This is a genomic window from Niallia taxi (genome assembly GCF_032818155.1).
Taxonomy (GTDB): Bacteria; Bacillota; Bacilli; order Bacillales; family Cytobacillaceae; genus Niallia; species Niallia taxi_A.
Window position 1 is genome coordinate 2,436,485 of record NZ_CP102589.1, and the last position, 115,343, is coordinate 2,551,827.

Sequence of the window (115,343 nt, forward strand, 5' to 3'; positions counted from 1 at the left end):
CAAATGAACCATACAGCTGTACCTGTTCGGCAGCTCTGTTAACGTGTCATGATAGGCTAATTGCTTAATTAAGTTGTCCGATTTTTTTCGTTCGGTAATATCACGTCCGACAACAAGCACCGCATGCCTTCCTGCATACATAATTGGCATGCAGGACAGCTCCACATCAATAATTCTTTGCTGTAATGTTTTAACTTGAACTTCTACTCTTAAATTCTTGGCACCATTTATAGAAAATTCGCTATCAATTTTTTCATAGTCTTCCTTCGACAGCAAATCATAAACGGTGTTACCGACAAGCTCAGAAGGGCTGACAGCGCCAATAAGCTTGCTTCCTGCATAATTGATATACAGCATTTCATAGTTGCTGACTACAGCAATTATATCCGGTGACATCTCCACAAGCGTGCTGAAGCGGTCCTCGTTTTCTTTACTTTCTGTTATATCAAAAAAAATACTTGTAAACTCTGTCCTTTTGCCATTGCCATCAAAACCGGGTATACCTTTGTCTTTAATCCAGCGAATTCCGCCGTCCGGCTTAACAATTCGGTAAATACTTGTGACTTCCGCTCCTATACTTAATGCTTCTAGCCTTTCTTCTATTACATGATAATCGTCTTCATGAACAGATTCTTTCCATAAATCATTATTTTGATAGAATTCTGCAATGGATCTGCCATAAATCCTTTCCATACCAGAAGTAATTAGCAGTGTTCCAGTCTTGTAATCATGATACCAAATTGCCATATCCATTGTTTCAAAAATGGTCTGAAGCTTCATACTGCTATTTCTCAATTCTAATATGATTATTGATATATTCTTTAATAGTACCAGCAGCGAAAATATTGTTACGAGACTGAAGATGGTATGCAGAATAATAAATACAGTATGATTCAAATAGTGGTAAAAGATATTTACAAGCATTGATAGAACAACAAATAAACAAAGGGTAATGATCCATTTCGTTTGACTGTTTTTATAGACCATTGTTGCTTTCACCTATCTTTCATTATCCCTGTTTCTTTGTGGGTCTTCATTTAGTACCCAATTTCTCTTTTTATCGGCATATTAATGGGTTTTGTTGAGTGCTCGTACACTTTTATCCATAAAAAAAAAACAGGAAGGCTGTTCTTCCTGTTACATTTTGAAGATGCTAATCTTTTGAAAAGGTTTATTACTAAAAAGAGACAAACAACAGCCTTTATGAATCTTCAGCAAGAAATTAGTGCAGCGCAGCCAAAATGACTCCAACAGTAATAAGGCCAATTCCTACTCCGTTAATGAGACTGATTTTTTCCCCTAAAAAAATAATGGCGATTATTGCTGCTAATACTACGCTTAATTTATCAATCGGTGCAACCTGTGTCACCTTACCTGTTTTTAACGCGAGAAAATAAAACAGCCACGATGTTGCACCTGCAATACCACTGAGTACAATAAAAAGGAAATTCTTTTTGTCAGATATTATTGTTGGGATTTTATGAAGATTGCCTTCTATTGCAACAACAACTAAAAGAAAAAGTGCCATGATAATTGCTCGGACGGCTGTAGCTGTATTGGAATCAATATTTTGCAGACCCACTTTTCCAAATATCCCAACTAAAGCAGCGCAAACTGCAGAAAGTATAGCAAAAAGTAACCAAGACAAACAAATTCCTCCTTTTTATGTATTATGTTTGGTAATGCAAATTTTACTCTTTTATCGTAAAATTTGTAAAAATCTCCTCTTATATTTAGATTTTTTCCTTTTTAATAAATACAGAGTATATTTATAGGTTTTATAGATTCAAGTATATTGACAGTTAGTATACCTCTATAATAACATTAATAATATTCAAAAAACTTTAGTGTCCTAAAAGGAGAATGTACATGAAATTTGGATTTTGGCTACCTATTTTTGGTGGATGGCTGCGAAATGTTGATGATGAGAACATGCCTCCTACATTTGATTATGCAAAAAAGGTCATTCAAAGTGCAGAAAATTGGGGCTATGATACGACTTTAATAGCGGAATTATACTTAAATGATATTAAAGGTCCTGAAACAGATTCAATTGAAGCATGGTCAACGGCTGCTGCTCTTGCTGCTGTGACAGAAAAAATAGAAATCATGACAGCAATCCGTCCTGGCTTCCATAATCCTGCTGTTGCGGCTAAAATGGCTGCCAATATCGATCATATAAGTAATGGCAGGTTTACTTTGAACGTTGTATCTGCTTGGTGGGAGGAAGAAGCAAGGCAATATGGTGGAATCTTTACAGAGCATGATGAAAGATATGAACGTACAGAGGAATTTTTAGCTATTTTGAAAGGTTTATGGACAGAAGAAACCTTTAGCTTTAAAGGTAAGTTCTATGATATCAAAGATGCGAAGCTTGCTCCAAAGCCTGTTCAAAAGCCAAATCCGATTCTTTATGCTGGTGGCGAAAGCCCAAAAGGCAAAGCAGTCATCGCTGAAAATTGTGATGCATATGTCATGCATGGCGGAACAGTTGACGAGATTTCAGTTAAAATAAAGGATATGCAAAACAAAAGAACAGAACTTGGCAAGGAACCTTTTGCCTCCTTCGGAATGGCAGCATATGTGATTTGCCGTGATACACAAGAAGAAGCAGAACAAGAGCTTGCTAGAATTACAGATGTCAAGGAATCCTCTGCTTATGCTGGGTTTGTTGACTTTGTTAATAAATCACAGCTCGAACAGCAAATTAAATTGCAAGATTATTCTGTTTCTAACAGAGGACTTAGACCTGGTCTGATTGGTACGCCTGAGCAAATAGCCAAAAAGATACTTGAGTATGAAGATGCTGGAATTAACCTGCTGTTGCTGCAGTTCTCTCCACAGCTAGAAGAGATGAAAAAGTTCTCTGAACAAGTTATGCCGCTTGTAGAATCATTAAAAATAGAAAGAGAAGTGAGCAAATAATGAGCAAAGTATATGTTATCCATGAAAACAGTGAATGGACTGTTCATTTAACGAAGCGTCTGGAGGAGCTTCATATTCCCTTTGAAGAATGGGATTTATCAGAAGGTAATTTCGATTTATCGGAAGCTCCTCCTGAAGGAATCTTCTACAGCCGAATGAGCGCATCTTCGCATACGAGAGGACATCGTTATGCAGCAGAATATACTGGTGCTGTCCTTGAATGGCTCGAATCTTATGGCAGAACGGTTATTAATGGAACAGGTGCTTTAAGACTGGAAGTAAGTAAAGCAGCACAGTATGCCGCTTTATTCAAGCATGGCATTCAAACACCGAAAACGCTCGTGGCAACTGGCAGTGAACAAATTATCCAAGCAGCAAAAAAGCTTGGTGACCCCTCCTTTATCACAAAGCATAATCGAGCAGGAAAAGGCTTAGGTGTTCGCTTATTCCACTCCATTGAGGAGCTTGAGAGATATGTGTACGGACCAGAATTCGAAGAGCCTGTGGATGGGATTACCTTAATTCAACAATATATTGAATCACCAGATCAAAGCATCACTCGCTGTGAGTTTGTTGGCGGAAAGTTTGTTTATGCCGTTAAAGTCGACACGGCTGGCGGTTTTGAGCTGTGCCCTGCGGACGCTTGCCAAATCAATGATCTTTTCTGCCCTGTTGGCGAACAAGTAGAGGAAAAACCAAGCTTTTCCATTCAAAAAGACTTCCAAGAACCAGTTATCGAAAAATACGAGCAATTCCTCCAAGCACAAGGCATTAATGTTGCCGGAATTGAATTCATGAAGGACAAGAATGGTACTCTTTACACGTATGACATTAACACGAATACTAATTATAATGCCGATGCAGAGAAGGAAGCAGGGATTTTTGGCATGCTGCAGCTAGCTCAGTATTTACAAGGATTACTTGAGAGTCAATCTGGAGTGGCCAATTAATAGCATTTACATTTTTTAAGGACTGGCTGTCACAGACAGTCCGTTCTTTTTTTCGCCAGCTATGATATGATATGAATGGATTGAAAAAGTGGAGGCGAAGCAATGGCTAAACAAAAATATTATGTAGTGTGGAATGGACGAAAGCCAGGTATTTATACGACATGGGCAGAATGTGAAAAACAAACAAAAGGGTTTCAAGGTGCTGCCTTTAAATCTTTTCCTACACTATCAGAAGCTGAGCAAGCATATAATCAAGGTGCAGCCAGCCGTTCTGTCTCAAACGGAAAAACGGGTGCTTCAGCCCAGAAAAGCAGCACTGCTGCACCAATTGACGAAAACAGCATCTCTGTTGATGCGGCATGCAGCGGAAATCCTGGCATGATGGAATATCAAGGTGTGGACACATTGACTGGAGAACGAATATTCCACTATGGTCCTGTTTTTGGCACAAATAATATTGGGGAATTTTTAGGAATTGTTCACGCATTGGTGATGCTGAAAAAACTTGGAAAAGACACAACTATATATAGTGACAGCATGACTGCACTCTCCTGGGTACGTAACAAAAAAGCGAACACAAGCCTTAAACGTGATCATCGTACAGAGGAACTGTGGCAAATGATTGAACGAGCTGAAGCTTGGCTGAAGGCAAATACATACAATAACAAAATCATCAAATGGGAAACACACATACATGGTGAAATAAAAGCTGATTTTGGGCGCAAATAAGCGTGAGAGCATATGCTCTCACGCTTTATTCATTGTGCTGCCAATAATTCGACTATTTGATTCTCCATCATTTTACCAGAGCTTTCATCAATAAGATGATTCAGCATGATGGCAAAGATATAATTCTTACCGCTTTTACTTTCTACATAACCGGAAAGGGAACTAACTGCTGACAAAGTTCCGGTTTTTGCTTTTACTTTCCCTAATGTATTTTCCGATTGCAGACGATTGCGTAAAGTACCGCCAATCATTCTGTCTTTATTACCGGAAACAGGGAGCGCTTTTTCATAATCAGAAAACCAAGCTTCCTTCTGAATATGGTAAAGCAATGTCGATAAATCATTTGCCGTAATCAGGTCAATTGGAGAAATACCAGAACCATCCCGAATTAGCATGCCGCTCGTATCCAGTCCGAATTTCTTCATTTCTTCCTTAAGTACTGCAACACCCTTTTCAAAGCTGCCTTCGCCTTTTTCGACTTTTCCTAATTCCTTTAACAATGTTTCCCCTATCGTATTATTACTTAGCTTCAAAAATGGAACTACTATTTTCGACAATGGCAGTGACTTATGAACAAGAATTGGTGTTGACAGCTCTGGGGTGATCCCTTCCTTTACTTCACCAGTCCAGGTAATATCTTGATTTGTTAATGCTTGCTGGAACACATCAAGTACTAATTCAGGAGGATTTTCAATTGCAACCCAGTTTTTCGTTGCTCCGCTTCCTACCGGAATATTCCCCTTTATTGTGATTGAATTTTCACCATGCTTCCGAACAGACTGGATATTTTCCTTGCCATCCTTATTAACAGTGCTTGTACGATTAGCAATATCCAGATTAGAAACGGAAGGTTTAATTGTCAGCTTTGCTTGACTGCCTGCATTTGCTCCAGGACTTGCTTTAATCATAATTGTGCCTGCATCATATTCTTTATCAGGTGACATCGTCAATCCAGAAACAGGTGCTCCGTAATAGGTGGATTCATCACTCCAAGCCAAATCAATGGAATAAGGAACATCATCATACCAGCTTGCATCACCAATGATGCTGCCATTGATTTTCTTGATTCCTTTATCATGTAATGACTTAGCGATATTCTCAAGGTCACTTTGAAGTAAAGTGGTATCGCCTTTGCCTTTTACGTATAAGTTTCCTGATAAAACTCCATTCACAAGCTTTCCGTCTGTATAAATCACTGTGTCAAAGGTGTAGTCACTTCCTAATACAGACAGAGCAGCGGATGCTGTTAACAGCTTTAAATTAGAAGCTGGCGCTAATCTTGTATGAGCCATTTGTTCATAAACAACCTTACTGCTGCTCTGCTCACGGATGCTTATACCAGCAAGACTTCCTTTTAGCTTTGGCATGGATGTGAGAAGCTTATCTAATTCTGCTTCTAAATCCTCTGTGTTTCCTTGTGCTTGTACTTCAAGCTCATATGGTTTTGTTCCATTCAGCTGTACGACAATTATTCCAAGGATAATCAGCAGCAAGACAAGTTTTTGTCGTTTCAAAGGCAAACCCACCCCTTTTCTAAGGCATATGTAAAGAACTATTATGGACAGAAAAAAAGGAGCTTAGTCAATTAATGCTGACAAACTGGACAAAAGAAGGTTTTCTTGGAAGAGATTTCAGTTTTCACAATTTTACTGCCACATCTTTGACAAGATTGACCTTCACAGTCATACACACGGCATTTATCATTATAAGCTCCTGTTTTAGTATCTCCGACGAAAAGAGGATGCTCCATATACCCGCCAATTTCTGTTGCCTCTGGTAATACTGTTCGAATCGATGTATAGAGAGCCGAACGCTCGTCCCCACTTAAATCCTCCAATTTACTTTCCGGTAACAGCCTTGCATCATAACATATTTCGTCAGAATAACAATTGCCGATTCCTGACAAAAAATGCTGATCGACCAGCTTTAGCTTCAACATGCCCCGCTTTTTTTCTATATAGCTTAAAAACTGTTCTTCCGTAAAGCTGGCATCTAATGGCTCTGGTCCTAAATCTGCCAATTCCTGCTCCACTTCTTGTTCAGTGTACAGATGAAGGTATCCGAGTCTTAAACCGATGAAATAGAGATGTTTTTCTCCAAAGGAAAGCTGCACCTGCACTGTTCGTTTCGGCTTATCCTTTTCTTCTGAATAATACATCCACCCCCCAAGCATTAAATGCAGCAGCAGCACCTTATTATTGCTTAACCGAAACAACAGATGCTTTGCCCGCCTCTCAACAGCTTGTATGGTAGTACCGCGAACGGCGCCAATAAATAAAATTGGTGCGACATTAACCGATTTTTCTCTGTTTATGATGACATCTGTAATCATCTTATTTTGCAGGAGCTGATTTAGGTTGCGTTTGTAATTTTCCATTTCTGGTAATTCAGGCATGTGCATACCTCCAAGGGTTAGTTTCTTCCCTTTATATTCTGATAGCGCATAGCTTTTCATGCATAAAAAAACTCCGCACCTATATATGTGCAGAGTTCACTTAAAGCTTAGTTTTTTTTAACTATTTCATACCCAAGCTTATCGATAGCATGTTCAATACCTTGCTCTAATGTTGAAAATGTTGGAATGGTCCGTAAATCAACGCCTGAATTAATAATTTGCACACCTAATGTCGGACTAATGCCGACAAGAATGCATTCTCCGCCTAAAAGGGCAACTGCCTTAACCAATCCCTGTAAACGGAAAATGATGTATTCGTCAAAGTCACTAATTGCTGTCATGTCAAGCAGCAAATAGGTTGCTCTTTGCTTGGAAAATGCAAACAACGTTTTTTGAAGTAATCCCTCAAAGCGCTCATCATTAAATTTCCCAACAAGAGAGACAGCTAAAATCCCTTTCATGACAGGCATGATTGGTGTAGATAGGTGTTTTACCAGGTCTGAAAGCTCCTTTGTTCTATCTTCCACTTTTTGTTCAAGCTGATTTATATATGCCTGCTCTTTTTGGCGAGCTAGTTGGTGAATGTTATCATTTGGCGTAATGGAGGATGGATAAATTTCAATCTCGTCAAATTCATCGCCATTAAGCTGTGATTTGTTTACCTTATACCACATATTTTCTTTAAACAAAGCTGTAAGCACACCTGCCCAATGGCTTGGAAGAAGAACAATTGCCTGCTCTTTTTTCATAGATTGATAGATGCGATGCTCCCAGCTGTTCTTAAGCTTTAGAATGACCTTTTTCTCATCGAGACAGAAATGTGTGACTTTGATTTTTCCCCAGCCGGCATTTCGATATATATCCATATATTGTTCAATGACATCTCTTGTATCAATCCTGTCCTTATAATAGCTGCTAACTAGCTCTCCCATTCGAAATCCAGTCGCTTCAAGGACAGTATTTGATACATCATTACCTGAAACCTCAATGATTGTACTAATAAACAATTCAATGGCAGAGTCCCAAAACAGCACAGACTGAGCTCCATCAAAAGAGAAAATCCCTTTGTCTTTATTCCAAGTAAATACAGTGTTGTCTACTTGTGTGCGTATAATTGAATCTCCCATGCTATTCTCCTCACTTATTTCTCGTCTAACAGACAACCTAAGGCGAACATAAAGCTGTAAAACAATTCTAATGCTGCAGCTACACTCAACTCCTCTGTAAATCCTTCCATATATTCGATTGGAAGGTTCACATCCCAAAGGCCATCTTGATTATTAAACATAAGGCTATATGGTGTTTCGCTGCCTAGCTTTTCGGAAAAGTACGAACGGATGACCTGCTCTTGCTTCTTAGGAGCACGGAAGCCGAAAAGTCCGTCATATTTGCGGAAAACAGAATCAACCTCCAATGTCAGCCCGTCTACTTGAATCATGTCAAACAAATCTGTTTCTACATATAAATATTCATCGAGATTGGTTTTCAGCAGAGAAATTTTTTCTTCTAGAAATGAAGCAGACAAACCTTCTTTTACTGTTTCGTCACTTTCTTTATTAGCAAGCTCCATGTAGAATTCACCTAGTTTTTCTGAAAATGACACAATGACGATGCCTTCTTCAGCTGCAAGCCCGTTCTCAAGCAAATAAGCTTTTTCAACTGAAAGAGCAGCAATTTTTTCATTCTCTGACTTACTTTCAAGATATTTCTTCATATTTTTGTTTATCATTTAGTCTAACTCCTTTATGCCGTACTTATTTCTTTTTTGAATGTTTTGGCTTAAAAATCGCACTGCCTGTGTTTCTTTTGCCTTTTTTGCTGCTAAACGTTCTTTCCTGCTTTGCTCCATCCTTGCCCTTGCTGCTAGCATTCCTGTCCTGCTTCACTTTTGGTTCACCTGAATGCTGTTTTTTTCTGCCTTGTCCAGCCTTTGCTTTCTGAGCTGATCGGAAGCCTGGTTTACGTTTAGTATGGTCCGTTTTTGTATTAGTAGCTTGCTCTGAGCTGTCATCCGTCTTTTTCAGCTGCTGCATCTTTGTTATCGTGATGCCAAGCTCCTGCTCTATCATATCCAATGTTTCACGGTCATCTGATGAATAGAAGGTAATGGCCGCGCCCTCCATACCAGCTCTGCCTGTTCGTCCAATTCTATGCACATAGCTTTCTGCATCAGCAGGTATGTCATAGTTGAATACATGTGTAATGCCATCAATGTCTAGTCCTCTTGCAGCAACATCTGTCGCAATTAATATCGGGAATTTGGCATTGCGGAAGTCCTTCATCACTTGCTCTCGTTTTGCCTGTGAAAGGTCACCATGCAGCTCCCGACAATCTAAGCCATTGTTTCGGAGAACTTCATATAATTTGCTCACTCTTCGCTTTGTTCGGCAAAATACAACAGCCATATATGGTTGGTACGTTTTTATAAGAGTCATTAACGTTCCTTGCTTAGCTCTGTCTGTTGTATGCATAGAAAATTGCTGAACCGTTGCAGCTGGCCCTTGTTTTTTCTCTACTGTCATGTATTCAGCATTTATCATGTATTTCTTGGCAAGCATTTTAATATCATCAGAAATAGTCGCAGAAAACATTAACGTCTGCCTTGATTTTGGCGTACGTCTCATTATGTATTTCACTTCTTCTAAAAATCCGATATGAAGCATTTGATCGGCTTCATCAAGCACAATGACATTTAAGCGGTCAAGCTTTATTTGACCTCTTTTCATGTAATCTATCAGCCTTCCTGGTGTTGCGACAACTATGGAGATATTGTCCTTCATTCGATGAAGCTGCTTTTCCACATCCTGACCGCCGTATGCTGTTAATACTTCTGCAAAATCAGGCTTTACTTTCTCTATTTCAGCAGAGATTTGGATTGCAAGCTCTCTTGTCGGGCTGACAATCAATGCTTGTATATAATCTGCGTCTTTTTTAAGTTTTTGTACGATTGGCAATGCAAATGCATATGTTTTTCCTGTCCCTGTTTGTGCTTGAGCTATAACATCTTTACCGTCTATTATGGAAGGTATAACCTTTTTTTGGATTGGCGAAGGCTCTGTTATTCCTCTTTTTTGTAAATGATCTATAATCGTATCATTAATTCCTAAGCTTTTAAAATCTGTCAATTAATATCCCTACTTTCTACTTAGTCAGCTTAACAATAGCTAACCATCCTTTATTTTGGCTTTTTATCGGTAAAATAGCAAGTGTTCTTAAGAAAACTCTTATAATAAAAAAGGAGCAAAGGCTATTGCGCCTTAGCTCCTAAAAAGAAATACAAGTATTAAACAAGCTTCAGGATTTCAGTGACAGCATAAGCTACCCCATCATCGTTGTTGCTTTTTGTTATATCGCTTGCTCTTTTCTTTATTTCATCCGGTGCATTTTCCATGGCGAATGATCTAGTCGATACTTCAAATTGAGTTACATCATTTCCTCCATCACCAAATGAATATATTTCATCAAAAACGATTTTTTTCATGTTTTCGTAGCGTCTGATTGCCTTCCCCTTTTGAGCAGTGCTTGATGTAATCTCACAGTTATTAGGAAAAGAAGATGAAAAGGAGACACTAGATAGCTCTTTAAGCGTGTTTTTTACCGTATCAATCCTATCAATTTCTGTTTCATTAACGACAGCAATTAATTTATAAATCTTAATGTCTTTTTGTGCAACGATGCCTTCATAGTCCTGACTGTCAAACATTTGCTGAATTTCATCCCATGATTTTCCTCTTAATGAAGGCAATGTACCAGGGAATCCACCTTTATTCGTATAGACAAGAATGCCAACATTAAGTGGCTTCAATTTAGCCAAAAGCTCAAAATATAATTCCTCTGCAAGCGTTGTTTCATAAAGAAGCTCACCGTTTTCTGCATACATCATGCTTCCATTTAAACAGAAAATAGGCAGCTTTAGCTCAGCAACACCTGCAACTCTAATAACATCGGCATACTGTCTTCCTGTATTTAAAATAACCTCTATATGATTATCCTTCATTTGTTGAATTACTTGTCTATTTTTTTCGGAAATCTGGTGCTGGTCATCCAAAAGTGTGCCGTCCAGATCAATAGATACACATTTCATTTTCGTCTTCCCCCTTAGTACTGTTCTCTTAGTATTATAAACATAAGACCTACCAATAGACAGCTTTTTGCATGCAAAAAAGAGGAGGTCTTATTGCCTCCCCGCTAAATTATTGGTCAAGTGATGTGTCGAGGGGTTTAAGTTTCGCTTCAATTTCTGCTCGCTGCGGCTCTAAGAACGGCGGCAGTGCCAATGATTCACCAAGATGGTCGATATGCTCATCTGTATCAAAGCCAGGCCCGTCTGTCGCAAGCTCAAATAAAATGCCATTAGGCTCTCTGAAATAAAGAGATTTAAAGTAGAAGCGGTCAACGAAACCAGAGTTTTGAAATCTCGATTCATTTACTTTATTTATCCATTCATACAGCTCTTCCTCATCATCAACACGGAAGGCCACATGATGGACTCCGCCTCTGCCAAGACGTTGTACAGGCAGATCTGTTCTTTCCTCGATATGAACCTCGGCACCACTGCCTCCTTCACCTGTTTCAAAGACAAGAATATCTGGTTGATTTTCTAGATGAGAAGAAAATTGGCCACTTGCACGAAAGCCCATGATTTCTGTTAAAACTCGGATTGTTGGCTGTGGTTTACGCACTGTCAATTGCACTGGCCCAAGTCCAACAATGGCATGCTCTAATGGAATTGGTCCTTTTTTCCATGGTGCACCTGCCTTAACGCCTTCATTATGTTCATCTGACACAAGGAAGAAGCGCTGACTTTCAAAATCACGGAATTCCAACGCCTTACGTCCAGCACGCTCTATTATCCCTCCATGAGAAATTTGCAGTTCATCAAATCGCTCCACCCAATATTGTAAGGAAGCATCACTCGGAACACGCAGCGACAGTGCTGAAATACTGCTGACACCTTCTCTGTTTGGAGCAAGGTTCGGAATTTCAAAGAAAGTAAGCTCTGTACCTGGATTACCTTTTTCATCTCCATAAAATAAATGATAAACAGATGTATCATCTTGATTAACCGTTTTTTTAATAAGACGCATGCCTAATACCTTTGTGTAAAAGTCATAGTTTTGTACTGCTTTTGATGTCATTGCTGAAACATGATGGATACCTTTAAACATCATTGTTTTTTCCTTCTTTCTATTTCTGAATTTTTTTCAGCAGTCCAAGTAACTGCTTCATTTCTGCTTCTGTTAATGCTTCAAACTGTGCTGCTTGAAACTCCTCTTGTTTAGGAATCGCATCACGATACAGGTTTTGGCCTTTTTCCGTCAAGGAAACGTATTTCGTTTTCCACTCCTGCCTTCTTTCAATCAAACCCTGCTCCTCCATTTTTTTCAGGAGCTGCGTTATATTTCCTTTTGACACAAGCAGTTTGTCTGCAAGCTCCTGCTGTGAGATGGAATTAGTTTGACCTATTTGGGCAATCATATCGAGCTGGGCGACATTTAACCCAAATTCCTTTAAATGCTGATTGCTTTTTCTGTTGCTTTTGTTATAAAACCTAGATAAACGGAACCATAATAAAACACCTAGCCTTGTATTCCTTTTGGTTTTCATTGTTTATTCACCTTGTTATTTATCAGTTTAGTGATTAACTTATATTATCAGTTTACCCCTAAACTGACGAACAGTCAATATTTATTACCGAAATTTATGCTCAAAAAAAGCTCAAGCGATACAGCGCTTGAGCCTCTACTTTTACATATTAATTTCCAACATTACTGGACAATGGTCGCTTCCTAACACATTACAATGTATTTCTGTATCGACAAGCAGGTCCTTCAAGCGTTCAGAAAGGATGAAATAATCGATTCTCCAACCAATATTCCGCTCTCTGACCTTCGCCATGTATGACCACCATGTATATACATCTCCTCTATCTGGATAAAGATAACGGAAGCTGTCAATGAATCCTGCATCAAGAAGGCTTGTCATTTCTCCTCGCTCCTCTATTGTAAACCCAGAGTTCCCAAGGTTAGATTTAGCATTTTTCAAGTCAATTTCCTGGTGGGCTACATTTAAGTCTCCACAGTATATGACTGGTTTCTTCTCATCAAGTGCTTGAATATACATCTTTAGCTGCTTTTCCCATTCCATTCTATATGGCAAGCGGCTTAAATCTCGTTTAGAGTTAGGCGTATATACATTCAGCAAATAAAATTCAGGAAACTCTAACGTAATCGCGCGTCCTTCCAGCTCTTCGAAATCCTCACCTATACCATATGTGACACTTAGCGGCTTCTGTTTACTAAAGACAGCCGTTCCAGAGTACCCTTTACGCTCCGCATAATTCCAAAATTGATGATATCCCTCTAAATCTAATTGAATCTGCCCTTCTTGCAGCTTTGATTCTTGTATACAAAAAATATCAGCATCTATTTCATGAAAAAAATCTAAAAAGCCCTTTTTCACACAAGCTCTAATTCCATTAACATTCCATGTTACTAGCTTCATTTGTATTGCTCCTTACCTATAAGTTTTACTAAGTTAATAGATTACCATGAATAAAGCAGTGAATAAAGTAATATATCTTTCCATGAAAATACTTTATGAAAAAGAAAGTACCTCAAAAGACTAGTTACTTTATCTACCTTATTTTAATACAATTACTTTTAGTTCTTTGCTTAACTGTGGACAAGACTAAAGCTCACTCTACTTTTAACCACTACAGTGCAAAAAAACGGAACTAGTATGCAACATGTCAAGAGATTGCACACTAGTTCCGTTTTATAGTCAATACTAGAATTGGCATTAAGAATACTTACTATACTATAGTTGGTGATTCTGCATAGCCGACATCATAATGGCGGATGAGTCGATAAAGTCCTTTGGCAATTTGGTCTTTCCCATAAAGTGGTTTGCCGTGTCCTGTGTAGATGATGCTCGGCTCCAGTTTTGCCAGCTTCATGATAGACTCTCTGCTTTCCGCTCTGTTTGGAGTGAAATACGCTGGTGGTCCATGCAGCTCCTCTTTCTGTGTTAATACCGCAAATAAGGATTCTTGTTTAACAGTAACGAAGGCATCTCCTGCCAACAGCAATCCGTCCTTTTTTCTGTATAAGGAAATATGCCCTTTTGTGTGTCCTGGTGTATGGATGCACTCCCACCCCTCCATGAAATTCAGCTCTTCTCCTGGCTGTAGTACTTTCAAGTTAGAATGTAGCTGAATACCATCACGAGGATAAAATGGCGACAAAAACGACATAACGCCCTTCACAATAAATGGTGTTGGTCTTGAATAAACCTCTTCGCCAGTTAAATAGGGCATTTCCTCGCTATGGGCATATATCGGCACATCCCACTCATGCAGCAAGGTTTCCAATGCACCGATGTGATCAAAATGGCCATGTGTCAAGATGATTGCGATTGGTTTTTTTTCACCAAATAATGATTTAGCATATTGCAAAATAAATTTGGCGGAATATGGTATGCCTGCATCGACCAATACCCAATCTTGCTTGTCCTTCCCTAATCCTCCTACTAGAGCTATATTGGCGATAGCTGTTTTATATCCATAAACATCACTTGCTATTTTCATGTAGATGTCTCCTTTTTTCATTTAGTATTACCTAACATTTTAATTTGACACAAAAAATACATTTTTAAGTGGTCATTGAAACCCTTAGAGAAAAAGGATAATACGAGTGTATTATTTATGGAAAGATAGCTTCCTTTGTTTTATGCTCAAACCCAAGATAGGCCTAAGATCAATCGACTCGTAATGTATAAAAAAAGGCAGATGCTTCCTTGGCAATGTATGATGTTCAGTCATCCCATTGATGCCGTTCCATGCTAATAACCTGTATTACTCGTATATAGCCAAGTTGGATATTTTGACCATGCACGAAAAAAAATGATAAGATGACACCGAGGTGAACATAATGATAGATACATTTAAAGCAGTTGTTGTAAATAAACAAGACGAAGATTTCTCTTTGCGTGTAGAACAAGTAAACTTGGACAAGCTGTCTAAAGGCAATGTATTAATAGAAGTGCATTATTCAGGAATAAATTATAAAGATGGTCTCGCGAGTGTGCCTAACGGAAAAATCGTTCGTTCCTATCCACATATCCCTGGTATTGATTTAGCAGGTGTTGTTGTCGAATCGGACGATGATCGATACAAAACGGGAGATAAAGTAATTGCAACCAGCTATGAGATTGGTGTATCTCACAGTGGCGGTTATAGTCAATACGCAAATATCCCGGCAGATTATATTGTGCCGCTTCCAGAAGGTCTTTCATTAAAAGAAGCGATGATTATCGGAACAGCTGGCTTTACTGCTGCATTATCGGTATTGCGCCTAGAAGAAAATGGCTTAAAGCCTGAAAATGGGAAAGTGCTTGTGACAGGCGCAACAGGCGGAGTTGGAAGTTTCGGTGTTGCGATGCTTGCGAAGCTCGGCTATAACGTTGAAGCTAGTACAGGCAAGGAATCGGAGCATGAATATTTAACAGCTATCGGTGCTGGCAGCATCATTTCCAGAGATGAAGTTTATAACGGCAATCTGAAGACATTAGAGAAGCAGCAATGGGCTGGGGCAATCGATCCTGTCGGTGGAGCTACATTAGCAGCTATTGCAAGCAAACTGCAATATAACGGCTCTGTAGCTGTTAGCGGCTTAACTGGTGGCGGAGATGTGCCAACATCCGTTTATCCATTTATATTAAGAGGCGTTAATATATTAGGAATAGATTCGGTTTACTGTCCGATGGAGACAAGACTGAAAGTGTGGGAACGAGTTGCCTCCGACTTAAAAATCGATGACTTTACTCCATTTATCGCCAAAGAAGTTTCACTTGATGAACTTCCTGACCTTCTGCCAACTATTCTAAAAGGCGGAATCCGCGGCAGAATTATTGCAAATATAAAAGGATAAATAAGAAAAGAGGCTGGGGGTTAAAATTAGTTCGTTTCATTGCGCTGCAGCCACTCGCTTTCCGCGGGGAGGAAGCTGAGCCTCCTCGTCTTCGCCTGCGGGGTCTAAAGCGTCCTCTAATTCTCGCAGGAGTCGAGTGACCTCCGCTCCATTCCACTAAGTTTTCTAATCAGTGTAGTAAACCTTAAAAACACAAAAAAGCCGAACTATTTAATCGCTGATTGATTAAATAGTTCGGCTTTTTATGCGGATTCACTTACTTAAAATTTATTATTCGTGTTTAGAAAGGTTATCTTTTGTTTTGTCCCAGCCTCTTTTACTTCATTTGCATCCATGTATCAATATAATGGACAGCAAGATTAACGTTTTCTTGCGGATATGCTTTTGCTACTTTTGCAAGCTCGTTTTTCATATATGCTTTACTTTTTTCATAAAAGCTGATATTGGAACCCTCTGCTGACTCACCAGTTTCGACACCAATATTGATTGATTTGCCTGCATTCTTCGCATACTGTACTTCTGTTTTCACAAGTGTATTAATGCCGTTTGCACCTGATGCTGTATTTCGGTATGCCATAATTGTGACAGAATCTGTGTTTTTGATTGCCCATTTCGCAAGATTGCTTTTTCCATATGTGTTGGCAAATGTAATTTCATCAAACCAAAATGGCATATCAATACTTAAATCTAAGCTTAAATTAGTGCTTAACTGACTACTACGCTTAATCAGCTTCTGATAAGCTAGTACAACATCATCTCTGTCTGTGTTCCATTCTGTTAATATATACGGTTCAACATCAAGATGTACACCACTGAAGCGTTGATTTGCAGCACTGTTCTTTTGGTAATTCTTTAGCCAAGTAAACATGCTGTCCGCATATGCTTGTCCGCCTGCCAATGCCCATTTCGAAGCACCGTCTAATGCATGAACACTGATATCGTTTGTAGTAGCTTTAGCAATAAACTGTTGATATGTTTTCCGTTCAACCTCTTGGTCAATTTGCAGGTACACGTCTGTCACACTATTTTTCACAAGGAAATTAATGACTTTATTTTGTCCAGCTGCGGTTGTTAGTGACCATGGATTCCAAATCCAAGTTGCATTTGTTTTGCTGTTTACAGCAGCATTTGTATGGATAGAAGGTAGCATTAAGCCCACCACCAAAATTAAAATTGCTAGTTTCTTCATTATTATACTTCTCCTTTAGAAAAGCCTAGACCAATCCAAAGGAGAAGTCTGGCAGCTTGGCAGCCATTTGTTTTTATAAACGGTTAGGCCCATAGCTTTGCGTCCTTGCTTTTCAACAAGTTTGCCCTTTTCAGATATATTTTAGTTATCTATATTATAGCGTCATCCAACCTTTTTTCCTAGTACTTTTCTCACAATGAATAGATGAAAATTATGGTAAACAGGGATAAATTACTTAAAATACTTTTTTTCATAAGCTTGTCAGTCAGAAAAGATATTTCTAGTTTACATAATAAAATTATAATCACCTTTGTTCAATTGCTTTACAAACCTCTATCGTTAATTCCTGTGTAATTTCATCTAATTTCGGCTCAAGCACACTATTAACCATCGGGGCAAATGTACCAAATGCGTTAATTTCTAAGTAACCGGTCATTTTCGTTTGCGTTTCTCCAATCTGCTGTGCTGAAAAATAGCCGCTCCCGATAAATTTTTCATTTATTCCTGTCAGCTTAAAAGAAACTTGAGATGGTTCCTCCCATTTCAGTATATCTATTCGTAAAGAAATTTTTTTCTTTATGAAGCCGATATCTGTCTTAAATTCCCATGTTGAAACTAAATCAGAGATGATCTGATGCTGAATATAACCAGGAACTAACGGAGCCCAATTATCCATCGACCTGACAAAATCCCAGACTTTTTCAAGCGGTGCTTTAACAATTACACTATGTTTTTTACTAGGCATTGCTCACACTTCCTTCTCTTCATGTCTATTACTATGCATATTCATATAGGAAGAAAGTATGTTTGCCAAAAGGATTTTTAATTAGTTTACATAATATAATTATTGTTTCTTAATAAAAGTAATCTGATAACTCCATTTCCATCGCTTTTTCCTTTTGATTATCAGACACATGTGTATATTTTTGGGTTGTGTTTAAATTGGTGTGTCCTAACAGCTCTTGAATGGTACGAATATCTCTTCCGTCCCTAACGAGGTGTGTTGCAAAGCTATGTCTCAGCTTATGGCTGGAAATAGACTTTTGCTTCCAATTGTATTCTGGGTATTCCTGTTCAATACTGTCGCAGATTCGCTCTGTTATTTCCTGTATCCGTCTTCTAGAAATCCTTTTTCCTCGTCTTGAGATAAATAAGGCATCCTCATTTCCTCGCATCGGTAGAATTCTATCTTCCTTTATATAAGCCATTAACTCCTCATAAAGCTTTATAGGCAACGGAATATATCTCGTTTTATTCCCTTTCCCTAACACCTGCAGTCCTCTTTTTCCAGTTTGAATCGAGGAGATATTCAATATATGTATCTCGGAAACGCGCAAGCCAGCAAAAGCCATCAAGCCCATCATCACCTTATTTCTTCTTTGATGCTGCTTTTGAGATACAATACTGATCATATCAAAAAATGCCTTCAGCTCATCCTTTTCTAAATAACTCGGCAACTTCCCTTTTTGCTCCTTTGCACTTTCTAATTCAGCTGCAATGTTTTTATGAAGTAACTCGTAATCCATCAAGCACTTAAAAAACGATCTTAATGCCGTCAGTCGTCTATTCCTTGATGTGGCACTATTGCCTCGCTTCGTTTTCAATTCATTCATAAAAAGAGTAATATGCAGTTTTTTCACATCATTCAATTCTACTTTTTCTTGTTTTTTACGAGTCATAAATTCTAAAAACAAGTATATATCTCGTACATAGTTCTCCATTGTAAACTTACTGTAGTCTTTATTATCCATTTCTGTTTTAAAGATAGTGACTTCTTCCTCATACCATTCTGCCAATAACCGATTATCCATCTCTAATAAACCACCAATCTTCGACTTTTATCTATTATTTATTATACTATATTCCTTAAAAAACCGCACATAAGAGATATTATGCGCGGTAATGCAGTCAAAACTGCTACAAAGGAATTAAGTTAGCATCTGCGTGTTATGACCTATTTAATTTATTACAATTTATTGGGATAATTAGTAGAAATAACAAGCTGTCGAAAGCTTATATATGAGGTGTTTCCAATAAAGATTCTGTTTTGGTCAATTGGTATTTTAAATTTAGCTGATGGAATATTGACATATATCGGTATGCACCTCCAGTTGATTGGTGAAGCAAATCCGTTAATGAGTTCCATTTGGGAGCTGTCTCCTTATTTGTTTTTATGCTGTAAAATCGCTTTATCGATTTTTCTGTTTATTCTAGCCGCTTATTTCACAACAAAGCATGTGAAGACCTGGAGATTGATTCTATCTATACCGCTACTATTATATGTGAGTATATTCGCTGTCCATCTTACTTGGATTACATACGCACTTTAAAGTTTAATATAATTATATTATGTAAACTAATAATATCTGTCCACAAAGAATAACTCCTTATCGACGAGATAAGGAGTTTGTTTTTTAAATAATTTTTCTGCCAAGCTGTCCTAAAGCATAATGAATGCCATGCTTTAATGTTTGGAAGCAGTCAAATTGTGATAAGTTAATGTTTGCCTGTGATACGACGATGCTCAGTTCTGGTGATATTCCAACTAAAATTGTTTTAATTCCAATTAGGTTAGCCGCTGAACCGATTTTTTCTAAAAGACTTGCTGTATGCTGACTAATATCTCGATCCAAGCCAGTTAAGTCTAAAACTAAATAACTTGCTTTGTATTGAGGCAAATTATTCAGTGTATTTGTTACGAGTAATTCTGAACGATCTTCATCATACTTGCCTAGTAGCGGAACAATCACGATGTCATCATGGACAGGTATAATCGGAGAGGAGATTCTTTTAACAAGGTCTTTCAGCTCTTTTGTTTTTTCCTCCACAACCTGCTCCAATTGAGATATCTGTTCTGATTCTTTCTTTCGCGCCAGTTCATGGATATTGTCTGATACAGTTATATTGGAAGGGAAATACTCGATGATACTGTATTCATAGCCCTCAAGCTGTTCCTGCACAACCTTATACCAAATATTTGTACCGAATAATTTTGTGAAAATCCCTGCATAATGTGCAGCTAAAAAATGACCGCCTTTTTTCTTGCCTTGTTCAACGTTTATTTTATGTTCCCAGCTGTCTTTTATATGTGCTGTTAATGTTTTGTTCGTGAAATCCAAGTCAAGGATATCTGCTAAGCCCCAGCCTGCAGATGCGTATGTAGCTGTTATGAGAGTAGCTGCTTCCTTCACATCCACATCCTTCATCTTTTCAAAGTAATCACCTACAACAAGCCCTTGTCTAAAGCCTGTAGCTTCAAATACTAAGGTGGATGCCTCCTCACCGGAAATTTCCTCAATTGTATCAAAAAAAGTTCTCATTGCACTGGAAATCCAGAAAAGTACAGAATCTTGTTGTTCAAATATAAACCTGCCTTTTTCTAATTCCCATTCAAAGTTTAAACCACCAATATTAATGGACGAATTATTGCTCATCTTATTCCCCTTCATACGCTCATTTTCTTTTTCTCTATTTATGTATATTCACCTTGCATATATACACCTTTTTACCTGATTTTAAACCTATATTTGCATTTTTTTTGCTGATGTTGTCGTTTAATTTTAACTATTACCCTAAGTTTCACCTTTTGTTATTATAACTAATCCGCAGCAAATTCATATGAAATTTTTTGTATCCTCTCGCCCAAATTGTTTAATAATAAAAACATTATTCATTCATGGAGGAGTGGAGCACGAATGACCTATTGTGAATTAAAACAAACTTATCTTAATGTCGCTGGAATTAATTTGTATTGTGAATACATAATAAATGAAAAACCACCGATTGTTCTTATCCATGGCTTTGCATCCTCAACCTATACCTTCCGCCGAGTTATCCCTTTTCTGCAGAAGCACTATTCTGTCATCGCCATCGACCTTCCTGGCTTTGGAAAAAGTGATAAATCCACCTCATTCATTTATAGCTTTCAAAACTATGCAAAGCTATTGCTAGAATGTATGAATCAGTTTGGATACTCTAATTTTTCTATTGTAGCACATTCTATGGGAGGACAAATAGCCCTTAATATGGCATTACTCGCTCCAGAGAGAGTAAGTAAATTAGTTTTATTATGCAGCTCTGGGTACTTAAAGCGGGCGAGAAAAGCGCTTATTTACACTTCCTATTTGCCGTTATTTGATAAACTCGCCTATTATTATGTGCAAAAAAAAGGGGTTAGACATCATTTAAATAATGTGTTTTTTGACAAAACATTAATCAATGATGAAATGATTGAAGAATTCGGTAAACCATTGAGTGAAAAAGGATTTTATAAAGCTTTAATCCGTCTTCTTCGTCATCGCGAAGGGGATTTATTGCCAAACCAGCTTCAAGATATTCATGCCCCCACACTATTAATTTGGGGTGAGGAGGATCGAGTTGTTCCATTGGAGATAGGCAAACGGCTTGTTCGTGATTTGCCAGACGCACGGTTAATTACCTATAAAAAAACCGGCCATTTAATTACAGAGGAACAGCCTGAGCTTGTCTTTAAAAATATTATGATGCACATGGTCTAACAGGCACAGGTACATAAAAAACTAACTTAAAAGGTAATCCTTCAACGGCCTTTTAAGTTAGCTATTTGAGAGTACTTTAAGACAGCTTTTCCTTTGCTTCTTCATAATAAGGTTCCCCAGCGTCTAAAATAAATTGAAGAATGTCCTCTGCTGCCTTTGTATTAATAAAATTCCGTTGACTTATTATCATTTCATTTAGCTTTTCCCCATTATTTTCGAGTAAATTGGCTAATGTATCTTTTATTTCCTTTGGTTTTTTGCACACTACTCCTAAATTAGAGTTCTCAGCAAAGCTTGGATTATCCTCTTCTTGACCAGGTAACGCACCAGTAATAATAAGTGGCGTATTTGTGGCAATTGCCTCAAACATAACATTCGGGCTTCCTCTTGTAAACGCAATATCAGCTGCTAGCATTAAATCTTGAATGTTTTTTGTAAACCCATATATTTCGACGCGATCGCCATATTTGGATTTCAGTGACATTTCGAGCTTTGTTTTGAGTGTTGTATTTTTTCCAGCTACTATTTTAACGTGGCACTCGAAATGATCCAAGAGATTTTCTGCTATTTTTTTCATATTCCCTACACCTTCACCACCACTCATAATCAAGCATGTTAATGACTGGCCTTCCCTATAAAGCTTACGCGCATTACATTTTGGAAAAAAGCGCGAACGTACTGGAAACCCCGAAACCTTTATTTTTTCATCTGGAATTCCAAATTCAATACATTTATTTTGTGCTTCATATGTAGGGCTAATTATGTAATGGGCCCTTTTATCTGCCCAAAGTGGAAAAATGTTAACAAGGTCAGCAATAAGTGTAAAAAATGGAATTTGGATTTTTTGCTTTTCTAATATATTTAAGATGGAGCCATTAAAGTTAGGATGAACAGATAAAATCATATCCGGCTGGATTTCCTCTAGTAATTTGAGAAAGTTTTCCCTAATCAATGATTCGATAAAATTGTCAACTAGCTGCGGTTTTAACGCAGATAACTTCCAAATCATCTTCCAAAGATGCTCTGAATTTCTGATGATTGGCCCGTAGGATTGGCCAATTTTTAAAAGCAATCGTTTACCAAGAGAAAATCCATCTACTACAAAGATTTCGACATCTTGATAAGTTTGGACTTTTTCGCATAATGATTCTGTAATACTTTTATGACCGTGTCCTGTAATATCAGAAGAAATAATCAGTAATTTCTTTTCCATAAAATCAGCCCTTCTTTAAGATGCCGTATTTTTTAATTGTTTGATTACCTGCTTGTATTGTTTTAAGGAGTATAATGTGCCGATAAAGCCTTCATTCATCTTATGGTCTGCTGATACTGCAATGATTGTAAGAATAGGAAAGAATTTATTTGTGCGAAATCGAAGATCCTTCCAATAGACTAGGTAGCCATTTTTACGTTTTAGTACAAAAGGATAGGCGTATTGGGTACTTGATAGAAAATCTGAAACAAGTGGATGGTTTTTGCTTTCTGACACTAAATCAGGAAATGTAATTTTTTTAACAAGAGAATGATCAATAGTAAGACTGCCCTTTGTGAAAACGCCAAATAAAAAATCTTCTTTCGTTTCGATAATGACATCCCAATGAAATAAGGAAATACGAGGAATCAATTTAATGCGTATAGAGTTTTGAAAATGGAGATGCAAATTTCTTTTTACTAACACTGTGGAAATGGTTCGAACAGCTAGGTACAGGAAAATAAAAAGATAAATAGTTAAAAACACTTCACCCATTGCAAAGAATGGCAGAAGGGAAAATCCAAATAAATGGACTACTAGAATAGTAGGATCTACTAATGGGAGCGAGTCAAACGCAATCCACTTTTTGGAGAATGGAAGTAAAACTTGGGTTCCATGTACATTAAATAAATCAAAAAAAACATGAAGTATAACTGCTAAGAAAGTCCATAAAAATAAATGGAGAAACGATGCCTCTGGCAAAAAGGCATAAATTATACCTGAAACCGCAATACTCCATAGTGGTAATGCAAACAAAGAATGAGATGTAGAACGATGATTGCGGATATAACTGCCTTTTCCTTTCATGCGATAAATATAGTCAAAGTCTGGAGCGTTCGAACCAATTACTGTACCGAATAACACCGCTTGGGACAAAGGAGCAGAATTAGCGACAGCAGGATCAATGTGAGCGAGTGCTGCTAATCCTAAGCCTATGATGATGTGTGAACTCGTATCCATTTCATCACTCCTTATCATTGTTTAACAAACAAAATTGCTCATTTCCAAGTACATTAATATGTATAGGTTTGTCTTCACGTATAATAAATCACCCCCCATATGTTCTTCATTATATTTTGTATGTGTTCCTTCATTCATGGTTTAATGTAAAGATTATGTTTAGATTCTTTCCATTTGTATTTAGATTTACAGTTAATAGACTGTAGTGATGGTGGATCCACATTAGTCATTTAACTAGTGTGCTTGCAAAACCTCCATTTAGCATTTTCTAAGCTCAGCATTTTTCAGGTATACCTTCTCGTTTTAATCTGTTGTTACTATTTCAATACGTATTTCTTTACATATATTAGGCATTTGCTCACTCTGTAGCAATAAGCATGGCATATACTAGGAGGACAGGAATGCTTGGTGCTATTTTTTAAGAGTGTTCATACAATAGGTATAGACAGTACTTCATTAATTATGTTTAGACGTTTGAAGGAGGGGCTATGATGGCGGAGAAAAGTTGGGCAAATATGACATTTCAAAATCTTCAAGAAAACTCTATGACATTTGATGTGGTGTTTCAGCGTATTATTAGCTTTATGGCGAGAAACCCTCGGGGAAATTACCGATTGATGATAGGCACGGATTCACAGGTTCATCCACAGCATACAACCTTTATAACTGGCATTGTCATCCAAAATAAAGGCAAAGGAGCATGGGCTTGTATTAGAAAGACTATTGTTCCAAGAAAGATGTTAGCATTGCATGAAAAGATTTCTTATGAAACAACATTAACAGAGGAAGTTGTCTCTTTATTTACAGAGGAAAGAAAAAATACGATGATTGATATCGTTCTTCCCTTCATTTATAATGGAGCCACTTTTTCAATGGAGGGCCATATCGACATAGGCAGCGGTTCAAGAAATAGAACGAGTGAGTTTGTTAATGAGATGGTTGCTCGGATTGAATCAACTGGAATTGAGCCAAAAATAAAACCGGATTCGTTTGTTGCATCAAGCTATGCTAATAAATATACAAAGTGACCCATTGTTACATAAAAAAAGCCTGTCCTTATTCAGAACAGGGCTAACTTTTATTCTTTTGTTGAGGCCACTTCTTCAGACAATTTTTTGTTTTTGTTAATGAAGTGGATGATAAATGTAATGATAAACGCAAGAATCAAAATCGCAAAGAAAACGTAATGATGCAATTCAAAACCAAAGATACTAGCAAACATTTTCAATGCAATGATGCCGATAAGCACAAATGCTGTATTTTCTAATTCAGGCACCTTTTCAATTAAGACTAGGAACAACTTTGCTACTGTTCTCATCATTAAAATACCAAGCATACCACCCAATAGCAAAATCCAAATTTCATCTGAAACAGCTAATGATGCGAGAATGCTGTCGACAGAAAAGGCTAAGTCTAACAATTCAACAGAAATGACAGTTGCCCAGAAAGCCCCAAACATACGTACAGTCCAGCTGTCTTTTTTTATGCCGCCTGCTTCCTCATCCTTATTATTAAGGAAGAAATGCTGGATAACAATCCAAGCAAGATAAGCAGCTCCAATTACTTTAATCCAAGTAAATTTAATTAAATACACTCCGAGTCCGATGAATAAAAAGCGGAAAAAGTACGCTCCAATCAGTCCATATGTGAGTGCTTTTTTTTGCTTGTCCTTAGGAAGATGCTTAACCATGATAGCAAGCACTAGCGCATTGTCTGCTGAAAGAAGACCTTCAAGAATGACAAGTGAACCAATTAATCCCCAAGAAACAGGGTCTGATAATACTTTAACCCACATCTCTCCATCAAAGAATGAAGCGTAAGTAGAAAGTATTTGATGTAAAATGTCCAATCAAAAAGCCCCCATATCATTATATTAAAAATTGATAATGAGAACATTATACTCCTAAAAATAGACAACTGCAATCCTTTGAACTAGACGGAAAGCGTTGCCTTTTTTCATTTTTTATTCAATCCTTAAACAATGTGTAGTAACTCACACTGTTCAAGGACATATTGTTTATTGCAAATCTTCAAATTCCTTTGCCATTCTTTCCAAGGCAGTTTGGATAATAGATCTTGGTGATGGAATACAGATTCTCTGATATGCTTTTCCTTCTTCACCAAACATGCTTCCATCTTCGAGCAGGACGTTGGCTCTATTATATATTCGGTCATGAACCTCCTCCGGCGTTATGTTATACGCAGAAAAATCCATCCACATAATATAGGTTCCTTCAGGTATCGTTACCTTCACTTTCGGCATGTTTTTATCGATAAATTTCTTGACCATTTCCATTGTGCCATCAATATATGCTTTTAAATCCTCCAGCCATTCCTCTCCTTCTCGGTACACAGCAATGAGCGCTGAAATGGTAAATGGTGAAGCCATTTGATAGCCCATTGTTTTCAAAAATTGTTTGCGGAGCTTCAGGTTCGGAATAATCGCATTTGTGCAATGGAGACCTGCTACATTAAAGGTCTTGCTGATAGCCGTAAGGGTGATAAGCAAATCGTTATCTGCTAATTTCGCCATTGGGATAAACTGCTCATTTCTTCTAATTAAATCACCGTGTATCTCATCTGCAACAATTAAAACATCATGCTTTTTACAAATATCTGCTAAACTTTGCAATTCCTCCTTGCGAAAGTTTCTTCCTGTTGGATTATGAGGATTGCATAATAAGAACATTTTTGTGCTAGAATCACTTGCTTTTCTTTCAAAATCTGCAAAGTCGATGGTATAGTAGCCGTTTTCATCACATTGAAGCGGATTATTAACAACTGTTCTTCCGTTTCCTTCAATAGCCGAAGTAAAAGGTGGATATACAGGACGCTGAATAATGACACCTTCACCTGGTTCTGAAAAAGCGCGAATAGCCATATTCATTGCATGTACTGTCCCAGGACTATATACAATATGGTCTTTATCTATTTCCCAGTCATGTCTTTTTTTGAACCAATATTGAATCGCTTCATAGTATTCATCAGGAAAAATCGAATAGCCGTAAATCCTGTTGTCCACCGTTTTATGCAATGCTTTGACTAACGCATTTGGCACAGGCAAATCCATGTCTGCCGTAAACAAAGGAATAGTGTCTTCATCATATCTTTCCGTAAGACCCATCTCCTTTATCATTTTACCGCCATCCCATTTGACTGAATAAGTATTCCTACGATTAACAACCTCATCAAAATTATTTATCATGACTTCCACTTTCCTTTCACATCATCAGAATATGTATATGTTAAGCTGCATCTTAATCTTCTTCATAAATCATCTTTACAGTCATCCCACCATCTACTGTCAGGTTAGTGCCTGTGATGAAATTGTTGTCTCTATTTGTTAAAAAGAGACAAGCTCTTGCAATATCTGCCGGCATGCCTACCCTTTTAGATAGATGCTGATCATGATCAACAGCCCTTAACTCTTCATAGTGCTTTGTTTCAATCCAGCCAGGCGCGATACTGTTAACAGCAATCCGGTCATTAGCCAAGCTATTCGCTAATGCATGAGTAATGGCCATAATTCCGCCTTTGCTTGCACTATAGCTTTCTGTATTTGGTTCAGACATATATGCCCTTGTTGAAGACATGTTTACAATAGAGCCACCATTTTCATTTTGTTTCATGATTTTTGCTGCTTCACGTGAACATAAAAATACACTTCGCAAATTTGTGTGTAAGACATCTTCCCATTCATCCAAGGTTAGTTCATAAACAGACTTAAACAGAGCCTTTCCTGCATTATTTATTAATATGTCAATTTTTCCAAACTGTTGCTGCGTCTTTTCCATTAATTGAATGACATCTTGCTCCTGTCTTACATCTGTTTTAATAAAAGCTGCGTTTTCAGAATGATTAGAGGCTTTAATAATCTCAATTGATGCAGCTTCATCGATATCTGCAAAAACTACCTTAGCTCCTTCCTTTAAATAATGCTCTGCAATGCTCCTGCCAATCCCATTACTTGCTCCAGTTACAATAACGACCTGATTTAAAAATTTCATGGCTTCTCCTTCTTTCATTTATTTCTATATTAATATTGTATTAAAGGACTGGCGAGATATCAAAAATTACCTCGAATAAATTGATTTTGTTTTTTCCATCACAGTAAAACAGCCTTATTTTCGTTATATAAAAAAGGTGTTAATATGGAATTCTTTTATATTATTTATTTTTTCTAATGCTTGATTTTTATTTTATGATTTGTTTGAGTGCGTAAAATTATTTTAATTTAGCGGATTACGTTTACTATATTTCTTCTCCATTCTCACAAATTTACGATATGTTTCGGTAATGGGGTGCACCGAATGAAATGCTTTATTGCTGACTACTTTTAAGTAAAAAAAACGCCCCAAGTAATTGGAGCGTTCTTTATTCTTGAACATCTCTTACAAAAATGTTTTCAAACAAACCTTCCCAATAGTCATCATTGTTTGTCCACTTTTCGTATACAGGCATTTCCACTACCGTTACATTTTTGATTGGCCAATTTTTCACTTCCATATCCTGTCTGTTATTATGATTGACGACAAGTATATGAAACTGATGCTTTACTAGGTCGGATAAAACGGATTGCAGCTGAAGTGTATCTGAAAATGATGCTTCTGTCCTGACAAACAACAAACGTTCCCCTTTTTCAAAGTATTCCAGCATTCTTGCTACACGTCTATCTACCTTCTGTTTTACCTTTGAATATTCTGGGAAGTTTGTGAATGTATTGCTGTCTGCTCTGAAATCATGGCTAGATACAATGTTGTAAGCGGTATCTGTGATGACCAAGTGTGGATCAGTAGAGTTGATGCCTGTTGAATACTCTCCTGTTGCTTTCAGATTGTGAAGTTCCATATATTCTGAAAATCTGTTAGCTAGCAGTCTAGTAACATCTGGAAGGTTGTTGGAAGCCATCCAGTCTAGTGGACCAGCAAATGGACGCAAATTAAATTTACGCAATTGGATGCTTGCTAAGCACAAATCCCCTAAGCTGAAAATAGCATCATACGTTCCTTTCATTTCTTGTACACTCATATATTCAAAGTCTCCTTTATTCATGCATTCATTTTGAACGGATTGAAATTCCATTAAAAATTTGTTGCCAGTGATGATTATTTCCATCCCATATATCTTCATTTGGCAGGCATATCGAACATACATTTTCAATATAACATTCTTGCTCAATTAGTTCGGTAATAGGATAATGATTAATGACTAATAATGTAAAGTCTCCTTTGACAACCTCCCGAAGTGCGGATTGGAGCTCAATTATTTCTTCAATGGATGCTACTGTCCGAATGAATAAGATACGGTTATCAGTTTGTACACTCTGAATGAACCTAGTGATCCTTCTGTAGTATTTCTCCTTTACAACTGGCAGATCCATCAGATTATCAAGCGTATTTCTATCTGTTTTAAAATCATGATTAAAGCTGATGATGTTATCAATATCATACACAAGCAAATCGGAGTCTGAAGCATATCCAGTTGGGACTAGGTTCTCCTCTGCTAGAAAATCAGTAAAATATGTGCGGATTAGCTTAGCTACCTTATGCACATACTGTATCCCTACCCAATCTAGTGGACCGGCAAATGGCCTTAGATGAAACTGTCTCATTTTCATGGCTGGAAGGCAGTTTTCACCTAAACTATAAACAGCATCATACTCACCTTTAATTTCATTAAGCTTCATGTACTTACTCCTTTTAATAACACTTGCGTGCCATTATCAAAATGAAAACTCATAGAGCCAAGCATGTGATGAAAAACAGTCTATCAGTTTATGTCAAAAAAATCGGCTGAAGTTTTGGGATTGGCTTCTTAAGCATAAGTGGGTAGTTATTGGTTAGTTGTTATAATAATGATACGTTCTTTTTAAGCCTTCACTTATACTGTACTTCGGTTTCCATCCAAGCTGTTCACAGCATTTTTCATTTAAAAGACAGCTATGCTTTATATCACCTGTCCGACTGTTAACATGCATTGTTTCAAGGCTGTCCGGATGAAGCTCTAAAAGTATCTCAGCAAGTTGACTAATAGATGTCGGCTTATTTGTACTCACATGAAAAATATCATTACGGTCGTTTTTCATCGCTGCAATGTTTGCATCCACAACATCTTCAACAAATACAAAGTCTCTTGTCTGTTTACCATCTCCATGGATTTTTAAGCAGCTTCCTTCCTTTATCCTATCCATAAAAACGGCAATGACGCCACCTTCCCCCTTGGCAGTTTGTCTTGGACCATATACATTTCCATAGCGCAGGATGGTGAAATCCAATCCGTATAATTCCTGATAAAGTTGAATATATTTTTCAGCAGATAATTTGGACAACCCGTAATAAGATATAGGTGTCGTATGATCTTGTTCATCAATCGTTGCTTTTTGGAGATTGCCATACACAGCAGATGTCGAAGAAAAAATAATTTTTTTCACCTTTGCTTTTCGGCATCCTTCTAAAATGTTAATAGTACCATTGATGTTGATGTCTGCATCTTCACATGGATTATTTATTGACCGTGTAACATCTGCTTGTGCTGCTAAGTGGAATACAAATTCAGGTTTTTCTTCTGATATAATTGCTTGAGCCCTTTCACTGCGAATATCCACTTCATGTACAATCACATTTGGATGGTCATGGTAATAATGGCCTGATGAAAAATTATCCAGTATATGAACTTCATATCCCGCTTTTAATAAGTGATCTGTTAAATGAGAACCGATAAATCCTGCTCCACCAGTAACTGCTACTTTCATCCTTTTGCTCCTCTACTCATTTTTAATAGCTTATGATAATCGAGTATGCTGTGTATATGGCGGGTGACCATACAGAGCAAAAAATGGACTTTCTCGATAAGCTTAGAAAAAAAAGCGAATGGCTACAAACCATTCGCTAAAGCTCATATTCTTTCCGATGGCATATTGTTAATTGCTGTTGAATCGGGAATTTTGTAATCAACTGGTACTTTCGTTGCTATCCCATCTATAAATTGCCTATCGACAAATGCTTTTTTTGTCTGACCCTTTATTGCAAACAAATCATCAAAGTTATCACTAGACATTTCATCGAATATTTTAATCATACGGGAGTTAGGAAGCTGATAATCAGTTGGTAAAGCTCCCACAATAGAATCAAATAGTGAAGGGTCCACAAAATACTGCTTTGTTTCTGTTTTTTCAGCAAAAAGAGACTTATAGACATCACTTGACATCTTTGAAAAAACCTCTAATGTACTTACATTAGGAAGCAAATAATTTTGAGGTAGCGCCTGACCAAGCTGATCCATTATATGTTTATCAATAAACAACGGATTTTGACTGGTATTTGCAGAGGTGTTTCTGATAAATAAATGTTGATACGATTCTATCTTCATCGGCTGAAAAACAGAAATTGACTTTTCGTTCGGTATTTTGTAGTCAGCGGGAAGTACAGTATTGATTTTTTCCCAGACCCGTTTCTGCTCCTCCAACCTTTGCTGCTCTTCCAGTTTTTGCTGTTCCTCTAGCCTTTGCTGCTCTTCCAGTTTTTGCTGTTCCTCTAGCCTTTGCTGCTCTTCCAGTTTTTGCTGTTCCTGCCATCTTTGCTGTTCCTTTAGTCTGTGCTGCTCCTTTTGTTTTTGCTCTTCCTTTAGCCTTTGCTGCTTCTCCATCCACTGTTGCTGCTCTAACCTTCGTTGCTCAGCTACTATTTGTTGCTGCTCTAACCTTCGTTGCTGTTCCTGTTTTCTAAGCTGGTCCCGCTCTCGCTGCTGCTCGAACCATTTCTGATAATTCAGCCAGTGTTGATGTTGACGCCATTGCAGAGGTTGCTGCGTTTTCATATTACTCCGCTCATTATTATCATTACTTGGATTTTCATCTTTATGATAAGGATTCGTCTTGTCCGTCTCTTCCTTTTTTACAGTAAAGGGGAGAATTTTATGGATGTTCTGTTTCCAAGGAAACTTCATTATTTTCCTTCCTCCCTCCTTTTTGCTAATGCAAGCTCATATACTTCCAAAATACTTTTGGCTCCTTTAGATAAGGACCAATAATCCAATCCCCATATTTTTGCATTATTACCGATGATTGACTGGAAATTAGGAGTATTTAACAACAGCTGTAACAGACTGTATAACGCATCAACATCTCCAGCTGGATAAATCAGTCCTGTGACCCCGTCCTCTACCATTTCAGGTAGTCCTCCTGCATTACTAACAATAGCAGGCTTTCCGGCAATTTGTGCTTCCACCAGGGATAGTGGCTGATTTTCCAATAGACTAGGAAAAACATAGATATCTGACTGGGATAATAAATATGGGACATCGCTTCTGTTACCAAAGAAAAACACATCGTCCTCTAATCCAAGTTCTATTGTTTGTTTTTCCAATTCCTTTTGTTTATCGCCTTCTCCAATAATCCAACATACCCAATCATCCCTGTCTTCCTTAAGTTTTCCTAAGGCAGCAATCAGGTGGTGCACGCCCTTCATTTCAATAAGTCGCCCAGTATAGGTAATGATTGTCTTATCTTCAGGAATCAGTAGTGATTTGTTAACCTTTTGGGATTCCAAAAGAAATGTATCTGTATCAAATCCATAGTGAAGCACCTTTATTTGCTCTTCAGGGACTTGGAATTCCTCTGTCAGAATTTTTTTCATCCAATTGTTTGCTACAATTGTGTAGGATGCGGCAGTAGCACCTACACTCTCCAATTCATCATAGTAGGCACGAGCCATAAAGGAAGTCGGAGATTTATGCATTCCTGTCAGCTGGTGCCTTATTTCATGCGCCACCGAACCATGAAGTGTTGCAACTAACACCGTGCTCTCCGGTAGTACCCTTGCAATACTTGCAGTTGCAATCACATCCTGTGTGTGTATAACATCATATTCTGCAAGTCCAAGATACGCTGCTGAAAGCTCAAAAACATAGCGCTGAAATTCAGTATATTTCACGAGTGCATTTGCATGTATCTCTGGGTATGCTTCTTCATTAAGCTTCGCTTCGAGCAATGGCATAATTTTTTCTTTCTCAATTGCCTTATCTTTATTGTAGATATATACAGCACTTGCATCCTCATTAAAGCCAAGCAGATCTACCACATGACCTAGTTTTTCAAGTTCTCTTTTTTGTTGTTCCATATAATGCCAAACCCCGCCAACATGGGGGATTGGCCAATAGGTGGCTAATAATATTTTCATGTCTATCAACTCTTCTCCTTTTCTATAAATTTTAAAAAAGTCTTATAGATTGGTTGCTGAATGATAAATCCCTAATAAATTCTCGACTCCCGTTTCTAAAGACCAATGCTTTAGTCCCCATTGCTTAGCATTGACTCCAAGGAACGTTTGGTATTGCTTATTTACTAAAAGCATATAAAGACTGTTCCGAAGCTCTTCTACATTCCCTTTAGGAACGATCAGTCCTGTCAACCCATGAGTAATCATTTCAGGGAGGCCGCCTGCATCGCTTACAATACAAGCTTTGCCGACAATTTGTGCTTCAATAACAGATAATGGCTGATTTTCAATCATACTTGGAAGAACATAGACATCTGCTCTAGACAGAAGCTGGGGAATGTCTTCCCTTTTTCCAAAAAATACAATCATATCTTCTAGTCCTGCATTTGCTGCTTGAAGCTTGAGCTCATTAAACTTCTCTCCCTCTCCAACAATCCAGCATACCCAATTGGATAAAGAACCTTTAAGTTGTTTTAATGCTTCTATTAATATGTGTACACCTTTTAATGCAACCAATCTTCCGGTAAAAAGAATAACTTGCTTTCCAAGTGGTTTTGTAATACTCCTATCTTGCGGATCAATTCTGTTTAAAAAGGCTTCTATATCGAATCCATAATGTAATACAGTCATTTGCTCTGCTGGCACATGGAATTCGCTTATGAGAATTTCTTTAAGCCAATTGTTTGCAACAATTGTAATCTCAGCAGCAGTCGCTCCTAAATACTCCAATTCATCGAAATACGTACAGCCAATTTGTGAAGTTGCCGTAACATGTTCATAGAGAAGATGATCTTTCATTTCATGTGCAACTGAACCATGCAATGTTGCAATTAACTTAGGGCCACTTAACTTCAAATTGCCAAAGCTTGTTGCTGAAAAGACATCCTGGGTATGAATAATATCGTACTTATGCAAATTGAGACTAGATATGGCAATTTCATATCCTATCCGATGTTTTTCACAATAAGTGACAACAGGATCTGCCATATACGGTTTATGCTGCATACTTTGTAAACGGCTATTTATTTGTTCTTGTAAATCGTCATTAAAAATCTTTTTTTCTTCAGATACAAAATAGGTGTATTTATGCATTTCTCCGTATCCTAATAAGTCTACTTCATGCCCTAATGCCTCAAGTCGTCTTTTTAATTGGTTCATATAATTCCATACTCCTCCGACATGTGGAACGATCCAGTATGTCGCAAGCAGGATTTTCATATATACAACCCCTTTCCTCTTTGTCTCTTTATTCATATTTCAAGAAATAAAACAAGTATAGGCTGTTACCTGTAAAATCGTGGTACTTTTCAAAAAAATCCATATTTTACCCATAATATTTGTCCAAACTTCTTTGTATTTTGCACATATGCTATTTTGTAACTTCCGAGATATTCGAAAGGAGGTGAAATAAATGCCTATTGCATTACAAGCCTTTACAAACACAACTAACACTGTCCGAATTGCAGATTCCGCTACAGCTCCTGGACCTGTAGTAACTGTAGGGCCTCAAATTCCGTTAGTTGATGGAAACAGCTCCTACATTTGGTCTCCTGTCAGTGTATCGGGACAAACTGTGACATTCCGCAGTGTCTTTTCATTAGGTGCTCCGCTGTTGGGTATAGCTTTGCCATTAACAGTATTTTATGCGTATGCTGGGAACCAAACTGTTTCAGTTACAGGAACACTGCAAGTGCTCGATGTATTAGGTGTGATTGTCCTTACAATTCCTTTATTTTCAGGTGATACGAACTTAGGAAACCCTTTAAATGTAAGCACAATTGCAGCTGATACTTTACTTGCAGCAAGCATTCTTGGCGGAACAATAAATATTACAATTGATGCTGTTGTGACAGCACCTATCACGACTCCTTACGAACCTGTTAACACAGGTCGTTATCTAGGTGAAATCACTGTTCAAACAATTGTCTAAAACTTAAAAAATTAAATGATAGATTAAAAACTAGGAGGTGAAAAAATGCCAATCGTTTTACAAAGTTATACAACTCCAGCCAATACTACGATTGTCGCAAATACTGCTGGCGGAACATTTCCACAAATACCAGTTGTAGTAACACCATCTGCCACTGCCCCATTCATTGACGGAAGCAATGCTTATATTTGGGCACCAAATAGTGCAGCGAACCAAACAGTAACCTTCGTAAGCAGATTTACTTTTCCATTGGGTCTTTTAAATGTCGCTTTACCAGTCAGCGTTAACTATGCTTTTTCTGGAACGGAAACAGTCATCGTTAGCGGAGTCTTAGAGGTCGTTAACCTATTAGGCATTGTTATTGCAACAATACCGGTGTTTACGAACGTTGTGAATGCAGGTGGTCCTTTAAGTGTAGAAATTGCATCCGGCGATGCCCTGCTTGCCTTGCAGCTTCTTGGCACTAACGCAGTTTTGACTATTACTTCAACAGTAACATCAGGCGCAGCAGGCACTGGAAATTATTTAGGACAAGTTACGGTTAACGAAGTAATCGCACTTTAATAGACTCTTGGTTTAAGCCTCCCATTAGTGGGGGGCTTTTTATTAGTAAACCAATCAGATTCATGTACATTTTTTCTATTAAAAAGGATTGTTGCCTAGAACATGCTGGACGGACATGCATATGTTATAGAGATTCTTCATTACAGGCTTTACGAGAGGTGAGAAATGAAAGTATTGACTATATTGGGGACAAGACCAGAGATCATCCGTCTTAGTTTAATAATCGGCAAACTCGATCAATTGGCAGATGAACATATCCTTGTGCATACAGGACAAAACTTCACTTCGTCTTTAAGTGAAATATTTTTTCTCGAAATGGGAATAAGAAAGCCAGATTATGTGCTAAGTGAAAAGCATCAGTCATTGGGAGAACAGCTTGCCGTCATATTCAAAGAATTAGAACTGATATTGAACAAAGAGAAGCCGGATAAAGTGTTGGTACTCGGCGATACAAACAGTGGTTTAAGTTCTATTTTATCCGAAAGAATGGGCATTCCTGTCTATCATATGGAAGCTGGGAACAGATGCTTTGATCTTGAAGTTCCAGAAGAAAAAAACAGGAAACTAATTGACAGTGTCTCTAGCTTTAATTTACCTTACACGCCACAAAGCAAGCAGAATCTTCTGCAGGAAGGATTTCCTTCAAACAGAATTCTTGTGACTGGAAATCCCATTTACGAGGTATTGCTTCATTATGGCGAACGAATCGATTCCAGCGGCATTTTAGATAAACTATCTCTTAAAGAGCAGGACTATTTCCTTGTGACGACACATAGAGCAGAAAATGTCGATAATAAAGATCGGTTAAAGGAAATTATTACTGGCATCAATTCAATCGCAAAATTGTATAAAAAGAGGATAATATGCAGCATACATCCTCGCACGAGAGCTCGTATAGAACAAAACAATGAGCTTAAGATTGACCCTTTAATTGAATTTTATGAGCCATTTGGATTTTTTGATTTTGTAAAGCTAGAAAAAAATGCACTATGTGTGCTTACTGACAGTGGAACTGTCCAGGAGGAATGCTGCTTATTCCATGTGCCCACTGTAACAATCCGCAAGACTACAGAACGAATGGAAACAATTGAATGTGGAAGTAATATCCTTTCTGGTCTGAATGGTGACCAGATTATAAGCTGTGTAAAGTCAATGGTTAATCAATCAAGAAAATGGTCTTTCCCTGATGGTTATGACCATGTAAATGTTTCAGATAAAATAGTAAAAATCGTATTGGGAGGAATGGAAGTTGTTTGAAAATAAAAAGATTTTAATTACAGGTGGAACAGGTTCATGGGGACATGAGCTAGTGAAGCAGCTGCTGAGTGAAAATCCAGAGGAAATTCGCATTTTTTCTAGGAATGAATCGGTACAATTCATGATGAAACAAGAGTTTGACAATCATCCTAAGCTTCATTTTATTATTGGTGACATAAAAGAAAAAGAAACCTTAATGGATGCATGCCAAAATGTCGATTACTTATTCCATTTAGCAGCATTAAAGCATGTGCCAATCTGTGAACACCAGCCCCTTGAAGCATTAAAAACAAATGTTATCGGTACACAGAATGTCATAGATGCTGCGATTGCACAAAATGTCCACAAAGTCGTCTATATTTCAACAGACAAAGCTTCTGACCCATCTAATTTCTACGGCTTATCAAAAGCGATGGGAGAAAAATTAATCATTCATGCGAACACACTTAATACAGATACGAAATTCGTCTGCATTCGTGGCGGTAATGTGCTCGGAACAAATGGAAGTGTTATCCATGTCTTCAAAAAGCAAATTCGGGATAAACAGACAGTCGGCATCACAGATCTTAAAATGACAAGATTCTTTTTGACAGTACAAGAAGCTATAAAGTTGGTATTTAAAGCTACATTTGAAAGCTATGGCGGCGAAATCTTTGTCATGAAAATGCCTGCATGCCGAATTATCGACTTAGCAGATGTAATTGTTGAGCTTTCACAAGTCGAAAATGTTAAGACAGAAATACTCGGAATCCGCCCAGGGGAGAAAATTCACGAGCTATTGCTTTCCAAATATGAGTGTACTACAACATGCATTTATGATGAGGAATATTATGTCATCTTGCCATCCATTCATATTGATGGGTTAAAAGAGCATTATGCAGCTTGCTCTCCTGTTGACCTGGATGAATATAATTCCAGCATCGGCTTAATCAGCAAAGAGGAAATCAAGGAAATGCTATCGAAAGGCGGTCTTATCTAAATGAAGCTCTTAGTCCTTGGTGGCAAAGGGATGGCAGGACATGTAATGGTGGAATATTTCAAAAAAAATCCGAAATATAAAGTCTATTACACATCAAGGGATAAGCAAGATAAAGATTGTATTTATCTTGAAGTGACAGATCTGATTACATTAGAGAAAATTATTGACTCTATAAAACCAGATATCATCATTAACTGTATCGGCATCTTGAACGAAGATGCCGAGAAAAATCCTTTTATTGCCATGCAAGTGAACAGCTTTTTGCCGCATCAGCTCGTTAAACTTGCGAAAAGAAACGGCGGAAAGCTAATTCATATCAGCACAGATTGCGTGTTTTCCGGAGATGAAGGAAATTATACAGAGGACAGTATTCCAGATGGGACTACCCAATATTCTAAAACAAAGCAATACGGTGAAATTAAAGATAAAGAAAACCTTACTATCCGAACTTCGATAATTGGTCCTGAACAAAAAGATAACGGAATTGGTCTCTTCTTATGGTTCATGAAGCAAACTGGTGAAGTAAAAGGATATGAACACGTATATTGGAATGGAGTAACAACAATTGAGCTCGCAAAAGCAACGGAAAAGATGATTGAAAATAAAGTAACAGGTCTTTATCATTTATGTGTAAAAGAAAAAATTTCAAAGTTTGAATTGTTAAAGCTGTTTCAAACCGTGTTTGACAAAAATGATGTGAAAATCCTTCCTGATAAGAAGAACAAACTTGACAGAACAATTGTAAATACTAGAACAGATTATATCTACAATCCCCCCTCTTACTTGGATATGCTACAGGAAATGAAAAAGTGGATGATAGAAAATGAATAAAACAATCTTGATTACCGGTGCGAGCGGGTTTACAGGAATCCACGCTTGCAGATTTTTTGCGGAAAAAGGCTACTATGTCTATGGAGCAGCAAAAAAAAACACCCTCATTCCTGGCATTAATCAGCTCCTACTATGTGATTTAGCTAACGAACAGGATGCAGAAAAATTAATAAAAACATGCAAGCCAGACTACTTGCTGCATCTAGCAGGACAAAATCATGTCGGTGATTCGTGGGATAATCCTATTAAAACACTGGAAATTAATGCTATGTCAACAGCCTATTTGCTTCAAGCAGCAGCTAAGCACAAGCCAGACTGTAAAATGCTGATTGTTGGTTCAGCCCTGCAGACCAATCCTCAGGATATTTCCGCTATCCCGCACCCTTACAGTTTAAGCAAAACAATTCAAACAACGATTGCACTATCTTGGGCTCATCTGTTTAATCTGGACATTATGGTCGCAAAACCAACAAACTTGATTGGTCCTGGTAATTCAAACGGCGTTTGTGCTATTTTTATTAAACAGATTCTCGAATCTGTCAAAGATGGCAGAAAACCATTAATTACCGTACAAAATATTAATGCAACAAGGGATTTTATCGACGTTCGTGATGCAGTGTCTGCATATGAATATATTTTGCTTAAAGGAAAAAGTAGAGAAGTGTATGATATCACAACAGGCGTTAACCATTCCTTAGGAAAGGTTTTGGAACATCTAGAACAATTATCAGGAAGGACCATTGATATAAAATCAGTTACATCCGATGCTTCCGATACTCCTCCTCTGATAGACCCTGTTAAGCTAAAGGAATTAGGCTGGCAGCAGGGAAGGTCTTTAACACTTTCGTTAGCTGATATGCTCAATTATTTTCAAGGATAAAATAAGTCGTGCATGAAAATGCACGACTTTCTTTAGGAGTTAATTCTGTGTTTTCACACCAAAATGACTCATCATAGAACCAAAATTCCGGCAGTACTGTTCTGGACTGAATTCACGTGTTAAATGCAAATAAGCAGTTGTACGGATACGCTCCCTCAAGGTTGTGTAGTACATCAGCTCCTTCGCTTGCTTACATGCCGCGTCAATATTTCCAAGGGGATAGTACTTTCCAGTCACATTATGAATAATCGAACTTCTTACCCCATCTGAGTCTGTTGTAAGTACAGGACATCTACAACTGAATGCTTCGAGTACAGAATAAGGTGCACCTTCCACCTTGGATGTAGAGCATAGAAAACCTCCTGAATCTCCAATTAACGAATAATAATCTGCCATTTTTTCATTTGGGATATTCGGCAATATAGTCAAATGCTCAGCAAGCTGGAGCTGATCCACTAAAAGCTGAAAGGCTGCCCTTTCCTCTTGTGTAGATAATGTAGGATCTTCAAACATATAAAGCTGGATACCATTATTAACATCGTTCAAGAGTCTTTTACCTATCTGCAGAAACTCTCTCCAGTTTTTATTGTCCTCCAGCCGACCAATCCAGGCAACAATAGGTTTATCCGCTTTTGGCAGGCGCTTATATGTGAATTTTTTACTGTCGAAACAATTATTAAATTGGAAGGTTGGTATTGATGGAAATAATTCACTGAAAATTTGAGAAATATGAGGTGTTTTAGGATTAAGTAGCCCAATTCCTGGTGTTGCCACATATGGAACTGCATTTGTCATTTCCGCTCTAGCCACATGCTTTGGGCCATATCCTTGTATCTCTAGAATAATTGGGCCAGTATATCCGAAATTCCGAAAGCGAGGAATCGATTTATAGTCTGAGATGATTACCATCAATTCGTAGTTGCCTTTTTCTAATATTGCTTTGATTTCTGTATCATCATCCGTGATAAATGTAGGTCCCTCATGGTTGTTAACCAAGTCCCTTGCTTTGCGGAAATAAAGAAAATGGCTGTGTATCCCCGCCTGTTTTAGAGCAGCAGAACGCTGACGATTTAAAGTTTCCACTCCGCCGCTAGGCACATAATAGACAAATAGAATATTCATTGTGGTTTTCCCGCATCCCTTCGTATCTTTAATTTTTCCACATGCTTCTAATAAGATATGGAAAAGTGCTCCAATTTGACCGCTTTTTTGTCATATTAGGTAGAAAAAACCTTGTTCAATGATTATTTTTGGCTAAACACTAACCTATACAGCAAGGAAGGAATATTCATATATTACTATTAATGAAAAGAAAAAAAGCAGAGGAATAAACAGAAGGAGGAAGCAAGTTGTATCCGAAAATATCAATCATCATCCCTTTTTATAATTGCGCTTATGTAGACCAATCCATTAGGAGTGCCTTAAATCAAACCTATCCGAATATAGAAGTGATTTTAGTTGATGATGGCTCTGTTAAATACAGAGAAAAAATTATGCCGTACAGATCACGAATTAAGTATATCCGCAAAGAAAATGGGGGTACTGCAACTGCTTTAAATAGAGGGATTGCCGAAGCAACTGGTGAGTATATAGCCTGGCTTAGCTCTGACGACCTTTTTAAACCAGAAAAGCTTAGCAAGCAAATGGCCTTTATGCAAGATAGAGGAATAGACGCAAGTTTTACAAACTATGATATTATCGACAGTAACAATAATGTACAAGTTCCATCGAATGGTGCCAATTATTCAAGCATGAAAGCAGTTTATGAAGGTTATTTATACTCTAATCCGATTAACGGATGCACAATATTAATCAAAAAAAGCATTTTCGAAAAATTTGGGGACTTCAACCCTGCTATGGTATATACACATGATTATGAAATGTGGTTTCGCTTATTGTCTAAAGGGGTTCATATTGTCTACTTAGACGAATCATTGACACAGTTCCGCTCCCATTCTGAATCAGGTACAAATAAATACCAGCAGCAGATGCTTGCCGAAATGCAAGGCATTGAGGCGATTTATAGGCCGCTCATCGTGCAATATATTGTTGATCATTACTTGCTTCTTTAAACATCGATAGAAAAAGTTGGATGCGTAAAATATTAAATATTAGCTATAATAGAACAACCCCCCATTGGACACTTTCTTCCATGGGGGGTTGTTCTATTTAATGCAGTAATTATTCGCCGATTACGACTTTATCCATAACATCGCCGTTTCTCATTGCTTTAACAGCAGAGATTCCTGATGTTACTTTACCGAATACTGTGTGTACTCCGTTTAGATGTGGTTGTGGGTCATGTACGATAAAGAATTGGCTGCCGCCTGTGTCTTTACCAGCATGCGCCATTGATAATGAACCTTCTTGGTGTGTATGAGGATTTCCTTGTGTTTCACATTTGATTGTGTAACCAGGACCGCCTGTACCATTACCATTTGGGTCTCCACCTTGGCTTACGAAGCCTGGGATAACGCGGTGGAAAGTCAAACCGTCATAAAAGCCTTCTTTAGCAAGCTTTGTGAAGTTTTCAACTGTTCCTGGTGCTTCGTTTGGATAAAGTTCGAATTCGATCTTTTCTCCGTTTTGCATCAATATGTATCCTTTTTCTGCCATTATAAACATCTCCTTTAATCATGTCCCATATGTATTGTGTTTTGCTTAGGACAATGTTCAATTCATCATACCATAATTCCCTACTAGAAATAAAATGTTATTGCTTGTCCTAAGAACAAACAATCATTCTTCTACCTTTTGCGGCTGTGGGAAAGTGACACCCTTCGTATCAACAGTCACCTTTTTCATGATGACATCTTGCTTCGGCTTGTCATTAGCATCTCTCTCGACAGCAACGATTTTGTCCACTACATCCATTCCGCTTGTAACCTTACCAAAAGCAGCATATTGGCCATCAAGGCTTGCAGTTGTTTTTGTCATAATGAAAAACTGAGAACCTGCTGAATTAGGATCACCTGACCTTGCCATACTGATGACGCCTCTTTCATGCTTTAAATCATTGTCGTCAAATCCATTTTCAGAGAATTCACCTTCAATTGCATAACCAGGTCCACCTGTACCGTTGCCCTCAGGGTCTCCACCTTGAATCATGAAATCTGGAATAACCCTGTGGAATGTTAGACCATCATAATAGCCCTTTTGTACAAGAGAGACAAAGTTGTTAACCGTATTAGGCGCTTTCTTTGGATATAACTCGATTTCGATTTTTGAATCGTCCTCCATTGTAATCGTCACAACAGGATTAACTTCTATCGTAGGCGAATTGGTGGAAGAGCTTTTTGAATCTTCCGCTTCATTGGTTGTACCACATGCTGCAAGCATCAATGTTAGCAGCAACAAGCAGGCAAGCAAAAATTTGTTTTTTAGGAATTTCTGTTTTCGTTCCATTATTTATACCTCCTATATACTTGACGAATTAATTGTACATAAAGAGATAAAAATAAACAAATTTAAGCTAAATGATTGCCTGTATTATATTACAGCTCAATGTAAATTCGGTAAACTCCGTCTATAAATTGTTCGTCATACACATAAAAATCATTTTCTTCTAATTTTGAAAGGACCTGCTGCTGTTCTTCCTTGTCTGCGATAATGATATATCCTTCGCTGTCATATGTTTCCATTGATTTACTGACTGCCTCATCACTTGATAGAACTAGTGCAAGTGTGTCTTTTAATGTCATTTATAACCCTCCTATGATTGCAACTACCTTTAAATGATACATCGTTTCCTTCAACGCTGTAAACAGTCCATCAAAAAATTTTAAGATAGCTGTTTAAGTAAATAGGCAGCAAGCTGTTTCGACTCCATTCTGACAGCAATTGACGGTGGCTTTGCCCCTGACACAAGCTGCAGGGGATGACCAATCCACACAATTTGTTCATCAATGATGACATATGGGTACCCGCCATCATAAGGTAAGCTTTTAACTCCCCTTGTTTTGGCCCATTTGGCTTGTCCATATATTTTGCATTTTGGATATTCTGCCACATGATCAAGAAGTTGCAGCCATTCAATTGGTGGCTTACTATTTTCAGGCATAACAATACATACTGTTTTTGCATGCTTAATATCTTGTGAGATATCTTTTACATTTCTGGCATGCTGCCATTTTACATAAGGGTGGCTTGCTTTAACCCAAGTGCCAATTTCCACTTCCTTCACTAATAAATTCTCAGCGAGCTGATGTTCAACAAGCTTTCTGACAGCTTTGTCTCTGCCAACTCTTTTTCTAAGAAAATCGCAATTGGCAATATGAATAAACTTCCCCTTTGATCTTGTAATAGCTACGTTCAATAATCGCTCACTATCTTTACCGAGCAGCAGCATGCCTGGACGCTCATGTGGATATCCTTCTGTACTGTCGAAAATAATCATATCCTTTTCGCTGCCTTGAAACCGGTGGACTGTCGCAACAAGAATACTGTTGTCAGCCATTTGCTTTGGAAACAGCTCAGACGCAACGGCATCCATAAGCTCACTTTGCGCTCTGTATGGTGTCACATATCCAATGCTTTTTATCCCGCTTTTCCATGCTTCGACCATGAGCTGTAAAGCTATAAGAATATGAAAAAGATTTGTTCTTGATTTTGTTCCTTTTTCAAAGCCACTATAATGGCCAAACCCGCTTGTATCCATCAGGATATTTGCTTCCATAGGAAACGGCGCTTTTTCTGTAATGGCTTTTCTTGAGCGAGCTACTGTTGGATGGTCTGTTACAAGAGAATGGTAAATATGCTTATTTGTAAAGGAAGAAATACTCGGATGCATACGCCTTTGCTCGTTCAGTAAAAGCAAGTGCTGGTGCAGCTTGCCTGATGCCACACTGTCAGCAACACCGGATGCATGAAAGATGTCTTCCTTCAGCCATTTATTCACCGCTTCACTTCTGCTTGCGGCAATTGGCGGAAGCTGTTTAAAATCACCGCAAACAATCATTCGTTTTCCGAGTGAGGCGGCAAAGGCTGTTTGCGGGACATATGCCATGGATGCTTCATCAAGCAAAACAAGATCATAATTATCCTCATATATGGTTGCATCTGTCGCAGCTTTAGCCAATGTAGTGCCTACGACCATTGCCTTTTTAACAAATTGAAGCTCTCTTTTTCGAATTTTCTCCATTACTCTTGCTAGTTGTTCTTCCATTTTGAGAAGACTTTGTGAATCTCTGCTGCTGAAGGATCTCGCTAAATCCTTTTTCAGCTTATTTTTCTCATCAAGCAATTCTTGCTTTTGAAGTGCTAATCCTTTATCCTTCTCATCTAGCAGTGCACTTGTCGTAATCTTTTCCTCTGCAAGCTCCATTTCTCCACCATTTCCACCATAACGAAGAATATCACCAAGCTTAAACCGATTCTTGCTTTTTGCAGTGCTAGTAATTTCCTTCATAAGAACGTCAACTGCCTGGTTACTTTGTGAAAGCAGTAAAATTCTTTTACCCTTCCAATATTTCTGCAAAGCAACCCGTGCTAATGTATAGGTTTTTCCAGTCCCGGGCGGACCCCAAACAAAGGTAACTGGATTATATTTGCTCCTTAATGAAAGCTCATGAACATGATTCTTACTTATTTCCTGTGGATGCTTAGCAAGCATGGAAGGATTCATAAGCCTGCTAATTCGAGAAACTTTCGTCTTATTTTCTTTTATCGTATCAAAACGGATCATCAATTGTTCAAGAAGCTCCCATGGGTCGTGGCTTACAAATGCCTCTGTCACATGATCTCCGATTGTTTTATCAATTTGAACTATTAAGCTTTTTCCATCAGAGGACAAAATACGGCCATTTATTTTTGCTGTTCCCCAGTGCAGGACGACTGAAGAACCAATAGGTATTTTAACAAATGCAATGCTTTCAAAATAATACGTATAGTCCTCCGCTGTTTGCAGGAACTGTCCATTAAACAAAGCAATTTTTGAACTAGAAAACTTTTTTAGATAATTAATTTCTTGCTGAAGGGCTGTTTGCCATTCTTTTATATATTTAGAGGTACTTGTCATTGTATTCCCTTCTATTACATTCATTATTGAGTATTAATTATAGCATCAAATATTATTCAGAAAATAAAAAAGAAGACTTAAGCGTCTTCTTTGTATATCTTCTTTTGCCAAATATGATAACCATAGATAATAAAGGAAATTCCATACATGATTAAAAAATACTGCCAGCTTGCAATCAGCTTGTACTCTGCAATGCCTAGCTTCATTAGCGATGGTAACACGACGTACGCCATAATAGCATCCATAAGCAAATTTGTAATTGTAAATAAAATGAAGCGCCCACTTGTGAAATAAAAAATCCAAAATGTACCGACTGGAAAAAGCCCATATGCAAAACTTACGTCTATCATATACCCCCATGGAACAATATATGTATGAATCACCCACCAGTTGTATTGATACGCTATTTGAAAAATGATTGTCATTAATAAGCAAGTAAGAATAATTACTGGTATATATTTTTTTATGCGCTGCTTTTTGGCAAACAGCAACGTAAACCATGGTAAAAACAAGCTTATATAAAGAACTACTTTAGCTGTCATAATAACTAAATCTCCTGTTCATTAGATCTATCCTTATTATTTTATCAACAGGCATCCTTTATACAAAAAATGGACAAAACGGCAGAGAAAAAGGCATTTTCGCCTATATCTCTGCCGCTTTGTTATACCGTTATTCTTGCGCTAAATGCTTATCTATTTTGTCATCAAGAACCTTAAGACTATCCAGTGCTTTTTTTAGACTGACAGTACGATAATGATGGTGCCCTCCTGGCTCTTCGTCTTTTTCGTCTGCTGCTTTGACGATTTGTTGCAGCGGAGTTAAAGTAACACTTCCTCCTGGCAGGAAGCTGTCAGTATGAAACAGGACAGCGAGGGCAATTTCTTTTGCTTTGACGGGATTTTCCCCAAGCCTAATCAGCAGTTTGTGTGCCCTTTCAGCCCCTTTTATGGGATGGATATCATTTTTTTTATACAATTGATAATCCCATTTCCCATCTTTGTACCAAGTATAATGACCAATATCATGAAGAAATCCTGCTTTTGCAGCAATATCAACATCTACATGTTTTTCCTTAGCCAATTCAAATGCATGATAGGCAACAGCAAGAGCATGTGCCAGGCCTGAACGGGTGATATACTTTTGTGCAATATGGTGGTTAAAAATATCTGTTAGTTTTACATCTCTCAAAAGTCGACACTCCCCTTATAAGCAAGCACCTACAATTATGTTGTTATCGTTGTAGAAAATACATAAACCATTAATACAATATATAGGACTGCCTTTAATTTTTTACTATTATATACTTAAGATGAAAAAGGATAAACACATTTTCAGTTTTTTACCCTTTTTCGGAAAAAAATATGCTTTTTTATAAAAAAAAGGGCATCCCAATTAAGGGATACCATTTCTCTATATTAAGCATTGACTGTTGGTAAGCATGAAGCTCCCATTAAATATTGATCTACTTTATATGCAACTTCTCTGCCTTCATTTATTGCCCAAACGATTAAGCTTTGCCCTCTTCTTGCGTCACCTGCTGCGAATACACCTTCTACATTTGTTTCGAAATTGCCATATTTAGCAGCAATTCTTGTATTTAATGTATCTACACCGAACTGCGCAAGTACAGGCTGTTCAGGACCTTCAAAGCCAATTGCAATAAACACTAGCTGTGCTGGCCAAACTTTTTCTGTGCCTGGTACTTCTTTAAAAAGGAATCTGCCGTCTTCTTGTCTGATTTTTTCCATTTGCACAGTATGAAGCTCCTTCAGCTTTCCTTCTTCATCACTCACTAATTTTGTTGTTTGGATGCTGTACTCTCTTGGATCACTGCCGAATTTCTGCTGTGCTTCCTCATAAGCATAATCCAATGTGAACACATGCGGGAAAGCAGGCCACATATTTTCAGTAGCACGTGCCAATCCTAATTGAGGATGTTTACCGAACTGAACTACTGTTTTGCATTTTTGACGAAGAGCTGTAGCAACACAGTCTGCCCCAGTATCACCGCCGCCGATAACAATTACGTCTTTACCTTCAGCATTGATTTCTGGAGTTCCAATACTTGAATCAAGCAGACTTTTCGTTGATTGTGTTAAATAATCCATCGCAAAATGAACGCCAGCTGACTCTCTGCCTTCTATTTTTAAGTCTCTTTGCTTTTGAGCACCAGTACACAGGATTACTGCGTCAAATTGAGCCTTAAGCTCTTCTGCTGTGATATCCTTGCCGATTTCGGTATTTGTAACGAAATCAATACCTTCCTGTGTCAAAAGATTGACTCTTCTTTCTACATCCTTTTTCTCCAATTTCATGTTTGGAATCCCATACATCAGTAAACCGCCAGCACGGTCAGAGCGTTCGAACACTGTGACAGAGTGGCCAGCCTGGTTAAGCTGATCAGCGCTCGCTAGACCAGCAGGACCGCTTCCGACAATTGCGACTTTTTTGCCTGTGCGCTTTTGTGGAATTCTAGGTGAAATCCAGCCGTTTTCAAACCCTTTATCAATAATAGTTCTTTCAATATTTTTGATTGCTACTGCAGGATCTGAGATGGCAACAGTACATGAGCCTTCACATGGTGCCGGACAAGCTGCTCCTGTAAATTCAGGAAAATTATTTGTTTTTAACAAACGGTCAAGTGCGTCCTTCCATCTGCCTCTATAAACAAGATCATTCCACTCTGGAATTAAATTATGAATCGGGCAACCGGAGGTGCTTCCTCCGATTTCCATCCCGATATGGCAAAATGGTGTTGCACAATCCATACATCTTGCGCCCTGTCTGCTTAGCACCTCGTCTGAGAAAGGAGCAGAATACTTTTTAAAATCGTTAATGCGGGAGAGGGGAGACCGTTCTTCCGCTTCCTCTCTTTTATATTCCATAAACCCCGTCGCTTTACCCAATTGTACCTCTCCTTTCTTACCGAACTGCTACTGTCATTTTAGTAGTTTGCTGTTTTTTTTTGCCTTGGTTTGAGTTGCTTTCAAATGCCTTCATTTCCGCTTCTTCTTGAGATAATCCTAAATTAATTCCTGCTTGGATTTGGTTCATCATACGCTTGTAATCCTTCGGAATTACTTTCACGAACTTGTGAATGTATTTCTCCCAATTGCCCAACACTTGCTTTGCAGCGAAACTGCCTGTTTCATCTGCATGCTTTTTGATTAGCGATTTTACTCTGTTCATTTCAGCTGAATCTGTCAAGTCCTCAAGCAGGATCATTTCCATATTGCAAAGCTTTTCAAAGCTGTTTTTATCACCTGGTAGTACATAAGCAATTCCACCAGACATACCTGCACCAAAGTTCTTGCCTGCATCTCCAAGGATAACTACTTCTCCACCAGTCATATATTCCAATCCGTGATCACCAATACCCTCAACAACGATGCTAGCGCCACTGTTTCTGACTGCAAAACGTTCACCTGCCTTACCATTAATGAACGCTTCACCGCTAGTGGCACCATAAAATGCCACATTTCCTGCAATAACATTATCCTGTGCCGAAAACGACTCAACAAATGGTGTGGTAATGGAAATTTTTCCGCCTGACAATCCTTTTCCTACATAGTCATTCACATCGCCGTTCAAGCGGATTGTCAATCCTTTTGGAATGTACGCCCCTAAGCTCTGACCAGCAGAACCAGATAAATGCAAATTGATTGTATCCTCTGGAAGCCCTTTTTCACCGTATTTCTTGGAAATTTCACTTCCGACAATCGTCCCGATAACACGGTCTGTGTTACGCACATGATAGTGCAAATCGATTGCTTCTCCGTTGTGGATTGCTTTTTCCACTGCAGGAAGGATTTTTCTCATATCAATACTTTCATCAATTTTATGATTTTGCGGTGTTTGGAATGTTCTTTGTCCTTCCACTTGGTAAAGAAGTTTAGTCAAATCTAAATCCTTCGCTTTCCAGTGGTTTTTCGCTGCCTCACCAACAGTTAACACGTCTGTTCTTCCTACCATTTCATCGACAGTGCGGAAGCCTAATTGAGCCATTAGCTCTCTTACCTCTTCTGCCACAAAACGCATGAAGTTCACTACATGATCTGGGTCGCCAGCAAACTTGTAACGAAGGTCTGGATTTTGTGTTGCAATGCCGACAGGGCAAGTATCCAAATGACATGCACGCATCATAACACAGCCTAAAACGATAAGCGGAGCAGTTGCAAAACCGAATTCCTCTGCACCTAGCAATGCTGCAAGCACAACATCTTTACCTGTCATCAGCTTGCCGTCAGTTTCCAAGACAACTCTGCTTCTTAATCCATTAAGCATCAATGTTTGATGTGCCTCTGCTAAACCTAGCTCCCAAGGAAGACCCGTATGCTTAATACTAGTTTTTGGTGATGCACCAGTACCACCATCATAGCCGCTCACGACGATGACATCTGCAGCACCTTTTGCCACACCTGCAGCAATTGTGCCAATTCCACCTTTAGAAACAAGCTTGACACTTATACGAGCATCACGATTCGAATTTTTTAAATCATGGATAAGCTGAGCCAAATCCTCAATAGAATAAATATCATGATGCGGTGGCGGTGAAATCAAGCCAACACCAGGAGTTGAACCCCTCACATCAGCAACCCACGGGTATACTTTATTGCCTGGAAGCTGTCCGCCTTCTCCAGGTTTTGCACCTTGTGCCATCTTAATTTGCAGTTCTCTTGCATTAATTAAGTAATGACTTTTTACGCCAAAACGGCCTGATGCAATTTGTTTAATAGCGCTGATTTTATTATCGCCATTCATGTCTAATTCATAGCGAGCTGGATCCTCTCCACCCTCACCACTGTTTGAACTTCCGCCAAGACGATTCATCGCAATTGCCAATGTTTCGTGTGCTTCCTTGCTTAATGAACCGAAGGACATTGCCCCTGTTTTAAATCTTTTAACGATCGATTCAACTGATTCTACTTCTTCCAGTGCAATTGATTTTTGATTGGAAGAAAAGGCAAACAAGTTCCTTAAAAAGCTCAGTCTTTCATCGTTAGCTGCTTCAGAATACTGTTTAAATAAGCTGTAATCTGCTCTTCTGCATGCCCATTGCAATGTATGAATGGTCTTCGGGTTAAAGGCATGGTGCTCTCCGCCTTTTCTCCATTGGAATTCACTTCCGGAATCTAAACTTTCATCGTAAGTGTTCGTATATGCAGCATTATGTTTATCTGCTGCCTCCTTAGCAATTGTTTCAATACGAATTCCGCCTAATTGCGATACTGTTCCTGCAAAGTATTTATCAATCACTTCCTGACCAATTCCGACAGCCTCAAAAATTTGCGCGCCGCGATAGCTTTGCACTGTTGAGATGCCCATTTTGGACATTACTTTAACAACACCTTCTGTAATAACTTGATTGTAGCGGGATACAGCTTCCTCATAGGAGATGTTGAGTAATTCGTCCTCAATTGCCTTTTGGTATGTTGCATACACTAAATATGGATTAATTGCATCTGCTCCAAATCCAATTAGGCTGGCGATGTGATGAACTTCTCTTGTTTCTCCAGATTCAACGATAATGCTAGCTTTAGAGCGAAGTCCTTTATCAATTAAATGTTGATGCAGTGCACTGACTGCCAAAAGAACAGGAATTGCCTTTTGCTCTTTATCCATTTCTCTATCTGTTAGTACAAGCAAGCTCACGCCATTCGTTATCGCAGCTTCTGCCTGTTTTAATAAAGCTTGTAGACTTTCTTCTAAATTATCTGTAAAAATCGCCGCAAAACTTTGTGTAGTAAAGCCATTAAGCTCATTTGCTTTTAATTGACTGATTTCTCCGTTTGACAGGATTGGCCCCTGCAGCTGAATGCGATGGCAATTTTCTGCTGTTGGATGTAAAAGATTACTCTCAGCTCCTAACCATGTCAATGTGGATGTAACCATATGCTCCCTGATTGCATCAATAGGAGGGTTAGTTACTTGTGCGAACAATTGCTTGAAGTAGCTGAACAATGATTGGGATTTGTCAGACAACACAGCAAGCGGTGTATCATTCCCCATTGAACCGATTGGATCTTTCCCTTCCAGCACAACTGGTAAAAGGTTCTTCTGAATGTCTTCATATGTGTAACCGAAAGCCTTCTGTCTTATCAGTAAGTCTTGGAAAGTTTCTGCTTCTTCTTTTTCTGGTGTTTTAAGTTTAACAACCTCTGAAAGCCACTGTTCGTAAGGATGCTCTGTTGCGATTTGTCCTTTCAACTCTTCGTCGGAAATAATTCTGCCTTCCTCTAAGTCGATTAACAGCATCTTACCTGGACTTAAGCGGTCTTTATAAAGAACATTTTCTTCTTCTACAGGGATAACTCCCACTTCAGAAGAAAATACAATATAATCATCTTTTGTTACATAATAACGTGCTGGACGTAAGCCGTTACGGTCAAGGATTGCTCCGATTTGATTGCCGTCTGTAAATGTGATTGCCATTGGTCCGTCCCAAGGCTCCATCATTGCACTATGAAACTCATAAAATGCTCTTTTTTCACCTGTTACATGCGGGTTCTCTGTCCAAGGTTCAGGAATAAGCATCATTGCTGCATGTGCCGGCTTGCGTCCTGAAAGGATAAAGAATTCTAAAGCATTATCAAATACGGATGAGTCACTTCCGTTAGCATCCAAAATCGGAAGTATCTTTTGCAGGTCATCACCGAAAGCTTCTGAAACGAATTGCTGCTCTCTTGCCTTCATCCCATTAAAGTTACCGCGCAATGTATTAATTTCACCATTATGGATTAAATAGCGGTTTGGATGGGCTCTTTCCCAGCTTGGGAATGTATTTGTGCTGAAACGTGAATGCACGATTGAGAATGCAGAAACAAATTCTGGGTCTTGCACATCAAGATAAAATGTTTCCACCTGATCTGATGTTAAAAGCCCTTTATATACGATTGTGCTTGTCGAAAGACTTGCGAAATAAAAGTCTCTTTCTTCAGTCTTGCCCCAATTTTCAGATAATTTACGGATAATATAAAGCTTGCGTTCAAAACCAAGCTTCTCTAACCCATTATTATTTTTTATAAATACTTGTCGAATAACCGGACAGCTCTTTTGAGCGACTTTTCCGATTTTTCTGACATCTGTAGGTACTGTTCTCCACCCGAGAAGCTCCTGGCCCTCAAGCTCGATATATTCATTAATTTTAGTTTCAATTTCATGTCTGTTTGGATCATCCTTTGAAAAGAAAACCATTCCGACACCATATTGTCCTCGTTCAGGCAATTCAAAATCCACTATCTCCTTGCGGAAAAAAGCATCTGGTATTTGAACCATTAATCCTGAGCCGTCTCCTGTTAACGGATCGCTACCTTGACCGCCGCGATGATCTAGTTTACATAGCATGCTTAGTCCTTTTGAAACGATGTCGTGAGTTGCCATCCCCTTAATATGAGCAAATAACCCGATTCCACACGCATCATGTTCAAATTCAGGTCTGTATAGACCTTGTGCTTTAGCTAATTGGTTGTACGTCATTTCAACCACCCCTGTCAGATTTTCTAACACTTTTTTTTGTTCAGATAACCCAATTATACTATGCAAATTCATATATACAATATATTATTTGGATAGAAGTAATCTAATAATGAGATGAATTGGAGGAGAATCCTAAAAAATGGAATTAAGACAACTGAAATATTTCATCGAAGTAGCTGAAAGAGAGCATGTATCAGAAGCAGCTGAACGCCTTCATGTTGCCCAATCCGCAATAAGCAGACAGATTGCCAATCTAGAAGACGAACTAGGTGTCCCTCTGTTTGAACGAGAAGGCAGAAATGTAAAGTTAACCTCAATTGGTAAAATTTTTCTAACTCATTCTCTCGCTATTATGAAGGCAGTGGACAACGCAAAGGAACAAATCGATGCCTATTTAGACCCAGAAAGAGGCTCTATCAAAATCGGTTTTCCGACTAGCCTCGCCAGCCATTTGCTGCCGACCATAATATCTGCATTTAAAGAAAGACATCCAAATATCACTTTTCAATTAAGGCAAGGCTCTTACAGTTTTTTAATTGATGCCGTTAAAAATCGCGATTTGGATTTAGCATTATTAGGACCAGTTCCGACAGATGATTTTGATTTGAAAGGTAATATTTTATTTACAGAAAAAATCTTTGCACTCCTTCCGAGTAATCACCCTTTGTCTGAACGAAGGACACTGCGATTAAAGGATTTACGGAATGAAGCATTTGTTTTGTTTCCGAAGGGATATATTTTACAAAAAATTGCATATGATGCGTGTAAACAAGAAGGTTTTCTGCCGAATGTCAGTTCAGAGGGAGAAGATTTAGATGCTATCAAAGGGCTGGTGTCTGCTGGAATGGGTGTTACGCTGCTGCCAGAAAGCAGCTTTTATGAAAACGTTCCAAAATTCACGGAAAAAATGCCGATTGAAAATCCGGCAATCAGCCGGACTGTCGGTATTATCGTCCCGAAAAACCGCGAACTGCCACCGTCTGTGCAAACATTTTATCAATTTGTAATTGAGTTTTTCTCCATTCTCGAAAAATATCAATAAAAATTTTATGCAATTTTATTAATTTTTATGCATCTTTTAAAGAAAGCCGTATACACTCGTATACGGCTTTACAACAATCATCACGATTTTTTCGTCATTTCCTCTACTAGTGAATGGAATATGGACATGGCATGATTGATTGGTTCAGGCGAAGTCAAATCAACACCTGTTTTCTTCAGCAATTCCAACGGAAATTCAGAGCTGCCGCTTTTCAGGAATTCTAAATATTGTTCAAGGTCCTCTTGTTTACCCTCCAAAAGTCTATCTGCAATTGTAATCGCAGAAGCAAAACCTGTAGCATATTTATAAACATAGAATGGACGGTAAAAATGAGGGATCCTCGACCACCCATACTTCACTTCTTCATCAAGCACTAGCTCACTGCCGTTATAAGCTTTAAAAAGAGACTCATATGTTTCATTAAAGAAATCTAATGTAAGCGGTTCGCCTTTTTCTGCTTTTTCATGTACCTCTTTTTCAAACTCACTAAACATTACTTGTGTAAAAAACGTACCTTTAAAACTGTCAATAAAGTGGTTCAAAAGATGCTCTCGTTTTTGCGGGTCTGTCTCTGTTTTTAATAAATAGCGAATCAGTAAGACTTCATTAACCGTTGAAGCAACCTCTGCCACGAAAATGCTGTAGCCTGCACTTATTGCCGGCTGATGCTTATTGCTCAGGTAGGAATGCATTCCATGACCGCATTCATGCGTTAATGTAAAAAGACTGTCAAGGTCATCACGGTGATTCAGCAAAATAAATGGGTGAACTCCATAAACACCTAAATTATATGCTCCAGATCTTTTTCCCGGTGTTTCTCTTACATCAAAATACCGCTTCTCTTTAAAGCTTTTTAATACCGAAATATACTCTTCACCAAGTGGAGCTAAACTTTTCAGCATTATATCAAATGCTTCATCAAACGAAATTTCCTGCTTGGCAGCATCTCCTGCAAGGGGTACGCTCAAGTCATACGCACGCAGTTCATCGACACCCAGTTTTTTCTTGCGATATTGCATATATTCGTCCATATATTGAAGATTATCTCTAGTTGCAGCAATTAGGTTTTCATAGACTTCCTTTGGAACTCTATCACCAAACAAGCTTTTTTCCAATGCTGATGGATAATTGCGCAATTTCGATGTTTTCACATTGTTTTTAACTGCAGAGGAAAAGGTAGCTGCAATCGTATTTTTCAAGGATACATATGGCTGGTAATATGCCTTATAGGCTTCCACCCTTTTTTCTCTATCTTCGTTTTCTATTAGCTTAGAGTACATACCTCTTGTCAGCTCTATTTTGTTGCCATCATCATCTGTCACTTCACCAAATTTTATATCGGCATTATTAATCATTCCAAACACCTGGCTTGGTACAGACAGTGATTCTCCTAATTCTGATAATATTTCTTCCTTCTCTTTGCTCAACACATGCTTTTTATAGGAGAAAGACTCTAATAAGTCCTTTTCAAAATACTTCAACCCATCTTCTGCATCAATGTATGCCTTTAATTGACTTTCCTCAAGGCTTAAAAGATATGGCATAAAAAACGAGCCTGCACTGCTCCATTTTTGTCCAACGCTTCTTGCTTGGTCAACAAGGCTTTGGGCATTATTATTTCTTGTATCTGTATCTAAAAGGAGCATCCCGTAAGCGTAAACCTTCCTATATATGTAACCGATTTCTTCTGAAAGTTTTAAGTATGCAAGCAAGCCTGAGGCATCTTTAATATTATCATTAAAACCTGCAATTTCTTTTACCTTTTCCTCCACAAACTGCAAGTCCTTTTTCCACTCTTGTTCTGTCACATAGAGATCACCAAGATTCCATTTTTCTGCTTCTTTAACTTCATTCCTATCTTTAAAAGAATTCATTTGCATCCTCCTTAAATAGTATTATTTCTTCCATGATACTGGATAGCAATTGCTTCTGTCCAAAAAGAACACTAACTTTTTTCCAATAGATGGATTAGCAGCGTATCTTGTCTTAAAAATAGCCTTAGTTTCTTATTTTATGCAGATTTACCAATAGCAATGTATTATTTAAACGAAAAAGCTCCCGGAGTTTCAGCCGGGAGCCTTGATTCCTTATACTCCCGGGAACCAGCCTGGAGAGTTTATGATTGCATTCCATAGTGGATCTGGGATAACCAGCTCTTCTTGTTTATCTTTATCCAAAACAGATACAATTTCATTTTCTTTGCCTTGTTCGATTTTTTGAACAAAATCTGGATCGATAATAAGTTCTCTACCAATCGCAAGTAATGCGATATCTGCTGTCTCAAATGCTTTTTTTGCATCCTCCGCAGTATAAACACTTCCAACCCCAATTACAGGAACACGCCCGTTTGCACGCTCAACAATCCATTCGATTCTTGATTTGCTTGTGTCCGCTCCTCTTCTTGGCTCTGACGCAAACTCCATTAGGGAAGCATGAATATAATCAAGCTCTTTGTCTGCAAGTGCATCAATAAGTGTAAATGTATCTTCCATAGTCAAACCAGGTGTTTCTGGCTCTTCTGGAGAGAAACGATAGCCAACAATAAACGGATTTGTCGCTTTTTCAGCTGCTTTTTTAACAGCGTCAACTACTGCAAGTGGAAATGCCAATCTTTTTTCTACAGTGCCGCCCCACTTGTCCTCACGTCTATTTGTGTGTGGAGAATAAAATTGCTGGATCAAATAGCCGTTTGCACCGTGAATTTCAACTCCGTCAAAGCCTGCTTCTACAGCACGTCTTGTTGTTTCACCAAAAGCAGCAATGATTTCTTCAATCTCTGTTTCTTCTAAAGGTCTTGGTGCTACATTATTTTCCTGTGCTACATCACTTGCACTTACAAGCTCGCCATTAGGCACTAGGTTTGGAGGGCATGATCTGCCGCCGTGGAAAATTTGTAGAATCGCCTTTGATCCTTCCTTTTTGATTGCTGTAGCAAGCTCTCTTAAGCTTGGAATAAATTCATCTGAGTATCCTGCAAACTCTCCAGGGAAGCCCTTTCCGTTTTCTGTAACATATGTACAAGCAGTGATAACCATGCTAACACCTTTAGAACGTCTTGCATAATAATCAAGCTCAGCCTTTGTAACAGTGCCATCTTCATTAGATGAAAAATTAGTCATCGGCGCCATCACTAGACGGTTTTTCAGCTCTAATTTGTTGCTCAGCTTTAATGGGCTAAACAGCTTTTCGTATTGATTACTCATACTAAACACTCCTTTGTAATTATATTCACATAATTTTTTTTACGTGAAAACACTTCCTATGCACCTATCTAGTATTGCCTATAACAGGTAAAAAAAATGAAGTAATGTCATCTTATAGTTTCCCTATCCAATTCGTCAAACAATTGAGCTCGGGTTTTAAAAAACAAAAAGCACCCCTTGTTAAACAAGGGGTGCTAATCTATTTTTTAAATATAATGTATTCTTAACAAATGCAGTTATTGCAAATATTCCAGCGCTTGTTTTAAATTGCCAAACACCTTAATTGCTCCTAAGTTCATCTTTGTTTCAACAACCGTTTGCGCAAGTTGAGGACGCAAGCCTGTAACAATTACCTTTATTCCAAGCAAGGAAAGAGTCTCTCCTAACTGATTAAGATATGCTGCAATTTCTGTATCAATATTTTTTATGCCAGAATAATCGGTAATTAAATATTCCAGCTGTAATTTCCCAATATACGGTACTACCTTTTCCGTAATATAGGCAGCACGGTAAGAATCAATGATGCCGATAAGCGGCAAAACAGCGACACCCTCTTTGACAAGCACAACCGGCGCTGAAAGCTCCGCCATTTCCTGCTGTGTTTGTTGACGATAGCTTTCCGACAGACATTCATAAGTGGATACTGTTTCATTTAAACTAATATCCAACAGCTCGTTGACCTTGTTAATTAATGAAGCATTCTCATGCAATGCTAGTCCAAACTCACTGCTCAAATCTGTCAATAATTCATTGAATATTCTCCGTGTTGGCTGGTATCTAACAACAATTTCTGATATTCTTCCACCTGATAACAGTTGCTGTTCTGCATTCCGTTTGCTCCACGCTAGTAAATCATTAGGCACTCCTGTTTTTTGATCTGAAAGCGATTGACCAAAAAAGCCTAAAAATTCCTTATACATTATAATGGCACTATTTCTCTCTTCATCTGAAATGCTTATATCCAAGCTGGCGAGAACACCTTCTACTATTTCAAGAGCAAGGACATTTGTATGTTCTTCCATATATGCAGCAACTTGAGACATTTTTGTCATCTATTATCCACCCTCTACTCTAAAAAAGTATATAAAGATTATACCGTAAAAAGGGCTTACATGTTAGTAATTTTCTAACCTTTAAACAGCTGTTGATTATTCTGAAAAAATAATTAATTGCTTTCACCAAATAGTTATGATATATTAATTCTTGCGATGAGCTCTATTGAATAAGTCAATGAACATTTAATGCGCTATGTGGAGCGCAGTTTATTGCCTCAATAACGTAAGGACACCATTTATGGTGTCCTTTTTATTTTTTATTCTCTTAACAAAAAAGCATGGCCACTTTTAAGTGAGCCATGCTTTCATTTATAATGTATAGAATGCGACTATTAAGATAATTTTTTTAGTTCCTCCGTTAAACGAAAGAACTCTTCTTTATCTCCAGCAATCAATGTTTCATCAATTTGTTTTTCGATTTTCTCTTTCCGGAAATTGTAAAGGGCTTTCTCCAAGACCATCTCAGCTAATAAAGAATCAACAACATTTCCCTCAGACTGTTGTGGTGCATTTAATAAATACTTTTCCATTTGAATCAACCCCTTTGCTTTTTTATAGTATAACAACAATTTTCTGATAATTCAAATACTTTTTAAAGGAAATTTATCCCTTTTTCACATTAGAAAAAAATCCGCGTTTCAACTATAATATCAATACATATTCATGTATTCTTAATATGTAGAAAAAACTTTTTTGAGGAGAAAACAATGAATTATAAAATGATTGTACTAGACATGGATGACACATTACTTCAGGATGATCACACAGTCTCTGAAGCAACAAAAAAAGCGCTGATCAAAGCGCAAGAACAAGGCGTTAAGGTTGTCCTTGCTTCTGGCAGACCAACATATGCAATGTGGGAAACTGCAAAGGAATTGCATTTGTCTGATTACGGAAGCTATATTCTTTCTTTTAATGGTGCTAAGATTACAAATTGCAGAACAAATGAAGAAATTTTCAGCAGCACACTTCTTCCAGAGGTTGTTCACCAATTATTTGAATTGAGTAAAAGGGAAAAGGTTTGGCTTCATACATATGTAGGAGATACTATTATTACGGAAGAAAATAACCCATTTACAGAAATTGAAGCGCAAATTACTGGGTTACCGATCAAAACCGTGCCAAACTTCGTTGATTATATAAAAGACCCTGTTGTTAAAGTATTAATGGTAAAAGAAGCGGATATTTTAGTAAATGTGGAGAAAGTATTGCAGACAGAGCTTTCTGAGCAATTAAGCGTTATGCGCTCTAAACCGTTTTTCCTTGAATTCACCGAAAAAGGTGTTACGAAAGGAACTAGCTTATCTATTTTAATTGACCGTCTTGGCATCAAAAGGGAAGAAGTAATCGCAATGGGTGACAGCTATAATGACGCTGCGATGATTGAATTCGCTGGCCTTGGCATTGCAATGGGCAACGCACCAGATGATATTAAGCAAATTGCAGATTACGTGACAGACACAAACAATAATGACGGTGTTGCAAAAGCAGTTGAAAAATTTATTTTAAATGCTTGATTTGTTAAAATAAAGTTATATGTCAGCATACTGTATGCTGATAATACTTTTAAAATAATGGAGGTTATAATATGAAAAATGATCAATTCTTAATTGGGAGCCATAATGAATATGACCCATTGAAAAAAGTGATTTTAACATCTCCATTATATATGACAATTAAAGAACCGATTAATGACATTCAAAAGCAATATTTAAAAGATAATATCGATACTAAATTAGCATCTGAGCAGCATCAGGCATTTGTTGACGTTTTGAAAAAGGAAGGCATTGAAGTAGTGCTCCTGCCTGCAGAAAAACAGTTTCCTGAACAGGTTTTTACAAGGGATATCGGGTTTACATTGGGCAATCATACTTTTGTTGCTAAAATGGGACATGATGTTCGTAAGGGTGAGGAACATGTTTTGTTAAACTGGCTGAATGAACAAGAAATTTCCTTTACAAAATTAAATAGTGACAAAATTGAAGGCGGAGATGTTCTTATCGATGGATCCACTATTTATATTGGTGTCAGCAATCGTACGAACAAGAAATCAATCGAGCATATAAAAACGTTACTGCCGAATTATGAAGTGGTTGATATTCCGTTCACTGACAGCTTTTTGCATTTAGATTGTGTTTTTAATATCCTGTCGCCAAACGATGCGTTGATTTATCCAGGAGAAATTGAAAAGCAAAAATTAGAGCTGTTGAAAAAGCGGTATTCTCTTATTGAGGTAACAAAGGAAGAACAAGCAACACTTGGCACAAATGTATTGTCTATTGGCCACAATAAAGTAATTAGCTTGCCTGTTAATAATAGGGTTAATGCAGAGCTACGCAAGCGGGGTTTCACTGTGATTGAAGTGGACATTACAGAAATCATTAAATCCGGCGGAGCTTTCCGGTGTTGTACACTTCCTTTATACAGGGAAACACCAAATTCATAAAAAAAGGATGGTGCTATGAAAAGCACCATCCTTTTTTTATCAATTATACTTCCACTGTCCAGCCAAACGGATCTTCTTCTCTTCCGTTTTGGATGTTAGTCAAAGTATCATAGATTTTTTTCGCAAGCTCGCCTGTTTCTCCGTTGTTCAAAGTAATGGATGTTTCATTCCAAAGGAACTCACCAATTGGAGAAATAACTGCTGCTGTACCTGTTCCGAACGCTTCCTTCAGCTCGCCATTTTTTGAAGCTTCGAAAATTTCCTCAACAGAGATTTTGCGTTCTACAACTGGAACATTCCAGTGCTTCAACAAATCAAGAACACTGCGTCTCGTTACACCCTCAAGGATGCTTCCGTTTAATACAGGTGTTACTACTTCATCACCAATTTTGAAGAAGACGTTCATTGCCCCAACCTCTTCAATATATTTCTTTTCGACACCATCAAGCCAAAGAACTTGAGAATAACCTTTTTGTGTAGCAATTTGTTGTGCTTTTAAGCTTGATGCGTAGTTTCCAGCTGTTTTCGCTGAACCCGTTCCACCTGCAACTGCACGAACATACTCATTTTCAACAAAGATTTTTACAGGTTTTACCCCTTCTTTATAGTATGATCCTACTGGAGACAGGATGATCATAAATTTATAGCTGATCGAAGCAGCAACCCCTAAGAATGGTTGTGTAGAAATAACGAATGGACGAATATAAAGAGATGTTCCCTCACCAGTTGGTATCCACTCTCTATCCACGTTGATCAGCTGCTTTAATGCATCAAGTGCAAATTCTTCATCAATATCAGGAATGCAAAGACGCTCATTAGATCTATTAAGACGCTCCATGTTCTTTTCAGGTCTGAATAATAATACTTTGTCTTCTGCTGTTAAATATGCCTTCATACCTTCAAATACAGCTTGTCCATAGTGGAAAATAACTGAAGCAGGATCTAACGTGATTGGTTGGTATGGCAGAATTTGTGCATTATGCCATCCGTTCTCTACAGTGTAATCCATCATGAACATATGATCTGTAAATACTTTCCCGAATTCCAATTTAGACGGATCTGGCTTCGGTTTTTTTTCTGTCGCTAATGTTACTGTGATTGTTTGTTCACTCACGTTGAAAAACTCCTTCATATGTAAATTATTATTTCTATCTATTATAACGCAACTTTTCAGGAGGGAAAGAGGTAAGGTTGATATTTTTTTAAAAGTTTTCCATTTGGTAAGTCAATATCATGCAGAAAGCAAAAAGAAATATATGTTAGCCTAATGGGCTCGCATATATTTCTTTTATACGATTTTTACAGCTCTAGCTTTTCTGCTTCTAAAGCTGCTGGAAAGCCCTTGAGCATCTGAGCCATATACACAATACCTTCTTCATAATCCTTCAAGCGAATGCTTTCATTTGGTGCATGAGCCTTGCTTCCGACCCAGCCAACTCCTGTACTGACAATCGGCAGCTTCAGCACCCTGCCAAAGTCAAACATTGGACCTGTGCCTGCTGAATTTGGTGCAAGCACTACATCACGATTATATACTTCTTTCGCAGTGTTTTTTACATGGCTGATAAATGGATGACTGAAGTCAGAACGATATGCCTTTTGACCATTAATTAATTTTACGGACACATCATGGAAACCATGCTTTTTCAAGTGATTTTCAACACTCTCAAAAATATGATTTGGATCCTGTCCTGGAACGAGACGGCAATCAAGCTTTACCTTTGCACTTTTCGGCAACACCGTTTTTGCTCCTTCTCCTGTATAGCCGCTTTCCATCCCGCAAATTGTCATCGTCGGTTCAAACACCATTGCATAACGAGGGTCTTGTCCTAAACCATTTGTTATTAAAGGTCTTTTCAGTCCATAGAGTTCTTGTACAGCCTTCCCACTAAATGGCAATGACTTAACCACTTCCTCTTCTAGTTCTGTCGGTGGTGTAATGCCATCATAGAAGCCTTCCACAATAATTTCATTCTGCTCATTTCTCATGGAGGCTAACGCATGAACAAGTCTCCATGCCGCATTATCTACATATGCACCAACGGAGGAGTGCATATCTATATCTGCACCAACAGCTGTCAGCTCCATATAAGCCATTCCTTTAATACCAGCAACCATGCTGATTCGCTCCTGTTCATCCTTTCCACCAAATTCCCAAATGCACGCATCTGCTTCAAACAGTTCGGCATACTTTTCTAAATAAGGAGTTAAATTAGGACTGCCAATTTCCTCTTCGCCCTCAATCAAAAACTTCACATTACAAGGCAAGCCACCTTCTGCTTCTTGGAGGACCTTGAGTGCAGTCAGCCTTGCAATAGTATCACCTTTATTGTCAGAAACTCCTCTTGCAAACAGCTTGCCGTCATAAACAGCAGGTGAAAATGGTTCTGTTACCCATTCCTCAAGCGGCTCTGCTGGCTGCACATCGTAATGGTTGTAATATAAAAGTGTTTTAGAGGCATCGCCTTTTTCGCCAGCAGGAAAAAATCCATAAACGACAGGGTTTCCTCCAAGGTCATCTAACACTTTCACTTCACCACCAAAGTCTTCCATTACAGTAGAAATATAAGCTACTGTTTCCGGAATTGCTTTACTTTGCGCGGATACTGTTTCCAATTGCAAATATTGTTCTAAAATCGCAAAGGATTCCTCCAAAATTTCCTTTGTTTTTGTTTGAATGGCATTTAAATCGCTTGTCCCCAACTATTTCATCTCCTTTTTTTCATTACTTATCTTATTGTTTCGGCAAACGAAGAAAAATCCCTGCAATTATTCTAAATATTTTATAAATTAAGTTAACTACTTTATGCACAAAAAAATCTAAATCAGTTCGGAAAAGAAGCATCGTCTTTTCAAAAGTGATTTAGACTTTATAAGAATAAATTTAATTCCAGTTTTTTGTATCTTCTAATAGATCATCAATCTCAATATTCTTGATGTCCCATTTACAGATACCGCTTGCCATATCCAGCGTATCCTGCAAAAGCTGATCAATATCGGCCCTAACTAAATGCATATTGTAGCCTCCTTTAGTACTATTCACGTTAGTAATGCCCTTTCAAAATTAACCTTAAACAAAATATCATTTAAAACGATACTGCATCACTAATATGTAGCACTTTATAGCTTGGAAACCATATCCATGCTTTTTGTTACCTCACTATTATAGCATGTTTTTCCCTCCTAGCCCATTACGTGTAAATTACAGCGATATTACATGATTTATTTGTTGAAACATATTTGCAAAGATAGAAACATGAAGATTTTTCCTTATGTCAAAAGATGAATCAATTCTAGGAAAATGCTATAATTTTAATGAACCTTTCCCCTCTTTTACGAGTTTTTATACTCTATATAAGGCGAATAATTAATATTCTGCTTATGTTTTTTCTTAAATACGGCAATCATGTAAATGAATGGAGGGAAATATGTTGAGAAGACTTTTTAAGCTGGCATTACTTTGTTTAATTGTTTATGCCGGTGTTCAATATATACAACATAAAACAGGCGCTGAATCCGTTCCTTCAGCTATTGATTATATGAAAACAGAAGTGAATGCACAGGATGCTGCAGATTTTTTTGAAAACCTCATCACACAAGGTAAAGAGCTTTTTCAAGACACACAAGATGTCCTTCCTGACTGGAATCCTTCTGCTGAATCTGACCAGCAAACAAAGCAGGCAGAAAAACCTCAGTTAGAAACTCCTTCCGAGCAAACATTCTCTATTTATAATATCCAAATGGGTGATACAAAGGAATCTGTTGAGAAGAGTCAAGGTAAGCCCCAGCGTGTGTCTATAAATGAGTACGGGATATCATGGAATACATATCACGAAAACTATCAAAATTTCGTGATGGTCGGTTATGATTCGAATAATAAAGTAGCTGCACTGTATACGAATCAGGACTTGATTTCATCTACGGATGGTATAAAAAGCGGCAGCAGTAAGGACAGTGTCTTGAAGACGTTAGGCGATCCACTTGATGAGCTGACAAAAGGGTTTGTCCGCTATAAGTTCCCAGATGACCGAGATTACGAGGTATTTAAACTAGATGGCAATTATGTCACTGTTTTCTTCGATAAACATGAGAATAATACGGTAACGGCGATGCAGATTGTGACAAAAACATTAGAAGACAGTAAAAAAGACTTTTATACAGATGGAAGCACAGAGCTCGAGGAAGGCTTTGCATACCAGCTGTTTGATTTAACGAATGCAAGCAGGGTCAATAATAAATTAGGTATTTTGACTTGGGAGGATACTGTAAAGGTAACCGCTAAAAAGCATAGTGAGGATATGGCTATTAATAATTATTTTGACCATACAAACTTGGATGGAGAATCTCCCTTTGACCGCATGCTTGATGATGGTATTAAATACACAATGGCTGGCGAAAATCTTGCTTATGGTCAATACAGCAGTATCTTCGCACATGAAGGTTTAATGAATTCTCTCGGACATAGAGAGAATATCCTGCAAGAAGGCTTCACCTATTTAGGTGTAGGTGTAGCCTTTAATGAGGATGAACAGCCGTATTATACGGAGAATTTTATAACGAAATAAAAGAGGCTGGGACATAAGTAAGTGAATCTGTATAAAAACCGAACTATTTAATCAACCAATGATTAAATAGTTCGGTTTTTTGTTTTTTAGTTTTAATACACTGATTAGAAAACTTAGTGGAATGGAGCGGAGGTCACTCGACTCCTGCGGGAAATAGAGGAAAGGATGAGACCCCGCAGGCGAAGACGAGGAGGCTCATCTTCCTCCCCGCGGAAAGCGCGAGGACGAGCGCGCAATGAAACGAACTAACTTTAACTCAACATTCTATTTAGACACAACTTTCATTTTTCAAATTTAGTTGTAATTCTATTATTCGTGTTTTGAAAGCTTATCTTTTGTATTGTCCCAGCCTCTTTTTTTGTTAAACAATCATATTGCCAATAACCCACAACAGGACAAAGCTAATCAAGATAGACAGGTTTGCTGCTGTGCCGACGAATCTTTGATTGTATTTGAATTCGACGCTATAAGGTAATACAGATGTGGCCATTGGCAGGATTAGTGCTATTAATACGGTATAGCGAAACATGTCATCGACAGGCAAAAGAAAGAATCCTAATAATCCAAAAAACAGCCCAACCCCATATCGGATACCAAGAACTCTACCGATTCCTTTCCAGTAGCTCTTTTGGAAGGAGAAGTTTAAATAGATTCCAAGAAGCAGCAAGGAAAGCGGCATATTGGCTTTTGATATAACGGAAGTGATATCAATGACTGTACCCGGCAAGGGCAAGCCTGTAAGATTGATGATAAAAATGATTACATATGTCATTAAAGGAATCGACCTGCCCATTTTTCCGGCTACATGCTTAAAGTTAAGCACAACATCCTCTTTCGCATAATAACTGCCGATTAAGTAACTGACGCCAAACGTAATTATGGCATTACCGATGTCAAACATCCCGAAGTACTTTATACCTACCTCGCCCCATATCCCTTGCACTAATGGGTAAGCAAACAATCCAATATTAAACCCTGGAATAAGCATGCCAAGCATACCTTTATCCCGTCTTGCTTCTTTCCTGAAAATAAACAATCCTAAAATAGCTACAATAATTCCATACACAAACCCGAGTACAACAAGCATCATTAGCGAGGAATCGATGGTAATACTGTGAAAGGTCACAATGATTAAACTTGGCAATGTTACATTAAAAATAAGCCGCGCCATTGCTTCTCCGTCTTTTTCCTTTAAAATATTCCACTTCTTTAAGCAATAGCCTAAAGCAATAATAAGGAAGGATATGACAAACTGAGCATTAAAGTTTTCCATTCTTACAAATCTCCATTCATAGGAGGATAAACTAAAAAAAAGGTCAGGGGAAGCCCCCAACCTATTAAATACTATTGCCTCCGTTAATTTCTTTGTTCATTAGTTTAATTTTTTTGATATCCAGACGGATTAATAAAGAGATTGCTAGAGATACGATAAACATACACGAAAATACAGTTAACGTTTCGCCGTAGCTTCCTGTTGTATCTCTAATCCATGAGACGAATCTTGGACCTGCTATACCTGCTGCAGACCATGCTGTCAATATATACCCATGAATGGCACCAAGCTGCTTTGTTCCAAACATATCTCCAATATAGGCAGGAATGGATGCAAAGCCTCCACCGTAGCAAGACATAATGATAAATACTATTATAGAGAACGATACTGCCTCTTGTAAATGAGGCAAAACAAAAAAGGCAGCAATCTGAATCGCGAAAAACAATGTATATACATTAGGGCGCCCGATATAATCGGATACTGAAGCCCAAGCTATTCTTCCAATTCCATTAAAGACACCCATGATACCTACTAAAAGAGCTGCACCTGTAACAGACATTCCAGCAAGCTCTTGACCCATCGGAGATGCTACAGCGAGGATGGCAATTCCACATGTTATATTAATAAACAACATAACCCATAAAGCCCAGAATCTTTTTGTTTTAATTGCTTCATTTGCTGTTCGCTGTGATAGGTCTGTTTTTGTGATAGCTTTACCTGATTCAATAGCTTTTTGGTAGCCTGCAGGCACATAATCCTGTGGTGGCGGTGCTAAATATTGAGCAGAAGCTAGTATGATAACAAAATATACAATTGCTAAAATATAAAAAGTCGAAGGTATTCCAACAGATCCGATTAACTTATTCATGATTGGACTGCTCACCATTGATGCAAAACCAAAGCCCATTATAGCTAAACCTGTTGCTAATCCACGCTTATCGGGAAACCACTTTACCAAGGTCGAAACAGGAGTAATATAACCTACACCAAGACCAATTCCTCCAAAAACACCATACGTAATATAAAGGAGCGGTAAGGATTCAATACTTGCAGCAAAGCCTGAACCTGCCATCCCAATTCCGAACAATACGGCACAAAGTGTTCCTGCAGCTCTTGGTCCAAACTTCTCCACAAAATGTCCTAAAAAAGCTGCGGAAAGACCTAGAAATAAAATAGCGATACTGAAAGTCCAAGAGATACTTGTTAAGCTCCAATTATAAGTTGCTTCTAAAGGCTTTGTAAACACACTCCATGCATAAACAGATCCAATTGAAATATGAATACCCACTGCTGAAAGGGCAATTAGCCAGCGATTTTTTGTTTTCATAGTAGTCTCCCTGCTTTAAGTTGTAGTTTTTTCATAGATGAATCTATGTCCTAGTTTAATTACCATAGGAGATAGTGAGCTTTGAGGCAGCCTTACGAGCATTTTCTAGTGCTTCCTCCACTGTTTCTCCTTTTTGGAGAAGAACAGCTAAGCGTCTTCCAACCGTTGCTTTTGGTTTCCCAAAAATCCGAATTTGGCTGTCAGGCGAAGCAAGTGCTTGTTCCACACCACTAATTTCATAATCAATATTATCTTCTACAGCCTTAAGCGTTTTGCTCGCACCTGGTGAATTTAGTCTGATGTGCGGAATTGGTAACCCCAGCACAGCACGTACATGAAGTGCAAATTCAGACAACTCCTGTGTGGCCATCGTCACCATGCCAGTGTCATGTGGTCTTGGTGATACCTCACTGAAATAGACACCATTGTCTGTAAGGAAAAGCTCAACACCGAATAGGCCGTATCCACCAAGGGAATCTGTAATTTGTTTGGCGATTAATTCAGCTTGCACAAGTTGGTCTGCTGACATTTGATGCGGCTGCCACGATTCTATATAATCCCCATCCTTTTGTATATGGCCAATCGGCGGGCAAAAGTGAGTTCCATTAACGGAACGAACGGTAAGCAGCGTGATTTCAGAAGTGAAGGAGATGAATTCCTCGACAATAACCCTAGTCTTCCTGCCTCGTCCGCCTTCGACCGCTTCCTGCCATGACTTTTCAATTTCATCTGCACTTTTGCAAATGGTTTGCCCTTTTCCTGAGGAACTCATAAGCGGTTTAATGACACAAGGAACACCAATATGCGCAACTGCATCCTCTAATTCTAACAAACTATCTGCAAACTCATACTTAGCTGTCGGCACATTTAATTTCTCACTCGCCAATCTTCTGATTCCTTCTCTGTCCATTGTCAGATGAACGGCATTAGCTGTTGGAATGATGTTAAAGCCTTCCATTTCTAATTCGACAAGCATTTCTGTAGCGATTGCTTCAATTTCAGGTACGATAAAATCCGGCTTTTCACTAATAATGACTTCTCTCAATGCTTGTCCATCCAGCATGTCTACCACATATGAACGATGGGCAACCTGCATTGCCGGCGCATTTTCATAGCGGTCGACAGCAATAGTCGTTACTCCGAGCCTTTGTGCCTCTATAATTACTTCTTTTCCTAATTCCCCTGCACCAAGAAGCATTATTTTTTTCGTATGTTTGGAAGTTGGAGCTCCGAACATTAAATCATCCCCCTCAAACTTTCGTTCCTTTATTGAGCATAATACCGTAAACCAACTATATATTTCAAGAGTTTTTTAGAAAAATAACGAACATTTTTTAAACACTATTGAAATATAGTTCGCCTTTTACTGCATGTATCTTTTCAAAAGCAAAATAAAAAAAGAGCGCATTGCACTCTTTATTAGTAAGATTTCTTACATACAAGCCATGAACATACTAAACTAGTTCCTCATAGACCGTCCTACCTTGTAGAATAGTCCTCGTCACTTTTCCCCTAAATGTTTTTTCAATATAAGGGCTTTGTTTATTTCGATAAAAAAGATCATCTTTTTTTAATGTATATTCCCTTTTTAAATCGACTAAGCAAAAGTCTGCGTCACTTCCAACTTCAGTTTTTCCTTTCTGTGGGTATAATCCGAAGCGTTTAGCAGGATTACTACTTGTGAGGCTAGCGATAATCGACAGATCTACCTCCCTTTTCCAATAGCCCTCCTCTAGTAAAACAGATAAAGTCGACTGACAGCCTGAAATTCCTCCCCAAGCGTCAGATAATCTGCCTTTTTTCATCGATTCTAATGAAGGCGAATGATCGGAGCCGATTATGTCAATTGCTTTTGCTTTAATAGCCTGCCATAGCCTCTCCACTTCTTGGCCTGTTCTTAGTGGCGGTGCACATTTGGCAACTGCCCCGAGTTTATCCAAATCATCGACGGTCAGTGATAAGTAGTGAGGACAAGTTTCCACAGACACGTCAACTCCCCGTTTTTTGGCAGCAATTATTGGTTTTAGCACCTCACTGCTGCTTATATGTACAATATGAACCTTGCATTTCGTTGCTTCTGCAAAGGAGAGAATGCGGTTTACTGCTTCTAATTCAGAATAAATTGGCCGAGATGCTGAAAAGGAATGACCATCCTCTTTTTCAACCAGCTTCCCTAATTCCTCCGTAATAATGTCACTTTCTGCATGAACAGCAAGAATACTGTCAAGCGCTGCGATTTTCTTCATTCCTGCATACAATGTTTTATCATCTGCAGCTTGAAAATCGTCTATCCCACTGTTGGACATAAATGCCTTAAACCCAATGACACCAGCAACATGCAACTCTTCCAACCGCTCGATATTTTGCGGGACAAGTCCACCCCAAAGCCTATAATCGATAAGAGATTTCCGTTTACCTAAAGCATCCTTTTGCTCATAGCCGTCCAAGTCGATAGTTGGTGGATGACTGTTTAAAGGCATGTCAAAAAAAGTAGTTGCTCCGCCCGCTGCCAAGCTTTTACTACCTGTCTCAAAGCCCTCCCATTCGGTTCTGCCTGGTTCATTGAAGTGAACATGTGTGTCTATAAGACCAGGAAAAACATGCAGGTCAGCAGCATCAATAACTACTGTTGCATTGTTACAATCTATTTCTTTCGCTATTTCTACTATTTTTCCAGACTTAATGCCAATGTCGACCATTTCCACTACATTTTCAAGCACAACATTCCCATTCTTTATTACCACATCAAACATTTTCATAAGCTTCATCCTCTCTATAAAAAATGCTGTACTTTTATTGTTGTGGATTTATCAGCTTCCTCGGTATGTTTGATAACCCCATGCTGACAAAAGTAGTGGTATATGATAATGTGTCTCTCCCTCCTTCACAATAAACCGAATTGGCACAGTTTCAAATAAAACATTAGTTGTTTTCGTGCTCTGCCAATAATCTTTTAGATAAAACACTATTTCAAATTCTCCAGGAATCAATTCGTCCAAAAGTGGTTGTTCTATCCTTCCATCTGCATTTGTAATGGCACTCGATAGAAGCAATCGCTCCAAATCTTTGTACTGCCACAATTCTACATGTATATTGCTTCCCGGTAATCCCTGAATTAAGTCTAATACATGTGTTGTTATTCCTGTCTTCATCTCCTGCCTCCTCACCGTTTTATGCTTCAAGTGCATCCTTCACGATACCCTCAAGCCTTATGAAAGAAATCTTGAAAATTTGTGATAATGCTGTAGCAAACTCTTCTTCTATTGAATGCTTCATCCTTCTTTCCATTTCATGATAAATAGTGTCTTTCGTATGCCCTTTTACAGCAAGAATAAAAGGAAAATCAAATTTTTTCCGATACTCATTATTTAGCAGCAGAAAGCTTTCGAATTCCGCTTCTGACAACTGATCTAAACCTGCTCCCTGCTGCTCCTTCACAGAGGAATCAGTCATTTGGATTCTGCCGCCTAAATCAGGATGTGCTCTAATTAAATTCAGTTGCTCATCCTTTGGTGCTTCCTTCACTACCTGCACCATAATCTCATGTAATTGATTAAGTGAATGTATGGCAGGCAATAAATCCCATGCTTTACTCGCAACCCAAGGGGTATGCTCGAAAACCCAGCCAATTCTTTCTATGAACTGTTCCTTATCCATTTTATTTATTTCTTCTAATGTATACATAAGCTTCCGCCTTTCCTTCTGTCAGCTGTTATTTTTGCGTATTATGCAGAATGTCAACCGCCCGTAATATACCTTCATAGCCTGTGCATCTGCATAAATTACCCGAAAGTCCCTGTAGCACTTCCTCTCTTGTTGGCTGCTGTTCTTCATCTAACAGGCTTTTTAATGCCATAATCATCCCAGGTGTGCAATACCCACATTGTAGTGCACCTCCTTGTAAAAAGGCCTCTTGGATTGGATGCAAGGCTTCTGCGCTGACACTTTCAATTGTTTGTATTTCTGTATCCTCTAACTGATAGGCCATGACTAGGCAGGAATTAACAAGCTTTCCATCCAATATGACAGAGCACGCACCACATCTGCCTACTTCACAGGAAACTTTCGTTCCAGTCAAGCTTAACTCCTGTCTCAGAATGTCCACGAGCCGGTATGTTGCAGGAACAGCAATAACGACCAACTGTCCATTCACATGAAATTTGATCCTTTTCTCTGCTTTAAGCTGCTCCTTCATATAGAGTTTCCTCCCATCCATTCGTTTGTGACATCCTTATTTATTCTACTCATGGCGTATCCCATCATTTCCTCTGAGTTAATAGGGAGCTTATTAACCCAATGACCAGTAGCATCATGAATCGCCGCTACAATCGCAGGAGCGACAGCAACCGTGCCTATTTCGCCAACACCTCTTGGTCCAAAGTCATCTCCAGGTTCTAAATGCTCAATTGCTGTGACATTTGTTTGCTTTGGAATATCAAGAATCGTGGGAATTAAATAGGAATCAAAATTTTCTGTCATATACCTGCCGTTTTCCATTACAGCATCCTCCATGATTGTAAAACCGAGCGCCATGCTGCCTCCACCTTCAATTTGGCCTAAATAACCCATTGGATTAACAACTGGACCAGCAGCAATAGTATGGTCAAGCCTGCTCACATAGACTCTGCCAGTCAACGCGTCGACCTCCACTTCTGCAGCTGCTCCTGCAAAGGTATAAAGATAATGCCCGCCATCAATGCTTTTTGACGTTGTCGGAAAATGATAGCTAACAGTAACCTGCGGGCGTTTTTCTATTGTGTCTGCAATCTGTTTATATGTCATTACAAGTGTTTCATTCTCCTTTTCGCTACATTTCCATACACCGCCAACACCTGTCTTCAACCATTCTTTCGCAACACTTGATTTTTCAGAAACAAAGGAAAGTAATTGTTCCGACCATTCACCTTTCAGCTTTTTTATGCCGGTCCAGACCATATTTGTAGCTCTTGAAGCAGTAGAGGAGCCGGAATGAGGAACTTTTGCTGTATCACCAATCGTTATGTCAATATCATCCGGAGAGCAGCCGAAGGCTTCTGTCATAATCATTTCAATTGTGGACAGCAGCCCTTGACCACATTCTTCAAACCCAAAAGAAATGTTGAGCTTTCCTTCTTCATTTAATGATAACCTCGCACCAGAGGGATCTGACCTCCCATAACCTAGACCACCGCCATGCATCGTGATACTGTAGCCTCTTCCCTTTAGAACAAAGGGCCGATTTTCATCCACTAAGCTTGAGGGTTCCTGTAAAATAGGTGATTTCAGAATTTCTTCCAAAACATGCCGGGCACCTGCAGTAGGGACAATAGGCTGATCTACTGGGCCAGGATCTACTGTTTTTCGCAAGTTCCTTTTGCGAAGCTCTGTACTGCTCATATTTACGGCTTCTGCGATTCTTTCCATTTGGCTTTCAAGAGCAAAAGTGACTTGATTGCCGCCAAAACCCCGAAATTCTCCAGCAACACCGTTATTCGTGTAGACAGAATAGCCTTCTACCTGTATATTTTCCATCATGTAAGGCCCTGCACTGTGCTCAACAGAGAAATCTAGAACAGCTGGTCCTAATGTGGCATAAGCACCTGTATCCGCCAAAATCCGCACCTTATGTGCAAGGATTTTCCCTTCCTTATCCACACCTGTTTTCATGGTTATTTTCATTGGATGTCGTTTTAATCCTGCCTTAACAGATGTTCTTCTTGACTGGTGAATTTTCACAGGCTGCCCTGTCACCATTGCAAGCAGACAAATATATGGCTGGATGTTTAATTCGTCCTTGCCGCCAAATGAACCTCCTATTGGACTTGATACAACCCTTATCTTGCTTTCAGGAATATTTAATATTCTCGCAAGCTGACTCTGGTCTTTAAATCCATGCTGTGTTGGTGCATAAACGCAAATCTCATTCTTCTCAGGGACAGCGACTCCTCCTTCAGTCTCCATATAGGCATGCATTTGTCTTGGAGTATAGTAAACTTCTTCTAAAATATAAGAACAAGCTGCAAAAGCAGCCTCCATATTTCCTCCTTTTTCAAAAACCGCCTTATGAAGTAGATTTCCATTATCATGCAGCTTAACTGTTTTCTCCTTCAAGCTGTCTTCAGGGTCTGTAATCGGCTGAAGCGGGGAGTAGTCAACTTTAATGAGAGCTGCCGCTTTTTCTGCTATTTCAAACGTATCTGCTGCAACAGCCGCAATGGCATCGCCAACGTATCTGACCACATCATCACAAAATACCGGCTGATCCTGTATCACAATTCCAAAGCCATTTAAGCCAGGAACATCTTCAGCTGTTAAAACTGCTTTTACACCAGGAAGTTTTTTGGCCTCTGTCGTATCGATACTGGTTATCCTTGCATAAGCATGTTCACTGCGCAGCACTGTTCCAAAAAGCATGTTAGGAAAAGACATATCTGTGAGATACTTTAATTCTCCTGTCACCTTTTGGATGCCATCCCTTCTCGCCTTCCATCTCTCACCTGAGCTTTCTCTCGTTAAATGCATCTTTTATCTTCTCCTCCCTTTTCGTTTTTTAGGATTTGAAGAATATTTGCGGTGATAATGTTGGCAGCTGCTTTCCTTCTGTAGCTATCTGAAATAAAGGGATCAGAATATGATTGGAAGCTCGTTTCAAGCAGTGCTCGAAACTCTTGCCAATTCGTTTTTTTCCAATCTTTATTAAGTAAGTATGCCTCACCTTCTACAAGCCTTTGCGGGAGATGAGCTCCTCCTCCAATCGCAAGCTTGATATCTGTGATGAATTCATTTCTTAGCTTCATATAGCCAGCAGTAGAAACGATGGCAGCCGTAAAGCTTTCCCTTCTGCCTATCTTTTGAAAAAACGAACGGCTCTCCCTACTCTTTTCACACGGAATGAGAATACTCAGTAAAAGAGGTGGTCCTGCCAATTGGCTTTCCTGCAGCCATTCTGTCACAGTAATAATGTAAGTGGAAGTACCGTTAAAAAACTCAAGCTTAGCATCCAACACAAGCAGTGCAGGGATGGTATCTCCGACTCTGCTGCAGACATTTCCTCCTATTGTCCCTCTATTGCGCACAGCAGGAGCAGCAATTTTTTCGCATGCTTCTGTTATAATTTTCGCTTTTTTCTGAATATTTACATTAGAAATACACGCAGACAGAAGGGTAGATGAGCCAATTCGCAAATAGTTCTCACCTTTTAATGTTTCTACTGCAATTCCTTTTAATCTATCAAGCTTATGGGAGCTAATTAAATGATTGGGTTTATGCTGTCCTGATTCCCAATTTAATTGCAAAAGAGTTCCACCAGCAACAAATACACTTTCTTCTCTTTGTAACGAAAATACATCTTCTAAAGTAACAGGTATATCAACAATTGGCTGCTCTAAATTTTGTGAGCTGCTCATCTTTTGTCCCTCCCTTCCTTTTTTACACAAAATCGCTTATATTCCTCGATTGTATCAATATCAATAAATAACGCTTCATCTGTTATAGGAAGTTCTGTTCCTTTTACGTCTTTTTTCTGTAAAATTTTTTTTGCACCCATGTCACCAGTCAATAAAAGGACCTGCTGAAATAATGACGATGAAAGAACTACAGGCGGTTTTATTTCGCCATTATGGATACAAGCGACGTATTTTTGCTCTCCCTTTATTTGCGCAGAACTAATGTGCCGCAGCAAATCTGTTGTTATGAAAGGCTGATCAGCCAAACAAATCATTACACTGGAAGCTCTATGCTCCATTGCTTGCCTGATTCCTGCTCTTAGAGAGTATGACTGACCTTTATCTGAATCCTCTGCTATAACAATTTCACCACGGCCTTTTAAAAGCCTTTCCTTTATATCTGCGGAAATCCATTCCAATGTATCTTGCTTATTCACAACAATAAACACATAAGCAGATGGTATAGTAATTATTGTTCGCAGTGCTTTCATACCTAAGGCTTCTCCGTTAACTGGCAAGGTAAGTTTTTTGCAGCCCATTCGTTTACTTTGACCTGCTGCCAAGTAAATCACATTCATCCTTCTAGCCCTGGAGTGCAAACTATACTGTTTTTAACAGTGATTAACTGTGCTGCGATACTAATGGCAATTTGTTCTGGTCCTTCTGCATTTATTGGGAGTCCAACCGGTGAATGCAGCCAGACTGGTTTTGTTTTTTGTTCTAACAAACGGTCCGCTCTCTTTTTAGATCCTAAAATACCGGCAAAGGCATATTCCCTCTTGAGCAAATAGTTTACTAGCTCTTTATCCTTTTGAAAGTGATGTGTCATTATCACAATATAATCTGTACATCCTGCCTCGATATCTTCCAATAGCTCTACAGGATTGCCAATAACAAGCATATCGGCATCAGGAAAATGCTCTTTAATACATAAAGCCGGGCGCCAATCAGCGACTATAACATGAAAACCTGCTTTTTTAGCAATATCTGCAACTGGTCTTGCATCAGGACCAGCACCATAAATAATCAGGCGCGGCTGTGCCCGAAAGGATTGCCGAAAATAATAACCACCATCATGTTTTTGCGTAAGCTTTTTTTCTGGAATGGCGGCAAGGTTAACAGTCTCCCAATTACCAATACGTTCTCCTGTATCATTCTTAAATAGGGAGGCTTGAGAACTTAAGTCCTCATCAAGCACCTTTATATGTTCAACTGCTAGGCCTTTATCCAACCATTTCTTTACGATTTTAATATTATTCATAGCTTTATCATCGAGTTCTTCCATCAGTACAGTAATGCTTCCGTCACACCCAACTCCTTGCCCCCATGATAAATCATCCTCTGAGCGCATATCATAATGGACGGAAGCAGAAGATATTCCTGTTTCCCAGATCTCCATTCTTGCTACTATATCCTGTTCTACACAACCGCCGCTTAATAAACCCCTTTCCTGATTATTTTCAGAAAGGTACATCATTGTTCCTTCCTTTCGATAGGCAGAACCTGTTACATCTATAATTGTGGCTAAATAGCCACCTTGCTCACTTGCTGCAATAGTTTCTAAGACTGAATACTCATCTGATGACATCTTACGAGACCTCCTTAATATTGCAGCATATTTGACGATTGGTTAATTTTCCGAGAGTTTCGTAATAATCAAAAACCCTTCATGTTAATAAATATAACATCTTTTGTTATTAAAGAATATTATCTTCCTAAATAAAAAAAGTCATTGTCATATTTGAATAATAAAATTATTCAAAATTAGTTAAGTTATACAAATTTTCAAGTTGGTTTATCCTTATTCCACCAATGCCTCGTTGATTTCACCCTGTAAATTCCGTAAATATAAACACATCGACTCAAATAAATCGAGCATATCGATTATTGCAGCAAGCGATACATTTCCTAACATGGAAATTTGAATCCAATTTCTTTCTTGTAAATAACTACTTTGATAATGAAGATAATAGCCCTGTCTTCTCATCCATTCTCCAATTTCAACACTTGATATCTGCTTATCAAGAATAATGGAGATGATCGGAGAGGAATGTTGCTGTTCTTTTGGTAATAATTCGAACTGTGAGTCTGTTAATCTTTTATAAGTGTATGCATACATGCTAGCAACATCGCTGTATTTTTTCGTAAAATCCTTAGTAAGCGCTTGCTCAAGGGCACTTAGCAAGGAGGATGAATGGGTGTAAGGGACACTATTATGGAGGTAGTATAACCCTAAATCTAAATATGGCGGAATTTGTTCATTTGGTTGTATCTCCTGATTATGAAACACGAGCGCTAATCCTGAAATCGATTCAATGCCTTTGCCGCTCACCCCTGTTGCCAAGTATACATTCTTAAGGTCGACAGGCAGTGCTCCTATTGTACTTATACAATCCACAGCCTGTTTTATCGGTTTTCCACCAATCACCCTCGTTATCCTATCAATGTCGTTGACAGTGCCTGTTGAGGTCTCACAGTGTACATACCATATCCAATCAATTTCTGCATCTAGTTCTGCAGCAAGCTCAGTTTCTGTAAAAGGCTCACCCCAAGTCTTTCTTACTATTCGACATTGTAATTGATACCTTTTTGCTCGATTAACTAAGCGTTCACCGAATTCTCCGTTGCTTAAAACAAGTCCCTTTCCTTTTAATAAAGCCAGCTGTGCGGCGACAGCATCATTAGCAAGTGTTCCTGTACCAATCATAATTTGTACAAATTTCGCTTGCGTCATTTGTGTCAGAGATACTTGTACTCTCCTTATCAGCTCCATAAAGGCAGCATCACGATGAGAGAAGGCTTGGCGTCCAAGAGTCTGGAGAATTTCTTTTGAAACACGTACAGGTCCAGGCAAAAACGAGACAGGTGATGGGAGAAGCTTCTCTGTCAAGAGTATATGATCCTTTGTTATATACATCGGCTGATAAATTGCCCCCGCACTTCCTACCTGATGCGCAAAAGGAATAAAACCGATATGTCGATACATCTTTTCTTCTCGTAAAATTCCGCTTATGACTGCTCCCTCATACCCCTTCTCCTTAAAAACATGATGCAGCATTCGCAGTAAGCCGATAAACACCTTTGTTTTCCTGTATTTTTCTTTGACAGACAGCAGCCGTATTTCACAAAGTTTATTGATGTTCATTTGGTTAGGCAGGTAATCACCAATATCTCCAAGCTTTTTATCTAAGGAGAAAGGACGATTATCGGCAAGAGAAATCATACCGATTACCTCTTTTTCCTTCAAAGCAATAATATATGTATTATGTTCATGGTATGCATCTATTAACAGCCCTTGCTCATTTTTATCATGCTGTGGAATTTCCTCTGCAAATGTATCATGGTTTAATCTAAATATCTGTTCGAATTCCTGTGGATGTGAAGCAATTTTAAAAAGATAGGACGATACTTTCGCCATATAAAAAACCCCTCTCCAAGCAATTAGTCAATATGAACGTTATGTTAGTTTCTTATTAACAGAAATTGTCTCCAATTAAGTTTATGTGCACATATCACTATAGTCACTACAAGCAGGGCAATTATGCCCGGCAAAACCTCCTTCTCGATAAAGAATAACGCGACTGCACAAACGAGCAGACTTAATAGACCAGGTACTGTAAAGCCTTTATATAACAAATAAAATAGGAAAAAGCTGATAATGATAATAGGAACAAACCAAAAATTAACAGCTAGCAAACCTCCAATTAACGTGGATATCCCTTTCCCTCCTTTCTTTTGGAATAGGACTGGTTTTATGTGACCAATACAAACAAACAGCAAGCCAAAAAGCTGGACAGCTGTTGAAAAGCCAAGCAGGCGGCCGATGATGATGACTGCCGCTCCTTTCATGGCATCTCCTAGAAATGTAAGTATAAAAGCCTTTTTCCCATAAAGCCTTCCAGCATTCCTCGCCCCAGGATTTTTACTTCCTTCTGCCCGGATGTCACCTCCAGATTGCATTTTGCCTACTATAAAACCAAATAAGAGATTACCAACAAAATAAGCGCAGATTAAATATAAAACTAGCAACATACCACCATCCATGTTTTTTATATAAAAATGTTATTTTTATCCAAGTAAATTATACAACATTAGAATAAATTTACACAAATTTTATTATTTTCTCTTTCAAAAAAGACCATTTTAAGTTATTTTATTTACAGTTTCCAAATACACCTTGAATAATTTCTTTAGTTTTTTTATTATGAATGTAGCAATCTATCCGATATAAGATAGATGACAATAGTTAAAAATCCATTTTGCCTTTGAATCAGGCGGCGAACACCTGGTTCATCGTATTTGCTTGTAAAACCGAGGTGAACATTATGAACAAAGAAATTATTAAATTTATTAGAAAAAACTACGAAATGACACAAAGAGACTTTGCCAAGGTTGTCAATTGTAGCTTTGCTTTGATTGCCCTTGTAGAAGTTGGCAAAAGAAATGTCAGCAAAGAGCTTGAGCACAAGGTAAAAACGGCATTTAACATAGATGATCAGGACATTCAGTCCATCACTACAATTATCTCTGAATTTACTAAAGGCATCCCTCCGTTCATGTAACAAAAAGCAAATGAAGAAGAGCAAATATTTTGCTCTTCTTATCCTCTTTGCTAAGTTAATGAATTTCCCGCTTATACTATCTTTATTCTGCTAACCCGCTTTATACATACAAAAAATATTGCTTACATAAGTTTTTTTATTAGAAATAAAATATGTAATTCCTCTTTGAATATACTAATCTTCCTTCGTTTGAACCGATTTCATTCCATTATTTCCTAAAAAGGAGATGTGATAAAAAAATTATCTTATACATGCTGAATCATAAGTGATTTCATATATACTTGGGCAAGAATCTTGAATGTATTAATAGCATGGATTTAATTTACTATTAATTTGTTTCATTTCGTTGCACCCGCTCGCTTTTTTTCTGGGAGGCATGGACCTCTTTGTCCTTGTCTTCGTCTGCAAAGTCTAAATTATCTCTACTTCCCTTTGTATTAGAGCGTCCTCTATTTCCCTTAGTAGTCGAGTGTCCTCCGCTCCATTCCAGTGTGCTATTAAAAAAAACCGAGCTATTAATCGACAGTTGATTAAATAGTTCGGTTATTATGCATGTTCACATACTTAATTCCAAGCCTCTTTAAATTGGACTTACATACATATGTCTCAGCTTCTATTTTAAGCTTTTTATAGTTTAAATTTATTTATAACCAGCATCAGCTCTTCTGCCATTTTGCTTAAACCTATGGCTGATGCTGATATTTCCTGCATGGATGCTATTTGTTCTTCTGTTGCAGCAGATACGTTTTGTGTTCCTTGATCTGTTTGCTCTGCCATTTGTTTAACAAGATTAATTGCCTGAACGATTTTTTCCATGCCGTTGTTCAGTTCTTTAACAGATTGTGAGACTGAAGTGATTTGTTCACTGACCTCATCAACAGCAGTTTCTATTTCACCGAAGATTTCTCCCGTTTGCTTTACTACTACGATGCCTCCGTCCACTTCGGCCGTTGCATAATTCATTGATTCCACAGCTTTAGCTGTCTCTTTTTGAATTCTGCCGATAAGCCCACTGATTTTACTTGCTGAGTCAGAGGATTGTTCTGCCAAATGGCGAACCTCTTCGGCCACAACAGCAAAGCCTTTGCCCTGCTCACCTGCTCTCGCCGCTTCAATGGCTGCATTTAATGCAAGCAAGTTTGTTTGATCGGCAATCGCTGTTATTACTTGAGAAATTTCACCTATTTCACTTGAATAGCTTCCAAGCTCTGTAATCACAGTCGCTGACTCTTTCACACGCTTACTTATCATATCCATTTGTGTCTCAACTGTGCCAATTGCCTTATTTCCATCAGCTGCTTTAGCGGAAGCCTCAACAGATCTTTTTGTTACACTGTCTGAGCTCACAGCTATATGCTGGACATAGTTTAACATGCTTGCAACAGATTTGTCGGTTTCTTCTAATTCTGAAACTTGTTTGTCCATCGCATGGTTTACTTCATGGATTGTTGCAGAAATATGCTCTGATGCTGCGTTCATTTCCTCTGTACCTGCAGAGAGCTCCTCACTTGAGGCAGCAACCTGTTCTGCTGCAGCTCTCACTTTGTGAATAACTCCTCGCAAGTTCTCAGTCATCATACCAAATGATGATGCAAGCTCCCCGATTTCGTCCTTTGACTGAATCAGGATCTTCTCATTTTGCAAATCACCTTGAGCGATATTTTGTGCTTGCAGATTGATATCATCTAACGGCTTTAAGCTTCTTCTAATAATGTAAACTAATGCAGCAATTAGGACTGCTGATAGTATTAATGACAAGAAAATAGACGTTATATTTGTTTTTGTTAAACTGTCTTGAACATCATTTAATGTCTGACTCGCAATTGTTGCATTTTGGAAATAAGATGTGGTATCCACCTGTGCAAGCAGTACATATCTCACTTCTTCGTCCACAATGATTGGATAATAAATTTCAGCTTTTTTATCTTCCATGTTTAATGTCGGTTCTTTTGAATCAACCACTTTTTTGATTGTTTCATCCTTTGTTGTTGAACCCTTTTTAAGAACAGATTCCTGCCCTGTTTTCAACGACTCTGTTAATACGACATTGCTGTTGCTAATTAAGTATATGGATTGAACACCATTACCCTCCTGAATGAATTTTGAAAGAGAGTCTTCAAATACTTCTGCATTACGTCCGACTTCCAATATTCCTTTACCGTTAAGTCTCGGAATAGAGGTGAATTTAAAAATCTCCCCATTTTCTTTCTTAATTGTTAAAGGCCCCTCCAACATTTTCATATCACCTGTTATAAGTCCTTTTACATTTGGATCGAAGGTAAGTAAGTTAAAACCAACGGAAGTCTTATCCGTGGAATGGGTGAACACCCCTTTATCATTGGTCAATAAAAAATCGGTCATTTCCGTTTGTTTGGCAATTCGTTTCAAATCCTCGTTTGAAACATTACGTTGGGCATCAATCTGTTGGAGTGTGTATGCAGCATTAGCCATACTTTCATCTAATTGCTGCTCCAAAACTACAACATGCTGAGAAATTTCCGTCGACAGCCCAGTCAGTTTTGATTCTACATCTTTTTTTGAATTTGATTCCAATTGCTGTATAACTAAGTCCGTATTTTGTTTTAGCTTATTTGTTTCAACAAACTGCAAAAGGCTGGATGCTGCTATAAGCACAATGATGATTACGCTTGTTATGCCAATCATCTTATTTTTTAAAGACATATGTTACCTCCCAATATAAATAGTACATCTTTATATCGGACATCTTGTTCTCTAGTTTAGTCCAAGCCTTTTATTCAGACTATTTCTCTTGCAACCTTTTTAAACATTTGTTCATAAGCTGTAATGATACGAAAAAAGAGGAGGAAATAATTTGCCTGATGTTAAACAAAGTTCACCCGTTTATTTGCCAGAGACAAATATAACGGCAGCTACTTCGCAAACTGTTTTCCAGTACAACTATTTAGAGGCATATATGGCAGAACAACAATCAAAAAATGAAATGCTGCAGATGAAATTAGAGGATATTTATTTGCAAGCTAATAATAATACGCAAGAACAAGCAGCAAAGCTGCAGCATCTCGAGGAATTACTTTACATTCAGGGAAACGTATCTAATCAGGTTCTAGAAGAAACAAAAAATAATCAGGATCATATAAAGGCTGTTCTTCAATCTGCTCATGCTGCAGAAAAATTAGCAAAGGAAAATGCCCAAAAGCTTTCAGATGAGCAGTATGTTCATACTGCCATTCTCGATCAGTTCGTATTTCAGGATAAGGCAATCAGTAATCTTACAGAAACGCTCGAGGATTTTAAACAAAGCACAGCTGCCTTACAGGAAAAAATAAATCAAACGGAAGAAACACAGCAGCATATCGAAGAAAAATTAGAGCTTCAAGAAATATTCCAAAAGACTGTTTTAGAAAAAGTCGAGGATACAGATGGGAAAATCAGCAAATTGTCGAGACAAATGGATTATTTAAAAGAAGTTATTTTTGAAAGAATAGAATTTTTAGCTGCAAAGTTCGAGGACAATTTAAAATCGATAGTTATTCCCGTACAAAAATTTTTCATTAAAACAAATGAGAAGGAAAAGAAATAAGCACAAAAAAAGGATAGCGGCATGCTATCCTTTTTTTTAACCTTATTAGTCGATGATTTTGACTTCAACTTGTTTTCTTCCCCAGTTTAAAGCATCTTTTTCAGAAGACATAAATAAATCAATTTTGTTTCCTTTAATTGCTCCACCAGTATCGCCTGCTACTGCCTTTCCGTAGCCTTCAACATATACGGTTGAACCAAGTGGAATGACCTTTGGATCTACTGCAATGACCTTTTTATTAGGATTTTCCTTCAGATCTATACCTGTTGCTGTTATACCAGAACAACCTTTACAGTCCGCTGTATAGGCTGTAGCTGAAACAGTTACTGTTTCTGCATTGCCAGAATCGTCTTTTTCAACTGGTGCAGAAGCTGTTTTCACTGCCTTTTTTTCCTGTTTTTCTTCTTGTTTTTCTTCTTGTCTTTCTTCTTTCACTGCGCTGTCAGCATCTTTTTTCTCCATGCCATTATCGACAACCAGTTCTTCACCGACATAGATTTTTTCAGAAGGGAGTTTATTCCACTTCATTAAATCATCAACTGTATTGTCGTTATCCTTCGCTAAACTCCAAAGAGTGTCGCCTTTTTTAACTTTATGAGTTTTCTCCACTTGGAGATCTAATGTATCGTTTACTTTAATTATGTCAGAATCAAGGTCATTCCAAGTTTTTATGTCTTCTGTGGAAACATCATAGTCTTTGGATATGCTCCAAAGTGTGTCTCCCTTTTTAACTGTGACTTCTGCCGCCTTCGCTTCAGTCGCAATGGAAGTGGCAATTGTTGCGCATGCAATAAATGATAATAATTTTTTCATTTACTTTTTACCTCCTAACTAGCTTAAACAAGCTAACGGGTATTATCTTAACATGAAATGCGCAAATAAAAAGAACAAGGAGATACCAATTCCATTACTAATATGACAAAGCCTTAACAGTTACAAGTCTAATTGTCAGAATAGTATAAAATTATATATCCTTGTTCTTACCCTTTTGGAAGTATATTGAAATTAATAGGTTTATTCACCTAGAGTGTCATTGGCTTTTGGAAATGATATATGGAAGGATGTACCTTTGTTTTTTTCACTTTCTATATATACTTTCCCTTTAAAGCTCTCAATAATCTTAAAACTAACAAGTAAACCTAAACCTGTTCCATCATTTTTTGTTGTAAAGAATGGCTCACCTATTTTTTGGAGCTGTTCTTCTGTCATCCCGACTCCAGTATCCTTGATTTCAACTTTTATCTCCTCAGACGATTTAACAGTTATTAGTAAGTTTCCGCCATTTGGCATGGCCTCCACAGCGTTTTTAATGAAATTAAGAAAAACCTGCTTAAGCTTATTTTCATCACACTCTACTAATGATTCACTATCATCAAAGGTTAACTGTGTCTTTATCTTGCTTTTTCTTAATTGATAATCCAAAACAGAAAGAACATTAGTGATAATCGGAATAATTTCCTTTTTCTGCAGACTGGCAGCTGTTGGTTTAGAAAGCACCATAAATTCCTCAACGATTGAATTGACACGCTCAATCTCCTCTAAAACGATTGAAAACAATTCCTGCCTGCTTTTATCTATTTCATCCATACTCAAAAATTCCGTGTACCCTTTAATGGACGTCAATGGGTTCCGAATTTCATGAGCTATGCCTGCGGCAAGCTGACCAACAGCAGCAAGCTTATCTTGACGATGAAGAATTTCCTCTGTCCGTTTCTTTTCCGTAATATCATTTCTGATAGCTAAGTATTTAAAGGGTTTGTTCTGCTTATCCATGAAAGGAATAATAGTGGTATCTACCCAATAGTAGGAGCCATTTTTCGCTTTATTACGAATTTCTCCCTTCCACACATTTCCGTTAGATATGGTATTCCACAACTCTTCGAAAAAAGCGGCTGAATGATAACCAGAATTGACAATTCGGTGTGTTTGCCCGATTAATTCTTCCGAAGTGTATCCTGATATACGGCAAAACTTATCATTCACATTCGAGATGATTCCACGTTTATCTGTAAAAGCAATAATGCTCGATTGGTCAAGAGCAAACTTTATATCGCTTACCTCCTGGACCATTTCCTTTATTCTTAATTGATCCTGCTTCTGTTCTGAAACATCTCTTCTTATGGATACATATTGATATGGTTCACCCTTTTTGTTCATAAATGGAACAATGACGGTATCAACCCAATAATGACTGCCATCTTTTGCTTTATTGCGGATTTCTCCTTTCCAAATGTTCCCGGAGCTGATGGTTTTCCACAGTTCCTTAAAGAACTCTGGTGAGTGGTAGCCAGAATTAATGATGCGATGGTTTTGCCCAAGTAATTCAGAACGGCTGTATTTAGATATCTCGACAAATTTATCATTTACATATGTAATCATGCCATTTTTGTCTGTAAAGGCTACGATGGACGATTCATCTAAAGCATGCTGCATGTCCCGAACATTTATATCATTTACTGCCAGCTTCTCCCGTATCAATGTACTTGTTCCTATTAGTCCACCAAGAATCAAGATAGTAATAAATAATACGACATATACAATAAAGCTGTCATCGTAATGAGATGGATCATATTTGATTGGTGTCATGCCGAACATGAGAATCAGATGACTGACAAAACAAACACTTGTGATTATGAAGCTGCAAAATGGTCTTATAATACTTTGTTTTATCCTAGAATTCTTTTTAGGATAAAAAGATAATTTAACAGAAAAGCAAAAGCCACTGAATAATAATAGAAAGCTAATAATAATGGCGGGGATATTTTCTGCTTGAACGGTATTTCCGATTGAATATAATCCTAATACAAATACTGACAGCATCGAAAAGCTGAAAAACAAACTGCTAACATAAATCCGATGCTTATTGTTCTCTTTGTCCAGCATAGAATAAAAGGCCATTCCTGCAAAACATATTCCAATTAGCATAGATAATGTTGCGATTGGGATATCATAGGTTGCTGTTGCATATATATTATTGGCCATCAAAATAACAAAGCTCATAACCCAAAAACCAAAACCTAGCGAAAAAGTGCTCGCTAAAAATAAAAACCGGCTATTCTTTTCAGACGCCTTAACGAGTTGAAACAAATCGAATGAAGTGTAACTAGCCATATAAATTAAAATAATGCTAATAAATACTAGAATGGAGTTATACAAAATTGTTCCTCCCATACCATTTTAAAAATTAAAAATGAAAAGTTTATGACAATTTAACAACACTTATGATTGTAATGGAAATGTAATATAGATGAAAGTGTTTTTCTCCATCTTTCAATGGAAATGGTCCTTTCTGATTAATTAATAATGTTTAATGTGCTTAAAGTTTCCAAAATCAAATAAATACTTACTATTCTAAATAATGTGATATAATCATTTCGTATCACTAAATACCATAATTGGGGAGGAATTATATTGCAAATAACAAAACAAACAAGGCCATTTCGTAAAGATGTGCCAGAAGCATTGAAATGGAAGGTAGAAGACCTTTTTGTTGATGGACAAGCCTGGAAAGCAGCGCTGAAACAGGCGGAAAGCAGCATTCCGGCATTTGAAAGTTTTAAAGGAAAACTGCATACTAGCAGTTCCACCCTTCTTGAATGCTTGAAGGCTCAAGAAGCTTTACTTGAGAAGCTAGTTCTGATTAGTACATATGCTTCCTTAAAGCAATCAGAAGATGGAACAAATCCTGAAAATCAAGCGAACTCCTCCCTTTTTGCTGCATTAAACGCAAAAGTAAACGGCACTCTTTCCTTCATTCAATCTGAAATTCTCGAGATGCCAGAAGAGTTAATAGAGAAATTCCTTGAGGAAGAACCAGAGCTTGAGGTATATAAGCGAAATATAAAAAAAATTCTGTCTGCTAAAAAGTATGCATTGTCGAGTGAAACAGAAAAAGTACTTGCATCTTTAGGACAAATTCACGCCTCTCCTTATTTAGTGTACCAAAACAGTAAATTGGCAGATATGAGCTTTGCTTCAATTAAAGACGATAACGGCAACGAGTTACCTGTATCCTTCGCCTTGTTTGAGGATGTATATGAGTTCTCTCCAGATCCTTCCATTAGAAGAAAAGCTTATAAATCATTCACAGATAGTTTATCTAAATATAATAATACAATCGCTGCAGCATACAGCACAGAAGTAAAAAAACAAGTGACCATTGCAAACATTCGCGGTTATGCCTCGGTCACAGATATGCTATTGGAGCCACAGGAAGTAACAACAGAAATGTATCATAATCAAATCAGTGTCATCTTTAACGAGCTTGCACCGATAATGAAAAAATTTGCTGATTTGAAAAAGACGCAATTAGGGTTAGATAAGATGCTTTTCTGTGATTTAAAGGCACCATTAGATCCTGACTTCAATCCAAAGACAACTTATGAGGAAGCTAGTGAAACTATTTTGGAAGCCCTGAAGGTGATGGGACCAGAATATTCGGAAATCATGAAAAAGGCTTTAACAGAAAGATGGGTTGACTTAGCAGATAATGTAGGAAAATCCACAGGTGCTTTTTGCTCAAGCCCATATGGCTCTCACCCATTTATTTTAATCACTTGGGGCAATACAATGAGAAGTGCTTTTATGCTGGCACATGAGCTAGGTCATGCAGGTCATTTCTACTTGGCAAACAAAAACCAAAGAATCATAAATACACGGCCATCAACTTACTTTATTGAAGCACCATCAACTATGAATGAAATGCTGCTTGCAGACTATCTGCTTGCAAGTACTGATGACACTAGAATGAGACGCTGGACAATTCTTCAGCTCTTGGGCACTTATTATCATAATTTTGTTACACATCTACTGGAAGGTGAATTCCAACGCCGAGTATACAAGCTCGCTGAAGAAGGTACACCATTAACAGCAAGCGTCTTTAATGATGTTAAAGGTAATATCTTAAAGGAATTCTGGGGAGATTCTGTTGAAATAACAGAGCAGGACCATATGACATGGATGCGCCAGCCACATTATTATATGGGATTATACCCATACACATACTCTGCAGGTCTGACAGCATCAACAGCAGTCGCAGAAAGCATTCGGGAAAACGGCCAAGAAACAGTCGAAAAATGGCTCAACGTCCTTCGTGCAGGCGGAACAAAAACTCCACTACAATTGCTGAACGATGCAGGCGTGGATATGTCAAAACCAGATGCAATCAAAAAAGCTGTTGCCTATGTCGGCACATTAGTTGACGAACTAGCAGACAGCTTTAACTAAAATGTACTTTACTAATTAGGTTTTTAGAAGCAGCTATATACGATAGCTGCTTTTTTGCTGTCATTTTCCATTATAAATATCCTTCTACTTACAAACACTGTTTTTAAAGGAGAAGATAACATGAAAAAAACGCAAGAAAATGAAATAAATCAACACCTTCATACAAAAGATCGCGGAGATTCAGTCGACGAGCTCGCCAGACTTGAATCAGCCAACAGCTTCATTGCCGAAAAAGAAATCGGACAACAACGAGACAACTCTTAATAAAAAGGAGACTAACTATGGACACAGTAGACCCAAAAGACCTTCAACTTGGTGACGAAGTATATGTTATCTACCATAACCCACATACACCATCGGTTTCCAATGTGAAGCCAGCAGAAATAGTGCAGCATCCAAAAGACCCTAATGCACTAGCATTATTTTTAAACGACACATTTCATACGATTGAAGATGATGATGCACTCTTCCAATCGGAGTCTGATGCAACAAGTGCATACAATCAAATGTATCAAGATGAAATAGACAATTACTTTTAAGATTCCACCCCCCTAAAAAAAGACCCCAATAAAATGGGGTCTTTTTAATTAATTATTAATTTGCGGTAATTCTCTCATTTCCATTGACGTTTCATTGCCACATAGTGGACATTTTAAATCCTCTGTTGCAAAATCCTTACGCATCCAGCCATTGCAAGAATTACATGCATATACTTCCATGTTTAATAATACTTCTTCAGGCTTATCTTCCATTCCTTTTCTGTTAAAAAACATGTTGTAGCCCCCTTTTTTGTTTATTATGTACAAAAAAGCTGTATTTTATAGGTAATTAAACAAATTTGAGGAATTAAAACGCCTACCAGTAAAATTTTCGGAGCCAAACATTTTACATAGTGCGATAAATTCAGACAAATATGATATGATGATTTCAAAATAAATTACCAATTGAGGAGAATGCACGATGGCGAACCAATTGTTTTATACTTCCCCTTACACGTCTTCATGGACAACAAATGTTATAAAAACAATACATAATAACGACAAGGAATATGTCCTGTTGGAAAATACCGGATTTTATCCTGAGGGCGGCGGACAACCTGCAGACACAGGCACAATAAATGGTGTAAAGGTATTAGATGTGCAAAAGCAGGAAGATGGCACAATTCTTCACCAAGTAGAACAACAAATTGTTGGACAAATAGCTGAATGCAGGCTGGATTGGGAGAAACGATACGATCATATGCAGCAGCATACTGGCCAGCATTTACTTTCTGCTGTCCTGCATGAATGGAAAAACATCCCAACAGTTAGCTTCCACTTAGGCAATGACTACACTACAATTGACATTGAAATAGAAAAGCTAACCCAAACAGACCTACTAGAAATAGAAGCACTTTGCAGCAAATACATATTTGCAAACAAAGAAATCAAAACATATTTTGTATCAAACGATGAAGCTTCCTCCATTCCATTAAGAAAGCTTCCTTCTGTGACTGGCAACCTTAGAATAGTTGAAATCGATCAATTTGATTATTCAGCCTGTGCTGGAACACATGTTTCTCATACTGGTGAACTTGGTTTGATTAAACTAATAAAAACAGAAAATCATCGCGGTCAAACAAGACTATTCTTTTTGTGCGGGCATCGTGCAATCAAGGATTATCAGTCATCACAAATTATATTAAACGGGCTCAGTGACAAGTTCCGTACAAATAAGGACATGCTTGCAGATCGAATTGATAAATTAGAAAAAGAAAAGAAATTCGTTAATAATGAGCTTGAAGCACTCAAACAAGAAAACGCAAACTTTTTAGCTGAAAGGTTAACTAGCAGCACGGACAGCCCTGTAATTTCTGCAACTTTTGAAGACAAATCTCTTAAGGATTTGCAGCTGCTTGCCAAGACTATTATGAAAGACAATAGTTATACAATTGTGTTTGCTTCAGCATTAGATAAGAAAATATTAATACAACATAATGGCAGCCCTTCTTTTTCCTGTGGAGCGCTAATGAAGGAAATTTTGGCCGGAACAAACGGCAAAGGCGGAGGAAATAATACACAAGCCCAAGCAACCTTTGACGCTTCTGCCGATTTTGATCAGGCATATCAAAAGATAGTTGTTCAAGTAGAACAAATTTTACAATCACAGTAAAACAAAAGGAGAAGCAAATCTGCTTCTCCTTTTGTTATATCTTTTGTTTTCTGGCAAATAGCACGAGTGCTATCTTTATTTGAAAATAACTGATATGTGCCGGAAGCTGTTCCTTAATAGGTTTAAGCTTATCAGTTTCACCCTGTTCTAACACTTCTTCTATTTGCTGCTGGTCATCCAGAGATAAAAATTGACTCCAATTAATTACTTCTCCTTCTTCATCACATCTCAGCAAATGGTTTTCGATAGTGATAGGAGTCATAGCCCTTTTTTCTGCAATTTGTTTTATATCCAAGCCAGCTTGCAATAACTCCAGAGAAACTAAGTGAGAGTTTTCTGTTTTCTGTTTTTTCTTCGGCAACATGCTCGTATCTGTACTTGAGACCTCCTGTTTATTTTCCCAGTCTTCAGGATTCTCCTGTTTATATGACTGCAGTGTCTCAAGAATGATTCCGCCATATTTTTGTAGCTTATGATCCCCTATCCCTTTTATATTAGACAGCTCTTCTTCGTTTCCTGGTTTTTGACTGGAAATGAGCTTAAGCGTCTGATCAGAGAATATAACAAACGGAGGAACTCCCTCGCTGTCTGCAAGGCTTTTCCGCATCATTCTTAAACGCTGGAACAAATCATTATCTTCTACAATAACCTTCGCTATAGCCTGTTCTTTTCTCAGCACTTGTTTGCGCTGAAGCAGCACTTCCTTCCCTGTTGGTGCAACCTTTAGAATTGGCATGGAGCCACTGCTGACAGCAATATAATTTTCCGATATAAGAAATTCAATGAAATCACTAACGTCTTTAGCAGACTGTTCCTTCATAATTCCATATGTTTTTACTTTATCTAAGGAAAAGTCGATTATCTTTTTGTTTTTGGAGCCTGTCAACACTTGGGCGACCATTGTTTTTCCAAATCTTTCGCCCATACGCATCATACAGGAAAGTACTTTTTGGGCATCAACTGTCACATCAACAACATGTCTTTCATCCTTACAGTTGCTGCATCTTCCGCATTTCTGCTCTGTTTGCTCCCCAAAATAGTGAAGAATATATTTTTGGAGGCAATCCTCTGTATGACAAAAATTAATCATTGCCTGCAGCTTAGCCAAATCCTGCTCCTGTTTAGCGGAATCATGTGTTGTCTGATCAATGAGAAACCGCTGAATACGGATATCCTGTGCAGAATATAAAAGAATACATTCACTTGGAAGTCCATCCCTGCCGGCACGGCCAGCTTCCTGATAGTAGCCTTCCATATTTTTCGGGAGCTGATAATGAATGACGAACCGAATATTACTTTTATCAATCCCCATACCAAAGGCTGTTGTAGCTATCATCAATTGATAATCGTCATTAATAAATTTTTGTTGCTGTTCCTCTCTTGCTTTGTCACTCATTCCACCATGATATTTAGCCACGAGAAAACCTTTATTCGTTAAACGGTCATAAAGCCTTTCGACATCCTGTCTTGTCGCAGCATAAATAATTCCCGATTCTTCTTTATTGTTTTTTAGAAATCCTTCAATATATCGATGTCTATCTTCCCCTTTGACGACAGAGAAGGATAAATTATCTCGTTCAAACCCAGTTATGACTGTATTTTCAACAGGTATTTCTAGTTGTGCACAAATGTCCTCTTTAACAACAGGGGTTGCTGTAGCAGTTAGTGCAGCCACAATCGGCCGTTTCTCAAGCCTTCTGATTAATTGCCCTAATCTTGAATAGCTTGGACGAAAATCATGTCCCCATTGGGAAATACAGTGGGCTTCATCAATTGCTATGAATCGAATCTCGAGGTCATTCAGCAAATCAATGAAAAAGTCCCCATCTAATCTTTCTGGAGCAACATATAAAATTTTATATTTCCCCCTCTTCAAATCTTCCATTCTTTTGGAAGCTTCAAAGGAATCCAATGTACTGTTCAGAAAGGTTGCAGGAATACCTGCTTCTGTTAAAGAATCGACCTGATCCTTCATCAAGGAGATAAGGGGTGAAACAACGAGCGTTACACCTGGGAATATCATCGCTGGTACTTGATAGCAGATTGATTTCCCTCCACCTGTCGGCATAATACAAGCTACGTTATCTCCTTGCAGAATTTGCCGTATTACTTCCTCTTGCCCTAGTCTAAAGGTATCATATCCAAAATACTCCTTTAATACCGATAATGCTTTTTCAAACATTTATATTAATCCTCCTATTAAAAGCAAAACTTCGTTACTTCCATTGTAACATTTTTTTTGTATGTAATAAGTCGACAAATTAATGTAAATCTTCAAACGAAAAAAACAGCTTCCAGAAGGAATTTTCTTTCATATAGAGAATATCCTTCTATTAAGTTATTGAGGTGAATGCGTGAGTGATCATTTTGGAAGTTGCCTCAAATGCTACCCTTTGATTGAAATATTAATAGAAAAGGGCTGAAGATATGAATACAAAACTGATTATTGTAGAAGGGTTGCCTGGCAGTGGTAAATCAACTACTGCATCAACTATTTATGAAATTTTGCAAAACTATCCTATAAAAAGTGAATTGTTTCTTGAGGGAAACCTCGACCACCCTGCTGATTATGATGGAGTTGCTTGCTTCTCACATTCAGAATGGGGCTTACTTGAAAATAATTTCGTTAACAAAAAAATCCTTCATTCCAATGTAGAGTATAACAGCGGTTTATTCCTTTTTCCTTACAGGAAGTTAATGAATCAAGACAATGACTTATATACAAACATGGACTTTTCCTTCATCTTCAAACATGACATATACGAACTGCCTTTTGAACAGTATGCAGCATTAGCTGTTAAGAAATGGGCTGATTTTGCAGAAACAGCATGGCAGAATGATAAAATTTATATTTTTGAATGCTCATTTTTGCAAAATCCGTTAACAATCGGGATGGTCAAATGGGCTGAAGTACAGGATAGATTGATAAAACATATTGCTCTTTTGGAGGAAATTATTTATAAATTAAACCCAGTGTTACTTTATGTAAGCCAGGAGGATGTGAAAAGCTCTTTTCTAAAAGCATATAATGAAAGACCTGTAGACTGGTCAACAGGATTTATTGATTATTACACAAAGCAAGGCTTTGGAAAAAAGCATCAGTTGCATGGGATTGATGGAACAATACAGGTTCTTCAGGCTAGAAAAAAACTAGAGTTAGAAATTTATGAAAGCCTTTCTATCCAAAAGCTTATTTTAAATAACTCATCTTATAACCTACAAAGTAGCGATATTGTCAAAATGCTAACTTCTATTCACATTATATAATGAAATAACTATGTTAACACAGATATTATTTGCATAGGACTTTTGCATGCAAATGAAAAGGCATAAGCGAAATGCTTATGCCTCCGTGTATTTAAATATTACAGCCAAGCTGCTCCAACAATAATTAATAGAATGAATAGTACAACGATTAATACAAATCCGCCACTACCATATCCACCGCTAACAGGTGCTGCGTAGCTGTATCCTCCGCAACCGCAAGAACTTCCATAACCGTATCCACCAAATCCGTATGCCATTTATAAAACACTCCTTCTTTTTTTATATTAATTAATAACCAAAACCAACATAACTAGATCCTACAATGATTAATAAAATGAATAGCACTACAAGGAGAGCAAAGCCTCCACCAAATCCTGCTGTATGTTCACCACTCATTTAATCCACCTCCCTCATGCACATAAGCATATTATGTAGATACAGGTTGTCTTGAATGGGCGAATTTCAATTTTTTATTTTTTTAGCGAAAATCATTTGTTGCGTAATATGTAGAAGCGCAACAGGCAACTTCTTTACAAGAAAGAAATCGCCTGTTTTTGACTTAAAAGAACGGAATAAATGCAAGTGCTGCAATTAATCCAAAAGAAAATCCAACAGCAGCTGCACCCCAGCCCCAGCCTGGACCATAGCCTCTGTAATAACCTAAACCGAACCCGCCATACCCTCTTCTGCCACCCAAAGGTCTAATAAAAACCTTATTTGAAGTAACACGATCAATGATTCCAGTATGCACAGTGCCATTATGTGTACGAATGCGAACACATTTCCCAATACCTTTTGAACACTGGTTATAATAATTGTTCATTGTGCTTTCCACCTCCACTTATTTCCTTATATCTTATGTCCAAGCTAACAAAAAGTATGGACAGCCTCCCTATGATAGGAGCGGAAAATTAAAATTCCCTTTTTAAAAGCGCAAAAAACCGCCACTTCTTAAGATTTATTTCTTAAGAAGTGGCGGTTTTTCCACGTTTTTATGATGGGGTTTCGTTTAACTTACTATTTATAAGTGCCTCTTGCTTTTCCAAACGAAGCAAGAAAACATTTAATCCAAGTCCGATAACTGTCAACAAACTAAAAAACAAATACACATAAAAAATACTGTAATGATCGAAAATTATGCCCCCAATAAAAGTATTAAACCAATTGCCAAGTCCATTTCCAATAGCAGAATAGAAGGTTATGGACGTTGCAATCATATGTGCAGGAGCGATTTTTCTTATGTACTGTAGACCAGCAGGTATAAACAAACCAACGCCAAAACCTTGCAGAAAAGCTGTTGCATAAATGAGCGTTAAATTTGGCTCCGTAAAATAAAAAATCCATCTGACTAGCGAAATAATGCCAGAAAATAATGTGATTTCTAGCAAACCAAATTTTCTGATCCAGGCACCTGCAATTTTCATGAATGGCACCTCTGACAATACAGCAATTAAAAACGCTACGCCAATCCCTGTATAGGTGCCACCGCTGCCTTCCACAAATAGACCAAAGAAAGTATTATTCGCTAAATTAGGACTAAAAATCATGAAGGTAATAATCAAAAACAGCATGTATTTTTTATGTATTAAAAGCTTACTTGCCCCTTTTAATGGATTTCCGTTAGCAGCAGCCTTCTCCTTCGGTATCATCGCAGTTGCAAAGGAACAAATCAGCAATGCGGCGAAAAAGGAAAGGAAGATGATGCTTGGTGCTATTTCAGACAATCTTCCCATTATAAAAACAGCAATCCCAAACCCTAGCGCTCCGTACATTCTGACATTACCATAATCTAAGTTGTGTTCACTTGTATATTTAATTGTAATACTGTCAGATATCGGAACAATCGCGCTTTGAAAAACAGCAATCATTGTTGCAATCACAAAAATCCAGACAAACTGGTCGATAAACAAATACCCTAAACCGCATAATCCGGCAAAAAATGCACATAATTTAAGAATGGCTGTTGGTGAATTTGTTTTATCAGAAAGTATACCCCAAAAGGGTTGAAAGAATATTGTCACTACCGGTCCTATCGACATAATAATTCCAATTTCGAAGCCAGATAAACCGATTGATTTGTTTAAATAAACACTTAGCAGCGGTGCGATGCTGCCACTGCCAAAAAAGGCAAAAAAATAAAAGCATTGCAGAATATAAAGTTGTTTTTGTGTTTTCATTTAAATATTGTCTCCTTTGCTTTTTCCATTATATATCAGTTGCTGAAATCATCAAAATAAATTTACAGAAAAAAACCAATAAGGAGCTTATATCTATGTTAGAAGCTGCAATTTGGGGTGCTGTTGCAAGTTTGTCTTTAATGTTCGGGAGTATCATCGGCCTTATATATAATATACCTGCTAAAGTAAACGCCTATCTTATGGCACTCGGAACAGGAGTGTTAATAGGAGCTTCATCATTTGACCTGCTAATGGAGTCAATGGAAAAGAGTGGGATAAAAAGGACGGCTATTGCTTTTCTTGGCGGAGCATTACTGTTCACCGTAATTGAACTAATACTTTACAAAAAAGGCGGCACAGACAGAAAAAGATCGAGCGGTAATACTGCTGCACATTCTGGTATCGCTATTTTCATTGGTACATTGATGGATGCTATTCCAGAATCATTGATTATTGGGTTAAGCTTAATCGCAAGCAATCATGTGGACATACTATTTATCGTCGCAATCTTTATAAGCAACTTTCCTGAGGCGCTTTCCTCCACTGTCGGCTTAAAAAAGGACGGCTATCAAAAAAGAAGAATATTTCTGCTTTGGTCAAGCGTTGTCCTAATTTCCGCACTAAGCAGTTTAATCGGCTACTCCTTTTTAGCACATGCATCAGAGATAGTTATCGCAAGTATAGAAGCATTTGGGGCAGGAGGATTAATTGCAATGGTATGCTCCACTATGCTTCCTGAAGCATATCAAAAGGGCGGTCCAGTTGTAGGCTTCATTAGTTGTGCTGGTCTAATGATAGCACTTGCACTTACTTCCTTTTCCGGTTGAGCTAAAGCTTAGATGTAAATAGTAATTCGATTATCTTGGAATGAAAAACATGCAAGCTATGCAGTAGCAAATACATATTTTAATTAGTTAATTAAAAAAACATGTTTCACATTAGTATCGCTTATTACTATCTTTAGGATAGCAATAGCGAAATCTATAATGGAACATGTTTTCTTATTGGTTATTAATGTGTTGTTGAGGATGTTAATTTTGTCGATTGTCGGATTGGAACGATTAAATGTGATCTAGGTTTAGTGAAGCTTATTTTAATGCCTGATTTTTTCATTTTATTTACTAAATCAACAAGCTGTTTTCTAGCCATTTATATCTACTCCTTTATGTCCTGTTATATGTATTGTACTGAAAATATATGAAAAAAATATGAACGTTTAATAAAATTTTATAGATATTTACGTATTCCCGATTACAAGCCCGCAAAACTCCTTTTAATCATTTTAACGCTTACAAATCATATTCTATTATAATAGAACAATTCCCTTTATTTTTATAAAAAAACTCCAATAAAAAACTCTACAAAAAAAGACACTGAGTTGAACATAAATGAATTGGATAAGAATTTCAATAAAAATTAGCTTCTTACATGTCAATAATGGTATAATTTTATGGATATTGTATTTTGGAGGAAAAAATATAAATGATAACAGTTAGCAATGTTGGTCTTCGATATGGCGATCGTAAATTATTTGAAGATGTTAATATTAAATTCACACCAGGAAACTGCTATGGTTTGATTGGGGCAAATGGTGCCGGCAAATCAACTTTCCTAAAAATCCTTTCCGGTGAGCTTGAAGCTCAATCTGGAAACGTGTCACTTGGTCCAGGCGAACGACTTGCAATCTTGAAACAGAACCATTTTGAATACGAAGAGCATGAAGTGCTTCAAGTAGTTATTATGGGTCATACAAGACTGTATGAAGTAATGAAAGAAAAAGATGCCATTTACATGAAAGAAAATTTCTCTGATGAAGATGGTATGAAGGCTGCTGAGCTTGAAGGTGAGTTTGCAGAATTGAATGGTTGGGAAGCTGAATCTGAAGCTGCAATCCTTTTAAAAGGCTTAGGAATTAATGAGGATCTGCACTCTAAAAAGATGGCAGACATCAGCGGTTCTGAAAAAGTTAAGGTACTTCTTGCACAAGCACTATTTGGTCAACCAGATGTTCTATTACTCGATGAGCCTACCAACCACCTTGACATTGGGGCAATTCAATGGCTTGAGGAGTTCTTGATTAACTTTGAAAACACTGTAATTGTTGTTTCCCATGACAGACATTTCTTGAACAAGGTATGTACACATATTGCTGATTTAGATTACAGCAAAATTCAAATCTATGTTGGTAACTATGATTTCTGGTATGAATCAAGCCAATTAGCATCAAGAATGGCAAATGATGCAAACAAGAAAAAAGAAGAAAAAATTAAAGAGCTGCAAAACTTCATTGCCCGCTTTAGTGCAAATGCGTCAAAATCTAAGCAAGCAACATCAAGAAAAAAATTGCTTGATAAAATTTCTTTGGACGATATTAAACCATCATCCAGAAAGTATCCATATGTAGCATTTACGCCTGAAAGAGAAATCGGTAACGATTTATTGCGTGTCGAAAATCTTACAAAAACGATTGATGGCGTGAAGGTTCTTGATAATATCAGCTTTATCATGAACAAGGATGATAAAATTGCTTTAGTTGGAAAAAATGAGTTAGCTAAAACAACGCTTTTCCGTATTCTTATGGGAGAAATCGAGCCAGACAGCGGATCATTTAAATGGGGTATTACTACTTCACAAAGTTATTTCCCTGCTGAAAACTCGGAGTATTTCTCACGCAATGAGCAAACGCTTGTTGATTGGCTTCGTCAATATTCACCAAATGACCAAACAGAAAGCTTCTTACGAGGCTTCCTAGGCAGAATGCTGTTCTCAGGAGAAGAGGTCTTGAAAAAACCTGAAGTTCTTTCCGGTGGAGAAAAAGTGCGCTGCATGCTATCTAAAATGATGCTTAGCGGCTCAAATGTTCTACTCATGGACGAACCGACAAACCACTTGGATCTTGAATCCATCACAGCACTTAACAATGGCCTAATTAACTTTAAAGGCTCCCTGCTGTTCGCATCACATGACCATCAGTTTGTATCAACTATCGCAAACCGCATTTTCGAAATTACACCAAGCGGTTTAGTTGACAAACAAGTAACATATGACGAGTACTTGGAAGATACAAAGCTGCAAAAGCAAGTAGCTGAAATGTATAAGTAATTGATAATAAAAATGGTTCCTGCTTTGGCAGGAACCATTTTTATTTATCCACGTTCAATTTTTATCATGTATCCTTTAGATTAAAAAACTGTGGTATTATTTTCTTATTTCCACTTCAAATCTTGTTAACATGATCTTAAAGGAGTTTTAAATAAATGAAAGAAAAAAACAAACAAAAACTAGGATCTTTTGTTGCTCTATTGATTGTTTTTAGCTTATGGCAAGTTCGTGACTCAATTGTTAGTATTTCACCTATTTTCGAAAATACTATAATTTATCTTTTTTCCATTCTATTCTTTGGTATCTTCATAGGCTTATTTGTAAGCAGCCTAATTCCTAGTAAGAAAAAACAACCTACTAGGAAAAATACACCAAGTAAAGAAAAAACAAATAGCTGACATCTATTCAAAAAAATGGCATGACATATGTATTTAAGTCTAATTCAAAACTAAACTATTTAACCGCTATTGGTTAATAACAGTTTGGTTTTTTTATATTCTTCCGCTTAAATACAATAAATAAAAATTTAGTTGAATGGAATGTAGGCCACTCGACTACTAAGGGAAATAGAGGAAAGGAAGACCCTGCAGGCGAAAACGAAGTGGCTCAGCTTCCTCCCCGCGGTAAGCGAGTGACCGCAGCGCAATGGAACGAAGTGCTTTTAAAGCCATACTCTATAAAATAACTCCATGCTCCATTGTCTCAAATTTAAATAAAATTATTATTATTCGTGTTTAAGCAGGTTATTTTTTCCCCAGCACTTATTTTCTTCATATAATAATTATAGGAATTTGCTCTCGGTGTACCGCAACCCAAGACTTAATACAAATTACCTACAAAATATTCCTAAAGTGACAAAATAACTTTTAATCCCTTTACAACTGCCATTACTCAGCGTGTCTCCGCCTTCTTTTATTCATATAAACAGCTACCACAACAATAAGCAGGACAATCATGCCAATAGTCGTTTTTACAGCAACATTCCAGTTGTTAGGTTCATCCACAGCTGTCTTGGTTTCATTAACTGGCTGTATTTCTTGTGGGGTAATCTCCTGCAGCTGGATGGTTTGAATTGTGTCCCCTGCTTTTGACTGAACCAGCAGTTGGCCAGAAGTGGTAATAACAGGATTATGGTTATCAATTGGTACTGTTAGAAGCTCTGTTTTTTCAGTCTGAAATTCCTTACCACCCGTACTGAACTTCTTCCCAGGCGGCATAAATTCGTTTTTAAAGCCATTGAACCCATAATCAAACATTGCTGCTGTATCTTCATAAACGTCTTTTTTCCAGTCTCCTTTTAAAACAATTGCAATCAGCTGCAGCCCATTTTTCTCTGCAGATGTGGCAAGCGTTTGTTTAGACTGATCCACATAACCTGTTTTCCCGCCGTTTACACCATCATAAGGCAGCTCGCCTTTTAACATGAGATGGTGCGTGACAAGTGTTGTATCCCATGATAAACCCTCCCAGTTTAACTCCTTTGTTCCGAAGATAGACTGAAACTCTTTATTTTTTAACGCATACTTTGTGATAAGTGCCATATCATATGCTGTTGTAAAATGTTTCTCATCATATAGTCCACTTGGGTTTTTAAAATGTGTTCCCTCCACTTTAATTTCATTTTTTAAATATTCATTGAAATTTTGTTCAAATTGCGCAGCACTTCCGTCCAAATATTCTGCTACTGCATCTGCCGCATCATTTCCTGAATTGATAAGCATACCATTTAACAGCTTTTCAAGTGTGACCTTCTCTCCGCTTTCCAAATAAACACTTGTGCCCTCTTCTTTTGCAGCATGCTCACTAACAGAAACCACATCATCTAGAGAACCCTTCTCGATTGCGTAAATAGCAGTTGCTATCTTCGTAAGGCTTGCAGGGTACATTTTTTGATAGCCGTTTTTTTCATAAATAATTGCGCCTGTTTTCGCATCAAGCAAAAGTGCTGATTCACTTTTTAAACCAAGCCTGTCTTCCTCTTTATCTGCTGCCTGTGCTGCTGCAGGAGCGAGCATCAACAGCAAAAAGAGAACGGCAGTAAATATCTTCATTTGTTAATCACCTAATTTTCTATCTTCTTATAAACTAATGACTATTTTACCAGATTATTCCCCTGATTGCACAGCGATCATATGTTTTAATTGCTCATAATTTCTATTCTTAAATAATTTTATGTCTAAATTGTGAAAAAAAATCTGAGACAAAACAAAATATATGTTTCCAAACACAAAATAATATATAATTTACCAACTTTTTACAATGAAGCTTGATATTATACAAAGAGTTTTGCTTTAAAATTAGTTCGTTTCAAAACGCTCCATCCACTCACCTTTCCGCATGCGAAGATGAGCCACCGCTCCATTTCACCAAGATTCTAAATGTATAAAAACCGAAATACAAAAAAACTGAACTATTAATCGATAATCGATGAATAGTTCAGTTTTAACCTTTACTCCAATACTTTTGTCCAAAACCACTTTAACAATCTTCTATTTGCTTCGTTCTGCTATTTTTTTCAGCGCATCATCATATACCTTTTTTGGAAAATCAGTAATCCGTAATAGTTCAATTGCATTTCTCGTGTTAGATGCACCATCTTTTATTAAATAATCAAAATAAATTTCATCATTGCTAATATATTCTCTAAAATGATAATTAGTATATTTACTTGCAAGCATTTCTGTTAATTCAATATCATGTGTTGCTGCCATTACTCTCGTTTGCTTACAATCATTTAAATAATTTAAGACAGATTCAGCAGCAGCAATTCTCTCTACTGTATTGGTTCCTTTAAAAATTTCGTCGATAAACAAATATAAGAATGGTTGTTTGTCTGTATTAACTGTATCAAAAATTCTTTTCAGCGCTATAATTTCACTTAAAAAATAGCTTTGACCTTTTTCAATATCATCAGCCATTGCCATAGTGGAATATACTGGCCCTCTTGTTAAATTTATTTGTTTACTCGTACTTGTATTTAGAGCTTGAGAGAAAACGATATTTAGAGCGATTGTTTTCATAAAAGTCGATTTACCTGAAGCATTTGAACCAGTAAGCAGACAATTTTTATGAAAGGTAAAATCATTTCCAACAGGATTTTTCAGTAGTGGGTGATAGGCTTCATGAATAATGAATGAGCCTTCACCATTAAATGTGGGTACACAATAGTATGGTAATGATTTTCTCCATATCGCGATCGAGTAGAAAAAATCTAGTTCCGCTGTCTTTTTCCAAGCAAGTTCATATAAATCTTTATTATGATGTAATAAGTGAATAATATAGTGAAAAACGAGATATTCTAGTAAAAATATTGCTTTAAATACTGTCATTATATGGAGGATTATATTGGTTCCAGTCGTATCATCTTTTAACAGTAACACACTAATAAACGGAGCTTTTTTTAAATTGCTAGTTTTCTTTAAGAAGTCTGTGTCCTTATTTAGCCTTGCTAGTTTTCTTGAAGTGAGAATGATATGTATGCAATAAAATAAGCTTTCAAACTCTGCCTCGTTTTTTGTACGATTCATGTAAAACAAAAAGGAATTTACTAATGCGCTAGTGAAAAATAAGCTTAAACCAGCATGAAGGGATACTCCAATCAAACCGAGGCCCACTAAAGGAAGTATACTAAGTACAAAAAATAGTTTATTTATTTTAACATCAGGATTTTCAAACATATGCTTAGAGGAATTAGTATATGGCGCTTTGCCTAATGCTGCTAAAATTAACGATAACTTAACCCTATATTGACTGTCATTGCTTATTTTTTCGATTATCTTTTCGTCCATTACATGCTGTTTGTGAGCTGCTTTCAATCTGAAATAGAGCATCTCTTCTCCAATTGATGTAAAGGCATAGTTGATAGTATTAAATATTTTCGTCATGTTTAAGTCATTCCAGGTTATATCATCAATACCTGCATCATCATTGCTTTCTTTTACATTTTCATAGAAAAATTTAAACGTTTCATGGTAATTTTCACTAGGATTTAATTTTTTATTATTATCCCATAAAGTAAAAATTTGTTTTCTACGGTTATGAGAAAAATACATATTAATGAGAACAGTAATTGCAGTAATAATGATTATTATGACAAGGTAAATCATGCTTTTCTCCTATCTCTATTATTTGTTTACTAAAATATCATATCTTAAAATACATTTTATTTCCATTTAAGTTATATTTTGAAAATGAAAAAAGGAACTGAATCGACATTCAGTTCCTTTTGCTTTTTGCAACAAGCATTGTAACTTGTGCTGATGTGAATGGAAGGGAAGATTTTCTTCTGTATCCTAAATACTTAGGCTCCCATGTGTCACAATACTTGTTTTTAAAATTCTTTAAGCCTTGAAAATGATAAAATACATGTCCATGCTTGAAAATCTGATCTGCAATCTTTTCACTCATAAATGAAAAGCGAGATAGACTAAGATTGGATAAAGGAGCCATCCCTAAATTACAGCTGACAACTCCAGCTTCCTTCAAATATTCAAATGTGTGTAAATATAGGTAATCCATGGATCCAGAAGGTGAACCTGGCAAGCTTCTCATTAAATCAATGGACAACATTTCTCTCAACTGATAGGAAGGCATAAGTGACAGGAAGGAAATAATCTTTCCATTCGGATCCTTGACAAATACAAGCCTGGAAGTATTTAAATAATCCTTATCAAAAAACCCTAACGAAAAGCCTTTTTCCTTTCTGCCTCCAAGCCATCTGTAGCTGATGTTTTCCAGCTCGTTTAAAAGCTGTGGGTCGTGTTTCGGATAAGATACTTCAACGGTATAGCCTTCTTTATCAAATTTATTTTTTAATGCTCGATAATTTTTCATTTTTTTGCCTGACAATGAAAATTCAGCTAGTTCCACATGTCCTTCTTCTCCAAGCTTGAAAAAGTCATAGCCATTAGCATGGAGAATCGGCAGCATATTCCGGCTTGTCTGATAAAAGACTGGTGTATAACCGTAAATATCAGCACTTTCATAAAGCTCCTCAACAGCCTTTACAAAGCTTTTTTCTTCCCCGACAGGGTCTCCTAAAACAACGAGCTTATCTGCATATGTCTCGTAAATAAATAAAACATCTTTATCTTTATTCCAAAAGATATACTTATCATGCAGAAAGATTAGATGAGCTAATGTTGTCCCATTATACTTTTCCAGATGGGAAATTATTTCTGCCTCTGCCTCTTTCGAAGACAATTTCTGTAAGCTCTTTGGTTTCTTGATCCAATAACCAATGAGAATGATAAATAAGGCGATAAAAAGTGCAACACAAGCACTTAAGAAAAGACTTTTTGCATCGTCTATAACATATGGCCGCATAAACTGCGGCACACTTGCGATACTAGTTGGCATATTTAAATAACCAAGTAGCAGGTATCCAAAAGTAAAAAAGGAAATAACGACAATATCAAAAATAATTTTCCCCCATGTAAGCACAAAGCTCTCTCGATAGAATTTTCCTCGTGACAGCAAAAGTAAAATTAAAACAACTATAATAATAATTGCTTCCTCATAATCCAAGCCTTTTAGAAACGTGGTGACAGCCGCAATTGCCAAAACGAATAAAGTAAGATGGTATGTCCGTTTCTCCCTGTATTCAATACCTCTCGCTAGTCCAAGCAGCACAAGACCTGTCCCAACAGAAATGTGGTGGGAGAAATTCATGACAGGCAGGCTTATAATTCGTTCTGTAAATTGAAGCCTTTCTAATATCCCTGGAACCGCCCCTGAAATTAACAGAAGAATTCCGGAAAGAAACACTAGAATAGTTAAAAAGAAATGACTTACATTCTGTACAGCCACCCTTGGAATATTGCTCCAATATCTATTCCATTTCTTCCATAAATCTTGAATTAGCAAAATTAAACCCGTAAAGAACGGAATAAAGTAATAGCCTATTCTGTATAAAAGAAGGACAACAAGAAGTTTTTCTGTGGATACTCCTAAGTATTCAAATCCCCATAAAAATACTAAATCAAATGCACCTATTCCCCCTGGAATCATACTTACTATTCCTGCTCCAACTGCAATAAGGAAAATCTTTAGGAAATCCCATCCTGACACAGGAAGGTCCACTAGGCACGCAAGCCAATATAAATAAAAATAGATAAAACTCCATTCTAAAATAGACGAAACTAGTAAGGATAACCCTAATTTACGAGATTTGATAATCTTATGTAAATTGGTTTTTTTTATTTTATAACTGATAATAAGAATCGGAAGTATGGCTGACACCACTAATGTTGTGACCATAAGCCAATGATGATTTTGAATCAACGGCATTTTCCAGCTGTCGTACAAAATAACCCAAGTAAGGAAGCTCACACCTGTCAAATAGAACATGGTGATAAAAGCGACGCCTTTTAACAGCTTTTTGTTATCCGGTTCATATTCCTTATAAAAATAGGATCTTAAAGCAATTCCAATTAATCCTCCGAACCCAAGCAGGTTTGAAAAGGAATTGCTAATAAGCGAATACTTTGTAAGACGTGTCATCGGTATTTCTAGGCTTAAGTATTTACTTAAGTAATAATCGTACATAAACATTGGAGATAGTGCTACAAAACCCAAAATAATAATGAGTGCAAGAGTTCCATAACTCAATTTTTCCATATATTTCAGCAATAGTCCGAAATCAATTGTAACGAACATATCTCGGAATTCCATGGATACAAGCAAAAGCAAAGTTACCGGGAAAAGTATTTTCAGCAGCAGCATTATCCGGTCTTTTGTAATAAATGACATTAAAACACCTCAAGAAGATTTTTTCCGTTTCGTAAAACATAATAAAGCAAACCCGCAGTATCTACCATTTTCATTTAAACACTCTAAATAGAAGCTTAGTAATGAATGATAAAATGGAGTAAAAAAATATATACTCTCTTATCATATCTTAAAATTCACAAAGCGGAAAATAAAAATTAACTTTTTTACATGCTTTTACCATTATTAAATTTATTATGCTCTTTTGACAAAAAACTAATCGGTTGTTTTTTATAAATACAGACTAGATTTTTTTATAAAACTATTATATAACAGTTAAACAAATAACCACTTGTTATACACTTCTCCTTTTGCCATTCATTACTAATATTTCATTCCTCTCCCCCCTTTCAACACCTGATATAAAAGGAGTTCACACTTTATTCACAGAATTGCCTTAACTTATACATAATTATGTGAAATAAATCACATTAAAATCTGTTATATTGTTTTTAGGAACATCTTTTCTTTCTGTTATATAAAAAAACGAGGTGAATTGTCATGGAAAAGCTCGAAACAAATTATTGGAATGGATTTAAAGGCGGCACATGGGAAAAGGAAGTAAATGTTCGCGACTTCATTTTAAAGAACTTCAAACCATTTTATGGAAGCGCTGATTTTTTAAGTGGACCTACTGTAGAAACAACGCAGCTATGGGAACAAGTTCTTGAGCTTTCGAAAAAAGAACGGGAAAGGGGCGGTGTGTATGACCTTGACACAGATATCCCTTCCACAATTACTTCACATGGACCTGGCTATCTTGACAAAACAAAGGAAAAAATCGTCGGCGTCCAAACAGATGAACCTTTCAAAAGGTCCTTTCAGCCTAATGGTGGTATCAGAATGGCTGTACAGGCATGCGAATCATATGGCTATAAAGCAGATGAGCATCTTGAGGAATTCTTTACGAAGCATCGCAAAACTCACAATGCTGGTGTATTTGATGCTTATACAGACGAAATGCGGCTTGCAAGGAAAGCGGCAATCATTACTGGGCTTCCAGATGCATACGGTCGAGGCCGGATTATTGGAGACTATCGCAGGGTAGCGCTTTATGGTATAGACTTTTTGATTGGAGAAAAGCAAAAGGATAAAAGAGCAACCAGCTCCATTATGTCAGAAGAAACAATGCGTCTGAGAGAAGAATTGTCTGAGCAGATCCGTGCTTTACAGGAGCTGAAGGAGCTTGGTGCAAGCTATGGATTTAACCTATCAAAACCTGCTGCAAATACTCAAGAAGCATTTCAGTGGCTTTACTTGGCATATCTTGCTGCAATTAAAGAACAAAATGGCGCGGCAATGAGTCTTGGCCGAGTGTCCACCTTCTTAGATATTTATATTGAAAGAGATTTAGAGCTCGGTTTGCTTACAGAGCAGCAGGTTCAGGAAATTGTTGATCACTTCATCATGAAGCTGAGACTTGTGAAATTTGCTCGTACACCTGACTATAATGAACTGTTCAGCGGCGATCCGACATGGGTGACAGAATCCATCGGCGGTATGGCGAATGACGGCAGACCATTGGTGACAAAAAACTCATTCCGTTTTCTGCATACACTCGACAATCTAGGACCAGCTCCCGAACCGAACTTGACAGTGCTTTGGTCCACACAGCTTCCGGAAAACTTCAAAAAGTTCTGTGCCCAAATGTCTATTCAAACAAGTTCCATTCAATATGAAAATGATGACATTATGAAGCCGCATTGGGGCGATGATTACGGAATTGCTTGCTGTGTTTCCGCAATGGAAATAGGAAAGCAAATGCAGTTCTTCGGAGCACGCGCTAATCTTGCAAAATGTCTGCTTTATGCAATCAATGGCGGCAAGGATGAAAAATTAAAAGAGCAAGTCGGTCCGGCTTACGCACCTGTTACTTCTGAGTATTTAGATTACAGTGAAGTGATGGAAAAGTTTGATTTAATGATGGAATGGCTGGCAGGTCTCTATATCAATACATTAAACGTTATCCATTATATGCATGATAAGTACAGCTATGAAAGAATTGAAATGGCTTTGCATGATTCCGAAATACTGCGAACAATGGCAACTGGAATCGCTGGTTTAAGCGTTGTTGCTGACTCCTTGAGTGCAATTAAATATGCAAAAGTTAAAGTAATCAGAGATGAGTTTGGAATTGCTACTGACTTTGAAATAGATGGTGAATTCCCTAAATACGGAAATAATGATGATAGAGTAGACAGTATTGCCGTTTCCCTTGTGGAGAGCTTCATGAAAAAGCTGCGTAAGCATGCCACATATCGTAATTCCATGCATACAATGTCTATTCTTACAATCACTTCCAATGTAGTATACGGTAAAAAGACTGGAAATACACCTGATGGACGCCGTGCAGGAGAACCGTTTGCCCCTGGAGCAAACCCAATGCATGGACGGGACACAAAAGGAACGCTTGCATCACTTTCATCTGTAGCGAAGCTTCCATATGATTCTTCATTGGATGGTATATCCAATACCTTCTCTATTGTTCCTAAGGCACTTGGCAAGGAAGAGGAAGATCGGTCAGCTAATCTTGTCTCCATACTAGATGGATATGGCATAAAAGCTGGTCACCACTTAAATGTTAATGTATTTAATAGAGAAACACTTCTTGATGCGATGGAGCATCCTGAGCTGTATCCACAATTGACAATCAGAGTTTCAGGCTATGCTGTTAACTTTATCAAGCTTACCCGTGAACAGCAGCTAGATGTTATCAATCGGACTTTCCATGAATCTATGTAATATAACAAGCGTACTGCTTTTTTTGCAAGGTTAACTAATAAACATGGAGAGCAGGTCGCTGCTCTCCCCTCTACCTTATATGTATTGTGATTTCAACTGTTATACAGGAGGTGTATAAACATGAAGGGAAGAATTCATTCCATTGAAACATTTGGTACTGTCGATGGACCTGGGATTCGATATGTTGTTTTTACACAAGGCTGTCTGCTTCGCTGTCAATTTTGCCATAATGCGGACACTTGGGGACTGCATGGTGGAAAAGAAATGGAAGTGCAAGAAATAATAGAGGACTTAACTGCATACCTCCCTTTTATTAATGCTTCAGGAGGAGGAATAACAGTCAGTGGCGGTGAACCGCTTCTGCAGCTGCCATTTCTTTTAGAACTGTTTAAAGCATGTAAACAAATTGGGATTCATACGACTATTGATACATCTGGCGGCTGCTATTCAACTGCATCCCATTTTCAAGAACAGCTATTAGAGCTGCTTTCCTACACAGATTTAATTTTATTAGATTTAAAACATATCAACCGTAAAAAACATATAAATTTAACAGGTATGGGTAATGATCATATTCTAGCTTTCGCAACCTTTTTATCAGAAAAACAGGTGCCTGTTTGGATTCGCCATGTTCTTGTACCGACAATTAATGATAATGTAGATGATTTGCGAAATCTTGGTGAGTTCATTTCTACCTTGTCAAATGTAGAAAAAGTGGAGATTCTGCCGTACCATAAACTTGGTGTCTATAAATGGGAGGCATTAGGATTGGATTATCCATTAGTAGGGATTGATCCGCCAAGTGAAGAATCTGTAAATTATGCTTATAGTATGCTTGTAAATACTAGCAATTGAAATGAATATCCCTTAACCACAAAAGAAAGCCCCAGGTATCCGCCTGAGGCCTTCTTTCTCTTATAACTGCTCATGAGAAACCTTAGTCTTTGTCTTTGTCTTTGTCATGATGATGATGATGCTTATTTCCTACGCTGACATTGTACTTAAAGTTGATTGGAAAATTCAGCACCATAACGTTTAGTTTAACACCAAAAATTGTCATTAAGTTACCCTCCCTATTCCTTTACCTCATTTTTTTGTGCTTCACTAGTTACAGTAGAAGCAAGTTTTACTTTCTATGCTATATTATGTAATTTCAAAGGACATGCCTGTGCGAATGTAACAATTTTTTTTTTTGTATAAAAACCTTTCGTCATTTTAGACTGGCCTAGCTAAGTCAGATAAAATTAAACAACATTATTAGGCTGCTATACCGCTAATTTGTTTTGGCGTATTTTGTTAAATACCTTCTACAATATAATACTTGATGATTTCCCCTTTATTACAGCCTATTTTGTTTCGCCTGAATATTAGTTTTCCCCATAAAAATACCCTCCAAATGAACACTTAGTTTAAGCGTTCACTTGAAGGGCGTTTTTTGATGTCCTATTTTTTAGGTTAGTCTAAAAAGGTATGAAAGGTTTTATTTACTTATTTCCACCAATCATCGAACATCGATGCCGGAACTTGTCGTTTATGCTCTGTAATTAAGTAACGTGCCTCGATTTTTTCCGCTGCCTCTTTTGGCACTTCCTTGCCTTCCAAATAATCATCAAGTTGATCATATGAAATGCCAAGCTCTGTTTCATCAGCTTGTCCTGGTTTTTCGTCTAACAAATCAGCAGTAGGAACCTTTAAGTAAATTCCTTCCTCTGCGCCTAGCTCTTTTAAAAGCTGTTTACCTTGTCGTTTAGATAAACCTGTTAACGGAAGTACATCTGCTCCGCCGTCTCCATACTTCGTAAAGAAACCTGTCACTGCTTCTGCTGCATGGTCTGTTCCAATAACGAGCAGATTTGACTGTCCGCCAACCGCATATTGGGCAATCATTCTTGCGCGAGCCTTAATATTTCCTTTGTGATAATCAGATAATGGCGTATCCTCCATGTCGTCATACACTTTTTTAAATTCATCAACTGGTTCTTTTACATTAAATACAAGCTCTTTATCTGCTTTAATAAATTGAAGTGCTTTTTTTGCATCCTCTTCATCTGCTTGTACACCATATGGCAGCCTTACTGCAACAAATGTAGCGTCATGACCCTCACTGCGAAGCTCTTCAACAGCCAATTGTGCTAATCTACCTGCAAGTGACGAATCCTGTCCGCCGCTTATTCCCAACACAAAACCTTTTGCTTTCGCCTTTTTAACATATTCCTTTAAAAAGTTAACGCGCAGGCCGATTTCTTCCTTTGCATCTATTTCAGGTTTTACATTAAGTGCTGCAATTATTTCCTTTTGTAAGCTCATGCCATATTCCTCCTATTTTTGCGTATTTTTAACTTTGCTTTTTACCATTTCCAGATGACTCATTTTGTTTTCCCAACATAATGGGCTTAAATCGACTGGATATTCTTCCGGGTTAAGGGAACGCTTGTATTCATCCCAAAGCACATCCAAATTTTCCTCGGCAAATTTTTGCGCTTCATAAATAGTCGGTGATTTATAAATTAGTTCTCCATTTTTAAATATGTCCTTATGAATGTCTTTCGCATGAAAGTTTGTGACAAATTTGCTGATATAAGTATGTGTCGGATGGAACATTTTTAATCGTTCCTCTTCCTCCGGATGCTCTGTTTCCAGACAAATATAATCACCTTCAGATTTATGATTCATGCTGTTGATAATGCGGTATACCCTTTTAATTCCAGGTGTTGTCACCTTTTCTGGGTTTCCGCTAATTTTGATTGTATCTTGCATATTACCCGCTTCATCTTCTATTGAAACAAGCTTGTATACTCCTCCCAATGCCGGCTGATCAAAAGCAGTAATAAGCTTTGTGCCAATTCCCCAAACATCTATTTGGGCACCCTGGGCTTTTAAGTTTATAATGGTATACTCATCAAGGTCATTACTTGCGACAATTTTTGTATCAGTAAAACCAGCTTCATCGAGCATCTTCCTTGCTGCTTTTGATAAGTATGCTAAGTCCCCGCTATCTAGTCTAATACCAATAAAATTGATTGTGTCGCCTAGTTCCTTCGCCACTTTAATGGCATTTGGAACACCTGAACGCAATGTATCATATGTATCAACTAAGAAAACACAATCCTTATGGCGTCTAGCATATTTATGAAATGCAGTATACTCATCATGATATGCCTGAATCATGCTATGCGCGTGTGTGCCTGATACTGGAATACCGAACAGCTTGCCTGCTCTAACATTAGATGTTGAGCTAAACCCGCCGATAAACGCTGCTCTAGTTCCCCAAAGGGCTGCATCCATCTCTTGAGCTCGTCTGCTTCCAAATTCCATTACGACACCTTCACCAATCGCATGCTTGATACGCGAAGCTTTTGTAGCAATCAATGTTTGATAATTCACAATATTAAGCAACGCCGTTTCAATAATTTGGGCTTGTGCTAGCGGTGCCTCCACTCTTACTAGCGGTTCATTTGCAAATACTACTTCCCCTTCTTCAACAGAACGGATATTACCTGTAAAACGGAAGTCCTTTAAATAATCTAAAAAGTCCTCTTTAAAACCTTCTTCTCGCAAATATTCAAGATCACTTTCAGTGAAATGTAACCCTTTTATGTACTGTATTATTCTTTCCAACCCAGCAAAAACAGCATAGCCATTATTGAAAGGAAGCTTACGAAAGTATACTTCAAACACAGCATTTCTTTCTGAAACTCCATCCTCCCAATATGTTTCTGCCATATTAATTTGATATAAATCTGTATGCAGCATCAAGCTGTCGTCACGGTAATTAAAACTCATGCTTTTCCTCCTGCGGTTTAACCAATTCACCTTACAAAATGGCTGCACCAAGTGTGCTTTTAAAATGATTTAGCGCCCATATATGGCCTGCTTCATTAAAGGATGCTGTTGCCTTTTCATGGATATAAAGATTATATCCCTTATTATAGGCATCTACAGCCGTGTGGAGCACACATATATCTGTACAGACACCTACAAGATGAATATCCTTTATGTTTCGCTCATTGAGCTTTATTTCAAGATCTGTACCGGTAAATGCACTGTATCTTGTTTTATCCATCCAATATACATTGTTGCGCACCTTGAATTGCTCATAAACCTCTTTCAAGGAACCATATAGGTTTCTGCCTTCTGTCCCTTTAATATTATGGGGCGGAAACAATTCTGTTTCAGGATGATATGAATCCTTTTCAGTATGTAAATCAATGGCAAATACAGTAAAATGACCCTCTTCGATAAATTGCCGGGTAATTTGCGTAATAGCTTTTTCTATTTTAATTCCTGGATCACCGCAAGGCAGTGCACCTTCAATAAAATCGAAAGTATAATCAATATTAATTAGAGCTTTCACTAGAATAGCCTCCTTTAGGATACGCTAAAATATGTGAACACATTATACCGAACTTCCTGCCATTTTACCATAAAATAAGCTTATTTTCCTTGAAACATGCAAGGAACTGTACTTGTATCTTTTGGCCATTTTGTAAGTGTAAAAGTACTTTTATCTCTATCATACACCTAAATATGACAATTATTAAAGAAAGATTTTGCTGCGAGATAAATATTTTTAACAGGAGCTTTAAATAAGGACAATTTATTAATCGTCCAAATAAAAAGAAAATGGATCTGTCAGCAAGGTATTACCAATAGAACAAGATTGCACTTTAGGCTTATTTTCGATATAATTTTAGTGTTGATAACGAACCTGAGGTGTATAAATGTTTGAATTCCTAATTGATTTGACAAACATTCCAAGCTATCAAACCATCTACATTACTGTAATGATAGGATTAATGGTTAAGTACTTTTGGGATATTAACCTGCAAATCACTGTGAATGATGAATTTATCGCATCAGATGGCCTTTATTTGCAAAGAGTCATCACGACGGTAAATTTTAATGTTCAAAAATACAATACGCCCATTCTGCAATGGATATGTAAAAATATTCGTAAAAGAATGGAAAGCACTGCTGATGATCCAGAAAAACCGTTTCTCCTCCTGATATAGACTAAATCTTTCAACCAAATAGGAGGAGTCACAATGACGAAATCAGCAAAAAAACTAGTTTTAGTACTTATGACAATATTAACTGCCATCATGCTTAGCGCATGTTCAACGACAGGTAGCGGAAGTGGAAGCAGCGGAGGCTGGTTTCATAATACGGTCGTCGAGCCATTTGCATCCTTGATACATGGGACAGCAATGCTATTTAATGGCAGCTTCGGACTTGCAATCATCCTGATTACACTTATCATCCGCCTTTTGTTAATGCCGCTAATGCTGCGTCAGTATAAAAAACAACAGACGATGAAAGTGAAGATGGAACTAATCAAGCCGGAAATGGATCGAATTCAAAAAAAGCTAAAAACGACGAAAGACCAAAAAGAACAGCAAAACCTGCAGCGTGAAATGATGGACCTATATAAAACACATGGAGTTAATCCATTGTCAATGGGCTGTCTGCCAATGATCATCCAAATGCCTATTCTAATGGGCTTCTATTATGCAATAAGAGGCTCACAGGAAATTGCCAGCCATACATTCTTATGGTTTAATCTTGGTCATTCCGACCTTATCCTAACGGCAATTGCTGGTATTGTTTATTATTTACAGTTCCGTGTGACACAAAACACGATGACTGCTGAACAACAAAAGCAAATGAAATTCATGGGACTAATTTCACCAATCATGATTGTGATGGTATCGCTTAATGCTCCTGCTGCTCTTCCGCTATACTGGACAGTCGGTGGTATTTTCCTTATATTGCAATCAATGCTTGGACGCAAATTATATCCACCAGCGGTCAATGATGCTGCAGTAACAAAAAAAGACAAACAATAAGTAACAAAAAAAACAGACGAGATATCCTCCGTCTGTTTTTTCTTTATCCAATATATGCAGCCAAGTATCCTAACCATGCAAAAAGAAGCCCACCGCCAAAAGAAAAAAACAAATACCAATAGAATGTCCTTCTGGTTTTTCCTTTCCACAGCTCAGCAGCCTCGACTGCCAATGTGGAAAAGGTGGTATATGCTCCTAAAAAACCAACAGCAAACAAGAGATGGACTGTTTCATTCACATGAAATCCCGCAGTCAATCCTAATAGAAAAGAACCTGTCAAATTTATGACAAGTGTAGCAATTGGCATAACAGACTTTATCTTAGTTTTAATATATTGCATCAACCAATAACGGCTAATTGCTCCCAAAAAACCGCCAAGGGCAACTGTACCTATCATCTCAACCATAATTATGTCCTCTTTCAGCAAGCTTTGTTCCAAGTATAATCCCTAAAAAAGCGGCAGCTGGTCCTAACAGCCCGCTCGCTGCCATATAAATAAACGCATGAACTACCTCCCCCTTTTGAAATAGGGTTAGTGTTTCAAGACTGAACGTTGACAAGGTCGTGAATGAGCCAACAACACCTGTACCGATAGCTGTTGAAATTA

At 37.8% G+C, this 115,343-nt stretch carries 106 protein-coding genes, 1 pseudogene and 1 riboswitch (2 of these 108 running past the window's edge); of the genes and pseudogenes, 32 read left to right on the plus strand and 75 right to left on the minus strand.

What is annotated here, in order from left to right:
• Together NQZ71_RS12100 and NQZ71_RS12105 are read right to left on the minus strand one after the other, a co-directional pair.
• Positions 1 to 987 carry the beginning of a sensor domain-containing protein gene (locus NQZ71_RS12100; RefSeq protein ID WP_317010702.1) on the minus strand. 1,227 nt of this gene lie to the left of the window's left edge, so 987 of the gene's 2,214 nt are visible here — the first part of the coding sequence; it begins with the start codon at positions 985 to 987; its stop codon lies off the left edge, out of view.
• A gap of 235 nt (positions 988 to 1,222) precedes the next feature.
• Positions 1,223 to 1,648 carry an EamA family transporter gene (locus NQZ71_RS12105; protein ID WP_222118270.1) on the minus strand — a complete coding sequence of 142 codons (426 nt, stop codon included), beginning with the start codon at positions 1,646 to 1,648 and terminating at the stop codon, positions 1,223 to 1,225.
• A gap of 221 nt (positions 1,649 to 1,869) precedes the next feature.
• Here NQZ71_RS12105 and NQZ71_RS12110 point away from each other — a divergent pair, with 221 nt between their 5' ends.
• From NQZ71_RS12110 to NQZ71_RS12120, 3 genes are all read left to right on the plus strand, one after another.
• Positions 1,870 to 2,925 (plus strand): LLM class flavin-dependent oxidoreductase, encoded by a 1,056-nt coding sequence (locus tag NQZ71_RS12110; protein WP_144455924.1) that lies wholly within the window; start codon positions 1,870 to 1,872, stop codon positions 2,923 to 2,925.
• A complete protein-coding gene (locus NQZ71_RS12115; protein WP_275007589.1) occupies positions 2,925 to 3,875 on the plus strand; it encodes an ATP-grasp domain-containing protein in 951 nt (316 codons plus the stop codon). Before NQZ71_RS12110 ends, NQZ71_RS12115 begins: the two co-directional genes overlap by 1 nt.
• Positions 3,876 to 3,977: 102 nt before the next feature.
• Positions 3,978 to 4,604 (plus strand): ribonuclease H1 domain-containing protein, encoded by a 627-nt coding sequence (locus tag NQZ71_RS12120; RefSeq protein ID WP_144455928.1) that lies wholly within the window; start codon positions 3,978 to 3,980, stop codon positions 4,602 to 4,604.
• A gap of 29 nt (positions 4,605 to 4,633) precedes the next feature.
• Here the strand turns inward: NQZ71_RS12120 and dacB are convergent, their stop codons facing one another.
• The 10 genes from dacB to NQZ71_RS12170 form a co-directional block, all read right to left on the minus strand.
• On the minus strand, positions 4,634 to 6,118 hold the full coding sequence (gene dacB, locus NQZ71_RS12125; RefSeq protein ID WP_317010703.1) for a D-alanyl-D-alanine carboxypeptidase/D-alanyl-D-alanine endopeptidase: 1,485 nt from the start codon (positions 6,116 to 6,118) through the stop codon (positions 4,634 to 4,636).
• A 71-nt stretch (positions 6,119 to 6,189) separates the two neighbouring features.
• Entirely contained in the window at positions 6,190 to 6,999 is an 810-nt protein-coding gene (locus NQZ71_RS12130; protein ID WP_317010704.1) for an Fpg/Nei family DNA glycosylase, read from the minus strand.
• Between the two features lie 107 nt (positions 7,000 to 7,106).
• Positions 7,107 to 8,126, minus strand: a complete 1,020-nt coding sequence (locus tag NQZ71_RS12135) for an STAS domain-containing protein (protein WP_317010705.1) — start codon at positions 8,124 to 8,126, stop codon at positions 7,107 to 7,109.
• A 14-nt stretch (positions 8,127 to 8,140) separates the two neighbouring features.
• Positions 8,141 to 8,728: a hypothetical protein gene (locus tag NQZ71_RS12140; RefSeq protein WP_317010706.1), complete on the minus strand. Its 588-nt coding sequence runs from the start codon at positions 8,726 to 8,728 to the stop codon at positions 8,141 to 8,143.
• Positions 8,729 to 8,753: 25 nt separating this feature from the next.
• Complete coding sequence (locus NQZ71_RS12145; RefSeq protein WP_317010707.1) at positions 8,754 to 10,124, minus strand: DEAD/DEAH box helicase; 1,371 nt, start codon at positions 10,122 to 10,124, stop codon at positions 8,754 to 8,756.
• 158 nt (positions 10,125 to 10,282) lie between these two features.
• Positions 10,283 to 11,083: an HAD family hydrolase gene (locus NQZ71_RS12150; protein WP_317010708.1), complete on the minus strand. Its 801-nt coding sequence runs from the start codon at positions 11,081 to 11,083 to the stop codon at positions 10,283 to 10,285.
• Between the two features lie 109 nt (positions 11,084 to 11,192).
• On the minus strand, positions 11,193 to 12,170 hold the full coding sequence (locus NQZ71_RS12155; RefSeq protein ID WP_317010709.1) for a ring-cleaving dioxygenase: 978 nt from the start codon (positions 12,168 to 12,170) through the stop codon (positions 11,193 to 11,195).
• Between the two features lie 16 nt (positions 12,171 to 12,186).
• Positions 12,187 to 12,606, minus strand: coding sequence for a MarR family winged helix-turn-helix transcriptional regulator (locus NQZ71_RS12160; RefSeq protein WP_127741581.1), 420 nt, complete (start codon positions 12,604 to 12,606; stop codon positions 12,187 to 12,189).
• A gap of 141 nt (positions 12,607 to 12,747) precedes the next feature.
• Positions 12,748 to 13,503 carry an exodeoxyribonuclease III gene (locus NQZ71_RS12165; protein ID WP_144455944.1) on the minus strand — a complete coding sequence of 252 codons (756 nt, stop codon included), beginning with the start codon at positions 13,501 to 13,503 and terminating at the stop codon, positions 12,748 to 12,750.
• A gap of 310 nt (positions 13,504 to 13,813) precedes the next feature.
• The gene (locus NQZ71_RS12170) at positions 13,814 to 14,587 is read right to left on the minus strand and encodes an MBL fold metallo-hydrolase (protein WP_317010710.1); all 774 of its coding nucleotides are present in this window, start codon (positions 14,585 to 14,587) and stop codon (positions 13,814 to 13,816) included.
• 343 nt (positions 14,588 to 14,930) lie between these two features.
• On the opposite strand from NQZ71_RS12170, the gene NQZ71_RS12175 reads away from it, so the two are divergent.
• The gene (locus NQZ71_RS12175) at positions 14,931 to 15,929 is read left to right on the plus strand and encodes an acrylyl-CoA reductase family protein (RefSeq protein WP_144455948.1); all 999 of its coding nucleotides are present in this window, start codon (positions 14,931 to 14,933) and stop codon (positions 15,927 to 15,929) included.
• Positions 15,930 to 16,245: 316 nt separating this feature from the next.
• On the opposite strand, the gene NQZ71_RS12180 is transcribed toward NQZ71_RS12175, so the two are convergent.
• The 3 genes from NQZ71_RS12180 to NQZ71_RS12190 all read right to left on the minus strand — a co-directional run bounded on the left by NQZ71_RS12180 (position 16,246) and on the right by NQZ71_RS12190 (position 18,929).
• On the minus strand, positions 16,246 to 17,118 hold the full coding sequence (locus NQZ71_RS12180) for an amidase (protein ID WP_317010711.1): 873 nt from the start codon (positions 17,116 to 17,118) through the stop codon (positions 16,246 to 16,248).
• Positions 17,119 to 17,165: 47 nt separating this feature from the next.
• Positions 17,166 to 17,254: riboswitch (cyclic di-GMP riboswitch) on the minus strand.
• 168 nt (positions 17,255 to 17,422) lie between these two features.
• The gene (locus NQZ71_RS12185; protein ID WP_317010712.1) at positions 17,423 to 17,863 is read right to left on the minus strand and encodes an SRPBCC family protein; all 441 of its coding nucleotides are present in this window, start codon (positions 17,861 to 17,863) and stop codon (positions 17,423 to 17,425) included.
• 109 nt (positions 17,864 to 17,972) lie between these two features.
• A complete protein-coding gene (locus NQZ71_RS12190; protein WP_275007578.1) occupies positions 17,973 to 18,929 on the minus strand; it encodes a tyrosine-type recombinase/integrase in 957 nt (318 codons plus the stop codon).
• Between the two features lie 213 nt (positions 18,930 to 19,142).
• On the opposite strand from NQZ71_RS12190, the gene NQZ71_RS12195 reads away from it, so the two are divergent.
• On the plus strand, positions 19,143 to 19,448 hold the full coding sequence (locus tag NQZ71_RS12195; RefSeq protein ID WP_186304046.1) for a DUF5658 family protein: 306 nt from the start codon (positions 19,143 to 19,145) through the stop codon (positions 19,446 to 19,448).
• An 84-nt stretch (positions 19,449 to 19,532) separates the two neighbouring features.
• Here the strand turns inward: NQZ71_RS12195 and NQZ71_RS12200 are convergent, their stop codons facing one another.
• Entirely contained in the window at positions 19,533 to 20,552 is a 1,020-nt protein-coding gene (locus NQZ71_RS12200) for an STAS domain-containing protein (protein ID WP_144454933.1), read from the minus strand.
• A 261-nt stretch (positions 20,553 to 20,813) separates the two neighbouring features.
• On the opposite strand from NQZ71_RS12200, the gene NQZ71_RS12205 reads away from it, so the two are divergent.
• Positions 20,814 to 21,635 (plus strand): alpha/beta fold hydrolase, encoded by an 822-nt coding sequence (locus tag NQZ71_RS12205; protein WP_144454932.1) that lies wholly within the window; start codon positions 20,814 to 20,816, stop codon positions 21,633 to 21,635.
• Between the two features lie 76 nt (positions 21,636 to 21,711).
• On the opposite strand, the gene NQZ71_RS12210 is transcribed toward NQZ71_RS12205, so the two are convergent.
• Positions 21,712 to 22,848, minus strand: a complete 1,137-nt coding sequence (locus NQZ71_RS12210; RefSeq protein ID WP_317010714.1) for an MGDG synthase family glycosyltransferase — start codon at positions 22,846 to 22,848, stop codon at positions 21,712 to 21,714.
• A gap of 15 nt (positions 22,849 to 22,863) precedes the next feature.
• Entirely contained in the window at positions 22,864 to 23,847 is a 984-nt protein-coding gene (locus tag NQZ71_RS12215; RefSeq protein ID WP_317010715.1) for a metal-dependent hydrolase, read from the minus strand.
• 491 nt (positions 23,848 to 24,338) lie between these two features.
• Between NQZ71_RS12215 and NQZ71_RS12220 the strand changes: the two genes are divergently transcribed.
• On the plus strand, positions 24,339 to 24,875 hold the full coding sequence (locus NQZ71_RS12220) for a ribonuclease H-like YkuK family protein (RefSeq protein ID WP_275008077.1): 537 nt from the start codon (positions 24,339 to 24,341) through the stop codon (positions 24,873 to 24,875).
• A gap of 50 nt (positions 24,876 to 24,925) precedes the next feature.
• Here the strand turns inward: NQZ71_RS12220 and NQZ71_RS12225 are convergent, their stop codons facing one another.
• The 9 genes from NQZ71_RS12225 to NQZ71_RS12265 all read right to left on the minus strand — a co-directional run bounded on the left by NQZ71_RS12225 (position 24,926) and on the right by NQZ71_RS12265 (position 34,280).
• Positions 24,926 to 25,696 (minus strand): TerC family protein, encoded by a 771-nt coding sequence (locus NQZ71_RS12225; protein ID WP_144454929.1) that lies wholly within the window; start codon positions 25,694 to 25,696, stop codon positions 24,926 to 24,928.
• 168 nt (positions 25,697 to 25,864) lie between these two features.
• On the minus strand, positions 25,865 to 27,052 hold the full coding sequence (locus tag NQZ71_RS12230) for a MalY/PatB family protein (protein ID WP_317010716.1): 1,188 nt from the start codon (positions 27,050 to 27,052) through the stop codon (positions 25,865 to 25,867).
• A 52-nt stretch (positions 27,053 to 27,104) separates the two neighbouring features.
• A complete protein-coding gene (locus NQZ71_RS12235) occupies positions 27,105 to 27,854 on the minus strand; it encodes a glucose 1-dehydrogenase (protein ID WP_144454927.1) in 750 nt (249 codons plus the stop codon).
• A gap of 367 nt (positions 27,855 to 28,221) precedes the next feature.
• Positions 28,222 to 28,875 (minus strand): DUF1796 family putative cysteine peptidase, encoded by a 654-nt coding sequence (locus tag NQZ71_RS12240; protein ID WP_317010717.1) that lies wholly within the window; start codon positions 28,873 to 28,875, stop codon positions 28,222 to 28,224.
• A gap of 28 nt (positions 28,876 to 28,903) precedes the next feature.
• Positions 28,904 to 29,533, minus strand: a complete 630-nt coding sequence (locus NQZ71_RS12245) for a DUF1796 family putative cysteine peptidase (protein WP_144454925.1) — start codon at positions 29,531 to 29,533, stop codon at positions 28,904 to 28,906.
• Between the two features lie 153 nt (positions 29,534 to 29,686).
• Complete coding sequence (locus tag NQZ71_RS12250) at positions 29,687 to 30,598, minus strand: NAD-dependent epimerase/dehydratase family protein (RefSeq protein ID WP_317010718.1); 912 nt, start codon at positions 30,596 to 30,598, stop codon at positions 29,687 to 29,689.
• A gap of 143 nt (positions 30,599 to 30,741) precedes the next feature.
• Positions 30,742 to 31,791, minus strand: coding sequence for a hypothetical protein (locus tag NQZ71_RS12255; RefSeq protein WP_275007573.1), 1,050 nt, complete (start codon positions 31,789 to 31,791; stop codon positions 30,742 to 30,744).
• Positions 31,791 to 33,023 carry a glycosyltransferase family 4 protein gene (locus tag NQZ71_RS12260; RefSeq protein ID WP_317010719.1) on the minus strand — a complete coding sequence of 411 codons (1,233 nt, stop codon included), beginning with the start codon at positions 33,021 to 33,023 and terminating at the stop codon, positions 31,791 to 31,793. Before NQZ71_RS12260 ends, NQZ71_RS12255 begins: the two co-directional genes overlap by 1 nt.
• Positions 33,024 to 33,065: 42 nt before the next feature.
• Complete coding sequence (locus NQZ71_RS12265; RefSeq protein ID WP_144454921.1) at positions 33,066 to 34,280, minus strand: glycosyltransferase family 4 protein; 1,215 nt, start codon at positions 34,278 to 34,280, stop codon at positions 33,066 to 33,068.
• A 193-nt stretch (positions 34,281 to 34,473) separates the two neighbouring features.
• Here NQZ71_RS12265 and NQZ71_RS12270 point away from each other — a divergent pair, with 193 nt between their 5' ends.
• The 6 genes from NQZ71_RS12270 to NQZ71_RS12295 all read left to right on the plus strand — a co-directional run bounded on the left by NQZ71_RS12270 (position 34,474) and on the right by NQZ71_RS12295 (position 39,503).
• Positions 34,474 to 34,992, plus strand: a complete 519-nt coding sequence (locus NQZ71_RS12270; protein WP_260055698.1) for a hypothetical protein — start codon at positions 34,474 to 34,476, stop codon at positions 34,990 to 34,992.
• Positions 34,993 to 35,037: 45 nt separating this feature from the next.
• Positions 35,038 to 35,556: a hypothetical protein gene (locus tag NQZ71_RS12275; protein ID WP_144454919.1), complete on the plus strand. Its 519-nt coding sequence runs from the start codon at positions 35,038 to 35,040 to the stop codon at positions 35,554 to 35,556.
• 165 nt (positions 35,557 to 35,721) lie between these two features.
• Positions 35,722 to 36,813 carry a non-hydrolyzing UDP-N-acetylglucosamine 2-epimerase gene (gene wecB / locus NQZ71_RS12280; protein ID WP_260055699.1) on the plus strand — a complete coding sequence of 364 codons (1,092 nt, stop codon included), beginning with the start codon at positions 35,722 to 35,724 and terminating at the stop codon, positions 36,811 to 36,813.
• On the plus strand, positions 36,806 to 37,792 hold the full coding sequence (locus tag NQZ71_RS12285) for a polysaccharide biosynthesis protein (protein WP_260055700.1): 987 nt from the start codon (positions 36,806 to 36,808) through the stop codon (positions 37,790 to 37,792). The genes wecB and NQZ71_RS12285 overlap by 8 nt, the downstream gene beginning before the upstream one ends.
• The gene (locus NQZ71_RS12290) at positions 37,793 to 38,623 is read left to right on the plus strand and encodes a dTDP-4-dehydrorhamnose reductase family protein (protein WP_144454916.1); all 831 of its coding nucleotides are present in this window, start codon (positions 37,793 to 37,795) and stop codon (positions 38,621 to 38,623) included. It begins immediately after the preceding gene.
• Positions 38,616 to 39,503: an NAD-dependent epimerase/dehydratase family protein gene (locus tag NQZ71_RS12295; RefSeq protein ID WP_317010720.1), complete on the plus strand. Its 888-nt coding sequence runs from the start codon at positions 38,616 to 38,618 to the stop codon at positions 39,501 to 39,503. Before NQZ71_RS12290 ends, NQZ71_RS12295 begins: the two co-directional genes overlap by 8 nt.
• 39 nt (positions 39,504 to 39,542) lie before the next feature.
• Here the strand turns inward: NQZ71_RS12295 and NQZ71_RS12300 are convergent, their stop codons facing one another.
• Positions 39,543 to 40,625, minus strand: a complete 1,083-nt coding sequence (locus NQZ71_RS12300; RefSeq protein ID WP_317010721.1) for a glycosyltransferase family 4 protein — start codon at positions 40,623 to 40,625, stop codon at positions 39,543 to 39,545.
• 227 nt (positions 40,626 to 40,852) lie between these two features.
• Between NQZ71_RS12300 and NQZ71_RS12305 the strand changes: the two genes are divergently transcribed.
• Entirely contained in the window at positions 40,853 to 41,575 is a 723-nt protein-coding gene (locus NQZ71_RS12305) for a glycosyltransferase (protein WP_144454913.1), read from the plus strand.
• A gap of 109 nt (positions 41,576 to 41,684) precedes the next feature.
• Here NQZ71_RS12305 and NQZ71_RS12310 read toward each other — a convergent pair whose 3' ends face one another.
• From NQZ71_RS12310 to gltB, 8 genes are all read right to left on the minus strand, one after another.
• Complete coding sequence (locus tag NQZ71_RS12310) at positions 41,685 to 42,119, minus strand: peptidylprolyl isomerase (protein ID WP_127741525.1); 435 nt, start codon at positions 42,117 to 42,119, stop codon at positions 41,685 to 41,687.
• A gap of 123 nt (positions 42,120 to 42,242) precedes the next feature.
• On the minus strand, positions 42,243 to 42,908 hold the full coding sequence (locus NQZ71_RS12315; protein WP_144454912.1) for a peptidylprolyl isomerase: 666 nt from the start codon (positions 42,906 to 42,908) through the stop codon (positions 42,243 to 42,245).
• 89 nt (positions 42,909 to 42,997) lie between these two features.
• On the minus strand, positions 42,998 to 43,204 hold the full coding sequence (locus NQZ71_RS12320; protein WP_144454911.1) for a hypothetical protein: 207 nt from the start codon (positions 43,202 to 43,204) through the stop codon (positions 42,998 to 43,000).
• Between the two features lie 80 nt (positions 43,205 to 43,284).
• Entirely contained in the window at positions 43,285 to 45,519 is a 2,235-nt protein-coding gene (locus NQZ71_RS12325; protein WP_317010723.1) for a DEAD/DEAH box helicase, read from the minus strand.
• Positions 45,520 to 45,596: 77 nt separating this feature from the next.
• On the minus strand, positions 45,597 to 46,061 hold the full coding sequence (locus NQZ71_RS12330; protein WP_144454909.1) for a hypothetical protein: 465 nt from the start codon (positions 46,059 to 46,061) through the stop codon (positions 45,597 to 45,599).
• A gap of 130 nt (positions 46,062 to 46,191) precedes the next feature.
• Positions 46,192 to 46,710 carry an HD domain-containing protein gene (locus NQZ71_RS12335; RefSeq protein WP_317010725.1) on the minus strand — a complete coding sequence of 173 codons (519 nt, stop codon included), beginning with the start codon at positions 46,708 to 46,710 and terminating at the stop codon, positions 46,192 to 46,194.
• Between the two features lie 227 nt (positions 46,711 to 46,937).
• The gene (gene gltD, locus NQZ71_RS12340; protein ID WP_317010726.1) at positions 46,938 to 48,428 is read right to left on the minus strand and encodes a glutamate synthase small subunit; all 1,491 of its coding nucleotides are present in this window, start codon (positions 48,426 to 48,428) and stop codon (positions 46,938 to 46,940) included.
• A gap of 16 nt (positions 48,429 to 48,444) precedes the next feature.
• Positions 48,445 to 52,998: a glutamate synthase large subunit gene (gltB, locus tag NQZ71_RS12345; protein WP_317010727.1), complete on the minus strand. Its 4,554-nt coding sequence runs from the start codon at positions 52,996 to 52,998 to the stop codon at positions 48,445 to 48,447.
• A 139-nt stretch (positions 52,999 to 53,137) separates the two neighbouring features.
• Here gltB and NQZ71_RS12350 point away from each other — a divergent pair, with 139 nt between their 5' ends.
• A complete protein-coding gene (locus NQZ71_RS12350; RefSeq protein ID WP_144454905.1) occupies positions 53,138 to 54,040 on the plus strand; it encodes a glutamate biosynthesis transcriptional regulator GltC in 903 nt (300 codons plus the stop codon).
• An 80-nt stretch (positions 54,041 to 54,120) separates the two neighbouring features.
• Here the strand turns inward: NQZ71_RS12350 and pepF (NQZ71_RS12355) are convergent, their stop codons facing one another.
• From pepF (NQZ71_RS12355) to NQZ71_RS12370, 4 genes are all read right to left on the minus strand, one after another.
• Positions 54,121 to 55,920, minus strand: coding sequence for an oligoendopeptidase F (gene pepF, locus NQZ71_RS12355; RefSeq protein WP_317010728.1), 1,800 nt, complete (start codon positions 55,918 to 55,920; stop codon positions 54,121 to 54,123).
• A gap of 207 nt (positions 55,921 to 56,127) precedes the next feature.
• Entirely contained in the window at positions 56,128 to 57,243 is a 1,116-nt protein-coding gene (locus NQZ71_RS12360) for an NADH-dependent flavin oxidoreductase (RefSeq protein ID WP_275007567.1), read from the minus strand.
• Between the two features lie 236 nt (positions 57,244 to 57,479).
• Positions 57,480 to 58,295 (minus strand): STAS domain-containing protein, encoded by an 816-nt coding sequence (locus tag NQZ71_RS12365; protein WP_144454902.1) that lies wholly within the window; start codon positions 58,293 to 58,295, stop codon positions 57,480 to 57,482.
• Between the two features lie 335 nt (positions 58,296 to 58,630).
• Positions 58,631 to 58,828, minus strand: a complete 198-nt coding sequence (locus NQZ71_RS12370) for an IDEAL domain-containing protein (protein WP_144454901.1) — start codon at positions 58,826 to 58,828, stop codon at positions 58,631 to 58,633.
• 177 nt (positions 58,829 to 59,005) lie between these two features.
• On the opposite strand from NQZ71_RS12370, the gene NQZ71_RS12375 reads away from it, so the two are divergent.
• Together NQZ71_RS12375 and NQZ71_RS12380 are read left to right on the plus strand one after the other, a co-directional pair.
• Positions 59,006 to 59,815, plus strand: coding sequence for a Cof-type HAD-IIB family hydrolase (locus NQZ71_RS12375; protein ID WP_144454900.1), 810 nt, complete (start codon positions 59,006 to 59,008; stop codon positions 59,813 to 59,815).
• A 71-nt stretch (positions 59,816 to 59,886) separates the two neighbouring features.
• Positions 59,887 to 60,744 (plus strand): dimethylarginine dimethylaminohydrolase family protein, encoded by an 858-nt coding sequence (locus NQZ71_RS12380; protein ID WP_260055706.1) that lies wholly within the window; start codon positions 59,887 to 59,889, stop codon positions 60,742 to 60,744.
• Positions 60,745 to 60,787: 43 nt separating this feature from the next.
• Here the strand turns inward: NQZ71_RS12380 and NQZ71_RS12385 are convergent, their stop codons facing one another.
• The 3 genes from NQZ71_RS12385 to NQZ71_RS12395 all read right to left on the minus strand — a co-directional run bounded on the left by NQZ71_RS12385 (position 60,788) and on the right by NQZ71_RS12395 (position 63,760).
• Positions 60,788 to 61,858: a branched-chain amino acid aminotransferase gene (locus tag NQZ71_RS12385; RefSeq protein ID WP_144454898.1), complete on the minus strand. Its 1,071-nt coding sequence runs from the start codon at positions 61,856 to 61,858 to the stop codon at positions 60,788 to 60,790.
• A gap of 185 nt (positions 61,859 to 62,043) precedes the next feature.
• Positions 62,044 to 63,423: a M20/M25/M40 family metallo-hydrolase gene (locus NQZ71_RS12390; protein ID WP_260055709.1), complete on the minus strand. Its 1,380-nt coding sequence runs from the start codon at positions 63,421 to 63,423 to the stop codon at positions 62,044 to 62,046.
• Positions 63,424 to 63,628: 205 nt separating this feature from the next.
• Complete coding sequence (locus NQZ71_RS12395) at positions 63,629 to 63,760, minus strand: hypothetical protein (protein ID WP_260055707.1); 132 nt, start codon at positions 63,758 to 63,760, stop codon at positions 63,629 to 63,631.
• 412 nt (positions 63,761 to 64,172) lie between these two features.
• Between NQZ71_RS12395 and NQZ71_RS12400 the strand changes: the two genes are divergently transcribed.
• A complete protein-coding gene (locus NQZ71_RS12400) occupies positions 64,173 to 65,309 on the plus strand; it encodes a CAP domain-containing protein (protein WP_144454896.1) in 1,137 nt (378 codons plus the stop codon).
• Positions 65,310 to 65,670: 361 nt separating this feature from the next.
• Here NQZ71_RS12400 and NQZ71_RS12405 read toward each other — a convergent pair whose 3' ends face one another.
• The 13 genes from NQZ71_RS12405 to NQZ71_RS12465 form a co-directional block, all read right to left on the minus strand.
• Positions 65,671 to 66,582: an AEC family transporter gene (locus NQZ71_RS12405; RefSeq protein WP_144454895.1), complete on the minus strand. Its 912-nt coding sequence runs from the start codon at positions 66,580 to 66,582 to the stop codon at positions 65,671 to 65,673.
• A gap of 64 nt (positions 66,583 to 66,646) precedes the next feature.
• On the minus strand, positions 66,647 to 67,909 hold the full coding sequence (locus tag NQZ71_RS12410; protein ID WP_317010729.1) for an L-lactate MFS transporter: 1,263 nt from the start codon (positions 67,907 to 67,909) through the stop codon (positions 66,647 to 66,649).
• A gap of 55 nt (positions 67,910 to 67,964) precedes the next feature.
• Positions 67,965 to 69,146 (minus strand): formate-dependent phosphoribosylglycinamide formyltransferase, encoded by a 1,182-nt coding sequence (gene purT, locus NQZ71_RS12415; protein ID WP_317010730.1) that lies wholly within the window; start codon positions 69,144 to 69,146, stop codon positions 67,965 to 67,967.
• A 217-nt stretch (positions 69,147 to 69,363) separates the two neighbouring features.
• On the minus strand, positions 69,364 to 70,668 hold the full coding sequence (locus NQZ71_RS12420; RefSeq protein ID WP_317010731.1) for an allantoinase: 1,305 nt from the start codon (positions 70,666 to 70,668) through the stop codon (positions 69,364 to 69,366).
• 51 nt (positions 70,669 to 70,719) lie between these two features.
• The gene (gene uraH, locus NQZ71_RS12425) at positions 70,720 to 71,061 is read right to left on the minus strand and encodes a hydroxyisourate hydrolase (RefSeq protein WP_260054135.1); all 342 of its coding nucleotides are present in this window, start codon (positions 71,059 to 71,061) and stop codon (positions 70,720 to 70,722) included.
• A gap of 19 nt (positions 71,062 to 71,080) precedes the next feature.
• A complete protein-coding gene (uraD, locus tag NQZ71_RS12430) occupies positions 71,081 to 71,593 on the minus strand; it encodes a 2-oxo-4-hydroxy-4-carboxy-5-ureidoimidazoline decarboxylase (protein WP_317010732.1) in 513 nt (170 codons plus the stop codon).
• Between the two features lie 28 nt (positions 71,594 to 71,621).
• Entirely contained in the window at positions 71,622 to 72,104 is a 483-nt protein-coding gene (locus NQZ71_RS12435) for a (2Fe-2S)-binding protein (RefSeq protein WP_260054133.1), read from the minus strand.
• Positions 72,101 to 74,410 (minus strand): xanthine dehydrogenase subunit D, encoded by a 2,310-nt coding sequence (gene pucD, locus NQZ71_RS12440; protein WP_317010733.1) that lies wholly within the window; start codon positions 74,408 to 74,410, stop codon positions 72,101 to 72,103. The genes NQZ71_RS12435 and pucD overlap by 4 nt, the downstream gene beginning before the upstream one ends.
• Complete coding sequence (locus NQZ71_RS12445; RefSeq protein ID WP_317010734.1) at positions 74,401 to 75,294, minus strand: FAD binding domain-containing protein; 894 nt, start codon at positions 75,292 to 75,294, stop codon at positions 74,401 to 74,403. The genes pucD and NQZ71_RS12445 overlap by 10 nt, the downstream gene beginning before the upstream one ends.
• Positions 75,291 to 75,911 (minus strand): nucleotidyltransferase family protein, encoded by a 621-nt coding sequence (locus NQZ71_RS12450; protein WP_275007561.1) that lies wholly within the window; start codon positions 75,909 to 75,911, stop codon positions 75,291 to 75,293. The genes NQZ71_RS12445 and NQZ71_RS12450 overlap by 4 nt, the downstream gene beginning before the upstream one ends.
• Entirely contained in the window at positions 75,908 to 76,921 is a 1,014-nt protein-coding gene (locus tag NQZ71_RS12455; RefSeq protein WP_317010735.1) for an XdhC family protein, read from the minus strand. Before NQZ71_RS12455 ends, NQZ71_RS12450 begins: the two co-directional genes overlap by 4 nt.
• A 213-nt stretch (positions 76,922 to 77,134) precedes the next feature.
• Positions 77,135 to 78,751, minus strand: coding sequence for an aminotransferase class V-fold PLP-dependent enzyme (locus NQZ71_RS12460; protein WP_317010736.1), 1,617 nt, complete (start codon positions 78,749 to 78,751; stop codon positions 77,135 to 77,137).
• A 44-nt stretch (positions 78,752 to 78,795) separates the two neighbouring features.
• On the minus strand, positions 78,796 to 79,377 hold the full coding sequence (locus NQZ71_RS12465; RefSeq protein ID WP_317010737.1) for a glycerol-3-phosphate acyltransferase: 582 nt from the start codon (positions 79,375 to 79,377) through the stop codon (positions 78,796 to 78,798).
• Between the two features lie 281 nt (positions 79,378 to 79,658).
• Here NQZ71_RS12465 and NQZ71_RS12470 point away from each other — a divergent pair, with 281 nt between their 5' ends.
• Positions 79,659 to 79,895 carry a helix-turn-helix transcriptional regulator gene (locus tag NQZ71_RS12470; protein ID WP_144454882.1) on the plus strand — a complete coding sequence of 79 codons (237 nt, stop codon included), beginning with the start codon at positions 79,659 to 79,661 and terminating at the stop codon, positions 79,893 to 79,895.
• Positions 79,896 to 80,522: 627 nt separating this feature from the next.
• Here NQZ71_RS12470 and NQZ71_RS12475 read toward each other — a convergent pair.
• Positions 80,523 to 82,577 carry a methyl-accepting chemotaxis protein gene (locus tag NQZ71_RS12475; protein WP_317010738.1) on the minus strand — a complete coding sequence of 685 codons (2,055 nt, stop codon included), beginning with the start codon at positions 82,575 to 82,577 and terminating at the stop codon, positions 80,523 to 80,525.
• A gap of 151 nt (positions 82,578 to 82,728) precedes the next feature.
• On the opposite strand from NQZ71_RS12475, the gene NQZ71_RS12480 reads away from it, so the two are divergent.
• A complete protein-coding gene (locus tag NQZ71_RS12480) occupies positions 82,729 to 83,457 on the plus strand; it encodes a hypothetical protein (RefSeq protein ID WP_260054125.1) in 729 nt (242 codons plus the stop codon).
• 45 nt (positions 83,458 to 83,502) lie between these two features.
• Here NQZ71_RS12480 and NQZ71_RS12485 read toward each other — a convergent pair whose 3' ends face one another.
• Positions 83,503 to 84,270, minus strand: coding sequence for a 3D domain-containing protein (locus NQZ71_RS12485; protein WP_144454879.1), 768 nt, complete (start codon positions 84,268 to 84,270; stop codon positions 83,503 to 83,505).
• Positions 84,271 to 84,471: 201 nt separating this feature from the next.
• Positions 84,472 to 86,628, minus strand: coding sequence for a PAS domain-containing protein (locus tag NQZ71_RS12490; protein WP_455710048.1), 2,157 nt, complete (start codon positions 86,626 to 86,628; stop codon positions 84,472 to 84,474).
• A 240-nt stretch (positions 86,629 to 86,868) separates the two neighbouring features.
• Between NQZ71_RS12490 and pepF (NQZ71_RS12495) the strand changes: the two genes are divergently transcribed.
• The 3 genes from pepF (NQZ71_RS12495) to NQZ71_RS12505 all read left to right on the plus strand — a co-directional run bounded on the left by pepF (NQZ71_RS12495) (position 86,869) and on the right by NQZ71_RS12505 (position 89,222).
• Complete coding sequence (gene pepF, locus NQZ71_RS12495) at positions 86,869 to 88,683, plus strand: oligoendopeptidase F (RefSeq protein ID WP_317010740.1); 1,815 nt, start codon at positions 86,869 to 86,871, stop codon at positions 88,681 to 88,683.
• 120 nt (positions 88,684 to 88,803) lie between these two features.
• Positions 88,804 to 88,947 (plus strand): hypothetical protein, encoded by a 144-nt coding sequence (locus NQZ71_RS12500; RefSeq protein WP_186304041.1) that lies wholly within the window; start codon positions 88,804 to 88,806, stop codon positions 88,945 to 88,947.
• A 17-nt stretch (positions 88,948 to 88,964) separates the two neighbouring features.
• Entirely contained in the window at positions 88,965 to 89,222 is a 258-nt protein-coding gene (locus tag NQZ71_RS12505) for a transcriptional regulator SplA domain-containing protein (protein WP_144454876.1), read from the plus strand.
• Positions 89,223 to 89,270: 48 nt separating this feature from the next.
• Here the strand turns inward: NQZ71_RS12505 and NQZ71_RS12510 are convergent, their stop codons facing one another.
• A complete protein-coding gene (locus NQZ71_RS12510) occupies positions 89,271 to 89,456 on the minus strand; it encodes a cold-inducible protein YdjO-related protein (RefSeq protein ID WP_127741165.1) in 186 nt (61 codons plus the stop codon).
• A gap of 187 nt (positions 89,457 to 89,643) precedes the next feature.
• Here NQZ71_RS12510 and NQZ71_RS12515 point away from each other — a divergent pair, with 187 nt between their 5' ends.
• A complete protein-coding gene (locus NQZ71_RS12515) occupies positions 89,644 to 90,834 on the plus strand; it encodes an alanyl-tRNA editing protein (RefSeq protein ID WP_317010741.1) in 1,191 nt (396 codons plus the stop codon).
• A gap of 34 nt (positions 90,835 to 90,868) precedes the next feature.
• On the opposite strand, the gene recQ is transcribed toward NQZ71_RS12515, so the two are convergent.
• Complete coding sequence (gene recQ / locus NQZ71_RS12520; RefSeq protein WP_260054120.1) at positions 90,869 to 93,016, minus strand: DNA helicase RecQ; 2,148 nt, start codon at positions 93,014 to 93,016, stop codon at positions 90,869 to 90,871.
• 245 nt (positions 93,017 to 93,261) lie between these two features.
• On the opposite strand from recQ, the gene NQZ71_RS12525 reads away from it, so the two are divergent.
• Positions 93,262 to 94,101 (plus strand): P-loop NTPase family protein, encoded by an 840-nt coding sequence (locus tag NQZ71_RS12525; protein WP_317010742.1) that lies wholly within the window; start codon positions 93,262 to 93,264, stop codon positions 94,099 to 94,101.
• A gap of 98 nt (positions 94,102 to 94,199) precedes the next feature.
• Here NQZ71_RS12525 and NQZ71_RS26200 read toward each other — a convergent pair.
• The 4 genes and pseudogenes from NQZ71_RS26200 to NQZ71_RS12545 all read right to left on the minus strand — a co-directional run.
• Positions 94,200 to 94,283: pseudogene (locus tag NQZ71_RS26200) on the minus strand (YjcZ family sporulation protein); the annotation flags it as partial.
• Between the two features lie 106 nt (positions 94,284 to 94,389).
• Positions 94,390 to 94,497 carry a YjcZ family sporulation protein gene (locus tag NQZ71_RS12535; RefSeq protein ID WP_127741175.1) on the minus strand — a complete coding sequence of 36 codons (108 nt, stop codon included), beginning with the start codon at positions 94,495 to 94,497 and terminating at the stop codon, positions 94,390 to 94,392.
• Positions 94,498 to 94,660: 163 nt separating this feature from the next.
• The gene (locus NQZ71_RS12540; protein WP_144454872.1) at positions 94,661 to 94,924 is read right to left on the minus strand and encodes a hypothetical protein; all 264 of its coding nucleotides are present in this window, start codon (positions 94,922 to 94,924) and stop codon (positions 94,661 to 94,663) included.
• Positions 94,925 to 95,093: 169 nt separating this feature from the next.
• Positions 95,094 to 96,278, minus strand: a complete 1,185-nt coding sequence (locus NQZ71_RS12545) for an MFS transporter (protein WP_144454871.1) — start codon at positions 96,276 to 96,278, stop codon at positions 95,094 to 95,096.
• Positions 96,279 to 96,373: 95 nt separating this feature from the next.
• Between NQZ71_RS12545 and NQZ71_RS12550 the strand changes: the two genes are divergently transcribed.
• A complete protein-coding gene (locus tag NQZ71_RS12550) occupies positions 96,374 to 97,105 on the plus strand; it encodes a ZIP family metal transporter (RefSeq protein ID WP_144454870.1) in 732 nt (243 codons plus the stop codon).
• Positions 97,106 to 97,289: 184 nt separating this feature from the next.
• On the opposite strand, the gene NQZ71_RS12555 is transcribed toward NQZ71_RS12550, so the two are convergent.
• Complete coding sequence (locus NQZ71_RS12555) at positions 97,290 to 97,427, minus strand: hypothetical protein (protein ID WP_164849752.1); 138 nt, start codon at positions 97,425 to 97,427, stop codon at positions 97,290 to 97,292.
• A gap of 333 nt (positions 97,428 to 97,760) precedes the next feature.
• On the opposite strand from NQZ71_RS12555, the gene NQZ71_RS12560 reads away from it, so the two are divergent.
• On the plus strand, positions 97,761 to 99,380 hold the full coding sequence (locus NQZ71_RS12560; RefSeq protein ID WP_144454869.1) for an ABC-F family ATP-binding cassette domain-containing protein: 1,620 nt from the start codon (positions 97,761 to 97,763) through the stop codon (positions 99,378 to 99,380).
• Positions 99,381 to 99,535: 155 nt separating this feature from the next.
• Positions 99,536 to 99,778 (plus strand): hypothetical protein, encoded by a 243-nt coding sequence (locus NQZ71_RS12565; RefSeq protein ID WP_317010743.1) that lies wholly within the window; start codon positions 99,536 to 99,538, stop codon positions 99,776 to 99,778.
• A gap of 489 nt (positions 99,779 to 100,267) precedes the next feature.
• Here NQZ71_RS12565 and NQZ71_RS12570 read toward each other — a convergent pair whose 3' ends face one another.
• The 3 genes from NQZ71_RS12570 to mprF form a co-directional block, all read right to left on the minus strand.
• On the minus strand, positions 100,268 to 101,431 hold the full coding sequence (locus tag NQZ71_RS12570) for a D-alanyl-D-alanine carboxypeptidase family protein (protein WP_317010744.1): 1,164 nt from the start codon (positions 101,429 to 101,431) through the stop codon (positions 100,268 to 100,270).
• A gap of 438 nt (positions 101,432 to 101,869) precedes the next feature.
• The gene (locus NQZ71_RS12575; protein ID WP_317010745.1) at positions 101,870 to 103,486 is read right to left on the minus strand and encodes a MutS-related protein; all 1,617 of its coding nucleotides are present in this window, start codon (positions 103,484 to 103,486) and stop codon (positions 101,870 to 101,872) included.
• Positions 103,487 to 103,595: 109 nt separating this feature from the next.
• Entirely contained in the window at positions 103,596 to 106,130 is a 2,535-nt protein-coding gene (mprF, locus tag NQZ71_RS12580; RefSeq protein WP_317010746.1) for a bifunctional lysylphosphatidylglycerol flippase/synthetase MprF, read from the minus strand.
• Positions 106,131 to 106,649: 519 nt separating this feature from the next.
• Between mprF and pflB the strand changes: the two genes are divergently transcribed.
• Both pflB and pflA read left to right on the plus strand, forming a co-directional pair.
• Positions 106,650 to 108,890 (plus strand): formate C-acetyltransferase, encoded by a 2,241-nt coding sequence (pflB, locus tag NQZ71_RS12585; protein WP_317010747.1) that lies wholly within the window; start codon positions 106,650 to 106,652, stop codon positions 108,888 to 108,890.
• Between the two features lie 120 nt (positions 108,891 to 109,010).
• Positions 109,011 to 109,745, plus strand: a complete 735-nt coding sequence (gene pflA, locus NQZ71_RS12590) for a pyruvate formate-lyase-activating protein (protein ID WP_144454863.1) — start codon at positions 109,011 to 109,013, stop codon at positions 109,743 to 109,745.
• A gap of 82 nt (positions 109,746 to 109,827) precedes the next feature.
• On the opposite strand, the gene NQZ71_RS12595 is transcribed toward pflA, so the two are convergent.
• From NQZ71_RS12595 to NQZ71_RS12610, 4 genes are all read right to left on the minus strand, one after another.
• A complete protein-coding gene (locus NQZ71_RS12595) occupies positions 109,828 to 109,950 on the minus strand; it encodes a hypothetical protein (protein ID WP_275005491.1) in 123 nt (40 codons plus the stop codon).
• Positions 109,951 to 110,378: 428 nt separating this feature from the next.
• Positions 110,379 to 111,197: an ammonia-dependent NAD(+) synthetase gene (gene nadE / locus NQZ71_RS12600; protein ID WP_317010749.1), complete on the minus strand. Its 819-nt coding sequence runs from the start codon at positions 111,195 to 111,197 to the stop codon at positions 110,379 to 110,381.
• Between the two features lie 12 nt (positions 111,198 to 111,209).
• Positions 111,210 to 112,673, minus strand: coding sequence for a nicotinate phosphoribosyltransferase (locus NQZ71_RS12605; protein WP_144454861.1), 1,464 nt, complete (start codon positions 112,671 to 112,673; stop codon positions 111,210 to 111,212).
• A 31-nt stretch (positions 112,674 to 112,704) separates the two neighbouring features.
• Complete coding sequence (locus NQZ71_RS12610; RefSeq protein ID WP_317011748.1) at positions 112,705 to 113,250, minus strand: cysteine hydrolase family protein; 546 nt, start codon at positions 113,248 to 113,250, stop codon at positions 112,705 to 112,707.
• Between the two features lie 361 nt (positions 113,251 to 113,611).
• Here NQZ71_RS12610 and NQZ71_RS12615 point away from each other — a divergent pair, with 361 nt between their 5' ends.
• On the plus strand, positions 113,612 to 113,902 hold the full coding sequence (locus NQZ71_RS12615; protein WP_127741203.1) for a hypothetical protein: 291 nt from the start codon (positions 113,612 to 113,614) through the stop codon (positions 113,900 to 113,902).
• 33 nt (positions 113,903 to 113,935) lie between these two features.
• On the plus strand, positions 113,936 to 114,736 hold the full coding sequence (gene yidC, locus NQZ71_RS12620) for a membrane protein insertase YidC (protein WP_144454859.1): 801 nt from the start codon (positions 113,936 to 113,938) through the stop codon (positions 114,734 to 114,736).
• A gap of 43 nt (positions 114,737 to 114,779) precedes the next feature.
• On the opposite strand, the gene crcB is transcribed toward yidC, so the two are convergent.
• On the minus strand, positions 114,780 to 115,142 hold the full coding sequence (gene crcB / locus NQZ71_RS12625) for a fluoride efflux transporter CrcB (protein WP_317010750.1): 363 nt from the start codon (positions 115,140 to 115,142) through the stop codon (positions 114,780 to 114,782).
• Positions 115,135 to 115,343 carry the 3' portion of a fluoride efflux transporter FluC gene (locus NQZ71_RS12630; protein WP_275005484.1) on the minus strand. Its footprint extends 172 nt past the window's final position, so the window shows 209 of its 381 coding nt (coding positions 173–381); the start codon falls outside the window, past its right edge; its stop codon occupies positions 115,135 to 115,137. Before NQZ71_RS12630 ends, crcB begins: the two co-directional genes overlap by 8 nt.

Bases quoted from the DNA above. Each gene is read 5' to 3' on its own strand.
- NQZ71_RS12110 (WP_144455924.1), top strand. From the start codon at position 1,870: ATGAAATTTGGATTTTGGCTACCTATTTTTGGTGGATGGCTGCGAAAT.
- NQZ71_RS12115 (WP_275007589.1), top strand. From the start codon at position 2,925: ATGAGCAAAGTATATGTTATCCATGAAAACAGTGAATGGACTGTTCAT.
- NQZ71_RS12120 (WP_144455928.1), top strand. From the start codon at position 3,978: ATGGCTAAACAAAAATATTATGTAGTGTGGAATGGACGAAAGCCAGGT.
- NQZ71_RS12130 (WP_317010704.1), bottom strand. From the start codon at position 6,999: ATGCCTGAATTACCAGAAATGGAAAATTACAAACGCAACCTAAATCAG.
- NQZ71_RS12135 (WP_317010705.1), bottom strand. From the start codon at position 8,126: ATGGGAGATTCAATTATACGCACACAAGTAGACAACACTGTATTTACT.
- NQZ71_RS12140 (WP_317010706.1), bottom strand. From the start codon at position 8,728: ATGATAAACAAAAATATGAAGAAATATCTTGAAAGTAAGTCAGAGAAT.
- NQZ71_RS12150 (WP_317010708.1), bottom strand. From the start codon at position 11,083: ATGAAATGTGTATCTATTGATCTGGACGGCACACTTTTGGATGACCAG.
- NQZ71_RS12155 (WP_317010709.1), bottom strand. From the start codon at position 12,170: ATGATGTTTAAAGGTATCCATCATGTTTCAGCAATGACATCAAAAGCA.
- NQZ71_RS12160 (WP_127741581.1), bottom strand. From the start codon at position 12,606: ATGAAAACCAAAAGGAATACAAGGCTAGGTGTTTTATTATGGTTCCGT.
- NQZ71_RS12165 (WP_144455944.1), bottom strand. From the start codon at position 13,503: ATGAAGCTAGTAACATGGAATGTTAATGGAATTAGAGCTTGTGTGAAA.
- NQZ71_RS12170 (WP_317010710.1), bottom strand. From the start codon at position 14,587: ATGAAAATAGCAAGTGATGTTTATGGATATAAAACAGCTATCGCCAAT.
- NQZ71_RS12175 (WP_144455948.1), top strand. From the start codon at position 14,931: ATGATAGATACATTTAAAGCAGTTGTTGTAAATAAACAAGACGAAGAT.
- NQZ71_RS12180 (WP_317010711.1), bottom strand. From the start codon at position 17,118: ATGAAGAAACTAGCAATTTTAATTTTGGTGGTGGGCTTAATGCTACCT.
- NQZ71_RS12185 (WP_317010712.1), bottom strand. From the start codon at position 17,863: ATGCCTAGTAAAAAACATAGTGTAATTGTTAAAGCACCGCTTGAAAAA.
- NQZ71_RS12190 (WP_275007578.1), bottom strand. From the start codon at position 18,929: ATGGATAATCGGTTATTGGCAGAATGGTATGAGGAAGAAGTCACTATC.
- NQZ71_RS12200 (WP_144454933.1), bottom strand. From the start codon at position 20,552: ATGAGCAATAATTCGTCCATTAATATTGGTGGTTTAAACTTTGAATGG.
- NQZ71_RS12205 (WP_144454932.1), top strand. From the start codon at position 20,814: ATGACCTATTGTGAATTAAAACAAACTTATCTTAATGTCGCTGGAATT.
- NQZ71_RS12210 (WP_317010714.1), bottom strand. From the start codon at position 22,848: ATGGAAAAGAAATTACTGATTATTTCTTCTGATATTACAGGACACGGT.
- NQZ71_RS12215 (WP_317010715.1), bottom strand. From the start codon at position 23,847: ATGGATACGAGTTCACACATCATCATAGGCTTAGGATTAGCAGCACTC.
- NQZ71_RS12220 (WP_275008077.1), top strand. From the start codon at position 24,339: ATGGCGGAGAAAAGTTGGGCAAATATGACATTTCAAAATCTTCAAGAA.
- NQZ71_RS12230 (WP_317010716.1), bottom strand. From the start codon at position 27,052: ATGATAAATAATTTTGATGAGGTTGTTAATCGTAGGAATACTTATTCA.
- NQZ71_RS12235 (WP_144454927.1), bottom strand. From the start codon at position 27,854: ATGAAATTTTTAAATCAGGTCGTTATTGTAACTGGAGCAAGTAATGGG.
- NQZ71_RS12240 (WP_317010717.1), bottom strand. From the start codon at position 28,875: ATGAGTGTACAAGAAATGAAAGGAACGTATGATGCTATTTTCAGCTTA.
- NQZ71_RS12245 (WP_144454925.1), bottom strand. From the start codon at position 29,533: ATGAAGCTTAATGAAATTAAAGGTGAGTATGATGCTGTTTATAGTTTA.
- NQZ71_RS12250 (WP_317010718.1), bottom strand. From the start codon at position 30,598: ATGAAAGTAGCAGTTACTGGTGGAGCAGGATTTATCGGTTCTCATTTA.
- NQZ71_RS12255 (WP_275007573.1), bottom strand. From the start codon at position 31,791: ATGAAGTTTCCTTGGAAACAGAACATCCATAAAATTCTCCCCTTTACT.
- NQZ71_RS12260 (WP_317010719.1), bottom strand. From the start codon at position 33,023: ATGAAAATATTATTAGCCACCTATTGGCCAATCCCCCATGTTGGCGGG.
- NQZ71_RS12265 (WP_144454921.1), bottom strand. From the start codon at position 34,280: ATGAAAATCCTGCTTGCGACATACTGGATCGTTCCACATGTCGGAGGA.
- NQZ71_RS12270 (WP_260055698.1), top strand. From the start codon at position 34,474: ATGCCTATTGCATTACAAGCCTTTACAAACACAACTAACACTGTCCGA.
- NQZ71_RS12275 (WP_144454919.1), top strand. From the start codon at position 35,038: ATGCCAATCGTTTTACAAAGTTATACAACTCCAGCCAATACTACGATT.
- wecB (WP_260055699.1), top strand. From the start codon at position 35,722: ATGAAAGTATTGACTATATTGGGGACAAGACCAGAGATCATCCGTCTT.
- NQZ71_RS12290 (WP_144454916.1), top strand. From the start codon at position 37,793: ATGAAGCTCTTAGTCCTTGGTGGCAAAGGGATGGCAGGACATGTAATG.
- NQZ71_RS12295 (WP_317010720.1), top strand. From the start codon at position 38,616: ATGAATAAAACAATCTTGATTACCGGTGCGAGCGGGTTTACAGGAATC.
- NQZ71_RS12300 (WP_317010721.1), bottom strand. From the start codon at position 40,625: ATGAATATTCTATTTGTCTATTATGTGCCTAGCGGCGGAGTGGAAACT.
- NQZ71_RS12310 (WP_127741525.1), bottom strand. From the start codon at position 42,119: ATGGCAGAAAAAGGATACATATTGATGCAAAACGGAGAAAAGATCGAA.
- NQZ71_RS12315 (WP_144454912.1), bottom strand. From the start codon at position 42,908: ATGGAACGAAAACAGAAATTCCTAAAAAACAAATTTTTGCTTGCCTGC.
- NQZ71_RS12320 (WP_144454911.1), bottom strand. From the start codon at position 43,204: ATGACATTAAAAGACACACTTGCACTAGTTCTATCAAGTGATGAGGCA.
- NQZ71_RS12325 (WP_317010723.1), bottom strand. From the start codon at position 45,519: ATGACAAGTACCTCTAAATATATAAAAGAATGGCAAACAGCCCTTCAG.
- NQZ71_RS12330 (WP_144454909.1), bottom strand. From the start codon at position 46,061: ATGACAGCTAAAGTAGTTCTTTATATAAGCTTGTTTTTACCATGGTTT.
- gltB (WP_317010727.1), bottom strand. From the start codon at position 52,998: ATGACGTACAACCAATTAGCTAAAGCACAAGGTCTATACAGACCTGAA.
- NQZ71_RS12350 (WP_144454905.1), top strand. From the start codon at position 53,138: ATGGAATTAAGACAACTGAAATATTTCATCGAAGTAGCTGAAAGAGAG.
- pepF (WP_317010728.1), bottom strand. From the start codon at position 55,920: ATGCAAATGAATTCTTTTAAAGATAGGAATGAAGTTAAAGAAGCAGAA.
- NQZ71_RS12360 (WP_275007567.1), bottom strand. From the start codon at position 57,243: ATGAGTAATCAATACGAAAAGCTGTTTAGCCCATTAAAGCTGAGCAAC.
- NQZ71_RS12365 (WP_144454902.1), bottom strand. From the start codon at position 58,295: ATGACAAAAATGTCTCAAGTTGCTGCATATATGGAAGAACATACAAAT.
- NQZ71_RS12370 (WP_144454901.1), bottom strand. From the start codon at position 58,828: ATGGAAAAGTATTTATTAAATGCACCACAACAGTCTGAGGGAAATGTT.
- NQZ71_RS12375 (WP_144454900.1), top strand. From the start codon at position 59,006: ATGAATTATAAAATGATTGTACTAGACATGGATGACACATTACTTCAG.
- NQZ71_RS12380 (WP_260055706.1), top strand. From the start codon at position 59,887: ATGAAAAATGATCAATTCTTAATTGGGAGCCATAATGAATATGACCCA.
- NQZ71_RS12395 (WP_260055707.1), bottom strand. From the start codon at position 63,760: ATGCATTTAGTTAGGGCCGATATTGATCAGCTTTTGCAGGATACGCTG.
- NQZ71_RS12400 (WP_144454896.1), top strand. From the start codon at position 64,173: ATGTTGAGAAGACTTTTTAAGCTGGCATTACTTTGTTTAATTGTTTAT.
- NQZ71_RS12405 (WP_144454895.1), bottom strand. From the start codon at position 66,582: ATGGAAAACTTTAATGCTCAGTTTGTCATATCCTTCCTTATTATTGCT.
- NQZ71_RS12410 (WP_317010729.1), bottom strand. From the start codon at position 67,909: ATGAAAACAAAAAATCGCTGGCTAATTGCCCTTTCAGCAGTGGGTATT.
- purT (WP_317010730.1), bottom strand. From the start codon at position 69,146: ATGTTCGGAGCTCCAACTTCCAAACATACGAAAAAAATAATGCTTCTT.
- NQZ71_RS12420 (WP_317010731.1), bottom strand. From the start codon at position 70,668: ATGAAAATGTTTGATGTGGTAATAAAGAATGGGAATGTTGTGCTTGAA.
- uraH (WP_260054135.1), bottom strand. From the start codon at position 71,061: ATGAAGACAGGAATAACAACACATGTATTAGACTTAATTCAGGGATTA.
- uraD (WP_317010732.1), bottom strand. From the start codon at position 71,593: ATGTATACATTAGAAGAAATAAATAAAATGGATAAGGAACAGTTCATA.
- NQZ71_RS12435 (WP_260054133.1), bottom strand. From the start codon at position 72,104: ATGAAGGAGCAGCTTAAAGCAGAGAAAAGGATCAAATTTCATGTGAAT.
- pucD (WP_317010733.1), bottom strand. From the start codon at position 74,410: ATGCATTTAACGAGAGAAAGCTCAGGTGAGAGATGGAAGGCGAGAAGG.
- NQZ71_RS12445 (WP_317010734.1), bottom strand. From the start codon at position 75,294: ATGAGCAGCTCACAAAATTTAGAGCAGCCAATTGTTGATATACCTGTT.
- NQZ71_RS12450 (WP_275007561.1), bottom strand. From the start codon at position 75,911: ATGAATGTGATTTACTTGGCAGCAGGTCAAAGTAAACGAATGGGCTGC.
- NQZ71_RS12455 (WP_317010735.1), bottom strand. From the start codon at position 76,921: ATGTCATCAGATGAGTATTCAGTCTTAGAAACTATTGCAGCAAGTGAG.
- NQZ71_RS12460 (WP_317010736.1), bottom strand. From the start codon at position 78,751: ATGGCGAAAGTATCGTCCTATCTTTTTAAAATTGCTTCACATCCACAG.
- NQZ71_RS12465 (WP_317010737.1), bottom strand. From the start codon at position 79,377: ATGGATGGTGGTATGTTGCTAGTTTTATATTTAATCTGCGCTTATTTT.
- NQZ71_RS12470 (WP_144454882.1), top strand. From the start codon at position 79,659: ATGAACAAAGAAATTATTAAATTTATTAGAAAAAACTACGAAATGACA.
- NQZ71_RS12475 (WP_317010738.1), bottom strand. From the start codon at position 82,577: ATGTCTTTAAAAAATAAGATGATTGGCATAACAAGCGTAATCATCATT.
- NQZ71_RS12485 (WP_144454879.1), bottom strand. From the start codon at position 84,270: ATGAAAAAATTATTATCATTTATTGCATGCGCAACAATTGCCACTTCC.
- NQZ71_RS12490 (WP_455710048.1), bottom strand. From the start codon at position 86,628: ATGGGAGGAACAATTTTGTATAACTCCATTCTAGTATTTATTAGCATT.
- NQZ71_RS12500 (WP_186304041.1), top strand. From the start codon at position 88,804: ATGAAAAAAACGCAAGAAAATGAAATAAATCAACACCTTCATACAAAA.
- NQZ71_RS12505 (WP_144454876.1), top strand. From the start codon at position 88,965: ATGGACACAGTAGACCCAAAAGACCTTCAACTTGGTGACGAAGTATAT.
- NQZ71_RS12510 (WP_127741165.1), bottom strand. From the start codon at position 89,456: ATGTTTTTTAACAGAAAAGGAATGGAAGATAAGCCTGAAGAAGTATTA.
- NQZ71_RS12515 (WP_317010741.1), top strand. From the start codon at position 89,644: ATGGCGAACCAATTGTTTTATACTTCCCCTTACACGTCTTCATGGACA.
- recQ (WP_260054120.1), bottom strand. From the start codon at position 93,016: ATGTTTGAAAAAGCATTATCGGTATTAAAGGAGTATTTTGGATATGAT.
- NQZ71_RS12525 (WP_317010742.1), top strand. From the start codon at position 93,262: ATGAATACAAAACTGATTATTGTAGAAGGGTTGCCTGGCAGTGGTAAA.
- NQZ71_RS12535 (WP_127741175.1), bottom strand. From the start codon at position 94,497: ATGAGTGGTGAACATACAGCAGGATTTGGTGGAGGCTTTGCTCTCCTT.
- NQZ71_RS12540 (WP_144454872.1), bottom strand. From the start codon at position 94,924: ATGAACAATTATTATAACCAGTGTTCAAAAGGTATTGGGAAATGTGTT.
- NQZ71_RS12545 (WP_144454871.1), bottom strand. From the start codon at position 96,278: ATGAAAACACAAAAACAACTTTATATTCTGCAATGCTTTTATTTTTTT.
- NQZ71_RS12550 (WP_144454870.1), top strand. From the start codon at position 96,374: ATGTTAGAAGCTGCAATTTGGGGTGCTGTTGCAAGTTTGTCTTTAATG.
- NQZ71_RS12555 (WP_164849752.1), bottom strand. From the start codon at position 97,427: ATGGCTAGAAAACAGCTTGTTGATTTAGTAAATAAAATGAAAAAATCA.
- NQZ71_RS12560 (WP_144454869.1), top strand. From the start codon at position 97,761: ATGATAACAGTTAGCAATGTTGGTCTTCGATATGGCGATCGTAAATTA.
- NQZ71_RS12565 (WP_317010743.1), top strand. From the start codon at position 99,536: ATGAAAGAAAAAAACAAACAAAAACTAGGATCTTTTGTTGCTCTATTG.
- NQZ71_RS12570 (WP_317010744.1), bottom strand. From the start codon at position 101,431: ATGAAGATATTTACTGCCGTTCTCTTTTTGCTGTTGATGCTCGCTCCT.
- NQZ71_RS12575 (WP_317010745.1), bottom strand. From the start codon at position 103,486: ATGATTTACCTTGTCATAATAATCATTATTACTGCAATTACTGTTCTC.
- mprF (WP_317010746.1), bottom strand. From the start codon at position 106,130: ATGTCATTTATTACAAAAGACCGGATAATGCTGCTGCTGAAAATACTT.
- pflB (WP_317010747.1), top strand. From the start codon at position 106,650: ATGGAAAAGCTCGAAACAAATTATTGGAATGGATTTAAAGGCGGCACA.
- pflA (WP_144454863.1), top strand. From the start codon at position 109,011: ATGAAGGGAAGAATTCATTCCATTGAAACATTTGGTACTGTCGATGGA.
- NQZ71_RS12595 (WP_275005491.1), bottom strand. From the start codon at position 109,950: ATGACAATTTTTGGTGTTAAACTAAACGTTATGGTGCTGAATTTTCCA.
- nadE (WP_317010749.1), bottom strand. From the start codon at position 111,197: ATGAGCTTACAAAAGGAAATAATTGCAGCACTTAATGTAAAACCTGAA.
- NQZ71_RS12605 (WP_144454861.1), bottom strand. From the start codon at position 112,673: ATGAGTTTTAATTACCGTGACGACAGCTTGATGCTGCATACAGATTTA.
- NQZ71_RS12615 (WP_127741203.1), top strand. From the start codon at position 113,612: ATGTTTGAATTCCTAATTGATTTGACAAACATTCCAAGCTATCAAACC.
- yidC (WP_144454859.1), top strand. From the start codon at position 113,936: ATGACGAAATCAGCAAAAAAACTAGTTTTAGTACTTATGACAATATTA.
- crcB (WP_317010750.1), bottom strand. From the start codon at position 115,142: ATGGTTGAGATGATAGGTACAGTTGCCCTTGGCGGTTTTTTGGGAGCA.